Source organism: Streptomyces sp. NPDC025806 (assembly GCF_055558275.1).
In genome coordinates, this window is sequence record NZ_JBVHMU010000016.1 from 55,735 (window position 1) to 161,134 (window position 105,400).

Consider the following 105,400-nt stretch of genomic DNA (forward strand, 5'->3'; position numbering starts at 1 on the left):
CCCTGATCGGGGGCGTATTGTGGCAGTTCAGGGGCCTTAAGTGATGGTCGCGCCTTTTGTCCGTATGGCTGGGGTGCGGCTGTGAGGTACGAGGATCATGGCCACCAAACGAACCACTCATCCGTCACTGCACGAAGCAGTGATCGACTTCATCAGAGCCCAGCGGAGCTGGGGTGTCCCGGACGGGACGATCAAGCAGTACCGGCAGGTCAACAACAAGTTGGTCCGGCGCTACACCGGCCGGCAGTTCGCCGGGATCACCGAGGACGACCTCTGGGACTTCCTCTACGGGGGCGACGGGATCCTGATCGGCCGCGAAAAGACAACCGGCACGTCCTACCGGTCAGCGATCAACGCGTTGTTCCGGTACGGCCGCTGGGCGGGCTGGATCAAGAAGGAAGTTCGCTGCCCGACCGCCCCGTTCCGGGAGCGAGGCCATCCGCGCGAGATAGCGCCGACGCGCCTCACCGAGGACGAGCTGATCTCCCTCATCGAGCGGGCGGAGCATCCGATCATGCGGGCGATGATCGCGGTGGCGATCTCCACAGCCTTGCGAATATCGGACATCTTGAAACTGAAAGTCTCGGACGTCGACTTCGATACCGGGGATATCTATGTCGTCGTCCAGAAGACGAATAGGTATCACCCACTCCCTCTCACTTTGGACCTTGAGGAGGAGCTGCGGCGCTACCTTTCCTGGTACTCCAGAGAGACTGGAAGGGCGCCGTCGGAAATGACTTATCTCTTCCCTGCGTGGGAGAGGAGAAATACACCTGGGACCGGGCATATCTATTACGTTCCGGACCCTTCGAGGAAGGGTACGTATGACTGGTGTTCGCCCAGGTTGAAGGACTTGCTGGCCACCCTCGGGATAGTTTTGGAAAAGGGTGAAGCCTGGCACACAATCCGGCGCTCGGTGGCCCGGATTTACTTTGACCGCCTTCGCGAGGAGATCTCCCACGACCATGCGTTGAGGGAAACCATGGTGTTCCTCGGTCACAAGAATCAAGAGACAACCGAGCGTTACCTCGGCCTTCAGGCGGAGATTGAGGCGCGGAACGCCAGGATGAGGCGGCAGCGCTTCATTGGTCGCGGGCCGAGACCCGCAGAAGTTGGTGCCGCCCCTCGCAGGGTGGGAAACGAGTCCCGCGCCGGCGAGGGGCGGAGGCAAGAGTGAAGTCGAACCCATCGCGCTCTCCGCCCCTGTAGGGCTGGGTCATGGCTGCGTCCGATTCAACCTCAAGTTGTTCTTTCGCTTCGGACGTTCACGCGTTGCCTCCGGGGGGCGCGCTACTCCCGCTTGCTGCCGTTTTCTTGAGCGCCCCTCGCGGGACGGCCCCTGCCTCCACTCCTCCTAGGGGGTGGGCCAGCAGCGGCGAGGGTCGGTGCCCTGTCGGTGGACTATTTTGGTTCGCCCGCTGGGCGGGCTACCGGCCGTGCGAGGTACCGGTCGAGGCTTCCACATGACCTCCGGAGCTTGACGGGGCGGTTCGGGTTATCGCCCGGTTTGCACCGTTTCGCTCTGGTTAAGAGCATGCGCCGGACTCAACCGGATTTCAACCCCCAGAGTAAGAATTAGTCCAAGATCTTCTTACCTTCGAGTAGCGCCCCACCGGCGGAGTAACCGTCAGAACAATCTCTACTACCTGGTAACCCTTGGGGCGATGGGGAGTTGAGGCCGAAACATAAATTGACAGGCCCGCAACCCTTGACCTCAGGGGAGGGGGGTTGACAATTAGAGACCTAGCGGGGCAAACAGCCCCACCGGTGGTCAGAGTCGGACAACCCGGTTCCGGGAGGGCCGCCGCCAACGGGGATCGCGCAAGTCCTTACGCCCTCGGAAGGACACAGATCATGACCAAGCAGGACCGGGACTACTTCAGTGAGTGGCTCAACAGAACCCTGGCCAACAAGGACGTCTCCGGCGGCGACATCGCCCGGAGCCTGGGCGTCAGCGAGGCCGCTGTGAGCAAGTGGCGCAACGGCAAGGGGCGACCATCCCTGGAGACCGTGATGCGGCTTGCGGTCATTCTTGAAGTGAACGGACTCCGCCTGGCCGTAACCGCGGGTCACATGAAACCAGTCGAAGCAGGCGTTGAACGCCTCTCCCTGCCGGCGGACCTCGGCCGGCGCGCGGCGGTTGAAGCGCAGATCCGCAGAATCACTGGCTTGACAGAGGCTGACAAAGAGGCATTGTTGAAAACGCTAGATAGGAGGATTCAGGATGACGAATCCACTGGCGGGCCTCACGGCTGATGCGAATCGGTATGGGGTCACCACGGCGATAGCGATAATCGCCTGGAGCAGCTCTTTCATACTCGTTCTGCTAAGAGCATTCGACGTGCTCGACCAGCACCTCGGATCGCTCGCCCTCCTGACAGTAGGGGTAGGAATAGCCGCCAGCCTCTCCCTCGGCAGGATGAAACTGACCCGCACCATCACCACGGTGTTCCAGGCAGGCCTGGCCTCCGCGGTAACCCTCACCACCAACGCGCTCGCCGACACCTGCATCGTCGCCCTCGACGAACGCGGGATCATCGCCTCCGCCGACCACACCGACGCCATCGGATGGGACGACGAGGAGCTCATCGGCCGCGAACTCCGCGCCCTTCTTCAGCCCCGCTCCGGCGGAGTCCGCAAGATTGAGCCCGGCGCAACCATCAGCAGCCCCATGACCAACCAGAAAGGCGACGTCTTCGACGCGAAGATCTCCGTCGTGCACCTGCCGACTCCCGGTAACGGCGGACGAGTTATCGCGACTATCGCACCCGTGGTAGGAGGCTTGCAGTGAAGCGAGCCATAGCAGGCGCCAGCACGGCCCTGATCATCATCGGAGGGGCCGCCGCCTGCGGCTCCAGCAACGACAACGCTGGCGACGCTGTCACCGCGGCCCACTCCGGGCCGGCAACGCTGAAGCCGGGCCAGACAGCCCATATCTCCGTCTCCCGGTGGGATGACAACCTCACCCGGATCTCGGACGGCAAGGCGGACGTAACGCTGAAATCTGTGAAGGAGTACAGCGAGAGCGACCTGTCATCCGTCCAGGTCACCAGCGAGCTTGCCGCGAACCAGGAGATCGCCGTCGTCGAGCTGGACATCCGGACTCGCCACGGCGTTCAGCGAATCGTGGACCGGCGAGGACGGAGCGGTCGACACGCCGGAGATGGGATACATCGCCGACCAGGACATCGTGCCCAACGACCTGACCAGCACGGCGCCCGCCCTGGAACCCGGAGAACACGTCCAGGGTGAGGAGGTACTAGTCATCCCGAACGACCAGGGTGGCAAGCTGCACTTCAAGGACGGCAGCGGCGACAAGTACCTGTTCGATGTGCGGACCACGGGGACGGCCTAGACCGTCAGCCGAGCATCAGAAAGCCCCCCGCCGGGAACCTGAACCCGGGGCTGGGGGGCTTCCTTGTGTCGTCAGAGCGAGGTGACGAACGAGGACCAGGCGCCGGACCCGAAGACGATGGCCGGCCCCTCCTTGTCCTTGGAGTCACGGACAGGGACGATCGGCAGCCCGTCGACGACCTCGACGCACGTGCCGCCGTTGTCGCTGCTGTAGCTGCTCTTGCGCCAAGCCGTCTCCGGCAGGCTGTTTGCGCGGATCACGTTCCTACTTCCTTCATGACATCGGCAATAAGGTCAACCGAGTTGTGAACGTCGAGGGCAGCCCCCATGAGCAGATCATAGGCCCGATCTGCGGCCCTGACCTGCACGGGGTCAGCCAGAAGCTGACCCCGGAGAAAGCCGTCAACGTACACGACCGGATTGCCCTCCGCGAAGGCTAGCGAGTGGAACGGTCCGGCGATACCCGGATGTGCGCCGACCGACCTGGGCACAACCTGAATCACAGTCGACGGCTGCTTCTCCGAAGCATCGATCAGGCGCTGGAGCTGCTCGCGCATCACGTCGTCGCTGCCGATCTTCAACCGCAGGGCGTTCTCGTGCATCACGACCCACAGTTCCGGCGGTGTAGGCCGTTGCAGGATGGCCTGCCGCTGCATGCGGGCGTCGAGCAGGCCGTCGACGTCGTGACTGCGGCCAGCAGCGAGGATGCTGCGGGCGTACTCCCTTGTCTGGAGCAGGCCCGGTATGACGGTGGACTCGAAGGCCCGGATGACGGCAGCCTGCTCCTCCAACTCGACGTACGGCCTGAACCACGACGGGTAGGCGTACTTCATGACAAGCGGCCACAGCCGGGCGAAGTGGCCGTCAGCGCCGAGGAACCGGTCGGCGTAATCGGCGAAGTCCTTGGACGGCGCCCGCTTCGCGGCCTCGATCTTGTTGACCAGAGTCCTTGTGCAGCAGCAGGCCGCCGCCAAGTCGGCCTGCGACGTGCCCTGTGCGTGCCTTAACCGCTGGAGTTCCGCACCGAAGAATTTCAGCATCCCGTCGGGCTCGTTGTGCTCTTCCTGTACTGCCACCCCTCAACCTTCCCTGTGACAGAGCCCGTTGTCACATGTGACCAGGGCGTTTGTCACCGTGACATGAGTATCTGTCACTGCCTCAGACCTGTTGATCGTAGCGCCGCACAGCAATGCTTTGAATGCGAAGAGCGAACACCAAGACCCCCACGAGGACGCAGTGATGACAGCAGAAGTGCAGGAGGTGCACGTGGTGCTGAACAAGGTCGGCGACATCGTCCGGGACCACGGACGCTCCCAGATCGCGCAGGTCGAAGCCGTCGACCACGAACGGAAGCTGCTCACCCTCGTGAGGCCCGCCGGCTATTCCTGGACAGCCCCCGACCACCATTGCCGGCCGGCCAGCGAGAAAGACCTGAAGGACTGGGACGCCACGATGCGCATGATCGAGCAGTGCCGCCGGTGAAGTTACGAGGCTGGAAGGTGACCAGTGACGGCGTCTTCTGGGGCGGCGTCGTCGCTCTCCTCACCTGGGGATCACTCATGGCCATCGTCGCCTACATCGTGCTCGTCCGCCCCTGAGACTCCCGGGCCCGCGCCACTACGCCCCCCGTCGTAAGCGCGAGCCCGGGGCACCACGTCCCGCCCCGGATCGTCCCTGACCGCCAACAGTCGGCGCGGCCAGGCCGAGGGAAGGACCGCCCCTGCCGGGGCGGGACATCACGCAACAGGCTCACCTGCCCGCAACCGAAGGAGCAATATGTACTGATGGCCTCTGAACTGCCCGCCCCGTACAAGGACGCCACCCCGGTCACGATGGATGTCATCTGGGGCCGGACCTGCGTCAAATGTCGGTGGCATGGAACCCCGCACGTATACATGATGATCATCAACGGCACCCACTTCCTTCGCTGCGAGAACTGCGACAGCGCGATGGTTGGTCGGGCGCTCGTCATCCCGGAGGTCTGAACTATGCCCGTCGTACCCACCGTCGAGAACATGACCTGCCCCGCCTGCGGCGGCACCGGCAAGAACCCGGACGCCCCGAGCGTGAACTGCAACTCCTGCTCCGGCCACGGCAAGCTCCCCGGCACCTCCACGGTCTGGAACCAGTAGCAACGCAAAAAAGGCCCCCCGTTTGTTCGGTACGGTTTCTAAGCCGTAGCGCGAACAAACGGGGGGCCTTCGTGTCGGGCGTGACCCGACGCGAGATCGGATCACCTCCTAGGTCAGCTCTTGTTGGGCACGACGTACGTGACGCCCAGGGCTCCCAGGACCGAGAGGACGACGGTGACAAGGTCACCGGTGGAGACGGCGCCGTCGGCGGTGACGGCGGCCAGGGTGCCGGCCGCAGCCGCCATCGCGGCGACGATGGCCTTGGCCATCGAGGAGAGCTTCACCATGTTGATTTGTTGATCCTTTCCCTTACCGAGGGACGCGCAGCTTGTCCCACGACGTTCTGCCAGGCCACCCGTTGGCGTCCTGGCCCGAGAACCCGCACCTGCGCTGCCAGGCGGCGTACGAGTTCCGATCGGCATCGGTCCACTGAGGGCCGGGGCCGACGCTGTACCGCCCGCAGCCTTCGGCCACGAGCCTCTGCCCCATCCGCTCGACGAGCGGCGACCGGGGCCCCCTCTTGAAGAAGGCCTCGCCGGGGAACGGCTGGAACGAACCCTGCGGCGTCTTCACCGGGCCGCTGGACGGCGCTGGCTCAGATGTCGGGGAGCCGACGTAGGCGGGCCGGCCGTAGCCGGCGATGGTGTCCGCGTACCGAACCTTGCGGGCGCACACGTTCCCGATGTTGCCCTCGATCGTGTACACCGTGCGGCCGTCGGCCGAGGTGCCGGTGACCAGGCCGACGTGGTCGATGGCGCCGATCGAGTTGGAGCCCGACCAGTCGAAGAAGACGACGTCGCCGCGGCGGATCCCGGCGATGTCGGTGTACCACTGGCCGCGGTCCCGGAAGGCGTCGGCGTGGGCGACGGTGTACGCGTACTTTCCGCCGAAGCAGACGGCCTGGGCGTTGCCGGAGTGGTAGGCGGCGTACGTGATCGTCATGTCGCACCAGGCGTCGTTCAGCCCGTACCACTGGGTGATGAAGTTGGTGTTGTTGCCGTTGGTCTCGTGGGCGCCGAGGCACTTCTCCATCGCGGCGACCATGGCCTCGACTGCTGTGTTACTCACCGGAGACCCCCTCGATGTGCGGGGCGTACACGCCGTTGCCGTCGGGGTCGCCGAAGGCTTCGCCGAGCAGCTCCTCCTCGTCGGGGTCGGTCGGCGGTGTCTCGGGCGACCAGCCCTTCGGGGGGTTGAACTCTTCGGGGCCGGTGTCGGCCGCCGGTTCGGGTGCCGGTTCGTCGTCGCCGTGGAGGATCTCCTCGACCTCTTCCAAGGCCTCCCGGACCTCGTCACGAATGTCCATGCGGGTTGCACCTATTCATTTGTCGTCTTTGTATAGGTTCGCTATTGACAGCGAAATTTTGACGTTTTTAGACTGCTTTTCGGGGTTCGCCGACGACTTCGGCTAACCGTCAAAGCCGCCCACTCTGACCCGCAGGGCGAAGCCCGGAGGGGCGGGGAAAGCCCGGCCGCCTACCGAACCGTCTCTGAGGTGGTAGGCCCGGCTGAAAGCCCGGCAGCCTACCGAAACTCACCACACAGGTAGTAGGTCAACTACAGGTAGTAAGGGTGAGCGTGTGCGTACGCGCTGTCGCGCTCCCGCACCGGCCCTGTAGGAAACCCACAAGGCCGGACCGGCTTACTGCGGTACAGCCTGGTCGTACGACGTCAGCGCCTGCTGGATCGCGGCACGGAGCTGCTGACCCTGCCGGGTCAGTACGTCCACCGCCAGCGTCATCTGGTTGTACTTCGCAGTCACCTCATCGAGCTTCTGCCGCTGCTCCGCATACCCGTCGTTGATGATCCGCTCGGCCTTCGCCTGGGCGTTCTCCAGGATCGTCTTCGCTGCCTCGTCGGCCTCGGCGACAGCCCTGGCCGCTCGGCCTCCGGCCTCACGGACGATGTCATCGGCCTTCGCCTGGGCGTCGCTGATGTGCTGGTCCGCGGTCGTCTGCGCGACGGCCAGGAGGCGTTCGGCGACCGCCGAAGGCGTCTGGGCGACCGCTGGTATCGCCGTCGTCGGAGCTTCCGAAGTGTGGAGGCTCAGCTTCTTCTGTAGTGCCTGGTTCGCGGCTTCCAGCGTCGAGAGCTGGCCGAGCGCGAACGCGTAGTCGGCCGCGACCCGGTCCAGGAAGGTGTCGACCTCGTTCTGGTCGTAGCCCTCCCGGAGCCGGGTCGTGGCGAACTGCTTCTTGTCGATGTCGGCGGGTTCGAGCACCGACGACCTCCTTCTAGATGTTCACGCCGTGGCTGGCCAGCCAGGCGACCGGGTCGGAGAAGACGCCCTCCCGGTAGGCGGTCGGGTCGGTCCGCAGCTCGAAGTGGAGGTGCGGACCGGAGCTGTTACCCGTCGACCCGGACAGGCCGATCTGGTCTCCTGCGTGCACCGTCTGCCCGAGGCTGACCGTGACCGACGACAGGTGAGCCGACAGCGTGTACACGCCGTCGCTGTGCTTGATCACGACGTGGTTGCCGTAGGCGGAGCCGGCGGTGTTGATGCCGACGACCAGGCCGTCATGGACGGCCTTCACCGGGGTACCGGACGCGGCCTGGAGGTCGACGCCGGTGTGGTAGCCGAGCCCGTAACCGGAGTCGGGGTTGTGGAACGACTGGATGACCCTCGTCGAGGCGAGAGGCGACACCCAGTCCGTCGTGGCCGGCGCCGGCTTCGGCGTCGCCGGGACCGAAGGCTTCGGCGTCGCCGGGACCGAAGGCTTCGCCGTCGCCGGCGAGCCGTCCTTCATGGCCAGCAGGTAGGCCCAGCCCTTCGGGCCGATCCGCACGTCGTGGGCGACGCCGGTCGACTTGAACTGCGGGTGGGCGTTGTGGAAGCGAGCGACGGACGCCTGCGTGAGCGGGCCGTAGTTCGCGTTCTCCTTCACCGAGGCCGCCATGTAGCCGATCCGCTTCAGCTCCTTCTGGAGGGGCACCGCGGAGGGGCTTGTGTGGTTCGGCGTCGGCAGGCCGGACATGTCGTACGGGTCGGGGTTCGGGATCAGCAGCTTCTGTCCGACCTTGATCAGGTTCGGGTTGGAGCCGATGACCGACTTGTTCGCCTCGTACAGGGCCTTCCAGCCGCCGCGTACGTGCTGCTCGTCGGCGATCTTCGCGAGGTAGTCGCCGGCCTTGACCGTGTAGTACTTCCCGCCCTCCGGGTACGGAGTCGGGGTGGTGCCGCCACCGGATGTACCACCGGTGGTACCTGCCGGGACGAACGGCGCCGGCCGGACCACTCCGGTCACCTGGCCGCCGCGCGTCGCGATGGACGACCAGTTGACGCCTCCGCCCGGGTGCCGGGTCGCGGTGTCGATCAGGTCTTCACCGTTCGGGCCGACCTTCCCGGTGTAGAGGGCCACGTGCCCGTTGTAGTCGCTTCCGAACGTGTAGATGACCAGGTCGCCCGGCTTGATCGTGGCGAGACTCTGGGCGGTCGCCTGAGGCCCGACACGGGACGGCACAGCCTGGTCGTACGAAGTGCGCGCGCTGTCGGTGAAGTCCAGGCCCGCAGCCTTCCAGGCCTGCGAGGTCAGCCCCGAGCAGTCGAAGCGCGTGGGTCCGTTGCCGCCCAGCAGGTACGGGGCGGAGCTGATGTGGTTCTTCGCGTACTCGATGGCGAGGTACGCCTTCGATCCGACCGCCGGAGCGTCCCCTGTGGGGGGCGCCTGAGGTGTCGGCTGGGCCGGCACCTGGGGCGGTGCCGGGGTGGCGGTGCCACCGTACGGAGTCTGGCTGAGCCCCACACCACAGACCGGCCATGCGCCCGGTCCCTGTGCTGCGTTGCCGTTCCAGCCAGTGCGGAGTACTCGTTCGGCGACAGTGATCTGCTGTTCCTTGGTGGCGTGGTCGGCGCGATCCGCGAACGCGGTGCCGCCGTAGGCCGCCCAGGTGGACTGGGTGAACTGAAGGCCGCCGTAGTAGCCGTTGCCGGTGTTGATGGCCCAGTTCCCAGAGGATTCACACTGCGCAGTCTGGTCCCACTCCGACGCCGTGGCGGCGGAGGCGGAACCGGCGAACGTCGCGGGCACGACGACAGCAGTGCCAAGACCGATGGTGGTTCCAAGGGCTACCTTGCCCAGGTTGCTATTCGGCTTGCGGTGTCGTCCCTGCCCCATCTCTTCTTTTCTACCTTCCTAGAATCCCGTAAAGGCTCACCACGACTGCTGCGAGTGACGCCAGTACGGAGATCGTGGGGAGCGGAAACTTGCGCTCCTCCAGTCTTCGGATGCGGGCTTCGTGGTCTTCTCGGTACTTCTGCATTTCGTCGCGGTCGCGGCGAATGCCCTCCAGGATGGTTTCGATGCGGGCCAGCCTTTCGGCGACGAGCATCGTGAAGCCGTCACTGGACATCTGGGGAATCCCGTGCGGGGGAGTGTCATTGCTCATGGCGCCTCGGCTCTCACAGGAAGTACTCAATTCCGTTCAGGGATATCCACGTTGGCGAGTTCACGGGGTGCGAGTGGCTGCCGTTCCCATGCCAGTGGTTGTCGACGAAAATGCTGTGCGAGTGGCTGTCCGAACCAGACCCGGAGAAGCCGTGCGTGTGAGCGGTGCCAGCACTCGCGCCGCCAGTAGTGCCGGAGATACCGAAGCCAGTCGAAGCACTGGACGTGCCACCACCCGGCGAGGCGCCGGAAGTTGACTGGCCGCCCGTCGAGAGAGGCGTCGTCGTGCCGCCGACCAGGGTTGCGGAGCCGTCCGGATTGAAGTCGACCTTGCAGTCATTCATCCCGTTGGCGTCACGGGCAACGAGCAGCGTGCGCTTCGAAGTCGGGCGGTATTCGTCGTCCAGGCCGGTGACCAGAGTGGTGCCGGAGACGTTCCAGCCTCCACGCCACTGCACCTTCCACGACCCGTTGTCCAGCACCCGCCGGTAATAGACGTCGCCGTTGCCGTTACCGCCGTGCGAACCCGCCGCCAGCGAAGCCCGCTTCCACCCTGTATCGACGGCACCTACGGCCGAACCCGACGAGGCGGCAATAGCGCCCAGGATGAATATCTCCGAGCCCTGCTTCGCCAGCAGGACCGTTTGCCCGACCTGGGGGTTGAAATTGTTGACCATGCGAACCTGGTCGACAGGGGACTCGGTATCGCCAGAGATGTTGAGCTGCACCGACGGCGGCACCGACGCGGCGTTCACCGAGACGATGACCGCCTTGCGGATGGCGAAGCCCTGCTTGACGGCCGACTGGACCATCTGCTGCATCGTGGTGGCCAGCTCGCGGAGCTGCTGATCGATCGCGGACTGAACGGCCGCCTGCTGGTCGCCGGACAGTGTGCCGCTCGACGAACCGGAACTGCCGCCGGCTACCTCCACCGGGGTGGTCACGTCGTAGGCCTCCTCTCGCGCATCGTCAACGTCTGGTAGTTCGTGCCGCCGCCGCCCGTCGCGCCAGTCATCAGCGGCACCGAGAAGGCATCGAGGACGTACAGGCCGCTCACACCGGAGTCCAGGCGCTGAACCTGGACGACGTCGCCGCCCTCATACGTGGGATTGACCAGCGTCGACAGAGTGAGCTGAGACGTGTAGCCGATCAGAAGGGCGAGCTGCGCCGCCGCCAGGACCGCGGCGTCGTCGGTCGTCTTCACGACACCGTCGGTGATGAAGTACGGCACCTCGCCATACGGCCCGTACCGGTACGTCGGGCTGCTCGGGTTCATGTCCCAGGCCTCGGCCCGCACCGGCGGCGCCTCATCGCCGGCGGACTCGCCGGTCACGATCACACCGTTGTAGCCGGGGTCGTCGGTGAACACCCGGGTCAGGTCGAGCATCGTGCAGCCCTGCCCCTCGACGTACGAGAAGTCGGGGGCCGGCAGTGCGGCGATGTCCGGCGGCGGCGCGACGACGATCCGGCCGACGACGTCGAAGTAGATCTCGCAGCCCATGCTCTGGGCGAGCTGCGTGCACGCGTCCCACGGGTCCGAGCCGGAGTCGAACAGCATCGGCGCCGTCGTCTTCAGGTCGGTGTCGACGGCGTCGTACTGGGCGTCCGGGAACGTCCGGATCACGATCTGCTTGATCGCGTCCAGGATGTTCGTATCCGCGGCGACTGTGTACGGGTCGATGAACTTGTCGCGGGAGATCGTCCGCGACCGGTCGTAGCCTTCGAGCTGGATGGTGACCGTGCCCTGCACCCCGGCCGTGATCGTGCACATCGACAGTCGGAAGATGCCCAGCGGGGCGTACTCCTCGGTGCCGTCCGTGTAGCGGACGCCGCGGAACGCCCGCAGCTCGGTGCCGTACGGGGTGAGGATCTCGCCGGTCGTGCGGGGGGTGAGGCGGCCGGTGGGGTCGATCGCGCTCAGCGTGATGTGCCGGCGGATCTGGGCGGACCGGTCGCAGTCGACCGATCCGTCCGTGATCTGAAGCCGGGTGACCTCCAGGTCCGGAGTGACAACCTCGACGTAGGAGACAGCCGTGTGGCTCTTCTTGATTTCCGCGTAGAAGCGGTCGGTCTGAGAGGCCACAGGCCGCACCCCTATTCAGTTGTCAGATCTCCGGCGCCACCTCCGCGAAGGTGACCTTGACGTACCGGCGAGGCCGGGACTGCCGCTGTGAGGTCGCGAGGATCGTGGAGGTGATGTCGCCGACCGGGCGCACCCACCACGTCTTGTCGATGTCGGACTGGAGGATGAGCGTCCGGCCGGACCTCAGGAGGTTCATGAGCTGCGGAAACTCCGCCTGCTCGCAGTGGATCGAGATTTCCAGAGTGTCGGCCTTCACGCCGTCCGTGACCACCACCGGGTACTGCTCCCCGAGCGGCTGGAAGGTCTGGGCGGTGTTGGAGGTCGCCACATCCATGTCGGTCCACTTGACCGTGATCTGCATGTTGTTCGACAGGTCTTCCAGGTCTTTCAGCCACCACGAGTTCGGCTCGAAGATGACCTCTTGCGACGCCGGGCCGTAGCCCGACGAGAAGACGTCGCCGTTGAGGCCGTACGACAGGGTGGCGACCCGGTAGCGCCGCGAGTTCAGCGGAGCGATCGTGTGGTCGACGTAGAACATCTGGCCGGTCACGAGGTCGTACTGCGACGGCAGCACGTTCTGGCCGAGCAGCGGCAGCCAGTCTCCGTAGCCGTTCCCGTTGTTCTCCTGGTACTGGATCACCGGGGTCGACCACACCGGGTGCTCGGCCCGAGAGGTGCCGTTCGTCCAGGCTGGTTCCTGTGTCGGATCCGGCAGGGCGCCCAGCATCACGCCGACCATGTCGAAGTTGACGGTGTCGTTAACCGACATGCCGAGCGCGGAGACCACCGGACGGATCCGGGTGGTGCCCTCCGGGATGTCGAACTGTCCCCAACTCTTCACCCACGACGCGGTGTTGAAGGCGTTGCCGGGAATCGACTCGGCCGAGATGAGGGCATTCGCGCGGTAGAACTCCAGTGTCAGCGTCGGCGTGCCCGAGACCGACCCGAGGAACGAGGACATCATCGTGACCTTGTTCTTGGCCAGCCAGATCGCCCGGGGATCGAGATCCCCGATGTCGATCATCGAGCTGGTGTGGGCGGCCACCATGCCGCCGGCCAGGGAAGCCGCCGGCTTGATGAGGCCGATCCACGACGCCATCGATTGGATGGTGGTGCCCGAGGCCTGGCCGTACACCGATGTGGTGCCGACCGGGATCCCTCCGTTCGAGTCGTAGACCGCGGTCCCGAGCCAAGGGCTCGACGCACCGTTGCCGTTGTCGACCCGCTCCGTCTCGTTCGCGCCCGGCGACGGAGCCGACGCCAGCGGCGTCAGCAGACCTATCCAGCCGACCGCCGTCCAGGCTGAGTCGCCGCCCTGGATCGTGGCCGTACGGGACGTGGAACCTGTCGAGACCTGGCCGTTCGAGTCGGAGAATTGAAGTGACACGTCCGGGAATCCGGACAGGCTCGTCGAGTCGTCCGTGCGCTCGGACACGTCACCGCCCGACCACGTGTTCCCGGTAGGGGTAGTACCGGTGAACAGGCAGATCCGCCACGCCTTGCTGTTGGTGTTGGTCACCGAAGGTGTGGCGACGCTCGCCGTGTCCGTGGACGTCTTCGCGTTCTCCGCGATGAACTGGTTCGCGGCCGTGTCGCAGTTCCGGTAGGCGACCGCCTGAGAGATCTTCGGCTGGCCCCAGCCGGACTGCGTGCCCGTCCACGAGTTCGGCTCCGAGGAGCCGGCCGTGCGCTTCAGGATCGCCACCGTGACGTCACCAGAGTGGGCGTCGCCGCCACCACCGGGGGCGGTGACGTGGGTGCGCCTGACCAGCGTCCAGCCGGACGGGGCGGTCACCGCGGTCACGTTGCCGGAGAACGACACCGCGGCCAGCATAAGGTCGCCCGACTGGACGCCGGACGGCTTGTTGATGGTGTAGCTGCTGTTGTCGCTCGTGGACGTCCAGGCCGACGCCTTGCCGACGTACGCGATCGGCGCCGGGTTCGTCGGCGCCGTGGTGTTCGCGATAAAAGTGCCGGCCGACGCCGTCTCGTTCGCGGCAAACGCCGAGATCCTCCACGCGTTCGGGTCGGTGTTCGCGACCGCCGCGGTCTGGAGGACGGTGTTCGCCGAGGCCGACGTCGACACCGACTCGGCGAGGAACTGGCTGTCAGCGTGCGCTGCCCCCGAGTACGCGACCACAACTGCGGAACGTCGGCTGGACGCCACGGACACGGTGCCCGTCGCCCAGGAGGCAGGGTCGGAGGCCAGGCCGGTCCGCTTCAGGACCCACAGGGCGGTGTCGGTGGTGCCGTCGTCGATCGACGCGGTGTTGACCGTCGACCAGCCGTCCGGCGGGATGATCGTGCCCGACTCGGTCGAAGTGACGAACGCGACCATCAGGTCGTTGTCCTGAAGGCCGGCCGGCTTGTTCAGTGTGAAGTTCGTGCCCGAGGTCGGCGTTGTGAACACCGCGCCGGCCGCCCGGAAGGCGATGGAGGGCGGCACTCCCACGTACTTCATCTGGAAGGCCTTGAGGCCCTGGGCGCCAGTCCCGGACGTGTTCGTCCTGGTGGTGGTCGACGCCGAGTTCGCCTGCGTCCAGGAGTCGACGACCGAGGCCGGGTCGTCGGCCGTGGCCAGGAAGCTGGTGAGCATGTTCCTGGACGTGTGGCCGCCGTCCGACCAGGAGGTGCCGGTGCCGGGCATCAGACCGACGTGGTCGATGTAGTGGGATTCGCCGGCGGCCGGTGCGACGATCCAGGCGACGACCTCGCAGTACTTCGCATCGGCGGGGATCGTGCCGGTGGCGACCAGCTCGTTCCATGTGCCCGTGCTGTCCATCCCGGACACAGAGATCTGGGTGGACGACGCAAGCGCGGTGTAGGTGTCGTCGTAGAACCGGGCGAACAGGGTGGCGGTCCTCGTGGTGGAGTTTGCGAGGAACTGGGATCGGACGGTGACGGCCTGGCCGGGAACGACCTCGATCCTGTCGGTGATCGCGAAGGCGTCACCGCCGGAGACCGCCGTGATCTTCATGGAGGCGATGCCGGTCCCGAAGCTGTTCAGGGTGTCCCGCGCGAGGGTGGCGTTAGAGCCGACCCAGCCCAGCGGGTCGGAGGCTATCTCGAAGTCGGCCTGCTGCACCGACAGCAGGTTCGAGGTGTCCTGCATGCGGATCGCTGCCGACGACGTGTAGTTGTCAGGGACGACGGTAGGGGTGCCGATTCCGGGGACGCCGGACAGGCCGGCGTTGTTGTCTCCCGGCACGCCCGGCGACGGGGCGTTGATCGTGAACTGCCGGGACGCCCAGGGCGAGGTGCAGCCGAACTGGCTCTTCGCCCGGACGAAGATCTTGTAGTCATTCCCGTTCAGCGACGTCGGCAGGATGAAGTTGTTGGACTCGCCCTCGACGGTGCCGACGAACACCGGGGTGGCCGTCACCGGGTCGAAGGTCGACGCGGAGGCATCGGTCAGCGTGAAGATCTTGTACTCGGCGCTCTTCTGCGGTTCGCCTTCGAGCTGCTGGTACGTCCACGTGACGGTGGGGGACGGGGTGGTCACCGTGCCCGACGGCGACGTGATCGTCACCGTCGGCCGCACGTGGTAGTTGACCTTGATTTCCAGGCCGTAGATGCGCACGCTGTCGAACAGGTCGTTGTACGAGAACATGCGCAGGCGCAGCTTGTTCAGGCGGTCGACGTCCCACGCGAACCCGAGCGGATCCTTGGTGTAGGTGGCGACCGTCTTGGTGGTGATCGTGCTGCCGGCGGTGATCGTCCTCGTCGTGTAGCGCGAGCGGTTGTCCGTCGACAGCACGTTGATCGACACCGACCGAGAGCCGGAGCCCGCGTTGTTCTTCAGGCGGATGAGGACCGACACCGAGTCGATGATCGCCCCATCGGGGAGATCATCGACGTCAGTGGGGAATCGGACCTCGACGCCGCCACGGTACGAAGGGCACCGCACGTGGCAGTCGTCCTCGAAGGCCTGGAGAACCTCCCAGACCTTCGTGTAGGTGGCCGCAACGATCGTCCAGCCATCGTTGGAGACATCCCCGGAGGGGAAGATGGGGAAGCTGAGCGTCACGTCCTACTCCCTATTCAGTTATCAGGTCACGCGAGACCCCGTGCCCTTGCAGAGCATCATCCGCAGCTTCGGAAGAACCTCGGTGTCGAGCTTCTCCACAGCGTGCTTGTCGAGGTTGCCCGCGACATGGATCGGCATCTCGATGTGTACAGGCCGGTCTCCACCGTGGCGGAGGGCGCGAACCAGATCGGGGTTGTTCATGACGGACTCTCCGCCACGGAAGTTGACCAGCTCGGGCCCCTGCTCGCCGACCATCGCCCAACCGTGCATGGCACCAGGAGTGCCGCTGGCGTAGCCACCAGGGCCGGTCGGAATGTTGCCGCCGTACCTGGCCTTGATGTAGTTCAGCGAGGCGGTGACGTTGTCGACAGGGTCGTAGATGTTGCCGGACCCGTAGGCAGCAAAGGTCGGGCCGATGACCTGCGCCAGACCGATGGACGGGGTGCCCGCCGCAGCGTTGCTGTCCCAGTTGTTGACGGCATTCGGGTTGCCGCCTGACTCGATCTGAATACGAGTCAGCATCGCCGAGATGTTGCCCTCGGTCACCGGGTAGCCGGCGTTCTTCAGGGCCTGAATGACAACGCCGCGAAGGTTGGCGACCTTCCCGGAGACGGGCCCGCCCTTGCCGACCAGCTTCGCGGCAAGCCTGGCAGCAGCCGCCGCCGCGGCCTTGATCATGGCCATCAGCTTGTCCATGACCATCTTCAGCATCTTCATACCGACATCGGCAACAGCCCCGCCGACCGGCTGGATCCACCCCGAGAGCGATCTGGCAGCGTTGATCGCCTTCATGAACATCGCGGTGACCGACGCCGGGTCCGGGAGCCCGAAGGCGCCCATCGCGAAGCCACCGATCTGGCCGATGACGCCGCCGAGCGGATGACTTCCCTTCGTGATGTCGCCATGCGACTGCTTCTCAGCCTCGCCCGCCATGCCGCCGTAGCCGCCGGTCGGGTCGCCGCCGTCACCACCGCCGCCACCAGAGCCCTGACCGCCAGCCGCGGCAGCCGCAGCCTGGCCGGCCATACCCCCAGACGGGGACGGGTTGACGGTGCCGCCGTCAGCGAAGCCGACAATGCCACCCTCGGCGAAGGCCATCCGGCCCATGATCCCGCCCGCCCCGAAGTGGCTCATGAAGCCCCCGCTGGACGAGCCGGCGCGACCGTTCGAGAAGAAGTGGTTCGCGCCATGGACGAAATCGCTGCCCAGGCCAGCCACGGCCTCGGGCACGAGGATGCCTTCGCCGGGCGACAGCATCGCCCTCACAGAGTCCGTGCCGGGGCGGTACCCCGGCAGAACGCCGCCTCCGGCGAAGCCCTCGCCCACGACGCCGCCCTCGGCGAAGTTGACGTGGCCAATCTTGCCGATCTTCGGAAGGTGCACGGCGCCGGCCACTGCATCCCAGGCGCCGATCAGACCGTTGATGACGTCGATGATCAGGTTGACGGCCTTCTCGATGACGTCCTTGATCTTGTCCCAGATATCGCTGGCCGTCTGCTTCAGCCAGTTCCAGGTGTCCTCCCAGGCCTTCTTGATGGTGGCGCTGGCCGTGTCCCAGATCTTCTTGACGTTGTCGACGAACTTCTGCCAGGTGTCCTTCAGCCAGTCCCAGATCTTCTGAGCGGTGTCCTTGATCCAGTTCCAGACCGTCTGCCACAGGTTCTTGAAGCTCGACGAGAAGGTGTTCCACGCCGTCCTGAGCGCGACGAGCATGGCGTTCCAGGCCGTCTTCAGCCAGTTCCAGATGGTGTTGGCTGTGGTCTTGATCCAGTTCCAGACTGCCTGCCACGCCGCCTTGAGGGCGTTGGACACCGTCGTCCAGGCGGTCTTGATCGCGTTGAGTACTGCCTGCCAGGCGGTCTTCAGCGCGTTCCACACCGTGGTGGCAGCCGTCTTTATCGCGTTCCAGGTGGCCTGCCACGCCGCCTTCAGGGCGTTCCCGACGGTCGTCCAGGCGGTGCGGAGCGCGTTGACCACCGAGTTCCAGGCGGTCTTGAGGGCGTTCCAGACCGCGGTTGCGGCAGTCTTCAGAGCGTTCCAGACGGCATTCCATGCTGTACGCAGCGCGTTGCCTACCGTCGTCCAGGCCGTCTGAAGTGCGTGAACGACCGCGTTCCAGGCCGTCTTCAGCGCGTTCCACACCGCGGTTGCGGCGGTCTTGAGGGCGTTCCAGACGGCATTCCAGGCTGCCTTCAGGGCGCCGGAGGTGGCGTTCCAGGCAGTGGTGAGCGCGGAGACGACCGCGTGCCAGGCCGTCTTGATCGCATTCCAGACGGCGACGCCGGCGGTCTTGAGCGCGTTCCACACCGCGTTCCAGGCGGTGACCAAGGCGCCGGACACGGCGTCCCAAGCCGTCTTGAGCGCGTTGACGGTGGCGTGCCAAGCCGTCTGCATCCACTGCCACACCTGGGCGGCGATCTGCTTGATGAAGCCCCACACTGTCGACCAGTGCGTGACCAGCTCGTAGATGGCGAAGCCGATCGCGGCGACCGCGATGACGATCAGCGCCATGATGCCGAGGGCTGGCAGGACGGCGACGTCGAAGGCGACCATCGTGGCGATGAGGACTGTCTGCGCCGCATCCCACAGGGCGATGCCGACGGCGACCGCCTTCGTGCCGATGGCGAATGCCGCCGACACGATCGAGGCCGCCTGAACGGCGGTCCGGAACGCGACGAAGGCTACCGCCATCGCCTGGATCACTCCTGGCGGCAGCGCCGCAACGATCTGGAGCAGGGCCGTGGCGACCTTCAGAGACGGCTCCCCGAGGCCCTCCATGGCCTTGCCGACGGTTTTGAGGGCGTCGCCCAGGGCGCTGAAGAACTGGTGCACGGGCCCCGCGTTGGCGGTGACGTAGGTGACGAAGCGCTGGAACCCGCCGCCGTCGGCCCACTTCCTCAGCTCATCGGCGCCGTTCTTCAGCATGGTCAGCATCCGCTGGCCGGGGGGCAGGAACGCCTTGAAGGCGTCCCCCAGCACCCGTCCGACGTCCTTGCCGATGGCCACCAGTTTCTCGATCGCTGGCACCGCCGACGCCTTGATCAGGTCGATGTAGTTCTTGAAGCTGCTCGACTTGGTCCAGTTCTCGAAGTCCTTGGACACCTGGAGGACAGCAGGGTGAATCGCGTCGACGATCGGCTTGAGTTGACCGATGACGTTCGTTAGTCCCTGGACGCCATTAGTGGCGACTTGCAGGGTTTCGCTCCTGGTGCCGTCGATGAATTTCTTGTAAGCGGCCGTCATGTTGTCGTACGCCTTGACGAACGGCTTCTCTGAATCGTAGAGATCTTCCTGCGCCGCCCTGGCGGCCAAAGCAGAACTGGCGGCGTCAGTAAGCGCCTTACCGTACACGCCGAGTGCGACGCCTGCGACGGTGGCCATAGTGGAAACACCCGCGCCAGCGGAGATCGCCGCAGCACCGATCGGGATCAGGGCGGGGCCGAACGCGGTCGCAGCCTGAGCGGCCAGGGCAATGCGACCGGACCACGAGTTCAGGTTGTTTGTGTTCCGCCGTGTCGAGTTGTCGAAGTCGTCGATATCCCGTCGAGCCTGACGAAGGCCACCACCGTCATACCTGGAGAAAATCTGAATCGTCAGGCTGGTGATGGTGGCCATCTGCCGTCCTTTCCGCTATTCAGTTGTTAGAAGTGCGTGGTCGGCTTCCGATCGCCGCCGTTGCACCGGCAGTCCGGTGGGCAGGTCCCCTCGGTCGGGGGAATCCATTCCTCGCTGAAGTCCAGCTCCTTATCCGCCTGCTCGGCCTTCCGGTCTGTCGGGCGCGGGAACCTCGCAGGCTTCGGGACCGGCCCCTCGGGCTTGTCCTCATTGGTGAAGTTCGCCTGACTGATCAAGTAAGCGATGAGCTGTAGCTGCTCATGGATACTCGAAAGAGCCTCCTGCTGAGACTGCCAGCCCCCGACGGGCCCGTTGGTCTGCTCGAAAGCAATCCAACGGGCATACTCCGCGGAATCCATCTCGGTCATCATCTGCTTGACCGTCATGCCGAGAGCTACCGCTAGTCGGTGCTGGAATCCGAGCCGGTAGTCTCGTCGAAATCCTCGGCCAGCTCCTCGATGTCGGCCTCGGTGAAGCCGTTGATCTCCTGGCACTTCTGGAACAGGAAGTCGAGCGCCTTAGCGGACTTCTGGCCGAGCCGGGCAACGTCGCCGGACTGGAAGACCAGCTCGCCTTCCTTGTTGACGACGCAGCGGCTGACCAGACGGGCGCGGAGGTTGGCGATGTTCGGGCGCTGCTGACCCTTGCGCATGTCGACGGTGGAGGCCTCGAACGAGTCGCGCTCTGCGGCGCTCATGACCCGGAGGCGGACCTTGCGGTTGTTCCATGCAGGGACGGCGACGACGACGGTCTCGCGGTCGTCGATCGACCAGAGGTCGAACGGGTCGTCGATGAAGTCGTCCTCAGCGGCAGGGGTGTTCTCGGTGCTCATATTCAGTTGTCCTCGCTCTTGCGGGTTTTGCGGGTTCAAAGGATCGGACGGGGGCACCCGCGAACACCCCGCCCGATCCAGTCATTTGTCAGGCGATGTTATGCGCCTGCTTTTCGAGGGTTTCGAAGAGGCGTCGCTCGAACTCGTTCTCCGCGTTCTCGAACGTCTCCTTGAACCAGGAGCCACCCATGTTTCGGAACCAGTGATGCCGGTTACCGAACAGGGGGTGCTTCCATCCCTCGGGGCGGTCGAAGGCCATCGGAATGTTCCGCTTCTGCGGATCGGCTATTCCGGCGGTGATCCTCACGTCGGAACCGTCGGCGGAGACCTCAACGCCCTGCGCTACCTGTTCACGCAGGCCAGTGTGCTTCGAGCCGTGAGTCGGGAAGGCGCGGATCTTGTTCCGCGCCTCCTCCGCCTTACGGTCGGCGATGTCCTTGATGTCCTTCTTGATCTCTTCCGGCAGCTCGACTTCAGCCCTGAGCAGCTTCGCTACAAGCACTTTCCACTCAGGGCCGAAGACGATGACCTCCTCGGCCATCTGTTACGAGGTGGCGCGAGCGATCCCGGAGCGCTGCGCGTGGATCTTGACCTTGGTGTCCGACAGCTCGCCGACCTTGCCGGAGACCGGCTGGTAGTCGAGCAGGATGCAGGTCGCGCTGTACTCGGGGTTGTTCGCGGAGATCGCCGCCGACGTGGGACGGACCTTCACGACGAACTCCGTCTCCAGGTCCCACAGGGGGAACAGGACGGAGTCGACGGCGCCAGCCGCGTAGTCCTGCTGGAACGTGATCGTGAACATGTCGTCCTTGAGGCCGGCTGCGCGCTCGCGGCCGTCACCACCGAAGTTCGTGGTGTTGATTTCGTCCTTCTTCAGTTCCACCTCGACCGAGGAAACGTGCGACGAGAAGTTCGTGCCGTCGACCTCGATGAAGCAGTCCCGGAGAACAAGCTTCGCCATCTTAGGCTTTGCCTTTCTTCAGTTGTTATTCAGTTGTTGAGCTGGGCTGCTTTTGAGGTCAGCCGACCTGGACGACGGCAACCTTGAGGGTTGCGCCAGAGTTCGTCGCAGTGATGGTGCAGCGGCCGACGCCGGCCGTAGCCGAGTCGACGTACTCCTTGCGGAGCGGGATCCAGACCTCGCCGGTCGTTGCCGGAACGGTGATCGCCGGGTCGGGCTCCGGCTGACCGTAGGAGGTGCTACCGGGGACGGCGATCGTCACGACCGCGGCAGACCCACCGGTGTTCTTGTAGACGACGAAGGTGTTCTTGCCGTTGCCGCACTCGGCGGTGTCACTGGCGGAGGAGTTGCCGAACGTCGGCGCCGTGCCGGCGTCAACGACCTTCTGGGTGGCGAGGGCAGCCATGAGGGGCGGCTTCCTTTCTTAGACCTGAGACCCATCCGTGTGGATCTCGACTTTCAGAACCGCGCCGACATGGCGCGTCTTGGCGGTCTCGAAACCGCCGCCATAGCCCTTCACGCCCCGCACAAAGCAGGTGGTGTCGTCCAGGCCGAGGGAGTAGTTGTTCTCGATCGCAGTTCGGACCGAGCTGGGGCCCACGCCCGTCGCAAAGTCGTCCAGGAACTCGGCCGCGTCCTCAGTCGTAGGCCGCTGAACGATCAGGAACAGGTCGAACATCCAGACGTCGTCCCCGCGGCTCAGCGCGCCCGCGAAGTTCGCACTGTCCGGACGGATGATCACCGCCGGGAACTGCAACAGGTCCGGGATGTTCTGGTACACGTAGACCTCGTCCGCGACGTTCTCCTCGATCACGTCAGCGAGGGCCTGCCGGATCTTCCCCAGGCTGCTCATCAGGCGACCAGGAGGCGGTTGCGGGCGTACCGGGACAGCTTCAGCCGAGCCTGCGTACCAAGCCCGGAGACCGGGCCAGAGGGGCGCAGCGTGACGCCGTACTGGTCGGACATGACGCCGTAAGGGGAGTCCTTCATCTGGAAGGTGTCTGCGGTGAGCATCCGGCAGGCCTGCCGGATGTCCGCCGGCACCTCGGCCCAGCCCCACTTCGCGGTGACCCGGAAGCGGGCCTGCCTGCCGTAGCAGGATCCGTAGGTGGGCCACTGGATGATCCGGATCATCCAGTAAGGCCAGCCGGGCACCCCGTCCACGACGCCGTTGAACGGCGACACCTCGTAGTGGGTGTCGTCGAGCGTCGTCCAGTTCCCGACGCCGGTCGGGTCGTACTCAACGATGAGACCGGCCAGGTCGTAGAAGTCGTCGACCAGGATCCGGTTGCCCCGCAGGCTGGTCGCCGGATACAGCCGGGCGGTCGCGGTGTCGGCCTTGTTGAACTGCCGGTTGCAGATGCGCTCGATTTCCCTACTTGCCGAGGCGATCGCATCCGTGAGGTTGTCGTCGTTGTCGAGCTTCGTCGACTTGACGTGCAAGTAGTCCTTGATCTCGGGGAGTTCAAGGTAGGGGTCGCCGAGCGCCATCTGATCCCTCCCAAGGGGAGAGCCCCCCGCCGCAGGGCGGAGGGCTCAGCTAGTGGATGGATCAGGTCTGCTTGACGACCAGGCGCTTGAAGGCGGCCGGGAGGATGATCTTCGAGTTGTTCATCCAGTACGTGTAGACACCACGCTGGCCGGTCGGGAAGCCGGAGCCGTTCACGACGGTCGGGACCATCTCGGTGGACATGCCGATGCGGTCGACGATCATGAACTTCTTGAAGTCGCCGTAGATCATCAGGGTGTCGCCACCGTCGCCGTGAGTACCCGCGTACGCCTTCGCGGCGGCCAGGGTGGGCAGACCCGTGACACGGGCCAGCGGCTGGTCCAGCAGCCGACGGGGGTTCCCGTCCTGGAGGCTCTGAACGATGACGTTGTTCAGAGAGCCCGGCGTGGAGCCGGCGTTGTCCGTCGGGAACTGCCGGATCGCGTTGATGACCGTCTTGTGCGCGGCGTACGACGCGTTGCCCTCCCAGCGGGCGTCCAGCGCCTCTTCCAGGGCGTACAGGTCAGCCAGGGTGAAGGTGTCCACCGCGGCGCAGGTGACGTCCTGGCCGGCGCCCGAGAGGCCAGCGTTGAGACCCTGCGGGGGAGTGTTGTCGGTGATGCCGTCGCCGGTGCCCGACCAGAAGGACTCCTCCTCGCGCGCCTTCGCGTCCATCAGCATCTTCGTGATCTCGGTGCGGAGGGCGCTCCAGCTCAGGTCGATCTCCAGGGAGAAGACCGTGTAGCCCTGGACTCGGTTCGTCCGGACCTTGGGCTGGGCCAGGGTGAAGTTCGACGCCGTGGCGGCCATGGCCTCACCGGCACGGGCGACCGTGGTGCCCGCAGAGGTGACGACCTGGTACTCCTTGCCGACGATCGTCTTGACGTCAGCGAGCTGGCGGATCGGGTTGATCACGCCGGAGGAGGTGAGGATTACGCTCGGGTCGAGCTGGAACGGCACGGCGTAGCCGCCGTTCGCGTCGCCGCCGAGGGACTGGGCGGCACGGATGAGGGCCTGGCGCTCCTCCGTGGTGCAGAAGGCGTCGGTGCCGTGGCGCAGCACCTTCACGTACGCGCTCTCGTACTCCTTGGAGCCGGTGAGCAGCATGCGCTTGGCCAGCTCGCGGTTGGAGGTGTCGACGGTGTCGAGCAGCTCCTCCGCGCGCTCCTGGGCCGCAGCCGCGTCCGAGACGCCGTACTTGTTGCGCTCGATGGCACGCTTCGCGTTGTCGGTGCAGCGCTCCAGGAAGTCGTCGCCGGAGTAGCTCATCTTGCGGATCTCGGAGAGGTCGAAGACCTCGTCGTCCGTCTTCTTCTTGATGAACGCGGGGGCGCCGGTGTCGGAGCCGCGCTCAGAGTTGCCGGGGGTGGCGGCCAGCTCGGCGACCATCGCGATGCGGGCCTCGGCGCGCTCGATGTCCTTCAGCAGGGTGGAACGCTCGTCGGCGAGGGTGTCCCACTCGGCCTGGCGCTCCTCGTCGAGGGCGGCGTCGCCGGCCTCCTCGTGCATGGACCGCAGGGAGGTCTTGACCTCTTCCAGGCGGGCACGCATCTCTTCGAGAGTCTTCACTGTCTTCCTTATTCAGTTGTTGTGCTGTTGTGTGTTTTCGCTACAGAAGCTCGTTGAGCGCCAACCAGCGCTCCCGTGCGTTCTGGGACATGCCTGTCGAGGTGCCCGCCTGGGCGGCGTCGTCAGGTACTGCTTCGCGCGACTCGTCGGCGTCCTCGGCCCCGTCGGGCTGCTCGGAGGTGACGGCCTCGCTGGTCCGCTCCCCGTCGGGGGCGGAAGTCTCTTCGGGTAGGCCGCGCACCCATGCGACGACCTCTTCGGGGGTAAGGCCCCGGTCGGCCAGCAGCTCGGCGGCGGACCGCACGCCGACGCTGGTCTGGGGGTATGCAGGGAAGACGACCGGGCCGGCCTCCATCAGCTTGACCTCGGTGATCGTCCGCTGAAGCGGTCCCCGCTGGTCGCCGTTCACGTCACGGCCGTCGCCCCACAGCAGGTCCTGAAGCTCGCGCTTCGAGGAGATCTCCTTGCCGTCCTTGTCTGCCCAGGATTCCCGGACGACGCCGAACTTGAAGGACATGCCGGAGACGGCGCCGGAGCGGATGGCCTCGGCGATCGGGGCGGCGTGGTCGAAGAGGTCGCCCTCGACGTACAGGCCGCGTTCGTCCTCGCGGATGTCGGTGAAGTTGCCGATCGGCAGCGAGCCGAAGCGGCTGTCGCGGCCGTGATCGAACTGCATGACCGGCTTCCGCTCGGCCAGCGTCTTCTTGAAGGCGCCGGGGGCGATCCGCTCGTTGAACTCGCCCTCCCAGGATCGGATGGGCGTGTCCTGGTTGAAGACCGCGGCGTAGCCGGACAGCTTGCGGCCGGCGGTCCCTTCCGCGCGCTCTTCCAGCGTGAAGTCGACCGTCCTGGACAGGAAGCCGTCGAGTGGATTCTTCTTCGTCATCGCATGACCTCCCTTACGTGGTCGGCTTCTTCGGCGCGGCCTTCTTCGCGGCAGCGGCCTTCTGCTGGTTCTGGAGAGGGGTGGGCTTCGCCCCCGAGGCGCCGCCAGCGGGCTTGCCGTTCTGGCCGCCGGCCGGCCGACCCTTCGCGAGGTTCGGCGGCGTGTTCGGGTTCTGCTTCTTCGGGTTTCCGGCCGCGTCCGTGCCCGCCTGGCCGTACCCCGGCTGGTCTGGGATCGGAGGCTGGAGCTGGACGCTGAACAGGCCGGTGTGCTTGAGAAGGGTGATGTCTTCCTTCGCCATCGCCTCGATGATCGATTCGGGCGTGTAGCCGTCCTGGATCCACTTCGTCATCGCCGACGCCTTCTCGTTCATGATCTTGATGCGAGTCGTGGCGTCGTCCTGGAGGAACGCAATGTCCCTGTCGTCGTACCAAAGCCGACACCCTGACGGGACCTTGATCAGCACGCTGTAAGCGTCGGCGATCGTCCGCCACATAGGCCGCATACGCATGTCCGCGAACGCCTCACGAGCGCTCTTGAAGTTGCCCGCGTTCAGCGACGAGCCCTGCATACCCTCGGACAGGCCGACCACGACGGGATGCACACCCGCCGCCGCGGCGATACGTGTCTCGCCGGCGCCCTGCGTCTTCTTGAAGTCGAGCTGCGCGAAGTCGTGGGTCAAGGGGGTGACGTCGGCGCCGCCGCCCAGGTAGAGCGTCTTGTAGGCGTTGTCGATGCCGGTGTGCGACTCGTCCATCGCGGTGATGAACTCGCGGAACTGATCGGCTGTGACCGTCTCCTTGAAGGCGATGGCCATGTTCGGCGTAGCGGAGTTCTCGTAGAACTTCTGCTTGTGCTTGGTCGCGGCGCCGTCCGCCTGGATCTCCCGGATGACCGGGGTGATCCACGAGATGCCGCGGTACTGCGCCTCAGGGTCGGGGACGGGCGCCCAGTGCGCCACCTTCCCGTTCTCGCCCGTGACCGGGTAGATCGTCCAGTTCTTCGGGTCCTGGGTGCCGCCTGGCTTGTAGACGTAGCCGACTACGTCGGACTGCGCGGCGAGCGCCGGATCTTTCGACAGAATGATCTCGACCCAGTCGGGCCGCAGACGGCGCAGCCGGTTGCCCTCGCGGACCACGTAGTGGTTGCCGGCCATGTCGACGTCCTGGATGGCGCGGGCCAGCAGATCGCCCGTCGTGCCGTTCGGCCAGGGGTGCTCCAGGATGTTCAGGTCCGGGTTGGAGAACAGGTTCTGCTGCGGCCGGCCGCCCTTCAGGGGCTGGAACTGGAAGCGGGCCTCGCAGAAGACCATCTGGCGGGCGGTGCAGCAGGCGTACACGATCGCGTTGCTCTTGAACGCGCCCTGCACGTAGCCCTGGAAGTCGTTGGGGACCGTCTCGCGGCTGCCGGTGAGGCCGGACGCGATCTGGAGCGGATAGTTGACCCCGTTGAAGTTGAAGTACTGGGCCCACTGGTCCATCGAGAGGCTCAGGTCGAGGCGTTCTTCCTTCTTGCGACCGAATATGGTCGACCAGAGGTTAGGCATCGCCTTCGCCTCCCTTCTTCTCTATCTCGATGAACGTCAGGCCGAGGACGCCCAGGAGGGCGCCGCCGTAGAGTCCGTATGGGCCGAATTGCCAGACGGCTCCGGCTGTCGCCATGAGCAGGAAGAGGAGCAGCGCGAAAAGCGCCCCAATCCTCGTCACATCTACCTCCTGAAAACCCACGGGGCGGACGCAGGCTGCTCGTTATTCAGCTTGCGGTATCCCCATGCGGCGATCGTGGCGCTCACAAGAGGGGAGATATCGGATCGGGCGTTCTTCTTGTCCCAGGCCCATTTCTCGGCCAAATCCCGCTTATCGGCGGCGGCCACAGCCTGGGAAAGTCCCGTCTGGCCGATATGAGCGATCTTTCGGACCTCGCCCCTGCGCGGAACAAGCCCGACATGGAATTCGCCGCACGCGACGGCGTACTCGTTCGTATTCGGCGAAAGGACCGTGATGCCGAAACCCTCCAGCTCCTCGATAAAGGAGGAGGCCTGGCCCTTGTTGTCGATGACGACGGCGTTCGGTTTCAGGGCCGCCCACAGCTCGCGGATCCGGGATGTCACCCAGTCGGTGCCCTGCCGGTAGTCCTCCGGGTAGGGGCCCTCGCCGCGGCCGGTGATCTCGACGTGGATCAGGCCCTCGTCGTTGATGCCGGCGGCCGTGATGCACGACCACTTCCGGTCCGGAGACACGTCGACCGCGAGCGTCCAGATGTTCTTCTTGCCGCCCATGAGGATCTGCGACTCGGGATCCTCGGCGGCCTGCCACGAGGCCTCGTCGATGATCGCCCAGGCGTCGCCCTCGACTGGCCAGCGGCCGACCGACAGACGCTCGACCTTGAAGGCCTCCTCCGACATGGCCCGCAGCTCGTTAGCGACGGTGTCGCGCGAGATCCGGATGCCGTAGCCCGGGTTCGCCTTCGCCCACACCTCTTCGTCGTCGAGCTGGTCGTGCTCGTCGCAGTTGGCCAGGCAGAAGTCGGTGCAGGCGTCCGCCGACCACTCCGCGAAGAACAGGTACGGGTCCATGTCGCCGGTGGCCAGCGCGTTCAGGGCCCGGTTGCGGACGCGGCCGAACTCGAAGGCGTCCTCCAGGCCGGCCGAGCCGGTGTACCAGATCTGAGGATTAGGCTGCGCCGACAGCGTCGGACGCAGGGCCATCATTGATTCCTCGTCGAGGAACATGGCCTCATCCAGCACGACGAGTTGAGGGCTGAACCCTCGACCAAGCTTCTTTGTCCTGGTCTTGAAGAGGAGGCGAGCGCCGTTCTTCAGCTCGATGCGCTCCTTGCCGTTCGCCTCGTACGCGCCCTTCAGCTCCTTGTTCAGGAGGGGCGTGTCCTGGATCAGGGAGGCGATCCGGCGGAAGTGCTCGCCCGACGTCGCGAAGTCCTGGGCGGAGTGAATGATGGTCTTCTCACCGAAAAGGAAGAGGCCCGCCAGTTGGCGAGCCTCCAGGATTGATCCCTTGCCGTTTTGTCGGGCGACGACCAGGCCGACGTCCCTCGCGGCCCACATCCGTTCCCATTCCTTCGTGAACGGGTTCAGGTAGGTTTCCAGCCGCTGCGCGCAGGCCTGTTCCAGCACCCACGCCTGCCACGGGTCCAGCTCCAGGCCGGCCAGGGACGCCAGTTCTACAGCCTCACGGCCCAGGGTTGAGACGGCCGTAGGGGGCTCGTGGCAGATCCGGGGCCTTTGGTGCCCGAGCGAGCTTGGACTTCCGAAGCTTCTCAAGGTCGTCCACCTCGCCCTCTGCGTTCGGATCGGGTATCGCCTCGATGTCCTCGATCAGCTTCTGGAGCCGCAGGACGAGGGCGGACAGCTCACCGGTGCGCATCTGCGACATGAAGCAGGTCTTGCACCGGTTGCCTTCAAGTTCGTGCGCGACGAAGTCACGCATCGCGATGAGGGAGTCGCGGGTGTTGCCCTTCCGCACGACCTCTTCGAGGTTTTCGCGCGGGGCGAAGTACTCCATCTCGTCGCTCACCGATCGGTCACCACGATCTGAAAGGACCGCTCGTCGGTCCGGCCGCCGGCCGTCGTGATGTGGCAGGTGACGTCGTAGACCCGGCCAGCGGTGCCGCCAGAGAGCCACACGGTCACCTTGTCGGCGCCGAGGACCGAGCTGTCCACGGTGATTCCGGTGGTGGCGGTCACAGACTTCGATACGAGCGTGTCCCCGGTGGCCAGCCACTTGGACCAGTTCACCTCATAGTCCAGGACCGCACTCGGATCCTTGTACCACTTCTTCACGCCTCCACCTCCAACACCCTTATCTCTCGGGGGAGTTCGTAGACCCTGTGCTCCTCGACATCGAAAGAGCGGACCTCCCGGGACACCCGGTCGATCCGTTCTTCCTCGTCAAGAAGCCAGACACGGGACTCGCTCACACGTAGACCCTTCTGTCTGGCGGTGTGTTCTCGTTGAGCCGCGCCCTCGCCGCAAAGGCGACCGCCGCAGCCGACGTCCCGCCGGCCGGAATCTCGCCGCTCGTGATCACCTCAGGCTGGAAGGCCGCCACCGACACCACGCCGCCACCCGCGCCCGCACTGGACGAGGACGACACCCCGGCGTCGAAGGCGACAGCCGCCGCATCGACGATCTCGGCCGCCTGCTCCAAGACCGGCTTCACATCCGGCACCTGCGCAGTCGCCGCAGCGTGACCCGCGGTGAAGCCGATCCGGACCGTCGCTCCGAACGCGCTCGCGCCCGAGCCGGACTGGCCAGCAGGGGCATCCGTGGCCGCCACCGTGTCCGCCGTCGCCGGCTGACCCGCAGCAGCCGCTGCCGCCGACCCCGAGCCCGGCCGGATCGACACCGAAGCCGCGTACGCGGTCGCCCCCGCCGCCGACTGGCCAGCCGAGGCATCGGTGCTCGCCACCGTGTCCGCCGAAGCGGCAATGGCGACCGAGGTCGCCGCCGGGGAGCCAGCGTGAGGCCCGACCAGGACTGTCGCGTCGTAGGCCGTGGCCCCGTCCGCTGCACTGCCGGCCGAGACCGTCTTGACGGTCGACGCCGTAGCGCCGAAGGCCGCCGCCGAGACTGACGTCGCGCCCGAGCCCGCCGTCAGCGACACCGACGGGGAACCCGCCGAGGCCGAGGCCTCGGTGTCCGGGGCGTGCGCGCCCGACGCCGACGACACCGAAGGCCCGAAAGCTGCCGCCGTCGCCGAAGCCGAACCCGCCTGGGCGCGCAGGGCCGCCGTCGGCGCCTGCGCCGAGCCGGTAGCCCCAGCCGCCCCCGCCACCAGGCGGGCACTCGGCCCGGAAGTCGTCGCCGAAGCCGCTGCCGAGCCCGCAGGCGCGCCGACCTTGGCCGAGGAGCCGTTCGCGCCCGCCGTAGCCGCCGCATGGCCGGCCGGGGCGAACGACGCCAACGAGTCACTGGCCCCGAGGGCTGTAGCCGTCGCCGAAGCCGTCCCGGCGTTCGCCCGCAGCGCTGCCGTCGGCTGCTGGACCGCCGCCGACGCCGACGAGATGTCCGCCGGGCCGATCGTGTCGTCCAGGTCCGCCGCCGGATCCTGCGCCGCCGCGGACACCGAAGACGATCCAGCGGTCGGCTTCACCAGGGCCGCGGGCCCGTTCGAGGCGGCCGAGGCCGCGGCATGACCCGCCGGGGCGCTCGTCGTCGAGAACGAGGACACAGTGGCGCCGTTGGCCACCGACGTGGCCGAGGTCGTTCCCGCAGGGACGGCCGGGAGAGCCGCGCCGGCGTTCGCGGAGCTGCTGGCCGCCGCCTGGCCCGCACCCGACCGGATCGCCGAGCCGGGACCGTTCGCGGCAGCCGTCACCGCACCCGCGCCGGCCGCAGGGCCGACCAGGACCGTCGGACTGAACGCGACAGCGGACTCCGCCGTCTGGTCGGCCGGGCCGATCGTGTCGTCGAGATCCGCAGTCGGAGCCTGCGCCGAGACCGTCGCCGCCACAGAGCCCGCAGGGACACCCAGGAGCACCTGAGGACCATTCGCAGCACTCGTGGCCACCGCCTGGCCGGCACCGGGCCTCACCGTGCTGGCGACGCCGTTCGCCGAAGCCGTCGCCGAAGCCGAACCAGCCGGGGCGCCGACACGCGCCGCCGAAGCGTTCGCCGCAGCCGAAACCGACGCCAGCTCGGCCAGGCCGAGGGTGTCGTCAAGGTCAGCCGACGGAGCCTGGGCCGCCGCCGTGACCGAAGCCGACCCGGCAGCCGGCCCGACGAGACCCGTCGGGCTGTTCGCTGCCGCCGTCGCCGAAGCGAGGCCCGCAGGGGCACTCGCCCCGCTGCTCACCGTCACCGTGGCGCTGTTCGCGACCGCCGAAGCCGCCGCACTGCCCGCCTGCCCGCCAAGGAGCCCGCTGGGGGACTGGGAACCGGCCGTGGCCGCCGCCGAGCCCGCATTCGTCGCCAGGGTGGCCGTCGGAGCGTTCGTCGAGGCCGTCGCCGCAGCCGAACCGGCGGCAGGCTTCACGGAAGCCGTCGGCGCCTGGGCGGCGGCGGTGATCGCCGCGGTCTGCCCGCCGGCCATGCCCATGTTGAGGTTGTCGATGATGAACGAGGGTGGAGTCGTCTCCGTGCCGAAGTAGCCGGAGAGCAGACGCATCTGGACTCGGCTGACGTCCAAGGTGGTGCTGTGGCTGGCGCCGAACTGTGTCCAGTGGGCTCCGTCGAGGCTCGTCCAGAACGAGATGTAGCTCGTACTGCTGATGGTGTCCTGCTGGATTCGCCACCAGGCATAGTTCGAGCTGAAGGTGGATCCGTCGATCTCCCAGTTCGTGGTGACGCCGGCCTTGATCTCGCGGCCGTACATCGTGTTGGCGTTGATCAGGCCGAACTCGATGTAGTTACTGGAGTCGATGTACACCTGCATGATCGCCTGGCGGCCACCGTTGCCACCGTTCGGGACCTGTGCGGCCTGGAGGCTGTACGTCGAGTCCGTCAGGTCGTACAGCGTGCTGCTGTAGAGGATGTCGTAGGTGCTGGTGCAGTGCAGGTTGAGCTGGCCGGACACGACGGACGGGGAGCCGAAGTTCGAGTCCCAGGTGACGGTGTCGAGCGAGGTGAAGGCATCCGACTTGCTGTTGATCTTCACAGGGGCCGGACGCAGGAACATCAAATAGCGACCCTCGGTCGCACTCGTCGCGTTGTTCCTCGTCGCCGACGCCGACTGCGACCCAGAGGCCACGTTCGCCATCTCGGCGATCTCCAAGCCCAGCCGGGTGGCCGTGGTGCCCGAGGTGCCGGTGGCCCCGACCCGGTCCTGGATCTCGGTGTAGCCGGTGGGTGCGGTCCAGGTGACATCCGTCGCGGTAGTGCTGGTGAAGCGACCCACGAAGGCAGCGAACGCCCAGGACAGTGCGCCCTGCGTGTTGCTGACCGAGGGGGTCGCGGCGGCGGCCGTGGTGTCCGCTGCGGCGACGGAGGGCGCGGCGTCCACGACCGGGGTCGTCTGGTCGACGCCTGTGTAGGCGACGATATCGACCGCGCAGGCTGCGCCCGTGGTCCAGGTGATCGAGCGGTCCGTCTGGGCGCCGGTGAAGAAGCCGGTCCAGATCGCGAAGCCCAGCGTTGACTGTGAGGTGTCCTCGCGCAACTTGGTGAAGCCGGAGCCGGACAGCGTCATCGCGGAATTGCCGGACTTGGCGGCGACGACGATGACGTAGCTGTTGGCCGGCAGTGTGCCCAGGGCGGACAGTGCTGCCGTCTGAGAGGTAACAGAAGACGTCGAGCCACCGGATGTGGAGGCGAACCGAGAGATAGTCACCGATCCGCCTCCCCGGTCAGGTCACGTCAGGAGCAGGTGATGCGGAAAATTCCGTTCGAGTGCCACACGATCGTGAAGCTGCCCGCCGTCACCGACTGCGCGCCACCGAAGTAGTGGAAAGACACGCCCTGGTCGGCGACCGAGCCGCCGGAGATGGTGTCGTCGTAGACGAGGCATCCGTAGACGTTGGCCAGGGTCGTGGAGGCGCCGGCCTGCGGGGTGTCGGCCGCGTCGAACATCATCACGCCGGAAGAGGGCGTGGTGAACGTTTTCGACGTCAGCGGCTCGCCATTGTTGTTCCAGTTGGTGCCGTCGGACACCTGGTTCGCGGCCACCCACGCCGAGGAGGCGGCGCCGTTGCCGGTAAGGCTGACCGCGGCGTCCTTGTCGGGGGTGCCGGTGTTGTTGAAGAGAGCGGCCTTGACCGTGTCGGAATCCAGACCGGTGTAACCCGTCCCGGAGACCTGGTTGATCATCACCGGCCACTCGCGGAACATGGAACTTGCGGACCATGCCATGGTGTTGCTCCTTATTCAGTTGTGCGCGGTGGCTTAGACCGCTCCTCCTGTGTTGTCGACACAGGGCGCGAAGACGGCGCAGTCGGTCCCGTCCTCCCGTGTCGTCTGGATGGCCGAGACCGGCCTGTTGTCGCCGTCGTAGGTGACAACCTCTTCGCCGACGTAGTCTTCGCGCTCGATGGCCTCGACCTTGCACTTGGTGCCGGCCGGTACGTAGGGCGCCGTCAGGCCCTTCAACCCCGGGCACGCATGGAAGCGTGTGTGGGGCCGGGATTCGTGGGTGACCTCCGTGCGGTCACAGTTCGGGCACTCCCAGCGCTGCTCGGGCGGCTGGAGTATCGGGATCGCGGGCAACCTAGGTTCCTATCGGTCGCGGGTTGACGCCCAGGCTCGACTGGGGCGGGTGGGAAGCTGAAGTCACCGCGTTCTGCGGCGGATTGACCTTCTTCGGGCCGGAGAAGCCGACGTTGTTCGCCACCGCCGTCGCTGCACCGTGGCCGGCGACGATGCCCTTGATCGCGGTCGGGCTGAACGCCTGGGCCATCGCGCCGGACGCGCCACCGAACTCGTTCTGGTAGCGGGCCTGGCCGGACGGGAACTGGGACAGAACGCCCGAGCCCCAGTCGAAGTTGAAGTAGGACTGGTAGTAGACGTTGTTGTCGCGGAAGTACGCGGCCATCTGCGAGATGAAGTAGGGGTCATCTCCGCCGCCCGCATAGCTGTCGCCGGGCTTGTACAGACCCCACTCGGCGCAGACGTTCTGCTTGCCCTTCGAGGCTACGAACGCGACGTGATCGTTGAGGCCCATCGTCTGGGTCGTGATCCACGTCCACCGGTCGACCGCCGAGATGGAGGTGTCCATCCACTTCACGTCGTACACGTTCATGCCGATGTAGTCGACGTACGAGTTGCCCGGGTAGTAGTCCGCGAACGCCGTCAGCGTATGGCCGCTGATCAGGCCGAGCGCGCTTTCGAGCTGGAACTTGAACGCCTGGCCGGAGATCCCTCGCAGTAGCGTCACGATGTGCTGGAACGCCGAGACGTAGCCGGACGGGTTGTCGCAGGCCTGCCACGGGCCGATGCCGGTGTTGTTCGGCTCCCAGCCCAGCATGATGATCGCGTCCGGGTGGCCGGCGGCGACGAGCGCGTTACCGGCGTTCGTGAAGTAGGTGTCGTACGTCCCAGCGACCACCCCGGAGAAGTCCCCGGGATTCGCATCGGTGAGGACCGGGATGCCGTACACGAACTTGCTGCCCGGCCTGGCGTTCCGCCACGTCTTCCACGGGTCGAGCTGGTTGGTGCGCATCGTGGAGACCGTGAACTGCGACCAGGCGTCGTGCGGCAGATAGTCGGTGCCGACATCCATCGTGCGGCCGGTCAGAGACTCGTTGGCCGTGGCCACCGAGATACCGCTCGATCCGTACCCGCCGTACATGCCGATGAGCGCCTTGTTACCGCGCCCGCTATTGGCGCCGACCTTCGCCTTCGGTGCCTGGGCAGCGGCCGTCACGACCTCGTCCGGCGCGTTCGCGAGCCGGCCGATGCCCGTAACAACGGCACTCGCCGCCGCCGCTCCCGGCTTGGCCCGGGTCAGCGAGGTGACGTCAGCCGAGGCCGACGCCGCGCCCGCCGGGGCGTTAGTGGACGCCGGCGGGTTGTTGATGTTGTCGACGACCGCATCCGGCGGGGACGTCTCCGTCCCGTAGTAGCCGCAGAAGATGTGCGCGTGCAGGGCGGTCAGCGCGAGCGTCGGCGTGTGCGCCGCGCCCATCTGCGTCCAGGTGTTGCCGTTCGGGCTCACCCAGAACGAGATGTAGCTCGTCCCGCCGACCGTGTCGTGCTGGATCTTCCACCAGCGGTGATTCGTCGCGTTGTAGGCGAGGGACTCCCACGTGGTGAGAGCCCCCGACACGGTCTGCCTGCCGTAGAGCTGGGTACCGATGTACGCCAGCTCGATCCGGTTGTTCGCGTCGATCTCGACAGCGAGGGACGTGTAGCGGCTGTTGCCCCCGCCGGTCGGGACCGACGCCATCTCGGCGATGAGGTGCGAGTCGGTCAGGTCGTACGTGGTGCTGGTGTACAGGCCCTCGTACGCGCTGACACAAGACAGGTGGATCTGCCCGGACGTGAGCGTCGGCGTGCCGTAGCTGTAGTTCCACGGCGCCGACGCCGTCGTGAACGAAGCGAAGGAGTCGACGAGCGAATCCATCTTCGCCACAGTCCATCACCCCCCAACGGTTGCGGATGCGGAGCCGGCCAGAGCGAACGCCCCGGACGGGCCGCCGGCAGTCGTGAGCGGAAGAAGCGCGACGACGATCCCGGTCCGGACCGAAGGGCTGGCCAGGGTGAACGTCGCGGAGTCGATGAACGTCGCCGGTGTACACGAAGCGGTGTACACGTAGAGGCCTCCGCCGGCACCATCGGTCGTCGCGAAGTCGGACCGCTCCTGGACGTCCGTGAGGTCGGTGTCCGAGGTGGCGAGCGTCGCCTGCCCCGACGTCGAGCTGATGCCGTGACCTCCCACGTAGATGACCATCTCGTTGGGGATGCTCGTCGACAGCGAAGGCATAGTCGCCGTTGTATCGTCCACGCTCTGGAAGATGCCGCCGTCGACGTCGATCGGACCGTCGGTGATGTCGCAGCCGCGGAAACAGTGGATGACGCCGCCGGTGTGGTCCCCGCTGTCGGCCAGGACCGGCGCGACCTCGGAGCCGGCCACCACCTTCCAGAACACCGCGATCTGGTTACCGGTCGCCGAGCTGCCCGTCACCTGAGGCGACGACGCGATCTGGGTCCAGCCCGCCGGCGTCGCGATCGTGTCGCCCTCCTCGGCAGTCACGGTCAGGAGGAAGACGTCGTTGAGCTGGTACATGCTCGGCAGCGGGATCGTCACCGACCCAGTGCCGTGAGCGAAGCCGCCCGTCGACACCCACGCGACCGCGTTGTACGCCTCGAAGTCGACCGCATGCCCCATGCTCGGCAGGACTGCCGACATCGAGCCTGAGTTCGTTGTGTACGAGATTCCGGGGAAGTCCGCGGTCAGCCTGGGCAGCGAGGCGGACAGGACCGCAGCGTTCTCCAGGCCGCAGCCGACGGATGACGTCAGCTTCGGCAGCGTCATGTCGACGGGGCCGGTGTCGCCCTGCGGGTCGAGGAAGCGGGCCACCGGTGCAGGGAGGGTCGCCTTCAGTTGGCCGTTCGGCCCGTTGAAGTTGATCACCACGCTGGAGCGGTAGATCTCCACCATGGTCTCAGCGTAGATCTTGAAGGCACGCTTCTCGTCCTCGACGACGATCACGTTGTCGCCATGCGGACGCGTCTCCACGACCAGCGCTGCGCGCAGCCCCGGCAGGGGCGCGGTCACCGAACCGATCGGGTTCACCGAGCCGGAAACGCTCGGCTGGAGCTTCGGCAAGGCCGCGGCCAGCGGGCCGCCCGTACCGTACGCCGACATCGATACCGACAGCTTCGGCAGCCCGGTGTTAAGAGTGCCCGACGGAGGGGCCGCGGTCCCCACGAACGACGACGTCACCGGGTGCGGCAAGGTGCTCGACGCCGTGCCGTAGATTTGCGGCACATCACCGGCTAGGTTCGCCGTCACCTTGGGTAGTGAAGCCGTTACAGACCCGGCCGCAGCCGCCTCCAACGTCCACGTACCGAACACGTTGTCCGTCACCGCAGACGAAGCCGTCGTCGACAAACCTGCCTTCGACCCCGAACCCGTGAAGTCGGCGTCGTCCAGACACACGATGTGCGCGTACGAGATACCCGACGAGGCGCCATTGTTGCCGTGGTCCGACAGCTCCGACGCCGTTCCCGACGACTCGGTGAACGTCACCGGCGTATCCGTCGCCACACGGCCAGACCGGGCATAGAACACCCGCCCCACCGGGGCCGACGTCGTCACCGCCGCCGTCGACTGCGTCGCTGTCGTCGTGGTGTTCGCCGTGTAGTTGCTGTTCGTGCCGACCGCCGCCGCGGTGTTCACACCCGACCAGGCCGTCAGCGTGCCCACCCAGCGCTGCGAGCCGAGGGAATTCTCGGTCCACGTGTAGTTCGCCGGCTCCGACCCCGTGGCGACCTTCGTCCACAGCGTCATCTTCATGCCGCCGCCGGACGTCGCCTCATCGGTGTTCGTCCAGCCCGACGGACCAGTCACCGAAGAACCCGAACCGATCGCCGTCACGACACACATCAGGAAGTCGCCGGCCACCACGCCCGTCGGCTTCGTCAGCGTCATCGTCGTCGAACCCGAGTTACCCGGACCGTTGACCGTAGAGCCCCGCTGGACGATCGCCATCAGTCGTCAACTCCCCTCGACGGCACAACAATCCGGCGGGACGAGTCCTCCTCCACCGTGATCACACGGACACCGAAAACCCGAGTCTCCGTAGCGATGCTCAGACCAGGCAGGATCGTCGCGTCCAGGACACCGGAAGCAGCCTCCGCGACGTTGAACGACGCTGACACCCTCGGCAGCGCCCCCGAAAGGGCGCCCGACGACGGAATCGGCTGCCCCAGACCCGCCCAGGACGACGACACCGACGGCAGCGAAGCCGAGATCACCGCATCGAAATGCGTACCGGCCTCAAAATCCGTCGACCCCACCTTCGGCAGCGTCAACACAAACGACCCCGAAGACGGAGTCGTCGCCGACTTGATCGCGATCGTCGCCTCAAGGTTGTCCGACTCCGCCTGCGAGCAGGAAATCGCCAGACCAGCCTTCGAGCCGGCCCCGGTGTAGTCCGCGGTCGCCGCATACTGCACATTCGCGTAACAGACCGAGCCACCCGAGAAGATGCCCGTGTCGACCAGCTCGGTCACGCCCGACGCCGTGAACGACGGCACCGTGGAGCCGGCGAACCGGACGGCCCGCACATACACAAGCCGGCCGTTCGCCGCAGCGACCGTGGGGGAAGGGCCGGTGTGCGGCTCCGACTGCGTACCGGTGATCGCCTGCGCGAAGTCCGTCCCCAGCGGCGTCGTCTGGTCGACGTTCGACCAGGCCGACAACGACAACACCAGCGGGGCCGCCGACGGCACACTGAACGCATACGAAGTCGGCTCGGAAGAGCCGGCGAGCTTCCAATAGACGCCCGTCGACCACGAGTTCCCGGTACTCCCCGACGCGTTCACGTAGAAGAGCTGATTCCAGCCCGAGGGCCTGGTGACCGTCTGGTTGTTGTTGGTGAAGACGGCCAGGAGCAGGTCGCCGGCCACCACCCCGGTCGGCTTCGTCGCCGAAACCGAGGTTCCGTTCGCCGATGTCGCCGATGTGGCTGTTCCGCGCAGACTGGGCATCGAATTCCCTTCCGGCGCGTACTGCCGATCAGCTCGTCGGCATGGTCACGGTGCCCGAGGTGATGGTGACGTTCACGGCCGCGGTGATCGACGTCGTGTTCAGGTTCAGCTCGGCGCCAGAAGTCGCCACAGACCCCTGAAGAACGACCGTCGTGCCGTCATTCAGAAGGATGCGGAAGAACGTCGCGGACCCCGAGTTCGAGGCCGCCACCGTGAGCGGGACACCGTTCAGGGTGAGAACGCCACCGGACGAGGCGAAAGCCGTCGAGTTGAGCGAGAACGTCGCCAGCGCGGTGTTACCGGAGAGGCTCGCCGAGGCGTTGGCCGGCGCTGTGCCGCTGTAGATGATGAGCTTCGCGGCGCCGCCGGAGTTGATGTACGTGTTGAGCGCGGACGACATCTGGTTCGCCGCCGCAGCCGTGAGAGTGGTAGCCATCTAGGTTCCCTTTCTTATCGCTGAGTGCAGCGGAGAGTGAAAGAACGGTCGTCGATACGACCGTCGGAAGTCGTGACCCGGTTGGTGACCCGGTACACCTGCCCCTCGGTGCCGCCCGAAAGCCACACCGTGGAAGTCTTCGCCGTATGCGAAAAATTCGTGACGACAATTCCCGGGTCGGTAATAAATACCGCGTCGGTAATCGTCTCGAATTCGCCCAGCCACGGCGTCCAGTCGAAGATCCAGTCCAGCGTGGCGTCCGGATCCTTTTTATGGTCCTTGAATATCGCCATCGCTATTCAGACCGCCCTTTCGGTGAATGGGAACTCACACTTTGAGGGCTCGGCCCCGCCGAAGGGGTGCCGGAGGGCCCTCGGAGGCCGGCCAGGGCGAGGCGGGCGATCTTCACGGAAGAACGACGGCCTACAAGCCTCTCACCAGCAAAAACATCGGCTGAACCTTGATCGAAACGCAGAATTTTCGATCGGGGAGAGAAATCCTCGACAGCGGGGTCGCCGGCGCGAATTCGAATTGCGCGCATACCCCTCCCCCCCCTATCCCCTTTTGCAATTCAGCGTGTATGTTGAAATGAAATGCGGGCCGCGCAATTCAAGGCCGCGCTATGGTGAATAGATGCATTCCCTCATAAAACAATTCATTGCCGCATGGTGCATTCAATTCGTGAGTGCGAGTGTGGGAGTCACATTCACGAGAGTGCATGCATGGGTGATTGCATTGAATATGCTTTGCAGGGTGGTCATTGCCATTTGCGTGAGAAGCGAGCAATTCGAGAATTAGGTTTCTTGCCTTTTCGCAAATTGCATATTCGGTGTGCAGGCATTAGGTTACCGAGGTCCTCTGCCAACCATGGTGCAAGGGCGAGGGGTATGACATGGTCAACCGTGTATGCCAGTGGGTGAGGGTGCGCTAGGTCATGGGGTATAGGTGCACCGCAGAGGTGACACACCCATGGGTACTCACGCTTGAGTTGTTCAACCATGCGTTTGTACTGTGCTGTGTTCCTACCTTGCTTTGCACTCATTGATCACTATGCATGGTGGGGTACATCCAGGGGGCGTAGTGGTGAGGGGCGCACTATGCACACTGAGAGTGCATGTGTGTATGCATAGGTGCACACACCATGGGTGCTATGCAGGGGTGCACCTAGGGGGTGCCTGTATGGGCCGAAGGTGCAGGCCCTTTTCCGCCTGGGGTTTGAATCCGAACCTGGCCGGCTGGCTTGCATTCCTGTCCGAATTGCCCCGAAAATCATGGTCTAGTTAACCCTTAACCATGGATAAATCGGACACTCCGGGCTAAACTGATAGTACGAACAAAGGAAAGGCCCCGACATACAGGGTGCGTCACCTTTTGCGCCGGTTCTATTCCGCGTGTTCGCCCAAGATCAAAGGCCACGGGCATCGGTGAAGTGTAAGGCGACTTTCGAGCCGCGCGACTAGTAACCGATCACTCCGGAACCTAGTGCAGGGGCCGCATGATCACCGAATGGCAACTCTTCGCCGAGAAGTAAGAGTCACACCGTTCCCGAGTAGCGGACAGAGGCGCTTCGAGCGTCCGCGCGAACCATCCCACCGTTGGTCACGTATCCCGGTTCGATTCCGGGCGGGAACACCACATCAGTCCAAGCTAGCGCAGTATCAGAAAGAAGATGATCAGTCATGACCATGGCTGAGTATCTGAAGTCGGCCCGCACACAGTCGCAGCGGGAGGTCAACACCCGGGGCGCCGTTCACGACTCCCACAACCTCACCCCGCGCGAATGCACCGAAATCCTCAACTCCCTTAAGGAGAAGCGGTCATGAGTGACGACGTCCCCAGCATCATTTCCGGCACGGTCACCAACCGCCGGGACGACACCAACCCTCGTAAGCGCACCCCGAATTGGCTCAAGCTCGGATACGCGTTCCTCGCCGCAGTCGTCGTCATCATCGTCGTATCGCTCGCCATGGCGCCCAGCGCTCCGGCCGGTGACTCGCTCCGCCCCTGCAAAACCGAGGACCAAACCCACTGCTACTGGGACGCCGACACCATGGGCAACGGCCAGGGTCACGACGTAGTGAGCAAGTGATGGGAACTCAGATCCGCATTCGCAAGGCGACTCGTAAGCCGAGTCGCCCCCAGGACATAGACACTCGCACCCCTAGCGGGAAGCAACTCCCGTACTGAAAGCGTGATCCGCCATGACCTACCACCCGCTGAGTGACGCCAACTACTCACCCCTGTCGCCGGAGTTCGCCGCAGCGTTCTACGAGCGCCGGGGCGCAATGCGTGACTACTCCGAAGCGTTCAAGGCCAACCCGTTCGCATGTGAGGTCTGGTCACTGTCGGCGTACGCCGACTCTGCAATGCGGGTCGTGCACAACGTCGCCCGGGGTGAGCGGTCATGAAACCCCTTGAACTGCGCCCGGGAATGCGTATCGAGTATCGCGGCACGGTAGTGCGAGTACTCGACACCCCGGAGACGTACACAGACTCACGCTTCGGAATGCCCCTTGTTCGATTCTGGGCCGCCAGGGAAGACACCGACGCCGAAGGATGGGTGCTCTTCGGCCCTAACCCGCCCGTCGAAATCAAGGTGTTGGCGTCATGACTTGCATGCTCGACAGGTGGCACGATGCGTATCACGCTGAGGCCCCGGACTACGTGAACTGCCCTTACTGCCAGGATGAATTGGTCCTGACGAATCCTCCGGCCGCCGGTCAACTCCCGTCCCTGTCAATGGATATGACCGGGGCGGTTGAGTACGGCGATTGGGCCGAAGCAACATACGACCCTGATAGCGGGCCGTGGTTCAAAGAAGGTATGTCATGAGCGGCCGAATATTCGCCCACCTTACGTGCACGCGCGTCCGGTGGCCCGAAGACTCCGAGGACTCCATCGAAGAGCACGGGTGGATTGATCGCTCATGGTCGCCGTACGTGCTTCACGTCTCCCGCAACGACGTTCGCCCGGAGGTGGATTGCGCCGAGGAAGAGGGAGAGGACGTCGAAGACTTGGGCGAGCAAGTGCGCGAATCGCTCGGGTGGTTGGAGGGCGGCTACGAAGACAACGGCGATGGCACGTTCTACGCCCGGGAGTCGTACACGCCGTTTCACGACAACCCCAAGGGATGGGACTACTCGTACGCGCTGCACTTTGTGCGCAAGTTCTACGGGCCCGGGGGATGGCAGGAAGAGCGCTGGCACCCGGTCAAGGATGGAGGCGTTGAGCTGTGAAGTGCATCGCCAAGGGTTGTGACGCCGAACGCTATTCGCGTCACCTCTGCCGGAAACACTTTGATCAATTCAACCGTGGCCGGGAGGTTGCACCGTGAGCGGCTACGTTCCCTGCGCGTGCAGGGACTGTATGGATATCGCGATCACGGGTGACGACAACGCCCCAGCGCTCTGCCTCCTGTGTAAAGAGGCAGGGTGCGAGTTCTATACAGGGCTCCCCGGATTCACATTCGAGTGCCAGCGCGAGGACGCGTACGGCACTGAAGACGAGTCGTGACTACCTATGGCGCCCGACTAGTTCGGGCGTTGTAGCAGCATCACGAACCCCCAGACACCCAACCCCCGGTCATGCCACCCGCGCCCCCAAGGGCGCACCGACTGGCTACCGGGGGTTGGGCCAATCCACGAAACACCCCCAAGAATGCCCGTACGGGGCCCCAGGAAAGGCGCAGGCATCATGTCCAAGGAAACACACCAGTGGCTCTCCGAAAACACCCTCATCGGCTTTACAGAGAAGCGCGGTCACGCGTGGCACCACAGGGCCGGGGATGACAATTGGTACCCCGGCGCCATCCCGGTAGAGGACGTGCACAAGCGGCTGTTTCACTGGGAGGCGCAGGAACGGCCTCTGTTCGTTCCTGCGGGCCCCGGCGATACTCGCGACTACACGTGGGCCGGGGGCGCACTGGACAACGGCATGAACCCTGTCCCCGGGCGTAAGGCCATCGTCCGCAGTGACAACGGGGACGTGCTCGGCCTGTTCAAGGATGGCTATCAGCCTCACCAGTACGGGGAATGGCTGCTCGACAACGTCGCAACCATCCTGGACGACTCCCTCATGATCGGTTCCGCCGGTCTGCTCAAGGGTGGCGCCGTGGCTTGGGTGTCGGTCGAAATGCCGGACACCCTGGAGACGATAGAAGGCGTACGGTTCCGGCCGTTCCTCCTGGCATGCACGTCGTTCGATGGCTCAATCGCCACCACCTACAAGGAAGTTGTCACGAACGTTGTGTGTGACAACACCATGTCGGCAGCACTGGGGGAGCGTTCGGCCACCGTCAAGGTGCGGCACTCCGCAAAGAGCCTCACCCGGATTCAGGACGTCCGCGATGCTCTCGGCATCGTCCACAAGATCGCCGACGACTTCAGTGCAGAGGTCGCCCGACTGTCGGCCGTCCGTGTCGATGACGCCGTGTGGGAGCGCATCGTCGATGATCTTGTGCCCCGGCCGGCCGACGGGTCTAAGCGCTCGCTCACCATGGCGGACAACAAGCGCGACACCCTCATGAGGCTCTGGCGCCACGATGAGCGCGTCGCCCCGTGGGCCGGTACCGCATTCGGCGCATGGCAAGCGTTCAACACCTACGGCCAGCATGAAAGCAACGTGCGCGGAATGACCCGCCCCGAACGAAACATGCTCAACGCAGTGTCCGGAGTCACCGAGTCGGCCGACGCCGACACCGTGGCCCGCATTCTCGCACTGGCAGCGTGACTAACGCGTGCGCCCCAACCGTGAGTTGGGGCGTAGGCGCAGCATCACGGTTCCAACACCCAAGGAAAGGCGCAGAGTTATGCCCACAGTGATCAGGGGCGCCGAACTCACCCGCGTAGTCGCCTGCTACGAGTGCGAGACGTGCGGCCGAGAGTACGCCCTCTATGAGGGCGAGGACTACACCGGCGTACCGCCCCAAGAGTTCATGCACAACTGTGAGGACGAGTGATCATGAGTGACGAGTCAGAGTTCCTGCGGCGCGAGCGTACGCGCATCCTGAAGAGGATCGCTGAGGCGCGCGGCCAGTTCATCATGTCCGGCGACGCGCAGACGCTCGCGCGCATGCGCACCCTGGTCGAAGCGTTCGCCGCTAACGAGGACGCTTACGCGTGGGCGCTCCGGCGCCAAGAGCAGTACAACGAACACAACCGGGGCAAGTGATCGCGATGGATTTCAACTTCACCCAGGGCACCTACGACGGCATGTCGACACCCGGCCCGAGCGAGTATGCATCGTTCGTCGGCTACGCATCCGTGGCCGAGGACATGTGGCAACTCCCCGACACAGAACTACTGTTGGGCCTCGGGGGCGACTACGCCCCTGTCACCGTGGATCTGTCCAGCGACACCCCGCACATGCTTGTGTCCGCCGCCAGCGGCACCGGCAAGAGCGTGATCGCCCGCTCCCTGGCAACTCAAGCTCTCATCAAGGGCTTTGAGGTCGTCATCCTGGACGCCAAACAGATCAGCCACATGTGGGCCGACACCCTGCCCGGGGTGCACGTGGCCCGGAGCGACGCCGAGATAGGCAACGCGCTGACCTCCATCGGGATGGAAGTTCACCGGCGCATGAAGCGCATCCGCAACTCACCCTTCGGCACCGCCGAGGACGTGGGCCCGCGCATCCTGGTCATCTATGAAGAGATGAACTCAACCGTCGACATGCTGAAAGAGCTTGACAAGACGCTGCCCCCGCGCGGTGTCTACAAGTCTCAACAGGCGTTCGGCGACATCATGAACCTTGGCCGCGCGGCCGGGGTTCACGTCCTCGGGTTCGCCCAGTATGCCGACAACGCCACCGTGCCGACACGGTGGCGCGAGTCGTTCGGGTACCGGGTCCTGATCCGCTGGTCCTCGAACCAATGGAACATGCTCGCTTGGCAAGTCGGCTACTGTCCCCCTGCTCCGCAGCACAAGGGCCGGGGGGTTGTCGTCGTCGGCGACAAAGCGATCACGACGCAGTTCCTCTTCCTCGAAGAAGAACACTGCGCCGCCCTGGTCCGCGAATACCGGCCGGAGCATCGGCCCCCGGGTCGCATCCGTCGGCACATGCGCGGGTTGGAGGCCCGCGCGGCACTCAGGGAAACGAAAGGGTTGGAGTGATGACCACGTTCAAGGCTCTCGCGTGGATTGCGATCCTGGTGTTCGCCGGAGTCACCGCCGGTTGGTGGGGTGTCGTCGCTGTCCTATTGGTCGGCGGCATCGTCGCCCCGGCCCGCATCCGTCGGCGTCGTCGCTAGGGTGGCCCCCATGGAAAGCCTTGATGATCAGGTTATGGCGTTCGCCGCCCGGCTGGACGCCGTCGGCAACCCTGAGGCAGCAGAGGAACTGCGGTCCTACGCAGCTCTCATCCGTGAAGTCACCCGGGGCGCCCATCGCGAGGGTTCCCTCGGCGAGACGCTCGAAGCGGTCGCCGTCACTGCGGAAGCGGCTGCACAGTTGGTCCAAGACAACACAGTTCATCCCCGAATGGCGTGAAACACCAAAGCCCCGGTCCCCCTCAGTGGGGGCCGGGGCTTTCGCATGTCTGGGGGCGGGTCGGCACGACAGGAGGGGAGGCGCCGGGGGAGTGGCTTTGGCCGGATGCGTCCGGTGACGACGATCATGGTCCGGATGATCTTACGAAATGATCAAGGTGCGGACCGAAAATGCGGACCGAAAATGCGGACCATGCGCGCGGCGCGGACCGAGGCCGGCGAGGGACCATGCGCGCGGCGCCGGCGGGGGCTGACCGTGAATTTTGCACACGACTGCCTGTTGACTCCATGATGAACCCGAAATGTCCTATTTGTCAACACCTTCGGACCAAGATTTTTTAGGGATCTTTTCGGGACCGGACCGGCGGCGGACCGGACCCGCGCGGCGGCAGCTCCAGGATGTCCCAGCCGGCGGACCGACCCGCGCCGCCCAGGCCGTGCCACGACAGCCGGCCCTCACGCCGCCACCGGTACAGCGTCTGCCTGTCCACCCCGGTGTAGACCTCGGCCGCGGCCGTATCGACAAGGCGCCGGCGAACATCACCATCACGGCCTGTCGCGAGCGCCCGTACGTGTGCGACCAGGGCTGGCGTCTCGAAGAACCAGTCGCTGTCCTTGGCGACGCGGCTAGCCTTGAACTGCTCCTGCCGGTCCTTCGCCCGCCCGTCCTCGACCGCGAGGAACTCCCCGCCGGGGACTTCGTCGGCGTACTCGTCGGCTATCCGGATGCGGCAGCAGAACCTGTAGTAGTTGATCACCAGGAATTTTCGACCTTCCAGGAACGAGCACCTTCTTTTCGGCCGCCCGGCTAGTTTTTCGGCTCCAGGAATCTCGGCCCATCCGGAGGCGAGAGGGGTCTTTTCGGGGGCCCGGCTAGTTTTTCGAATGGGGGCACCGGTCGCCGGCAGGACAGATCCGCTTGGGGCGGGCACCGCGTTGCATGTTCTCCTCCGGTGTCACCGGATCCATGTGGTGGGGGTTCACGCACTGCCTGTTCCGGCAGAGGTGGTCGAGCACCAGGCCCTCGGGTATCGGGCCCACCAGGTGCTCCCAGCACCAGCGGTGCGCCCGGAAGGTTCCGGCTCCCCGGACGCTGAACACGCCATACCCGTCGCGATCGAGCTTGGCCGTCCAGTTCCAGCAAGGCCCGGACCGGTCGACCTTCTCGAAGAAGTACTCAGCGGTGGGCCGCCGGTACGCCTTCACGTCCAAGCCCTGTTTGTACGCGCGGTTGTAGCAGCGGCGGCACATGCCCCGGCAGATGACCTTGCCCCCGCACTCGCAGATGTCCATGGCAACTCCGTTTCGGCGAACCGGTTGCGGCCCGCGCTCGCCGGCCACTAGCGTCCTCGGTACCGGTCTCCGCGTGAGCGGAGGTGACCCGGCGGTATGGCTGGCGCCCGCGCCACCAAGCCTCAGGGTGTTACCGGTTTCTCCGCGCAAGCGGAGGTATGGAAGGCCCCGCCTGTTGGTGGGGCCTTCAGCCGTCTATGGCCTTGAAGGACTGGGTGTCGCTCGCGTCGTAGCCCTTGTGTCGCAGCGGACCCGTGCGGTAGCCGGCCGCGATGGAGTCCAGGGTCATGGCCATGTCGTCGAGCAGCTCGATGGCGTCGCGGAGGATCTGCGCCTCGCCGGGGAGGAGGACGCCGCGTTCGGCTCTGGCGACGAGGTCGAGGAGAGCTTGCTTGTTCATCGGATGACGCCCTCCTTGAGGTATCGCTCGGCGGCGCGTAGAGCTTCGCCCCAGGTGCTGTAGTCACCCTGGGGCCAGCCGCCGATCTCCAGGTACCAGAACGGCGCGATGGGGGTGTCAGGCCCGCCCTTGGGGCCGAGGATGTACCAGCCGATTGCCTTGCGGATGAACGGCTTCTGCGGCCAGCAACACGAACAGGTGGCCCAGGGTTCGTTCACGAGGCCCGTCCTTGTTCGTAGAGGTCGACCCAGGTCTCCATCTTGTAGCGGTTTCCGCAGGCGATGCAGCGGACGTCGGTGCGCTGGACGTCGCGGCCGATGACGAGGGCGCCCCCGCATTCGCCGCAGCAGGTGTCGGTGAAGGCGACTTCGCTGGTGCGCTGGCCGAGGGTGTGCTGTGCCGTGCTCACCCAGCGTCGGGTGGCGGCCAGGCCCTCGCGGACGAGGTGGGGGTAGTCGTCGGCGATCTGCTGGAACTGGAAGGGCAGCGCGTCGAGGAGCTGGCCGACGGCCTGGAGGCCGAAGGATGGGTCGCGGCCGGCCTCGCGGGCGATGCGGTCGTAGAGGCTGTAGACCTCGACGGTGATCTCGTCGAGGGTGAAGAAGCCGGGGTTGGTGTTGGGTCGGCTGCCGGGTTTGTTGGGGCTGGGGCGTTCGGCTTTGGGTTCGGCTCCGCGGTCGCCCCAGTTCTGGTAGTCGCGGAGCTGCTGGAGCAGGCCGGGGTTGCGGACGGTCTTGGACCGGCGTTCGTCTACGACGGGGCAGGGGCAGGGCTCGGTCTTGTTGCAGTGCCCTCGGTGGTAGATGACGGGCTTGACGTATTCGACCTGCTCTATCTGGACGGTCGTGAGGAGGTGGATATTCTCCCTGATTTCGTCGATCACAGTTCTTCGTCCTCGGGTGACGGGTCGGTTATGCCCGCGAGCTGTTCGTGTTTCATGGTGGCCATGGTGATGCGGCGGGCTACCCGATATGCGGGTTCCCGGGGGAGGACTATTCCGGATATGAGCATTCCGGTTTCGCAGTGCCGGAAGCTGACGTGTACCCCGTCTTTTCCTGCTGCTATTTCGACGAGGACGGGATCCTTGCCGTTGTAGCTTTCGCCTTTATCCATACGGGTATGGCTCCCATTCCGGGTAGGGCTCCAGGCGTATTCCTCCACATTCGAGACAGAGGAATTCGCGGCACCATCCGCCCCATGTGGTTATTTCGGTGTAGTTGTTGTGTTTGTGAAGGCACACTCTCACGGGCATTCCTCATGTTCGGCCCACATCCACAAATGCCCGTGCTGGACGCCGGTGAATAGTTCACCGGGTTTTATGGGGCGCTGGCAGGTGCCGCATTCGGCCCTAGAACGGGGGCGGCTCGCAGGTGGCGCAGGAGGTGTAGGGCTTGCCTCGCCGGCGGGGGCAGGTGGCTGGTGGGGTCCACCCCTGCGACTGCCACGCGTCGCAGGGGCTGGGGGAGGGCCCTCGGGTAGCTCGGTGAACTTGATGGCGTTCATCGCGTGGCCGCCGCAACCGTGCTCGGCCAGGAAGCGCTGTGCGCCCGCCTGAGCCCCGTTCTCGTCGAAGGATGGCCGCAGATCCGCCGGCCGCATCACCAAGAGCTTGTGGGGGCGTCCAGCGGCCTCGATGAGGCGGAAGAGGCGACGGCCTCCGGTGAGGGCGGCGATGTAGCCGTCGCGGTTGACGGGGACGACGTCGGCCGCGGAGCGGATCCCGGAGGATTCGGCGAGGTACACCCAGGCCTGGCATCTGTTGCACTGGGCGAGCTTGGGGGTGGTGTCGACCAGGTGGTCATTCGACATGGAACACCCTGGGCGTTTCCCCGAGGGTGATGAACCAGGGTTCGCCGGTTTTGCCGACGACTGCTGTCGGCTGGTCGATGCCGGTGAGGATGCCGACGGTGAGGCCGAGGGCGCCCAGCCTTACGCCGAATTCATGGACGAGTTTGACGGCGTCGCCGACGGCCAGGGCGTCGGCTGCGACTTGGTGTATGTGCAGGGGCACGCGGCCTCCAGGACATGCGCGAAAACCCCCCACCGGCCTGGTGGGGGGTTTCATGATCAGTTGGGGGGTGTGGCAGGGCGGGAGCACGGAGTGCGTACGCCCCCGAGCCCTCTACTACCTGAGGTTAGAACGAGACCGTGGGTGGTTTCTGCCGTCCCGGATACCGGGCCGCGGGCTCCGTAGACTCCGCCCGCCCCGAGCCGGGCTGGCGAGCCCGAAGCCGATACCTTTCGCCTTCAACCGACAGTTGAGGCGATAGCCTTAGTGCAGTTTAAGTGGATCATGGAAATCAGTCAATAGTGTGATCCTATGACATTTCGGACATTGGCTTGTAGGTTCCTACATGACCTCTGGGTCGTCGTCCGGTAGCTGCTGGTCACGGGCCAGGTAGCGGCGGCCATGGCCGGTGATGCTCCAGTTCGAGCCCCGACTGTTCAGGCAGCCCCGGCGAAGCAGCTGGCCGAGTGCCTCTTGCAGCGACGCCCGGTCCATGCCGTCGGGGACGCGCTGCATCATCACCGACGCGGTCGCGCCGGCGTCGGCGAACGCGGAGACCAGGTTGAGCACCGTCCGCTGCACCGCAGGCAGCGGCGCCAGGTCTTCGGGCCGCTGCCGGTACCACGAGCCGGCGAGGCGAGGCTTGACGGCGAGGCTGTGGTCCGGGCCGGGGGTGACGAGGTCGAACTCCACGCTCTTCGCCTCGGCCAGGTCCTTCTGGGCGCGGGTGTGGACCTCGACGCTCATGTTGTCCTTCGAGGCCTCTACTTCGAATTCAGCGTCGAGTGCGCCAAGAATTCCCGTAGCACCTCGGGCCCGCCCTCCTTGAGTACCCGAGTGATGGACGAGCGCAATACAAGCGCCGGTGACATTTTTGAGCACGTCGAGAGCTGCGACGACAAGACCCATTTCGGTGTTGGAGTTTTCTTCCAGGCCGACAGTGCACCTTGCCTGGGTGTCCAGGATGATGAATTCATATCCGCCCCTTTTTGCGGTGCGTATGAGGGTGGCCACGTCTTTTCGATCCCCGAGCTGTACGGGCCGGTCATAGAAATGCACCCCTGTCATCACCCGATGGTTTTGTGCTTCCCAGGCCCTTACCCGGCGTTTGATTCCGCGTACACCTTCGGCGACGACGTAAAGGACTTTCGCCGGGGTCGTCGAATTCCCGCACCAGGGAATTCCGGCCCCCACGCACGCCGCCATATCCAGCATGACGAATGACTTGTAGGATTTCGGCGGCCCGTACAGGCGGACGATGGACTCCTTGACGAGGAAGCCGTCGATCAAGGTCTCGGCCTCGGGCAGGGCGTCCAGCTCTGCGGCGGACATCAAGGTGAGGGTGTCGCCGTCGGCGTCGGCGGCGGCGTAGAGGGCGGCCTCCTCTTCCTCGCGCATAGCGTCGGCGGCAGCTCGGGCCGCCCGGCGTTTCTCGACCTCGTCCTCGGTGCGCAGGTTCAGCCGGCGAGCCCGGTCGTTTTCGGGGGCGTCGCCGCGGGCCTGCTGGACCAGGAGGGCGAGGTCGAACTGTGCCTGAACCGCGGGGTCGGCGCCGAGCTGGTCGCGGACGGCGTCGGGGTTGCCGTTGCGCAACGCCAGCTCGACGGCCATCGAGACGAGGGTGGAGGTGGCCGGGCTCAGGGCGTCGTCGTGGGCGGGCTGGCTGAACGGCAAGAGGCCCTCCGTATTCAGTTATGGGTCTTGCGCTGGTTACTGTGTGCTACATGACGTCAGAGAAGATCACCCTTCAGGAGCGGGCTGAGCGGCTGCGCAGCGGCTTCGTCGGCGGCGATGGCTGGCGGCCGGGCTCGTCAGACCGGCTGGCGGCATTCCGCCTGAACTACGCTGCCGCGCAATCGGGCGTAGACCCTGCGTCGTCGAGGGACCTGATTGTCAGCACGCTCACCGAGATGGGCCCGGACGGGGTGAACGACATGGACCAGCAGTTTGTGGGCGTGCTTCTCGACGCGGCGAGGCATCTCGACCAGCCGACCATCGCGGCGCGTCCTCACGTCCAGAAGGCCCTGGCCGCTGTGTCTGCGCTCGTCCGAGACATGGCCGACCCCGGCTAGGCGCGCTCGTTCTCGGGTACGTCGGCTTCGTCGACGACCTTATAACTCCACGGGCATTCGTCGTTGACGATGTCCTGTGCCATGTTCGTGAGATCCACGGTGTTGTACTCGGTGCCGTCGCCCTCTTCCAGGGCGCAGTACACCGTGATGTCGGTGCCGACGTACTTGCCCTCGATCTCGACCTTCAGATACCTGGTCATACGGGTTCTCCTAGTAGCCGTAGGCGGCGCAGAACGACGCCTTCCACCCGTGCTGGCACAGCTCCAGCGGGGAGGCTTGATTGAACCAGGCGGTGAAGGCCGGGGTGCCGGGCGGGTACGGGAACGGCAGGATCGCCTTAGGTGCTGGCGGGGCCGGCGGTTTCGGGTGGGAGGACGTAGCAGCCGACGAAGGGGCCGCCGCAAAGGCTGGGGGTGCGACAGCAGTCGGCTTGGGCGGGGGTGTCCACTTCGGCGGGGCGGGCCGGACGGGAATCGGTGCAGGTGTGGCCTTCGGCTTCGCGGTCGGCATCGGTGCGGGCTGGCGGGAGGGGGCGGCCGGAGATGGCGGCGAGTACACGTGCGGCGCAGGCGCGACAGGTGCCCGGTGCGATGGAGCACTGAATCGTGGTGCCTTCTCCGTCGGAGAGGAAGACTTCGTAGGTGTAGGCGATGGCTTCGGCTCCTTCTTCGGCGCCGGCGGTGGTGTCCATGTCGGCATCGGCTGAACCGGCGGCAGCATCCCCGCCACAACCGTTGTTGTTGCTGGTGAGGACGGTGCGTCAGGAGTCGGCGCCAGCACCCATAGGAGGGCTCCGGCGGTGGTGACGGCGCCGGCGATCCACGGCCAGCGGCGTCGGCGGGGTTTGCGGTGGGCCGACACTGTTGCCTCCTGTGGCTTGGGCATGCTTATGTGGTGTTTATGAGGTATCGGTCGGTTTGTATGACTAGGCATTGGTTGCCGGACGATCGACTCGCCCAAGCCGTGGTGCATCCCGGCGCCGACGGGGAACCTGACCTGCTCACCCTCGGGTTTCGGACGTGGCATATCGATCCAGCATTGGTCGCCGGCCTCGACGAGTTCGGCAAGGCGCTCGCCCGTACCGGGCTGTACGAGTTCGACCTGTCCAGATCGGGTCAGCCTTCACAGTTGTGCGCGTGGTTCGAGCCGGTCCCGGGGCATCTGATGCCGCGCGACGCGATCATGGTTCCGCGGGTGGATGCGCCGCCGGGCGCTCTGCTGTGCTTCGAGCTGCGCTGCCGCGCCGACCTGGCCGACCCCGCACTGTTCCGCGAGGTCAACGAGGTTGTGCTGCCGGAGCTGACAAGTCTGATGATCCCGGCCCCGCTCGGCTCCGTCGACGCGTAGCCTGGGCGGAGGCCTCCGAGGGTGTACAGACTCACCGCCCTCGGCGGCCTCTTTACGGCTCTTGGTCGAGGAAGCGGAACATCTCGTCGAGCGACTCGTGGCGGGTGGCCGGCACGTGCTCCAGCTCCCAGTGCGCGGACGCGAACTCGGCGGCGGCCTTCCACGAGGGAAGGCACTGCCGGGCGTCGGGGCCGACCCCCATGCAGATGTTCTGCCGGCCGGGCGGGCAGAAGCCGCACAGCACGTGCCAGTCACCGCCGAGGTAGCCGCGCAACACCCGCATCCTCGGCCTCACGGCCGGATCTCTTGCCAGGCGGAGAACAAGGACTTTGTGACCCAGTAGACCCGGTCGGTGAGGCTGTCGCTCAGCGATCCGAAGGCGATCTTCTTGCCGTCGCTGTTCTGCTTGATCGCCTCCGGCCTGAAGTACTGGATGCGTGCGGGGTTCATCTGGTGGGGGCGCTCGTACAGCTTCCCGGCCTCGAAGAAGTCGGGGGCCTTCCGGGCGGCCGACATGCTGCCGGTACGTGGTACGTCGCCATCGTCGTGCGGGTTCTGCAACCACATCCACTGGTCGGCTATCCCGACGACCCGGTACCGCGCCCGAGTCACGGTGCCGTACTCGACGATGTCGCCGATGTTGAACTGTTCGGCCATGCGCGTGGCCTCCTGTCAGTAGCCTGGGGGTATGGAATGCGGAGTGACGGTGATAGCCCACGGTGTTGAGCTGCGGTGTGTGCTCGACCCGCAGGCGCACGACGGGTATGGCGATCACGTCGACAGCGTCGGCGAAGATGTGACGACGTGGGTGACCTGGAACGGGACGTCGATGGCGACCCGGATGGAGGAGGGGTCGCCGTGCGGCCGTCCGTCCGGCGACGAGAACGACGTGCGCACCGAGCACTGCTACGGCCCGCAAGGTCATCCTGGCCGCTGCACGTGGGCATTCGACTGACTCACGGCACCTCCGGGTCGATCAGGGCGGCGGCGGCCTCGGCCGCGCGGCAGTACTCGCAGTCCTTCGGCGGGCAATGCGCTTTCACGGGTACGTCGCCGACGCCGAAGTGTGTCCGGATCTGCTCGGCCAGCTCGTGGGCGAAGGCGTCGACCAGGGCCTCGGGGGTGCGGTAGCCGAGGCCGCAGCAGTAGGCGAAGTCGACGGCTTCGAGGAATTCGTCTCGGGCGCTCACGGCAGGGCTACCGCCCCTTCTGGCCAGCGGATGATGGCGATGCCGGTGGTGTTGCGAATGTGCCGGACACACCCTTCGCAGGGTTCGGTGGAGACGTACATCCGGCAGTCGGCGAGGTTGCCTCCGCCGCGGCGTTGGGCGTCGGCGACGGCGTTGGCTTCGGCGTGGCTGGCGATGCAGGCGCCGGGCCCGGTGTCGTAGGCGGAGCCGGGGGCGACGGCGTCGGGGCAGGGCCAGGCGTTGCCGCAGGCGCAGGCGAGGATGGGAGCGCAGTCCAGCTCCGGGTTCCCGACGTGATCGGCCTCGTCGTACCGGCATTCCCAGTCGTCGCCGTCGGCGGTGGGGAGTTGGTAGTGCCGGCCTCGGGGGCAGTCCCCGGCGAGGCAGGACGGGCCGCCCGGGTAGGAGCCGTTGTAGCCCATGCCCCAGAAGCGCTTGTCGGGGCCGACGATGAGGGCCCCGACCTTCCGCCGGGTGCAGTCGCCCATGCGGGATAGCCAGCGCGCCCCGTCGAGATGCCACTCCTCACGGCTGGGGCGGGTCACGCGACATCCTTATAGGTGCGTCGTGTCACGATCTCGGAGATCCGAGACTGTGACACGTCGTAGTGGATGGCCGCCTCCAACTGTGACGACCACACGCCTTCGGTGAACTCCCGCCGAATCCGGGCTACTTCATCGGCGGTGAACTTGCGTCGCCACGTCTTGGGCATGATGGAACTCCCTATCGGCGGAGGCGTCCGCGTCGCCGGTCGATACCGGTGCCGGGGGGCGCCGGCCGTGTCTTCTTCGCCTCCAGGGCCGCCTGGTACGGGGGCATGGTGCCGCCCTTCCCGCCGTCGAGACCGAGGGCCTTGGTGAGTTCGTCGAGGACTTCGCTGGCATCCTTCACGACCTGGTCGATGAACGCCTGCGCCTGCGAATTGAACCTGACGAACCCGGACACCTCAGCCTTAGGCTTGGGTTCGGCGGCCTTGATGCCCAGCGCCGACAGATCCTGCTGCGGGTACTGCCTGTACATGTCGGCCGGGTCGTCGAAGTACTCGGCATCGTAGGAGTCGGCTGCCCGCTGAGCCTGCGACTCGATCATGAACCGGAATCCGACGTCGCCCACATCTTCGGCACGGCACTTGGCCCAGTCGACAGCCAAAGCCTTCACTGTCAGCTTCTGGGCGCGGACACCCTTCGTGCCGAGCACCACCTTGCCGGTCAGTTCGACGACGGCCCGCACGATGACCAGATTCGCGGGCATCCCGAAGGAGAAGCCGACCCGGCCGTAGGTGAGGGCCGGGGCGGGCCCCCAGGACATCGACGTGTAGAAGTCAGTCTCGGCGCTGTAGTGGGCATAGAAGCCGCACGTGCAGCCGTCGCCCGGGGCGGCGTGACCCGGCTGCCGACCCCGGGCAGCCACGCAGTCCCCGCACATGCACTCGCCGACCGGGTTGAAGGCCTTGCATTCGGCCTCGAAAACGCCGACGTCGGGGTTCTTGTAGACCGGGTCCTGGTAGTTGTTCATCGGGGTCAGCCGGTTGTCGGCGGACACTCCGAAGTGCCGGTACGCGGTGAGCGCCGACGGAACCAGCATCGCCGGGTCATTCCCTGAGCCGTACTCCTCCTGCTGGGCCATGTCAGGCCGGAACCGGCTCGGACGGGGCCTCCGCAGGCGTCTCGACCGGCGTCGACTCGGGCAGCGGCTCGAACTCGACCGTCTCTACCTCAGTGCCTATGTCGGCGGCCTCCGGCCGCCCCCCGGCCGCCTCCACCATCATCCGCTGGACGTCCTCGCCGGTCGTCTGCGCCCGGTCGTTGAACCACGTGATGACGTCGTACGCGTTCCTGACGGCAGCGGCCACCGGGTACTGCTCGCGGATCCTGTCGGCCAGGAGGCGCGCCGCCTCCGAGTTGGTGACCTCGCAGGAGTGCTTTTGCAGGGGCTCTCCGGCCTCGTTGGCGGCGACGCGGGTGAGCGAGCCGAAGGCGCAGGCGGGCGCCGTGTAGCACCCGAGGTCGCCCACGGCGGCGTCCTGGTAGTAGTACTCCTTGTAGTGCCCGTACAGGGCCTGGTCGTCGGCGGCAGCCAGAAGCTGTTCCTGAGGCGTCATGGCGCTTCTCCTAGGGGTAGCTGATGTGCTTGAGGGGGCAATGCTTGGCGTGCCGGACGTAGCCGTCACGCTTACGGGATTTGCAGTCCGGGCATCGGAACCGGAAGGCCTGGGCGACCAGGCACCACGGCTTGTGCCGCTCGCTCCGGCCGCACTGGCACGGAATCAAAGCCGGACGACCAGCCTGTTCAGAAGCCAGGTGAGGGCGGACGCGACAGCGACACCGCCCACGACGCCGACCGCGAACCAAACCCGGTCGCTGCCCATCACGTGAGCCGCTGGATGAGCCACACCACCAGCCAGCCGAGGAACGACAGCCAGCCGGCGCTGATGATGATGGCGACGGCGACGAGGACGGCCGCAGCCCACTTCTCGCTGTCCCTATCCATGGGCGGCCTGCTTGAAGGCGAGGATGACGTCCTCGGCGGTCCGCCCGTCGGCGTCGTTCCACTTGGGTATGCCGCCGACGTCGCCGTCGATGACCTTCTCGACCAGGTGTATGGCCGCCGCGATGTCCTCGTCATCCCACATGCGGGTGACCCAGGCCTTGCCCGTGGCGGCGCGCCCGAGGGCGCCGAGAGCGCACACCGGGGCGGTACGGTTCGCGGCGTCGTGGGCTTCGCGGTCAGCCAGGGCCTCGACTTCGAAGTAGTCGCCCTGGCACCAGCCGTCACGCTGGATGATCTCGGCAGCTTCGGCGCACAGCTTCTTCGGGTCCATCAGAAGTCCTCCGGTTTGATCTGCTCTTCGGGGTCGTCGGTGACGTCGATCGCGAGAACGTCGCTGTTGCGGATGTACCGCTGCACGCCGTCCGGCCGGGTCACCCAGTGCCCGTGCTCGTCGCAGCCGTCGTACCGGTACCGGCCGTAGACGACCGGCCAGTGGGAGCGGTTGAAGGTGACGCGGACGGTTTTGCCGATGTGTTCAGCGGCCATCGCCGAGGCCTTCCACGCCGACGACTTCCCAGCCGGTGAAGAGGCGTTGCCCTTCGGGGCCGAGGAGGGTGAGCTTCCCGGTGTTGGTCCAGCCGGTGACGGCGAGGTCGATGCTGGTTCCGACGGCCTGGGCGGCGGCGTACCGGCGCAGGTTCCGCAGAGATCCGGAGTGCCGGACGGGGCGGCCCTGGTAGAGGGCGAGGAACGTCAGTGCCATCAGGCGGCCTCCTTGTCGGCCAGCCACACATCGTGGAGCTTGAGCAGGTAGCGGGACGCGGACGCCTGCCGGCCGGCAACGGTCGCGATGTACGGGTAGAGGCGGTCGCCGATCTCTCCGGTCGTCATGCCGTCGAGGTGCCGCCACCGCAGTGCCACGTGCGCGCGAACATCCCCGGGGAACAGCCGTTCAAGATCCTGCTCGAACGCGATCAGTTCGACGACTTCGTCCTCGAAGGAGGGCTCGGCGAACGCCTGGATGACCCTTGTTGCGGCGGGATCGTCGTGGGCTCCCGACGGTGTCGGCACATGCTTGTAGGCGGCGATGTCGAGCCGCGGCTTGCCGTCGCTCTCTGTGCGCGTCAGTGCCGACGTGTAACGCTGCTCGGCGGCCTTCACCCGCTCCAAAGCGTTCCTGGCCCGATAGACGAGCATCCCGACAGCTTCCGCGGTCTGCTGGGGCGTCGGCGCGTACCCGTCGTTCAGGGCCGCGTACTCGTGCCGGTACGCCTTCACCTTCTCCTCGATCGGGGTCAGGGGCGGCGCCGTACGCGCAGGGTCTCGACCCAGGTATCCGGTGTAGTTGTGGTGGTCGGAGGTCGACACCGCCCGGTACCGCTGGGCGGCCCGGTTGATGATGTGCTTGTCCGAGTACTCCCGGTCGGAAGTGATGTCCTTCCAGGCCTGAACCACGGCCTCCTGAATGCAGTCCTCCCACTCCGGCTTTCCCCGCCACTGCCAGAACACCCGGCGCATGTAGTCGTCGATCTCCGCCAGGTCATTGATCGTGTACGTCATCGCACAACTCCTCAGGGGTGACGCCGAGGACGTCGGCGATCTTGTCGAGTACGGATTTGCGGGGGCTTCGGTCCCCCTGCTGCCACCGGTAGATGGAGTCGGGGTGGACCCCGACGAGCGGGGCCAGAGACTTCGCGGTGAAGCCCAGCGCCTTGTAGGTGGCGCGGAACTTGGCGGGGTTGAACGCCTCGGCCGGCACGTTCCCCGTCTGGGGGCGGCGCGGAGCCATGGCCCGGCACGCCTTGCACATCGGGATGCGCTCACGGGTGTGCACGCTCGGGCCCTCTTCGGTCCCGCACACCCCCGTCCATTCGGGGAAGGCGTCCGGGTCGTCGATGGTGTCCTCGTCCCAGCAGGAAGGCGGGGCGAAGCCGTGCCGGGTGGCCGCCAGCAGAGCCTTGGTGATGCACTCGGGCTTGATGTCGTAGTCGCGCGGGTCGGCGTCCTTCAACTTCTGGTACATCTGGTCGACGCGGGCGGCGACAGCCGGGCGGACCCCGCAGAGGCGCTGCCGGTAACGGAAGTTCGCGGTGAACGCCCCGGTCCAATCGGCCAGGTAGCGCTCGGGGAAGCCGATGGCGCGAAGAGCCTCGATGCGCCGGAAGGTGCCGACGGCGGAGACGATGGCGCCGCTGTGGATCCGGTCGTCGCCGACTTCCGGTTCTTCGAACCGAAGCTTCATGATCGCGTCGTAGGTGGATCGGCGCAGAGACTTCTGCCGGCCGGCGGCCAGGTTGCCGAGGACAAAGCGGGAGACGCCGTCGTCGACCTGGGCCTGCATGACCCGGTACATCATTCCCCGGCTGTGCAGGGCGATGACCAGGGCTTTCGCCTGCTCGAACTCCTCGGCCGACACGATCGACGGCCTGCCGCTGTCGCGCAGGCACCGCTGACGCTTCTGGAGACGGCGGGCCGCTGCCAGCTCGGCGGGCGCCAGTTCGCCCCGTGGCACGTACTTGCTTGCCATACGAGGAACCTCAATCTGTGTAGGTGGGATCCTCCTCGGCAGGCTCGTCTTCGACGTCGACCGTTTCGGATCGGTAGTAGGTGTCGGGCACCCTTCGGCCGCCTTTGCACCACCGCTTCGCCTCCGCGCCGGCGAGCCGTTCGTGGGCGAGCATGTAGCCGTCGTCGCCGACGGTGACGACGAACCGGCAGTGCGGGCAGTAGCCCCAGGTGCCGGGTTCGTCGAAGCGGTAGTAGCGCACCGAGGTGTCACGCGCAGGCACGTCGACCACCTCGGTGATAGCGAGCTGCTGGAGCCCCAGGAACAAGGCCGCGTCGCTCACGCCGACCCCCTCCGCTTCTCGGCGCCGTACTGCCGGGCGCGCTCGATATGTGTGAGCAGATCCGTCACCAGATCGAAGGCCTGCCGGGGTGTGAGCTGGACAGCCGCGTTGTTGGCCAGCGGGATGCGGACGGTCACGATGCCGCCCTCGCTGTCGACGTTAATCGCAGTCAAAGGCGACGGCCCCCATCCGTTGATGCCGCAGCACGGCCGCGCAGCGGACGCACAAGGTGAGAGCGCGAGCCTTCTCGTACTCGTCCTGGGTGCCGGTGCCGTACCAGCCGACCGGCCAGCCCGACCTGCCACACAAAGCGTCGTCGGGCTCGTTCGGGCTGGCCCCCCAAGGGAGGACGTGGGCGACGGTGCCGCCCTGCGTGAAGACGAGGACGTCATCGTCGGTGAGGAGGTCAGCCACCGCGCCCCTCCTCCAGCTCGATCAGCTTGTTGATGTAGTTGCGGGCCTTCCGCAGGTCGTCGAGACGGGGGGCGATGTCCTTCTTCCCGGCGCGGAGCAGGTACTTGACGGCGTTCGCGGTGTACCGGTCGAGGTCGAAGGCGTCCCACACCGTCCACGGATCCAGCCCGCCCTTACCGGCGTAGTGCTTCGGCGGCGGGTCGTAAACCGCTTCCGGGCTGTGCTCACCCTCTACGCCGAGGTCGTTCGGGTCGGCCGGCGTGCACTGCGACTGCTCACACCCGGCCATCTCGGGGTGCGTGTGACCGTCCGTTCCGATCATCGTGCGGGCCATCACTGCTCCCTCTCCCACGCCACCTTCATGTACTTCTGCGCGAGGGCCAGGTATGCGCGGCCGATGGCCAGGGATGCGCCCAGCTCGGGGTCCCGGGTGTCGCCGCTGCGGCGCTTCGCCTTGCCCTCGGCGAGGAACCGATCGCCGTAGTCCGGGTCCTGGTGGAAGATCTGCGCGAGGGTGGAAGTCCCGTCGGTGAAGATCACGTGCTTCAGCACAGCGGAGCGGCAGTCGAGGCTGTCGAAGGTGTTGCTCATACCGGGGTCCCCTTAGGTCTTGATCTGGGTAGTGGTCACGCCGCCGGCGCGGCGGTTGCTCCGGGACCACGTCCCGCAGGTCTTGCACATGTACTGCTGGAAGCGGCCGGTGTTGGTGATGGCGAATCCGCGGCGCTGCATGTCGTTGCCGCCGCAGTTCGGGCACACGTCGTCCACGCCCGAGTACAGGCCGTGGTGGGGGTGGTTGGAGATCCACGGGCGGACCAGCTCGTAGACCTCTTCGAGGAGGCGTACGTCCTGGACGTTGTAGCGCTTCATCCGCGCCCAGGCCTTCGGGTCGCCGGCCATGCACTTGATCCACAGTTCGTGGCCCTCGTGCTTGACCTTCCCTTCGAGGCCCAGGCGCTCGGAGATGTACGCAAGCTTGTTGGAGGGGAACGCGAAGTTCTTCCTCATGACCTTCAGCAGGTCGATGCTCTTGTACGGGGCGGGCGGGGTGCCCAGGCCGGGCGTCAGCAGGATCTCGGTGTTGAGCCGGGGCAGGTCGAACCCATCGCCGTTGTAGTGCATAACGACGTCGGCCTCGGACAACAGGTCGTGCGCGGCGCGAAACATGACGTCCGGGCCGTGTTCGAACTCGCTGTAGAAGTGCACCTTCCGCTGGTCCATGAACTTGGCGGCGAAGCACATCGTGCGCGGATGCTCGATGATCTGGTTGATTCCGATGCTCGTCTTGAACATCCGCCACTGGTGCCCGACGATCGGGCTTGTCTCGATGTCCAGGCTGAGGATCCGAGGGCCGTCGGGTTTCGATATGGAGTTGTTTGACATGTCTCGCCTTCAGAGAAGGGGTGTCTGGCCGTCCCAGACAAAGCCGCCGCATACCGGGCAGTACTCGGCGATGCAGGTGTCGAGCCGGTATGCGAGGCGTTGGGCCATGCAGATGAGAACCATCCGCTCTTCGCGGTTGTAGCGGTTGTCCCGCCGGATCGCCTGGGCGATGAGTGCGTCAAGGACGTCTTCCTCGTCGCCCGGCAGGGCCAGGGTTCTGATCCGGCGGCCCGCTGGCGGGCGCTCTCTCACGAGCCCCACGGCCTCCACTCCCAGCGGGCTTTCCCCGTGGGACCGATGATCTTGACCCGCTGCATCGGGGGCCGCTGGGTGGGCTGCTTGTTCTTCTTCTTCCGCTTCGACGACCCCTTCGCCGGGGTCGACGCCTTCGGCTTAGGCGGGACCATCGGGGATCCTCCTCACGATCCGGGCCATCTCACCGCTGTAGGTGGAGCCGAGAGCGGCGACGACACCTGAACCGCCCTCCTCCTGTACGAAGTTGGGCGGGACCTCGACGCGGTCACCCAGACCTAGCGGCTGCTGGTCGAGGGTGGGATCGAAGTCCCAGGCGTAGGTGTAGAGGCGGTCAGTGCCCAGGAACTTCACCTGGACGACCTGCGTCAGGATCACGTGGGTGCCTCCTGCACTGTTCAGTTGTTCCGCGTAGGCCGCATGAGCAGCCGGGGCCGTAGGCGACGGCCTCGGCCCAGGCCCCGGCCTTCCATTCGGCGAGGTCGGCGCGGATCTTGGCGAGGGCCTCGGCCGGGGTTTTGCAGCAGATCAGGTTGCACTCAGGCTTCTTCGCGGCCATCGGCCTTCTGTCGTGCCGGGGCCGGGGGCGGCGGGAACCCGATGCCGAGGGAGAAGAAGATCGCGCCGAGGGCGAGGTCGGCGACCCCCCACATCGGGGATCCGATGGCGAAGTTGAACACCGCCATGGCGAGCCAGATGGCCAGGTAGGTGTACCGGCCGCGGGCCCTCATGTGCTGCCAGAGCTTGGTCATGGTTTGGCTCCTTGGAGTCGAAAAGCGGAACGGATGGTCGCCCGGATGTCCCGCTCGAACAGGCCGGCTTCACCGGCGGCGGGGAGCAGCACGGTGACGGCCTCGTCCTCGGTGGCGCCGTCCTCACACATCGAACGGGCCGCCCACAGCAGGCAGTTGTTGCGGTTGCCTTCACCGGCGTAGCGGACGACCTCAACGAGACCCGCATAGTTGGCATTGCCCGGCTGGGAGAACCGGGGTTTGACCGGCTTCGGTTTGGGTTTCTCCCGGCAAAGCTCGATCAGCCACGGAGGGGCGTCGGCGACGGGGAGATCGTTCTCGGGGACGTACGGGCCCTTCTCCGTCTCGGAGCCGGCCGCTAGGACGTAGCCTCCCTTTTGGCCGCCGTTGCAGCGAATATCCACCAGGCCAGGGACAGGCGATGCTTGAGACGCCTGAATCCCTTCGGGCCACCTGTAGTACAAGTGCAATCCGAGCGAAGCCGTACATACTCGATACGTCCGCTCGAAACGTTGGTAGTCATCGTGGAAGCGACCGCACATCTCCCGCAGGACATCAGTGCCATCCACCCAGGGACCGAGCCGCTCATGTAGGTACTCCCAAGGTGTGTCGGCGAGCTGGTTCTCACGCTTCGGCATGTCGCAGTCGACGATGATCAGCCCCGAGGGCTTCGCCGCCAGGCCGATGTTCGCCCGGGGGGACTGCGCCCACCACGAAGCGATCGTGCCGATATCCGTAGTAGCGACCTCGGACCAGCGGATCGTGTACGGGGCATTCGGCCGGATCTTGTGCGGGGTCTTCTCGCCCGGCTCGACCGGGAAGATGTGCCAGCCCCGCTGTACGGCCTTGAGTGCGTGGACGAGGTTAGTCGTCATCCCGTGGCCCGTAGAGCAGCCAGTTTGCGAGGCCGGCGACCGTATCCGGGGTGACCGCTGGCTCGTCGCCGCCGCTCGGCCACTCCCGCTCGGCCAGGAGCGCCACCGCCGCCTTCCAGGCGTCCATCCGCTCGGCCATCGCCGTGATCTGGTCGCAGTCCCGGCACTTGCACTCGTGATGGCTCTTCTCTTTTTCGTTCTCCATGCAGCCCTCGCTGTTCAGTTATGGGGCGGGCCCGCCGCGCAGCTACGACGGGCCCTACTTTCGACCGGTGTGAGCCCGAACTCGGCCGCCCAGCCGCTAGCTGGGCCCAACTGCTATCCCTTGTCCGGTGCTCGGTGTCCCTAGCGGGGCCCGGTCCCCAAGCCGGGGGCAGACTGCCGGTAGCGCTACATCCGGCCTTACCACCGCCCCCGGCGGTCACGGGGGGCCGGGCGGTCCGGCGGCAGTCGAGGCATACGTTCCTCGGTGACGCCGATCCCGCCCGGCGTGCAGGGCGGCCCGGACGGCGCGCGCACCGCTACCCCGGCGGCCCTGCGTCTCATCGGCCGTGCAGCATCTCGCTGATGGTGCGGCCGTTGATCTTGAGGTTGTCGTCGGCGAACAGCTCCAGCTCGACGACGCGGACCTCACCGACGGTGTTGATGAGCCTCCACGAGTAGACCGAGGAGCTGATGTCCTCGCCGTGCAGCTCGATGACGTCGTGTGCGATCTCCTTCGGCATCAGGCGGCGCCGGGGACGGGGATGTCGCCGAGAGCTTCCTGAAGGGCCGAGTAGGCCTCCTGCTCGGCGGCCTCGGCCTCCGCCTTCGCCGTCGCGAGGGCCTCGACCTTCTCGTACGCCTTGCGGGCACGCTCGGCCTTCTCGTGGGCCCGGCGGTAGGCGACCAGCGGGTCAGCCTTCCGGCCGCGCTTCGGGGTGTCGACAGTCGTTTCAGTCACGGGTGTCTCCTCGTAGAGGTAGGGGCACGGAGGGCAGTCGGTTGTAAGACCTGCGCAGTTGCCGTAGCGGCAGCTCACGCCAGGCCGCGGGCGATGGCCTCGCAGGTCGCCTGGTCCATCTGCGGCGTCACCTGGATCCCTCGGGCCTGGAGGAAGGCCACGAGGTTCGGGTCAACCGGGGCCGCAGCCGGTGCAGGCGGCGGGGTCGGGGCAGCAGTCCCAGCCGGCGGGCTCCACTGCTGATGCGGGGAGGGTGCAACGGCCACAGGGGGGGAAGCGGCAGCCGGAGCATTCATCGGGTTGGCCGGGGTCGCGTTCATCCCCGCCCACGGATCCGTAGTGGAGGCCGCAGTGGCAGGCGGGGGTGCCACAGCAGCAGCAGCAGGCTGCTTGAACTGGCCCGCCCGGTACGCCTGATCCACCGGACCCGCCATCGCCGCATCCGCGTCCGTGTAGTTCTGAAGCACCCACGCCGGATTTCCGTTCGCCGTCGGGACCTGACCAAGACGCCCCAGGACGACGCCGCCGATATCGTTACGGACGCTCTTCGCGAGGTTCCCGAACAGCTTCGCGTCCAGGGCAACGATCGGCTTCCCCGTCGCCGGATCCTGCTCATCGACGACGATCACATCGACGTCGGCGGCCTGGCTGGGCCCGAACTTGGTCTGGACGTCGGGGTTGTACGACTTGGGGTAGAGCATGAGGAGCCGGCCGTTGTGGTTCTTCGGCTCGAACTCGCCGCCTGTCGAGGCGGAGGGCTGTGAGAATCCCATATTTGGTTGTTGTTCCTTTGTTTCGCGGGTCAGAGCAGGTTGTTGGGGCGTCCGGACTTGTTGTACGGGTGGTGCTTGTCGACGTGTGCTTCGATCTCGGCCCACAGCTCCTTTTCGTCCGGGTCCTTGATCCAGGCATCCAGGGCGACGTCCGTGGCTGGCCCCATCGCGTAGAGCTGCTGCGGGTACTGGAAGCACCAGCAGGCCCCCTCGAAGCAGGAGTCGTACCCGTCGTCATCGACGATCTGGTAGAGGCCTCGCCGGTAGATGGTGGGGCTTTCCCCGTCGTCGTTGAGGTCGGGGCAGAACCATTCCTTGTTGTCGTACCCGGCTTCGAGATGCCGGACGGCCGGCGAGGGTCTCCAGTCAAGATCGGCCATTGCACCCCCTGGTGATGTCGCGGGCGTTGGGGAGGTGGAAGGGGCAGAAGCGGCAGTCGTCGGCGATGTCGAAGCCGGCCGCGACGCGGGCCTTGATCTCCAGGTCGAGTTCCCGGGAAGGCTCGACCTCCGCGGGGTACAGCTCGTGCAGCTCGGCCTTCGCCGCCTCGACGCGGGCGTTGATCGCCTCGACGCGGGCGAACGCGTCGGCCGCGATCTTCGGGTTGTACGGCTCCGTCCACACGTACATGTCGTCCAGAGAGGCTTCGTCCCTGGGCAGGGCGACGATCGCGACATGGTCGACGACCTCGCCCCGGTCGCGGGCGCCCTTCGCGTACACATGCACCTGCGTCCGGTACGTCGGGCTCGGCCCCCGGGTGCGGAGCTTGTTCCGCGACCAGCGGCCCATGAACTTGAAGTCCTCGAACACACACAGCGTGCGGTCGAGGAGGTCGCCGGTGCCCTTCGGGACGAACTTCGACGGGAACGTCAGGGGGATTTCGGACCCGAAGCGGCCAGAAGTACCCGAAGCCCACACGAACATGTCAGAGAGGCCCGCATGACCGCACGTCCCGACGAAGGCAGCCCACCCGTCACCGCCTGGATTGACAGGCGGCATCCGCATGAGGGACAGAGCCAGCCGTCGGTCGCACGGCGTACCCATCTCAGACGGTCCCATGGTGACCTGGGCAGATCGGTTGTCGGCTGAGCGTCGGTTGTCATAGGCGTAGAAGATCTCCTTGAACCTGGCCGTGATCTCCTTGCCCAGGTCCGTCATCGGGACCGCGGGTTCCGCCGTCGGCTTCGGCGCAGGCTGGGAGAACAACGGGGCCGGCTGGCTAAACACCACCCTGCTGAGCGCCTCCGCGTACTCCGTCACGCCGGGCAACGCATCCAGGGCAGAGGCAGTCGACGCATCGTCCGCCGGTGCCGGCGAGGACGGGGAAGAGGGCGTCGAAGTAGTCGCAAGTGACGCACGGTCCTGGGCATCGTCCGCCGACGACGCCGCAGACGGGGCAGCCGGGGACGTCGCACTCGGGTCGGATGATTTGCACGAGGCCTCCAAATGATCCTTAGGGATGAAGGTCCCGGATGCCTCGCACTCCTCCTTCCGGTTCAGGAAGGTGTGCTTGCGGTAGCGGCCCTCAACCGTCGGCTTCGTCTGCTTCGAGCAGAGGTGGCAGCCGATGTAGTCAGAGCCCTTCGTGGAAGGGGAGGCCATCGCGCATCCGTTCGTATGGAGTTGTGTAGAGGTAGACGATGCAGCGGCGGAAGTAGCTGACCTGGTCGCGAGCCTGACCTAGGACGTGTCGGTTGCACGGCGAGCAGAGCAGGCCGCGAGGAGCGCCAGTGGCGTGGTCGTGGTCAACTGCCAGCCGCTTCGAAGCGCCGGTGGCCCGGCGGCAGAGCGCGCACCGGCCGCCCTGGAACTCGTAGAGCCGGTCGTACTCGCCGGGCTTCAGGCCGTACGTGGCCTGTACGCGCTTCTCGTGCGCTACCGCCTTGCGGCGCTTCACCTCGTCCCGCCAGTGCGTGGCGCACCGGGGCCCCGGATGCGGGGCCGGGCGGTGCTTCGCGGCCGGGGGCGGGAAGCCACCCCAGTCGGCCGCGCAGTCGATGCAGGGCTTTTTAGTTGTCATCGAGCCTCTTCAGTTGTCGCGGTACGGCTCGCTGTCGTCGCCGCGCACATAGACCAGGCCCCGCCACAGGCAGGTGATCACGATCTTCTTCGCCGGGTGGACTACGAGGGCGACCTTGTCGGCCGCCCAGATCTCGTAGCCGTCCTCGTATCCGCGCCCTGTGGGCTGCGTAACCTGCGGGGCGATCAGGATGGAGCTGATCTGCCCGGGGTCGAGGGCCATGTCCAGGGCGCGGTCTACGGCGTGCCGGGTGAAGGCCCAGTCATCGATCACGGCCGCCGTCCTCACTGAGCCGGCGGGCCTCGATCCACATGCCGCGCAGGATCTCCTTCGCGGTGATGCGGAGGGCGTCGGCGTGCCGGTGGCCCTTGGACCATTCGGAACCGACCGGGGCGGGCTTGCCGGAGGGGCCGCAGCGGACGCAGGCGACGGCGTGAAGCCGCCCGTCGGTGTTCGCCTTACGCTTGTCGTAGACCTCGCGCCAGGGGCCGCTGGCCTTTACGACGGATTCGGCGATGAGGTAGGCGCGCATCTTGGCGTCACTCGACCAGTTCGAGAGGACGCCCTTGCGGCGCTTGGCAGCCACGTTGACGTTTGTGATTTGGGCGTCGAGCGCAGGGTGGTCAACGTGGCCGGTCTTGCCCCCGCCAGCGGAGGTCGCATGGGTGCCGGGCGCCTGATGGCTGGCGGGGAGCGTGTGGTAACCGGCATAGGCCCACAGCTCAGACACTGTGCGCGGCCGGTCATGCAGGGTGTTCCAGTACGGGTCTCCGATCGCGGCTAGCAGTCGGGCGGCCTGCTTCTCGCCGATACCCTTCTGGGCCTTCACCCACGGGCCGAGCGGATGAGCCCGCATCGCCCGCTGAAGATTCAGCGTCGCTTCATGCTCCAGCTTCCCCAGGGCCTCGACGAGCTGCATCGTCCGCTGCACGTCGGGGTGGTCTTCCGTGAGGCCGAAGCCGCGGATCTCGCCGTCGGTGTCCTCGACGTTGCGGGTCATCTGGCGGAGGCGGTTCTCGTTGGCGATGCGGGTCTTTTCCAGGTCGTCGAGCACCGCGGCCAGGACGAGCATCATGGCGTTCGGATTCATGGCAGAACCTTCGGGATGAGTTTTAAAGAACCGCAGCGGCGCACGCACTGTGGGCCTCGCGAGTGGAATGGCCGCTGCGGCAACTTGAGCCCCCTGCGGCAGGGGTGTCGTGGGTATGGATCCGGAAATGGCCGCAGGGGGAGTGTTTCCCCGGCGGGCGGCGGCGCATTGGGCGTCGTTTGTGGCGTGGCCCGCCGGAAGTCTTAGCTGAGGGCTTTCGCAAGAACCTCAGGGGGAAGATCGCAGACGCGCTTCACGTCGTGTTCGGAGACGAGTAGCGCCAGGTTGCGGTACCGGCGTTCGGCGGCGAGGTTCTTCTCAGCCTCGCTGCGCCGGTAGTCGGCGATCGACATCATGTCGTCGTAGGTGCACTCGCCGAGGAGCTTCCAGCCCAGGTCCGGCACCCATTCGCGGTTCTTCAGGTGCCGCTGCCAGCCGTCGCGGACCTCCGCCCAGCGGCGGGACGCCCGGGGGCGGGAGGCGGCGACTGTGGCGTTCTGGGAACTCTGCTGCCGCTGCCGGGCCTGGATCATGACGTCGTGGACGAACGGGCGGAGCGTCTCGGCGAGGGCGTCGGCGACGTGCTCGGCGGGGATCCGCTTGGCGACCTCGCGGGCCACATCGGTGGGATCGGTGAGCGCGTCATTGCCGAGCACTTCGCGGACCAGGCATCGGAGGCTGAAGTCAGTGGCGGTCGTCATCGCTTCCCGTCCCAGACCGCCCAGTCAAGGAAGGCCTCCGCCTGCCGCGACGCCTTCACGGCCCGCCGGCGTGCTGTCTGCGCCTTCTCGAAGCGTTCAGCGTCGGCCGCCGTCTCGTACTCGCGCAGGCGACGGTTGATCTTCTGGCGCTGGATCCGGGTGCGGTTCATGACGGGACTCCCTCGGGCTCGACGGTGACCGTCCAGCCCTGCTTGATCAGGGTCTTGCTGTGCTTCCGGAAGTGGTGACCGCAGAAGTCGAGCGTGGCGGCCTCGGAGACGTACACAACTTCGCCGGCAGGCGGCTTCTTGAGCACCCGGTACAGGGCGGCGGCGCCGCAGTTGTCGCACCGGTCGTGCAGCGTGAGCGTCGACATCGCGAGTCCTTTCCCGGCAGGGTGCCGGGCGATGGCGTCCCGGCGCGCCCTTTCGGCGTCGATGGACGCCTGGAGGATCGGCGACATGTCGCCGTCGGGGGTGTGAGGCCAGGCATTGGATTCGTGCCAGGCGTCGGCGGAATTCATGACACCGTGCTCCAGGTGCGGCCGGTGACGGCGGCCTGCATTGCCTGCTTGCTCACTCCGTACTTCTCGGCGAGCCGGGCGTAGGTCCACTTTCCGGTGGCGTACGACTTTCGGGCGGCCCGCACCTTCGTGGCGGTGAGCTTGGCCATGTGGTGCTTGTTACCGGGCTGAGCTGCCATGGGTGGTACCTGCGCTTTTCAGTGTCGGGAGGATTCGAATTCGGCGTGGTGCGAGTGCGCCTCGTACTCGTCCTGGGCGGGCGAGGTGGAGGCGGGGAAAGTCGTCGTCTTGACGTAGGCGGCGACCTCCTTGCGGAGGGCTTCGAACTCGGCGTCAGTCATGACGGATCAACTTCTTCGGTGATGGGGCGGATAGACGTCCGGCGGACTCCCCGGAGGGATTCGCCGTCCCAGTTGATGAGGGTGTAGCGCTCGCCGTCGCAGTCCTCCACGACGAATTCGCCGTGCATGTCGGGAATGCTCCCGCCATAAAGGACGAGGCTCGCGATGGGGACGATTTCGGACATAGCGCCCCCCTCAGGGGAAAGGAAGAATTTGTGGTCCGTTGTGGGCACGGGTGGACCAGGCCCGCGTCCAAACCGCGAGCCAGGGGTGAAGAACGGAAAGCCCCTGGCCTACGGGTCCCTCGCGGTGAAGGCTTAGGCCCCCGGCGCCGGCACCACCCAAGGGCGGCGCCGGGGGGTGGCCGCTGCGACCCGTCCGTCACAGATCCGGGGAGCGGCAGGCCCCCCAGCGGTAACAGCGCCGGGGGAGCGGAAGAGGCCGACCAGGGGGATGGTCGGCCTCGGTCTTGGTTGCCGTCTTCGGGTTGCCCGCGGGTAGGCCGCCCCCGCGCTCTGGGGGTCCCGGACAGTGGCCGTCGAACGGCGTCAGATGGTAATGTTGTCAGCCACGTTTCCGCAGGTCAGGCCCCACAAGGAAGAAGTCGTACCACTCGATGGTGGTGCCGATCAGGCTCGCCGCGACGATGCGCTTGAGGTGTCCGGGGGAGGGCGGAGCGGTTGCTGCGGAGGCCATGTGCACCACTTCCAGGCGAAGGCGGGGACGACTGCGTGCTGGCACAAGGTAGGAACACGCAGGTCAGCGGCACATGTGGTGGGACACCATACTTTCGGGCTCCGCTGTGGTGCCGGTCGCGGGGCGCACGACGGGCCGCCGTCGGCCGGTTCTGTGATCCTGCAGGCAGGGCCCTTTCGGAGAAGGGCCCGGCACGAGATATCTTGATGTCGAGCAATCTGAGAAACATGCAGACGACGTGGAAGACGTGGAGCGGAGCCCCCGGTGACTGACTCGACCATCATTTACACGCACACTGACGAGGCCCCGGCCCTCGCGACGTATTCCTTCCTGCCCGTGATCGAGGCCTACGCGTCCACCGCCGGTGTGCGGGTCGAGACCCGTGACATCTCCCTGGCCGGGCGCATCATCGCCTCGTTCCCGGAGTACCTGAACGAGGACCAGCGCATCGCCGACGCGCTCGCCGAGCTGGGCGAGCTGGCCAAGACGCCGCAGGCCAACATCATCAAGCTGCCGAACGTCTCGGCGTCCATCCCGCAGCTGAAGGCCGCCATCGCCGAGCTGCAGGAGCAGGGCTACGCGCTGCCCGCGTACCCCGACGAGCCGAAGACGGACGAGGAGCGCGAGGCCCGCGCCCGCTACGACAAGATCAAGGGTTCCGCCGTGAACCCGGTCCTGCGCGAGGGCAACTCGGACCGCCGCGCCCCCGCCTCGGTGAAGAACTACGCCAAGGCCCACCCGCACCGCATGGGCGCCTGGACCCCCGAGTCCAAGACCAACGTCGCGACCATGGGCGAGAACGACTTCCGTTCGACCGAGAAGTCCACCGTCATCGCCGAGGACGGCTCCCTCAAGATCGAGCTGGTCGCCGACAACGGCGCCGTCACGGTCCTGCGCGAGTCCGTACCGGTCCTCGCCGGTGAGGTCGTCGACGCCTCCGTGCTGCGCGTCGCCGCCCTGCGCGAGTTCCTCACCGCGCAGATCGCCAAGGCCAAGGCCGAGGGCGTCCTGTTCTCCGTGCACCTCAAGGCCACGATGATGAAGGTCTCCGACCCGATCATCTTCGGCCACGTCGTGCGCGCCTTCTTCCCGAAGACGTTCGCGAAGTACGGCGAGGCGCTCGTCGCCGCCGGCCTCTCCCCGAACGACGGCCTCGGCACCATCCTCAAGGGCCTGGACTCCGTGCCGCACCTCGGTGAGGAGATCAAGGCCTCCTTCGAGGCCGAGATCGCCGAGGGCCCGGAGCTCGCCATGGTCGACTCCGACCGTGGCATCACCAACCTGCACGTGCCGTCCGACGTCATCGTCGACGCCTCGATGCCCGCCATGATCCGCACCTCGGGTCACATGTGGGGCCCCGACGGCCAGGAGGCCGACACCCTCGCCGTCCTCCCGGACAGCAGCTACGCCGGTGTCTACCAGGTCGTCATCGACGACTGCCGGGCCCACGGCGCCTACGACCCGTCGACCATGGGCTCCGTCGCCAACGTCGGCCTGATGGCGCAGAAGGCCGAGGAGTACGGCTCCCACGACAAGACCTTCGAGATCCAGACCGCCGGCACCGTCCGCCTGGTCGACACCGCGGGCAACGTGGTCCTGGAGCAGGAGGTCGCCGAGGGCGACATCTTCCGCGCCTGCCAGGCCAAGGACGCCCCGATCAAGGACTGGATCAAGCTCGCCGTCACGCGCGCCCGCGCCACCGGCGACCCGGCCGTCTTCTGGCTCGACGAGACCCGCGCCCACGACGCCCAGCTGATCAAGAAGGTCGAGCAGTACCTGCCGGAGTTCGACACCGAGGGCCTGGACATCCGCGTCCTCTCCCCGGAGGACGCCACCAAGCTCTCCGTCGAGCGCATCCGCCAGGGCCTGAACACCATCTCGGTCACCGGCAACGTGCTGCGCGACTACCTGACCGACCTCTTCCCCATCCTGGAGCTGGGCACCAGCGCCAAGATGCTGTCGGTCGTCCCGCTGATGAACGGCGGCGGCCTCTTCGAGACGGGCGCCGGCGGCTCCGCCCCGAAGCACGTCCAGCAGCTGGTCAAGGAGAACTACCTGCGCTGGGACTCCCTCGGTGAGTTCCTCGCGCTGGCCGTCTCCCTCGAGCACCTCGCCACCACCACGGGCAACGCCCGCGCCAAGGTCCTCGGCGAGACCCTCGACCGCGCCACCGGCACCTTCCTCAACGAGGACAAGTCGCCGACCCGTCGCCTCGGCGGCATCGACAACCGCGGCTCGCACTTCTACCTGGCCCTGTACTGGGCCCAGGAGCTCGCCGCGCAGACCGAGGACGCCGAGCTGGCGAAGGCCTTCGCCCCGCTCGCCGAGTCGCTCAAGGCCAACGAGCAGAAGATCGTCGACGAGCTCATCGCCGTCCAGGGCTCCCCGGCCGACATCGGCGGGTACTACCAGCCCTCGCCGGCCAAGGCCGCCCAGGTCATGCGCCCGTCGCAGACCCTGAACGAGGCCCTCGCCTCGCTCGCCTGATCCCTGCCGGATCTCCACCGCCCCGGTCGGCCCCGTGCCGCCGGGGCGGTGGCGTGTCCGCGGGGCAGGGGGACGCGCTTCACGGCACCTGACCTGGGTAGGCTGCGTCGATGAGCACTCTGGATGACGCACGTCCGGGCATGGACCCGGCGATCCGCCCGCAGGACGACCTCTTCGGACACGTCAACGGCCACTGGCTGGCGACCGAGCCGATCCCCGACGACCGCTCCAGCTGGGGCCCCTTCGTGCAGCTCGTGGACGTCGCCGAGCAGCAGGTCAAGGAGATCATCCAGGAGATCGCCGAGGGCGGCCCGACCAGCCTCGACGACACCGAGGCACGCAAGATCGCCGATCTGTACGCGTCGTTCATGGACGAGGAGCGGGCCGACGCCCTCGGCCTCGACCCGGTCCGGCCGCTCCTCGACGAGGTGGCGCGGATCAGCGACGTCTCGCAGCTCGCCGGCTTCCTGGGCCGCTTCGAACGCACCGGCGGCTCCGGCCTGTTCGGCGCGTACATCGACACCGACGACCGCGACTCCGACCGCTACCTCTTCAACCTCCTGCAGGGCGGCCTCGGCCTGCCCGACGAGTCGTACTACCGCGACGAGAAGTTCGCCGAGACCCGCGAGAAGTACGAGGCCTACCTCACCGAGCTGTTCACGCTCGCCGAGCACGCCGACCCGGCCGCCGCCGCGCGCACCGTCCTCGCCCTGGAGACCCGGCTCGCCGAAGGGCACTGGGAGCGCGCCGAGACGCGGGACGTGCAGAAGACGTACAACCTCACCACCTTCGACGAACTCACCGCGCTCGCCCCGGCGTTCGACTGGCGCGGCTACGTCACCGGGCTCGGCGGCAGCGACGACACGCTCGCCCAGTCCTGCGTGCGCCAGCCCTCGTACCTGGCCCACCTCTCGACCGTCCTCACCGAGGTCCCCGTCGAGCAGTGGCGCGACTGGCTGCTCGCGCGCGTGCTGCGCTCCAGCGCCCCGTACCTGTCCTCGCCGTTCGTCCGCGTCAACTTCGACTTCTACGGGCGCACGCTCAACGGCACCCCGGAGCTGCGGGCCCGCTGGAAGCGCGCCGTCGCGTTCGTCGAGGGCGCCATGGGCGAGGCCGTCGGCAAGGAGTACGTCGCCCGGCACTTCCCGCCGGCGTCCAAGGCCCTGATGGACGAGCTCGTCGCGAACCTGCTCGAGGCCTACCGGCAGTCCATCGGCGCCCTCGACTGGATGACGGACGAGACGAAGGAGCGGGCGTACGAGAAGCTCGCCACGTTCCGCCCGAAGATCGGCTACCCGGACCGCTTCCGCGACTACGCGAACCTGACCGTCGTCCCCGGCGACCTGCTGGCCAACGCGCACGCGGCCGACGCCTTCGAGCACGACCGGCAGATGGCCAAGATCGGCGCCCCGGTCGACCGCGACGAGTGGTTCATGCTGCCGCAGACCGTCAACGCGTACTACAACCCGGGCACGAACGAGATCTGCTTCCCGGCCGGCATCCTGCAGAAGCCGTTCTTCTCGCCGGAGGCGGACGCGGCCGAGAACTACGGCGGCATCGGCGCCGTCATCGGTCACGAGATCGGCCACGGCTTCGACGACCAGGGCGCCCAGTACGACGGCCAGGGCAACCTGAACGACTGGTGGACCGCGGACGACAAGGCCGCGTTCGAGGGCAAGTCGAAGGCGCTCATCAAGCAGTACGACGGCTTCTCGCCGCGCAACCTGCCGGGCGAGTCCGTCAACGGGGCGCTGACCGTCGGCGAGAACATCGGCGACCTCGGCGGCCTCACCATCGGGCACACCGCCTACCTCATCGCCCTCGCCGGGGCACCGGTTCCCGAGGCGGACGGACTCAGCGGCTCCCAGCGGCTGTTCATGAACTGGGCGTTCTGCTGGCGCACCAAGCGGCGCAAGGAGCAGGAGCAGCAGTACCTGACGATCGACCCGCACTCGCCGCCGGAGTTCCGGGCGAACATCGTGCGCAACCTCGACGAGTTCCACGAGGCGTTCGGCACGGTCGCGGGGGACGGGCTGTGGCTCGACCCCGCGGATCGGGTGCGGATCTGGTGAGTCGTCGTTGAGCGGGGTCGGGGGGTTCAGGCCCCCCGACCTTGCCGTCTCGGGGCTCCGCCCCGGACCCCGCTCCTCAATCGCCGGAGGGGCTCAAAGGAGATGGGGCTTCTGCTCAGATGGTCGACTTCAGGAAGTCGAGCGTGCTGGTCCACGCCTGGCGCGACGACTGCGCGTCGTAGGCCTCCGGGCGGCCGTCGTTGAAGAAGGCGTGGCCGGCCGGGTAGAGGCGGAAGTCGGGCAAGATGCCGGACTGTTGCTCGATCGTCCGGCGCAGGCCGTCGAGGGTGGGCAGCGGAATCGACTCGTCGCGTTGCCCGTAGTGTCCGAGGATCTGGGCCCTGAGCCCCGAGAAGTCGGGGACCTCGTGCTGGATGACCCCGTAGAAGGGGACCGCCGCCGAGACCCGCGCGTCCTGCGCCGCCAGGTGCAGCACGAAGCCGCCGCCCATGCAGAAGCCCACCACGCCGACCGTGCCGGACGTGACCTCGGGCCGCGCGAGGAGATGGCCCACCGCGCCCGAGAGCAGCTCCACGGCCCGCTGCTCCGGCAGTTCCCGCATCATGCGGAAGGCCTCCTGCGCGTCGTGCGCCATACAGGTCGGGCGCGAGCGCGACGAAGCCCTCGGCGGCCAGCCGGTCGGTGACGTCGGCGATGTGGTCGGTCAGGCCCCACCACTCCTGGATGACGATGACACCGGGGCCGCGGCCCGAGGGCGGCAGCGCGAGGTAGCCGTGCGCGGGCGTGCCGTCGCTGTCGAACGTCACGTTCTGGTGAGCCGGGCGGCCGGTGGACCGGGGCGCGTCGGGGGTGTCCGTCACGAGGTGCCTCCTGTAACTGGATGATCGGATTCCACGATGCCAGTCCGGACACCCGGTGACGGCGCGGGCGCGCTCGGCTCGTCAGGCGGGCCCCCGATCCCGCCGGGCCGCCCCCGGCACCCAGCCCCGCCGCGGTACGGAGTCCAGGAGCAGCCGGGTGTACGGGTGCTCGGGCGCGTCCAGGACCCGGGCCGCCGGGCCCTGTTCCACGACCTGGCCCGACCGGAGCACCAGGACCTCGTCGGCGATGTGCCGGACGACGGCGAGATCGTGCGTGACGAACAGGTAGGCGATGCCCGCGTCCCGCCGGATCACGGCGAGCAGCGCGAGGATCTGCGCCTGGATCGACACGTCCAGCGCGGCGACCGCCTCGTCGAGGACGAGGACCCGCGGCTCGACGGCCAGCGCGCGGGCGATCGCCACGCGCTGGCGCTGCCCGCCGGAGAGCCGGCGGGGGAGCGCGGTCGCCTCCCGCTCGCCGAGACCGACCTGGTCGAGGAGTTCGGCGACCCGGGCCCGGCGCGCGGTGGCGTCCAGGTCCGTGTGCAGCCTCAGCCCCTCCTCCACACACGCGCGCACGGTGACGCGCGGGTCGAGCGAGAGATAGGGGTCCTGGAACACCATCTGGATCTCGCGGGCGCGGGCGAGCCGTTCGGCCCGGCCCCGGGCGCGCGCCGAACGGTCGCGGCCGTCCAGGCGCACGGTGCCGGAGTCCGGCCGCTCCAGGCCGACGAGCATGCGGGCGGTCGTCGTCTTCCCGCTCCCGGACTCGCCGACGAGCGCGAGCGAGGCGCCGGGCGCCAGCTCCAAGGAGACGCCGTCGACGGCGGTGTGCCCGCCGAACGTCTTGCGCAGCCCCTCGACCACGAGGCCCTGCCGGGTGGCGTCGGTGGTGGTGGTCGTGCTCGTGGTCGTCGTCATGGTGCGATTCCTTCGTCGGCCCGGTGACAGGCGGCCAGTCCGTCGCCGTGCCGGGCGAGCACGGGCGTCTCCTCGGCGCAGCGCGGCAGGACGTGCGGGCAGCGCTCGGCGAAGGCGCAGCCCGGCGGTGCCTCGGCGAGCGACACCGGCCGCCCGGGGATCGGCCGCGGCGGCGGCGCGTCCGGTTCCAGGCGCGGGGTGCAGCCGAGCAGGCCCGCCGTGTACGGGTGCCGGGGCCGGTCGAACAGCTCGTCCGTGCCGCGCGTCTCGACGATGCGGCCCGCGTACATCACGTAGACGCGATCGCAGACCGCCGAGGCGAGTTCGAGGTCGTGCGTGACGAACAGCAGTCCGGTGCCGCGTTCGGCGCGCAGCCGGGTCAGGATCGCGATGATCTCCGCCTGCGTCGTGACGTCCAGGGCGGTGGTCGGCTCGTCGGCGAGCAGCAGCGCGGGTTCGGCCGCGAGGGCCGCCGCGATGACGACCCGCTGCAGCATGCCGCCGGAGAACTGGTGCGGGTGGCGGCGCAGCGCCCCGCGCGGGTCGCGGATGCCGACCGCCGTGAGGAGTTCCTCCGCGCGGGCGGTGGCCTCGGCGGCCGGGGTGCCGGACGCGCGCAGACCCTCGGTGAGGAAGTCGCCGACCCGGCGCAGCGGGTTCACGGAGGCACGTGGGTCCTGGAAGACCATGGCGACCTGCCGGGTGCGCAGCGCGGCCAGCTCCGCCGGGCCCATGCCGAGGACGTCCCGGCCCCTGACCCGCACCTGTCCCTCGGCCCGGGCGCCGCCGGGCAGCAGCCCGAGCACGCTGCGGCAGGCCACCGACTTGCCGGAGCCGGACTCGCCGACCAGGCCGACCGTCTCGCCGGGCAGTACGTGCAGGCTGACGCCGTCCAGGATCGGCCGGGCGGCGCCGGATCCGGACCCGAGCGCGACGGTCAGGTCCGTGATCTCCAGGACCGGGTGCCGGTCGTCGGGGCGGTCCTCGGGTGTCGTGTCCAGCGTCTTCATCGCTCCCGCCTCGCAATCCGGTCGGCGAGCCCCTCGCCGACGACGCCGAAGGCCACCACGGCGAGCACGATGCACACCGACGGCGCCAGGGTCGGCAGCATCGCGCCGAGCTGGACGGCCGACTGCCCCTCGTTGATCATGGCGCCCCAGTCGGCGGTCGGCGGCTGCACGCCGAACCCGAGGAAGGAGAGCGCCGCCAGGTCCATCAGCGCGTAGCCGAAGTTCATCGCCGACTGGGCGAACACCGTCGGCACGATGTTCGGCAGCAGGTGACGCAGCGAGATGGTCCAGCCGGACCAGCCCTGCACCCGGTACGACTCGATGTAGGCCCGCGCCTTCTCCTGCCGGGCGATGCCCCGCACGAGCCGGCCCACGTACGGGGTGTACGCGACGGCCATCGCGGCCACCGGAGCCGTCATCCCGGAGCCGGCCACGGCCACGAGCAGGATCGCGAGCAGCAGCCCGGGGATCGCGAACACGAGGTCCATCGAGCGGGACAGCAGGGCGTCCACCCAGCCGCCCCGCCAGGCGGCGGCCACGCCGAGCACGGTGCCGAGCAGCGTGGACACGGCGACGACGAGCAGCGGACCGAGCAGGCCGGTGCGGGCGCCGTACATCACCCGCGACAGGATGTCCCGGCCCGACTGGTCGGTGCCGAGCGGATGGTCGCCCGAGCTGCCGACCAGACTGTTGGCCAGGTCGACGGCCTCGGGGTCGTGCGGTGCGAGGACCGGGGCGAGCAGCGCGACCAGGACGAGGACCGCGAGCACCGCGATCGACCCGGTGAACATCGGCCCCTGGCCGAGGAGTCGGAGCCGCCCGAAGCCGATCCGGCGGTGCGGCACAGCAGTTGTCGTCGTCATGCGGAACCTTCCCCGCGCAGCGACAGGCGCGGGTCGATGAGAGGAGCGAGGAGGTCGACGACGAGGTTCACCACGCCGAAGGCCGCCACGCTGAGGAGGGTGATCGCCTGCACGACCGCGAAGTCCTTGGCGGTCACCGACTGGACGAGCAGCGAGCCGAGCCCGGGCACGTCGAACGCCGTCTCGACGATGGACGTGCTGATCAGCAGGCCCGCGAGCATCGTGCCGCCGACCGTGACGACCGGCCCCAGCGCGTTGCGCAGCACGTGCCGGCGCACCACGTCGCGGTGCGCGACACCGCGGGCCCGGGCCACCTCGACGTGTTCCCGGCCCAGTTCGTCGAGCATCGCCGAGCGGGTCACGCGGGCCAGCAGCCCGGCGAAGGTGAGCGCGAGGGCGAACGCGGGCAATGTCAGGTGGTACAGCCGCTCGGTGAGACCGCTCGGGGTGCCGCCGGGCCCGGGGAACCAGCCGAGCCGCACGGAGAACAGCGACACCAGCACCAGCGCGGTCACGAACGACGGGGTCGCCGTCGCCACACCCGTGCCGACGAGCACCGCGCGGTCGAACAGCCCGGGGCGCAGCGCCGCCGCGATCCCGGCCGCCGTGCCGAGGACGGCGACGAGCAGCGCCGCGTACCCGACGAGGACGGCGGTGCCCGGGAGGCGGGAGCCGATCAGCCCCGAGATGTCCTGGTGGAACTGGGCGGAGCGGCCGAAGTCGCCGTGCAGCACTCCGCCGAGCCACTTCCCGTACTGCAGCGCCAGCGGGTCGTCCAGGTGGTACTGGGCGCGCAGCGCCGCCACGGCGTCCGGGGTCGCCGGACGCCCGTGCAGCAGGAACGTCACCGGGTCGCCCGGCGCGAGATGGATCGCGCCGAACACCACGAGGGAGGTCACGAACAGCACCGCCACCAGCCCGGCGAGCCGTCCTGCCAGGTAGCGCGTCATCGCTTCGCGGCCCCGATCATCGCGGCCCACGGGTAGTACAGCTGGGCGATGCCGGTGGGCGCGCCCGTGACGCGTGGGCCGAGGAACACCGAGTACGGGGCCTCGTACACCGGGATGATCGGCAGCTCGCGCATGGCGATCTTCTGCAGGTCACCGGTGAGTTCGGTGCGCTTGGCGGTGTCCGGCTCGGCGTTCGCCCTGTCGAAGGCGGCGTCGTACTCGGCGTTCGACCACTTCCCGTAGTTCCCGAAGTCGCCGGTGCGCAGGTACTGGTAGAACTCCAGCGGGTCCGGGGTGTTGTCGTAGCCGTTGGTGATCACCAGGTCGAGGCCCTTGCGGGAGCCGGGGTCGACGAAGATGTTGCTGTACGCGTCCGGGGCGACGGCCTTGAGCCGCACGTCGAGGCCGATCTTGCGGCCCGCGTCCTGCACCGCGTTGGCGACGACACTGATCTCGGGAGCCAGGGTGCTCGTGACGATCGTGACGCGCGCGCCCTTCGCGCCGGCCTCGGTGACGAGCTTCTTCGCGGCCGCGATGTCGAACGCGGGCTCGGGCAGGGCGTCGTACAGCTTGTGGCCCCGCTCCGCGTCGAGGGCCCAGGCACCGCGCGCGGCCGGGGCCTTGGCCGGTTCGCCGACGCCGCCGGCCGCGGCCTTGATGATGTTCTTGCGGTCCAGCGCCATCGACAGGGCCTTGCGGACCTTCAGATCGCCGAGCGGGCCCTTGAAGTCGAGCACGGCGAGGTCGGCCGCCGCCGTGTTCGGGCCGAACAGGAGCTTGCCCTTGCCGCTGGAGCGCAGCTGGGCGAAGGACGAGGACGGCACGAGGTAGCCGCCGTCGGCGGTGCCGGAACGGAACGCGTTGGAGCGCGCGGCCGGATCCTCGATGAACGTGAACTTCACCGCCGCCGACTTGGGCGCGAGCCCTTTGTCCCAGTACCCGGCGAACCTCTTCAGCGTGATGCTGTCGCCCTGCTCCCAGCGGTCGAAGGCGTACGGGCCCGTGCAGTTGACCGAGCCCTTGGGGGTGCCGTAGTCCTTGCCCTCCTTCGCGAGGGTCGCGGCGGACTCGATGGTGCCCGGCGAGGCGGCGAGCAGCTCGTTGAAGAGGACGTCGGGCCTGGAGAGGCGCACCGTCACCTCCAGGTCGCCCGTCTTCGCTATGGACTTGACGTTCTTGAACGCCGAGCCCCAGGGCGAGCCGGTCTTCGGGTCCATCTGCCGCTTCAGCGACGCGACCACGTCGTCGGCGGTCATGGCCGAGCCGTCGTGGAACTTCACGCCCGGGCGCAGGGTGTAGACGTACGTCTTCGGGTCGGGCTGCGCGTATTTCGCCGCGAGCCCCGGCTCGATCTTCAGGTCGGGCGTCACGCGCAGGAGCTGCTCGCAGACGTTGGCGAGCACGGTGTTGGGCGGGTAGTCGTAGGCCAGCGCGTAGTCGAGCGTGTACGGCTCCGCGTACAGCGACCAGGTGAACGAGTCGAGCGGTCCCTTCGCGGCCGGGGAGGTCGCCTCGACGGAGTCGGTGGCGGAGGGTCCCGCGGACTGATCGGTCTGAGCGCCGGAGCACGCGCTGGTGGCGGCGAGTGCGGCGACGCCGGCGAGGCACAGGGCGGTTCTGGGCATGCGCATGCGAAATCACCCCTATACGGGTTCGACGGATGCAGGTGGTGGTTTCCCGGAGTGGAGGCCGGGCGGGGGGTGGACCGAAGTATTGATGCGGGAACGTTCCCGCACAAGGCTTTGCGGGAACGGTTTTGCTGAGGTCGTGAGGGTGGCAGCATCAGTGCCATGACCGAACCTTCACAGCGCTCCGGCCACGCGCCGCCGCCCGCGCGCGTCCGGCTCGTGGACGTCGCCCGCGAGACGGGCCTGTCCAAGACGACCGTCTCCGCCGCGCTCAACGGCACCGGCCGCCTCTCGGACGCCGTGCGCGAGCGGGTCAAGGAAGCGGCCCGCGTCATGGGGTACCGGCCGAACGCCACCGCACGCCAACTACGAGCGGGGCGCGCCCGGTTGATCGGCTACGTGGTCGGGGAGTACGCCCAGGAACCGTGGGCGTTCCTGGAGTCGCCGTACGTGGCCCGGCTGACCGGGTCCACCGCCGCGACCGCGCTCTGCCGGGGGTACGCGATGGTGCTGCTGCCCGCCGGGACCGTGCAGAACGAGTGGGCCGACCTGCCCCTCGACGCGGTCGTCGTCGCCGACCCGCTGTCGGGAGACCGGATCGTCGACGACCTCCTCGCCGCCGGGATCCCGGTGTTCAGCGACCGCTCGGTGGCCGGGAGGGACGGCGCGTACTGGGTGGACGTCGACGCCGGGGCCGCCCTGCGCGAGGTCCTCGACCATCTCGCCGGGCAGGGGGCCGGGCGCCCCGCGCTCGTCGTGCCCGCGACCGACACCCGCTTCAACCGGGACGCGCTCGCCGCGTACGGCGCGTGGTGCGTGGAGCGGGGCGTGCCCGAGCGGGTGGCGCGGGCCGAGGAGGCGGGGAACGGGCCGGTCATCGCGGCGACGGAGGCGGTGCTCGGGCGGCCCGGCGCCGCCGCGCCCGACGCGTTGGTGCTCGTCGCCGAGGTGAGTCCGCCGCTCCTGCTGGAGGCGGTGCGGCGCGCCGGCTTCGACGTGCCCGCCGACCTGCTCGTCGTCTGCGTCAGCGAGGACGTGACCGCGCTGCACACCGACCCGCCGATGACCACGCTGAGCCTGAACCCGCGCGCCGTCGCGGAGGCCGGTGTGGAGCACATGGTGGCGGTCCTGGAGGACGGCCGCCTCGATCCGGCCGGAACCCTGGTGCCGACGCGGCTGGAGGTACGGGGCTCGTCCGTACGGAGGGCTCCGGCGGGGGAGGGCGGGTAGTTCGGCCGACCGCCGGTTTCTGGGGCGCGGGCGGTCCGAGCGGGCTGGGGTGTGGGTGCCGACTCGGCTGGAGGTGGGGCCCTGGGTGTGGAGGCCTCCGGGCGGGGAAGCTGGTGAGTTCCGTGCGGGTCGCCGGTTGCCGGTTTCCGGGGCGCGGGTGGTTCGAACTGGCTGGAGTGTTGGGTGCCGACTCGGCTGGAGGCGGGGGCTTGGCGTGGAGGCCTCCGGTGGGGGATACCGGTGCGTTGCTGCGGGGCACCGGTCGCCGCCTTCCGGGCGCGGACGGTTCGAACCGCCGGGCAGTTGGTGCAGACCCGGCCGGAAGCGGGGGCTCGGTGTGGAGGGCTCCGGCGGGGGACACAGGTGAGTTCCTGCGCGGCGCCGGTCGCCGCCTTCCGGGGCGCGGGCGGTTCGAACCGCCGGGGTAGTTGGTGCCGACCCGGCCGGAGGCGGGGGCTCGGTGGGGAGGGCTCCGGCGGGGGCCACCGTCGAGTTGCTGGTCGCCGGTCGCCGGTCGCCGGTTGCTGGCTCCTGGGGCGGGTGGTTCGAACCGGCGGGGGTGCTGGGTGCCCACACTCGGCTGGATGCGCGGGCCTCGCCGGGCGCCGGTTGCTGGAGTGTGCGCGGCTCGGACCGGCCGGGGGCGCCGGGGGCGTCCGTGGTGAGGCCTCAGGCGCCGGATGCCGGAGCGAGATCGCCCGACGCCGGGCGCGGCCACTGTGGGGCCGCGCCCGGCGGGGCGGGGTCAGGCGGTGGGGTGTGCCTTCTGGAGTGCCGTGAGGCACGCGGCGATCGCCTGCTGGAGCTCCTCCAGGCGCCGCACCATGTCGTCCTCGACGATGTCGTCGATCTCCGCGACGTCGTCGAAGGTCAGCTCCTCGAAGGCCTTCGTCGCCTTGGAGATGCTGCTGTAGAACTTGGCGCGGCGCTCCTGCACGCGCAGCTCCGGGTCCTTCTCGACGGTCTCGGCGACGAGGTTGCGCACCGTGTCGTACGCCTCGCGGGCCCACTCGCCCGCCTCCTCGTCCTCGTCCAGCTCGTCGATCAGCGACAGGTGCCGCTCGGCCTCCTCGCGCAGCTCGGGCGACGCCTCGATCTTCTGGCCCGCGGCCGTCTTGACCTGGCCGTCCTCGGCGATCTTCCGCACGTACTCGAGTTGGCCCCCGGTCTTGGCCTCCTCGGCGACGGCCTTCTTCAGCTCGTCGGCGCGCACGATGTCGCGGGCCAGACCCGAGCGCAGCACCGGGTCCTCGCCGAGGCGGTCCATGAGCGCCTTGCGGGCCGCCTCCGCGGTGCCCGGGTCGGCGAGGATCGCGGCGCGCAGCGCGGTCGGGTTCTCCGCGACCTCCAGCGCCTTCGTCGGACGGATGCCCTCCGCCTCGGCCGCCTCCGAGATCGCCTGGCCGCGCACGGACGTCGCGCTGGAGCGCGACACGTAGTACGACAGCCACACGTCGGCGTCCGGCAGCTCGACCTCGACGCCCGGGGCGAGCGCCTCGAACTGCGGGACCAGGCCGTCGTCGGCCGCCCGGTCCCACGTCTTGTAGAAACGCATGACGCGATCGGCCGAGCACTCGGCGAGCGCAGCGAACCGGCGCGCCGAGACCTTCTCCGTCTCGCCCGCGGCCTGCCCGCCGGGGCGCACGCTGCGTGCCACCTTGAGCGCGAAGGTCCAGCCGCCGGTCCGGGCGTAGCCGCCGAACTCGCGGGCGTCCCGGACGATGGCCTCCGGCACCTCACCGGAGAGGTCCTCGGCGTCCTCGACCGATGCGCCGGCCTCCGCGTCCACGTCCGCGCCGGTGGCGTCCCCGGTCGGAGCCGCGGCGGGCGCCTCGGGCTGCCAGAAGTTCTCCTCCCCGGCGGCGGGCGACGCCGGCGCGGGCACGGGCGGCACGACAGCCCCGGCTTCGACGGCCCCGACGGCCCCGACGGCCCCGTCGGCCTCGGCGGTCTCAGCAGCCCCAGCGGTCTCTCCGGCCGCGGGGACCACGGCGCCCCCGGTGTCCTCGGCGTCCTCGCCGGACGGGACGGCTGCCTCGGACGAGTCGATGGCTACGGTCACGTAGGTACTCCTGGGTGATCGGGCACGTGCGGGTTGACGGGATACTTTATCGCTCCGATTGGGGTGTTTTGTGCGCGAGTTGTGTCTCCTCGCCGTCGAGCCCCAGTTCGGCCAGTACCGCAGCGGTGTGTTCGCCCGCCGCGGGCACCGGCGCCATCCGGGGCTCCAGGCCGCGCGGCGTCGCGGGCGGGAGCAGGGCGCGGACGGGGCCGCCCGGGGTGTCCACGTCGCGCCAGCGGTCGCGGCCGGACAGCACCGGGTGCGCGAGGAAGTCCTCGACCGTGTTGAGCCGGGCGCTCGCGATCCCGGCCCGGTCAAGGAGCGTCACGACCTCGTCCGCGTCCAGCTCGGCGAAGCGTGCCGTCACGATGGCGTCGAGCTCGGTGCGCCGGGCGACCCGGGAGGAGTTGCGGTGGAAGCGCGGGTCGTCGGTGAGCGCCGCGTCGTCCAGGACGTGCGCGCAGAACGCGGCCCACTCCCGCTCGTTCTGGATCGCGAGCAGCACCGTCCGCCCGTCGGCCGCCGGGTAGGGCCCGTACGGGGCGATCGTCGCGTGCGCCGCGCCGACCCGCGGCGGCTGGGCGCCGGAGTACGCCGTGTAGTACGCGGGGTATCCCATCCATTCGGCCAGCGCCTCGAACAGCGACACCTCGACCGAGCGCGTCACTCCCGTGTCCCGGCGCTCGTACAGCGCCGTGAGGATCCCGGAGAAGGCGTACATGCCGGCCGCGATGTCGGCGATCGCGATCCCGACCTTCGCCGGTTCCTCCGGGCTGCCGGTCACCGACACGACGCCGGTCTCGCACTGCACCAGCAGGTCGTACGCCTTCCGGTGCGACCACGGCCCGTCGGAGCCGTAGCCGGAGATGTCGCACACGACGAGGGAGGGGTGCCGCTCGGCGAGCGCGGCGGCGGACAGGCCGAGGCGGGCCGCGGCGCCCGGCGCCAGGTTCTGCACGAAGACGTCCGCGCGGGCCAGGAGCCGCTCCAGTGCCTCGCGGCCCTCCGCCGTCTTCACGTCGAGCGTGACGGACTCCTTGGACCGGTTCAGCCACACGAAGTGACTGGACTGGCCGTGCACCGTCTCGTCGTAGCGGCGCGCGAAGTCGCCGCCGCCCGGCCGCTCCACCTTGATCACCCGCGCCCCCAGATCGGCGAGCTGGCGCGTGGCGAACGGGGCGGCCACCGCCTGTTCGAGACTGACGACGGTGATGCCGTCGAGGGGCAGGCGGGCCGTGCTCATGGGGCTTCCTCCGTGCAGGGGCGACAACGCGGGGGCGACGGACGCGGGGGCGCGGCGTCCGGCGGGCTCTCCCGCCGGACGGTACGCGATGCGCGCGCGGGCCCGGCCGGAGACCTCCCGTCCGGCCCGCTCAGCCGGCGCCGCCGCTGTCGGCCAGCCGCGCCGACCAGCGCTGCTCGACCTTCGCCAGACGCCAGTACGCGACCGCCGCCACCCACACCACGACGAACAGCCCGACGATCACGTACCCGACGTTGTCGAGGTCGAGGCCGGCGATCCAGCCCGTGACCGCGTCGGTCAGGTCGAGCTTCTCGTGGAGCACGCCCACGAGTTCGATCGTGCCGATGAAGAAGGCGACGGCGATGGACAGTCCGGTGATCGTGAGGTTGTAGAACACCTTGCGGACCGGGTTCGAGAACGCCCACTGGTAGGCGAAGTTCATGAACGTGCCGTCGAGCGTGTCGAACAGGCTCATGCCCGCGGCGAACAGCAGCGGCAGGCACAGCACCGCGTACCAGGGCAGTCCGGCCGCGGCGCCGCTGCCCGCCATCACCATCAGCGTGACCTCGGTCGCCGTGTCGAAGCCGAGCCCGAACAGGAAGCCCAGCGGGAACATCTGGCCGGGCCGGGTGATGGAACGGGTGAAGCGGCCGAGGATCCGGTTCATGAACCCCCGTGCGTCCAGGTGCGCTTCGAGCTCCCGCTCGTCGTACGAGCCGCCGCGCATCGCCCGGAACACCTTCATGATGCCGAGCAGGGCCACCAGGTTCAGTGCGGCGATCAGATACAGGAACGTGCCGGAGACGGTCGTGCCGACGACCCCGAGGACCTGGTGAGTACGTGAGTCGTCACTGGTCAGCGTGGTCGCGAGCGCCGTGCCGCCGGCCACCAGCGCCGCGAGGACCACGACGACACTGGAGTGACCGAGCGCGAACCAGAAGCCCACGGACACCGGACGCTTGCCGTCCGCCATCAGCTTGCGGGTCGTGTTGTCGATCGCGGCGATGTGGTCGGCGTCGAAGGCGTGCCGCATGCCCAGCGTGTACGCCGTGATGCCGAGCCCGATGCCGAACGCCTTGTGGTCCACCCGGTAGTGACCGGGGACGACGAGCAGGAAGAGCACACCGAACGCGACGACGTGCAGGGCGAGGATCACCGCCATCAGGCCCGCTGTGCGCAGGGTGTCCTCGCGCCGCCATCGGTAGGCGGACGGCGGACTCGTCGGGGAGTTCGCGGGCAGGGTCAAGCCGATCACGCTCCAGCACCTCGTGGATCACTTCGTGAGATGCCGTGGCCGGTCTCCTGGCTTACGGGCGAGCGACACCGCTCCGGCCTTCCCAGCGGCACGGGGCCGCCAGTGGCGTGATGAAGCGGTGCGCCTCGTGCCGCCCGAGGGCGGGGGCACGAGACCCGATCACAGTGGCGAGGGCCGCTCCGGACTTGGCCCCTGAGGGGTTGTCACCGGTCTTCCCGAACACCACGGCCCGCCCACCCTAGAGGGGCCGGAGCGTGACTGCATAGACGCACTCCGCGCACGTAGGAAAGATCACATGCGGCCGGGCGTCAGCCGGCCGTACGGCGCCGGCGGGCCCGCGCGATCTCCTCGTACGCCTTCACGCGCCCCTCCCAGTGCGAACCCTCGACGGACTTGCCGGGCTCCAGGTCCTTGTAGACCTCGAAGAAGTGGGTGATCTCCAGACGGTCGAACTCGGGGATGTCGTCGATGTCGCGGACTGCGCGGTGCCGCGGGTCGTGGGCGGGGACGCAGAGGATCTTCTCGTCCGGGCCCTTCTCGTCGCTCATCACGAACATGCCGATGGCCCGGCACTCGACGGCGCAGCCCGGGAACGTGGCGTCGCCGCCGGTCAGTACGAGCGCGTCCAGCGGGTCGCCGTCGCCGCCGAGCGTGCCGTCGACGTAGCCGTAGTCCGCGGGGTACTGGGTCGACGTGAAGAGCATCCGGTCGAGCCGGATCCGGCCCAGTTCATGGTCCATCTCGTACTTGTTCCGGGAGCCCTGCGGGATCTCCACGATCACGTCGAACGCCTCGTCGGCGCCCGCCTGTCCGCTGTCCAGCGTGCCCAATGTGGCCTCCTTGCCCCATTCCGACGTCCCGAGTGTGCGCCGGGTGCGGCGGATCGGGAACCCCTCAGACGCCGTCCGGAACGGCGAATTCGAGTTCGGGTCGCTCCCAGCCGACCGCGGGCGGCTGTGCGGGGACGGTCCCGGTGCGCAGCGCGCCCATCCCACGGTAGAAGCCCTCGGCGGGCGGATGCGCGACGACACGGACCCGATCGAGGCCCGCGGCGCGCGCCTCGGACCGCATGTGGTCGACGAGGAGCCGGCCGACGCCGAGTCCCTGCGCGTCGTCCGCGACGAACATCAGGTCCAGCTCGGCCGCGTCGACGAGCAGCGCGTAGAAGCCGAGGACGCGGCCCTCGGCCCGGTCCACGGCCGCGAAGACCCGGTGCGCCTCGATGTAGCCGGAGGTGACGCGGTGGTCGGCGACCATCGCCGCGTAGTGGCCCTCGTAGGCGCGCGAGCCCCGGACGATGCGGGTGAGGCGCCGTGCGTCGCGGGCGACGGCGCGCCGGACCGTGACGTCGGGCCGGGCCCCGGGCTGGGTAATCCTCGCATTCATGCTTCGAGTATTACGCATCCGCGGGTCGCCGTCAGGCGCCGGGCACGGTGGAGCGGACCTGGCGCAGGAACGCCGCGTTGTCCGGCGTCTGCCGCATGCGCTCCAGCAGCGTCTCGTACGAGGCCCGGTCGTCCCGCCGGCCGAGGGCGCGGCGCAGGGCGTGTGCGGCGGCCGTCTCCTCGGCGGTGAGCAGGAGCTCCTCGCGGCGGGTGCCGGACGGGTCGAGGTCCACGGCCGGGTGGATCCGGTGGTCGGCGAGGGCGCGGTCGAGCCGCAGCTCCATGTTCCCGGTGCTCTTGAGCTCCTCGAAGAAGAAGTCGTCGGCGCGGGAGCCCGTCTCGACGAGGGCCGTCGCGAGGATGGTCAGGGAGCCCGCCTCCTCCGTGTTGCGGGCCGCGCCGAACAGCCGCTTCGGCCCCTGGAGGGCGCCCGCGTCGACGCCGCCCGACAGGGTGCGGCCACCGGCGGCCGCGGCGTTGTTGTGGGCCCGGCACAGCCGGGTCAGCGAGTCGAGCAGGATCACGACGTCACGGCCCCGCTCTACCATCCGCTGAGCGCGGGCGACGGCGAGCTCGGCGAGTGCGATGTGCGCCTTGGCGGGACGGTCGAACGTCGAGGCGAACACCTCGCCGCGCACCGAGCGCCGCATGTCGGTGACCTCCTCGGGCCGCTCGTCGACGAGCACGACCATGAGGTGGGCCTCGGGGTGGTTGGCGGCGACGGCCGCGGCGAGCTGCTGGAGCAGCACGGTCTTGCCGGTGCGCGGCGGCGCGACGACCAGGCCGCGCTGCCCCTTGCCGACCGGCGCGAACAGGTCGACGACCCGGCCCGCGAGCCCGCTCGCCGGGCTCTCCATGCGCAGCCGCTCGGTGGGGTGCAGGGGAGTGAGATCGGCGAAGCGGGGCCGGTGCCGGGCGGTGTCGGCGGGGAGCGCGTCGACGGTGTCCACGGCCGTCAGGGTGTGCGGCCTCGCGCACGTGCCGTCGACGAAGTCGCCCTTGCGCAGGGCGAGTCGGCGCATGAGCGCGGCCGGGACCTGGACGTCGTGGGAGGTGGGGAGCAGATCGGGGGCGCGCAGGAACCCGGCCCCGTTCGGGCCGATGTCGAGGACGCCGCGGGCCCGCACGGGGGTCGTCGTGCCGGGCTTCTCGGGTGCGATGGTGGTCATGGTCGATCAGGGTCCTTTCGAGGACGGACGACGTGCGGGGAAATGCGGTGGGGATGGCTCCGGCGGACAGCGGGGCGGAACGAACACGCCCCCGGCCGGGAGAGACCTGGCGCAGGGCCGGGCGAAGCCCGACAGAAGCTCGTGACCAGGGAGAACGCGCAGACTGAGCGCGATGAGAACATGTGCGTGAAGCACAGATGACGCAGTGGCGAAACAGAAGGTGAAGCAGAAAGAAGAGAAGAGGAAATCGGTACCGGCGATCCGACGGACCTGCGCACGTACCACAGGAACCGTACCACCCCGACCCCGTCGCGCGGCACTCTTCTTGGGCGGGCGGCCCGCCTATGCTGAGCCGCGATGTTCACCTCCCAGGGCCCCACCCTCCGCGAGCTGGCCGTTCAGGCGCTCTCCTCGGTCGAGCACGGCTACGACCTGCTCGCGCCGAAATTCGACCGCACCCCCTTCCGCACGCCCGACGCCGTGCTCGCCCCCGTCACCCGCGCCCTGCGTGAGCTCGGCCCGTACGGCACCGGGCTCGACCTGTGCTGCGGCACCGGCGCGGGACTCGGCGTGCTGCGCGAGGTGTGCACGGTGCGCGCCGTCGGCGTCGACTTCAGCGCGGGCATGCTCCAGGTCGCGCGCGAGGCCGAACCCGACGCCGCGTACGTCCGCGCGGACGCGCAGGCGCTGCCGTTCGGACCCGTCTTCGATCTCGTCGTCAGCTTCGGCGCGTTCGGCCACTTCCTGCCGGAGCGGCAGCCGGAACTCTTCGCCCAGGTCTGCCGAGTCCTGCGCCCCGGCGGGCAGTTCGCCTTTCCGCTGCCCGCGCCCGCGCGGCCCGGATCCTGGGGCTACTGGGCGATGCTCGGCTTCGACGGAGCCATGCGGGTGCGCAACGCGCTGTGGCGCCCGCCGTTCGTCATGTACTACCGCACCTTCCGCCTCGGCGACGTCCGGCGGGAACTGGACCGGGCCGGCTTCGACGTGGCGCTGCACCCGCTGCCGGAACTGGGGGAGCGGCCCGACGGCAGCCCGCGCGCCCGGCTCGTCGTCGCCACCCGCCGTTGAACCGGCCCTAGGGCGCGGCCAGTTCGATGATCAGTCGGGCTGTCGTGTCCGGGTCGACGAGCTGGTGCAGATGCTCGCCGGGCAGCCGCGCCGTGCGCCAGCCCCGGGCGCGCGCCTCGGCCGCCTGGTCACCGTAGGGCGGGCCGAACAGCAGGTACGCGCACGGGTGGTCGTCCCAGTCGGCGGGGACCGGGATCTCCTGCTCGTAGTACGACAGGGGGAGCCTCGGCTGCTCCTCGACGACCGTGCGCCGCGTCATCGGGTCGGGCAGCATCGGCGCCACGTCGGCCTCGTCCCACCAGTCGGTCCAGCGCGGCAGCCGTCCGTCCACCGCCAACGGGCGCAGGAAACGGAGGAGTTCGGGCGGCGCCACCGGTGTCGGACCGGTCCGCGCGGGAAGCGCGGCGTCCACGAAGACCGAGCCCGTCACCGGGTGGTCGAGGCCCGCGCGGATCGCCGGCAGGAACAGGCCCGCGTTGCTGTGCCCCACCAGCACGACCGGGCTGCCCGCCGGGAGGTGACGCAGATCCTCGCGGACGGCCTCGACGACCGCGGGCCAGAACGGTGGCGCGCCGTCCGCCACGTGCAGCAGCGACGGCAGCCGCACCAGGTGGCCCGCCGCGGCGAGCCGCTCGGCCACCGGGCGCCAGGTGGAGGGACCCACGGACGGACTGTGCACGAGAACGAAGGTCGGTCGCATACGGCGATCCTGCCGTCCGCCGCCCGCACGGTGCGAGCGACTCGGCCGACAGCAGAGCGGCGGGTGCCTCCTCAGGATGTCCCGGGGTCGGGGAGCGGGTAGCGGACCTCGGTGAGCCGTTCGGACAGCTCCCACAGCCGGCGTCCGGAGTCCGCGTCCGTGGCGCGCGGCGCGAGCGGGACCCGCGTCGGGTCGCCGCGCAACTCGCCCATGCCGCCCGGCCCGATGAACTCGCCGCCGGTGACGCTCGGTTCGGTCGCCGCGTACAGCTGGGAGCGTGCTCCGGCCTCCGGTGACTGCGCCAGCGGGGCCAGCAGGCGGCCGTACAGGAGTCGTACGGTCCGCACGGGGGCGCCGTGCTGGAGGCCCGTCGCGGTGTAGCCGGGATGCGCGAGCACGCTGCGCACCTTGCTGCCCGCCGCCGTCAGGCGCAGGTGCAGCTGATGGCCGAAGACGGCGTTCGCCAGTTTGGACCGGTTGTAGCGCCCCATCGGGGAGTAGGCGCCCGTGCCGTCGAGGTCGAGCCGGCCCTGGCGGTGGTTGGGGGAACTGACGGTGACCACACGCGGGTCGGTGCCCGCGGCCAGCAGGTCCAGGAGCAGCCCGGTGAGGGCGAAGTGGCCGAGATGGTTGGTGGCGAACTGCAGCTCGTGGCCCTGGGGGCTGGTGGCGTACGGGGGCGCCATGATGCCCGCGTTGTTCACGAGCACGTCGATGTGGGCGTGGTCCGTGTGGAGGGCGTCGGCGAACGCGCGGACCGAAGTGAGGTCGGCCAGGTCGAGCGGGCGCACCTCAGGCAGGGCACCGGGCGTCTCGGCGGTGATCCGCTCGGCGGCCCGTCGGCCCTTCTCGGGGTCCCGTACGGCGAGGACCACGCGGGCGCCGCGCCGGGCGAGCGCCCGGCAGGTCGCGAGCCCGAGCCCACCCGAGGCTCCCGTCACGACGTGCACCCGGCCGGTCTGGTCGGCGATCGGTTTGTCGACCCGGTGTTCCTGACGCTTCTGCTCTTGCTTCCGTGTCATGTGGCACAGGCTGACTCTGATGGCACTTGGTGTCAAGACGCACCTTGGTGTCACTTCGCTCCTTGGTGTCATCTCTGGCACGGCATGTACGATGCCCGGGTGAGTGCGCGACCTGATCCGAGCCTGAGCCTCGCCGAGCGCAAGCGTCAGCTCGTCTCGGACGAACTGACCGAGGCTGCCTTGCAGTTGCTGGCCCTCAAGGGCTTCGACGGCGTCACCGTCGACGAGATCGTGGCGACCGCCGGCGTCTCCAAGCGGACCTTCTTCCGCTACTTCGCCTCGAAAGAGGACGTGGTCGTCCAGTTCCTCGCCGACATGGGCACCGACATGCGGGACGCGCTCGCGGGGCGGCCCGCGGGCGAACCCCCGGCGGAGGCGCTCCGGCACGCCGTACGAGTCCCCGTCACGACCTGCGCCGCCCATTCCGAGCGGGCCCTGCGCGTCGTGCGGCTCATCCTCGGCACCCCCGCGCTGCTCGCCCGCTTCCTGGAGCGCCAGGACCGCTGGCGCGACGAACTCGCCGAGGAGCTCGCCCGGCGCACCGGCCGCGACGCCGCCGCCGACCTCTATCCGTGCCTGGCGGCCGGCACCGCCCTGACCGCCTTCCACGTGGTCCTCCAGCGCTGGAGTGCCAGCGAGACGGCGCCGGACCCGGTCGCCCTCCTCGACGAGGCCTTCGACCTCGTCGCCCCGGCGCTCGACGCGGGGGCCCCGCGCGCCTGAGCCACGGATCGCGTCCCGTGCCGGGCGCGCCTAGCGTGGATCCGAAGCCGCCGGGCCACCCCGGGTCCGGCCCGCACGGAAGGCTCCGCGACATGCCCGCACAACCCGAAGGGGCCCCGGTCTGGGCCGACGCCATGTTCGCCGACCTGGAGGCCGCCAAGGCCTTCTACGCCGAGCTGTTCGGCTGGTCCTACGATCCGGGCGCCGAGGAGTTCGGCAACTACACGCAGGCGAAGACCGCGGACGGCAAGCACGTCGCCGCCCTCGCCCCGCAGATGCCCGGCACCCCGGCGGGCGTACCGGCCGCCTGGAACCTGTACCTCGCCTCCCCGGACGTCGCGGCCGCCGCCGAACGGATCAAGAGCGCGGGCGGCACGCTGATGATGGACCCGATGCAGGTCGGCGAGTTCGGCACGATGGTCACCGCGCAGGACCCCGGCGGCGTCATGTTCAGCGTCTGGCAGCCCGACACGCACGCGGGCTTCGAGAAGGTCAACGAGCCGGGGGCCTTCTGCTGGGCCGAGGTCACCGTCCGTGACGCTGACAAGACCGACGCGTTCTTCACCACCGTGTTCCCGTACGACGCGAAGACGATGGCCGACGAGCACGTCGACTTCCAGGTGTGGCAGCTCGGCGGACAGCCGGTCCTCGGCCGGATGAAGATGACGAAGGACTTCCCGGCGGAAGTGCCCTCGTACATCAACGTCTACTTCGTCGTGGAGGACTGCGACGCGGCCGTCGCCACCGTCCAACGCCTGGGCGGGCAGCTGCACTTCGGGCCGATGGACAGCCCGTTCGGCCGGTTCGCCGCCGTGGGCGACCCGCAGGGCGCCGCGTTCTCCGTCATCGACGTCACCCGCACGACCGGCGAGATGCCGAAGCTGGACTGATCCGCGGTCGCGGTCAGCCGCTCGCCGGCAGGGTGAAGCCCAGCTCCCGCGCGGCGTGCTCGGGCGTGGGCTGGGCCCAGCGCTCCACCGCCGCCTCCCTGCTGGTCAGCGAGCGGGGCTCCGCGCGGTCCAGGTACAGCGTGCCGTCGAGATGGTCCGTCTCGTGCTGCACGATCCGGGCCGGCCAGCCCGCGAGCTCCTCGTCCAGGACCTGCCCGCGCTCGTCCAGACCGCGCAGCCGCACCCGCTCGTGCCGGGCCACCACGGCCTGGTAGCCCGGCACGCTCAGGCAGCCCTCGTAGAAGGCGGCCCGGCGCCCGCCCACCGCCTCGTACGACGGATTCACCAGGACACGGAACGCGAGCGGCACCCGCCCCCGCGCCAGCCGCACCTCGTCCGGCACGATCGCGGCGTCCTCCAGCACGGCGAGCCGCAGCGGCACACCGACCTGCGGCGCGGCGAGCCCGACGCCGGGCGCGGCGTGCATCGTCACGCGCATGGCCTCGATCAGCCGCGCGAGCAGCGCGTCGGACAGCTGCCCGTCGAAGGGTTCGGCGGGGCGGCGCAGCACCGGGTCGCCCGCGGCGACGATCGGCAGCGGCGATCCGGCGTCGAGCAGCGACTCGACATGAGCGGTGAGGGCCTGGGGCGGCATCGGCGACATCGCGCCAGCATGCCAAGCCCTCTCCCCGCACGGCAAAGCGCCCCGTGGCGGCAGGCGTACGGGGGTGTTGCGGCGCCGTGAACGCGTGGCGACCCCGTGAACAGTGCGGCGCGAGGGAATGCGGATCTCCCCGGACACGGTTCGATCAGGTGCGGGCCATGGCGGTCATGGCCGGCACACGGTCGCGCGGCGGTGCGCGGGAGAAGGGGTCCGGATGACGCAGACGTACGAGGAGCGCGGCGCCACGCCTGCCGATTCCGCCCCGGAGCCCGGCGCCCTCGGGCGCACCGCGGGTGACGCGGTGCTCGACAATCCGGCCTTCGCCGCGCTGACCGGGCCGCACGCCCACCTCGCCGAGCGGAGCGGGAGGGTGCTGCGGTATCCAGCCGATGTGTCGCCTTGGCTCGGGCTGCCCGACGAGCCGGGGTCCGCGGACTGGGCCGACCTCGCGGCCTTCGCCGGCCCCGACGGCACCGTGCCGCTGCCCGGGGTGCGGCTCGACCTGCCGGAGGGCTGGGAGCTGACCATGGACTTCGCGGGGGTGCAGCTCGTCGGGGATCGCGTCGACGCGGCGCACGACCCCGAGGCCGTCCGGCTCACCGCCGCCGACGTGCCCGAGATGCTGGACCTGGTGGCCCGCACCCGGCCGGGCCCCTTCCTGCCGCGCACCATCGAGCTCGGCACCTACCTCGGCATCCGGCGTGGCGGTGCGCTCGTCGCGATGGCGGGGGAGCGGCTGCGTCCGCCGGGCTGGACCGAGATCAGCGCCGTCTGCACCGACCCGGACCAGCGCGGTCAGGGACTCGCCGGGCGGCTCGTGCGGGCGGTCGCGGCGGGGGTCCTGGAGCGCGGCGAGACCCCGTTCCTGCACACCGGCGCGGGCAACACGAACGCCATCCGGCTCTACGAGGCGCTCGGCTTCCGGCTGCGCCGCACCACCCGGTTCCGTGCCGCGCGGGTGCCCGGCGCCCCGGCCGCCTGACGGCTCAGATGCCCTGGGACGCCTCGTTGTAGCGCGTCAGGTACGCGGCGAACCGCTCCAGGTCCTCCTCGGGCCAGTCGCCGAGCCGCTCCAGGAGGGCCTGCCGGCGGCTGACCGTCACCTGCGCGAGGATCTCGGCGCCCGCCTCGGTGGGGTGCAGCACCTGCACCCGGTGGTCGTCCGGGTCGACCCGGCGGGCCACGAGACCGGCCCGCTCAAGGGCGGCGACCTGCCGGCTGACCGTGGACTTGTCCAGCGCGTAGTGCGCCGCGAGGTCCGTGGCGCGGCAGCCGCCCTGTTCGTCGAGATGGCCGAGCAGGGTGAAGGAGACCAGTGACAGCTCGGGGTGCATGCGCGCGGCCATCGCCCGGGCGCGGCGGGCGAAGGCCGTCAGCTCGCGCTGGATGTCCGACACGGCCGCCGCGCGGGCGGGCGTGGACTCGGGTGCTGACTCAGGTGCGGCCACGACGAGGTCCTTTCCGGTACTGGTTGCATTCTACAACTCCGCGCGCCGTGGCTGGAGGGGCGGGGCGCGGTGTCCCGGCTTAGCCTCCTGGCATGAGCGAATCGCGCGAGTTGTCCGAGGTGCCCGAGCGGCTCACCCTCCAGATCAAGCCCCGCCTCACCGATGCCGCGGGTCACACGGATCACGGCAACCCCCTGCGCTCCGTGCGGGTCGCCGCGACCGGCCGCGTGGGGGAGTCGGGCTACCCGAGGTACGAGGGTGAGGGGGTGCAGGCCGACGTCGATCCGCGCAGCCGCGCCGTCGAGGCGGTGACCGTCGACGGGCGCGAGCTGCCGTACGGATGGGTGGCCGAGGTCGCCCCCGAGTAGCCCCCGGGCGTGGTGCAGCTCTCTTTTGCAACTTGTTGCACAAGGGGCCGGGTGTCGTCTACAACTGTGACGACGTTCGCCGCCACGGAGGGCCCCATGAGTCGTTACCCGCACCTGCTCGCCCCGCTCGACCTGGGCTTCACCACGCTGCCCAACCGCGTCCTGATGGGCTCGATGCACGTCGGCCTCGAAGAGGCGGAGAACGGCTTCACGCGCATGGCCGCCTTCTACGCGGAGCGCGCCCGCGGCGGCGTCGGCCTCATGGTCACCGGCGGCATCGCCCCGAACGAGGCCGGCCGCCCCTGGGCCGGCGGCGCCAAGCTCACCACCGAGGCCGAGGCCGAGCAGCACCGCGAGGTCACCGACGCCGTGCACGCCGCCGGCGGCAGGATCGCGATGCAGATCCTGCACTTCGGCCGGTACGCCTACCACGAGGACCTCGTCGCGCCGAGCCCCGTCCAGGCGCCGATCAGCCCGTTCCCGCCGCACGAGCTCACCGACGCCGAGATCGAGCAGACCGTCGAGGACTTCGCGCGCACCGCCGAGCTCGCCCGGGCGGCCGGCTACGACGGCGTCGAGATCATGGGCTCCGAGGGCTACCTCATCAACGAGTTCATCGTCTCCGCCACCAACCACCGCACCGACCGCTGGGGCGGCTCCTACGAGAACCGCGTCCGCTTCCCGCTGGAGATCGTGCGCCGCGTCCGCGAGCGCGTCGGCAGCGACTTCATCGTCATCTACCGCCTCTCGATGCTGGACCTGGTGCCCGGCGGCTCCACCCTCGAAGAGGTCGTGCGGCTGGCCAAGGAGATCGAGGCGGCCGGCGCCACGATCATCAACACCGGCATCGGCTGGCACGAGGCCCGCATCCCCACCATCGCCACCTCCGTGCCGCGCGGCGCCTACTCCTGGGTCACCAAGAAGCTCATGGGCGAGGTCTCGATCCCGCTCGTCGTCGTCAACCGCATCAACACCCCCGAGGTCGCCGAGGAGTTGCTCGCCGACGGCGTCGCCGACATGGTCTCCCTGGCCCGCCCGATGCTCGCCGACCCTGACTTCGTGAACAAGGCCGCCGAGGGCCGCTCCGACACCATCAACACCTGCATCGGCTGCAACCAGGCCTGCCTCGACCACACCTTCAGCGGCAAGATCACCTCCTGCCTGGTCAACCCCCGCGCCTGCCACGAGACCGAGCTCGTCCTCGCGCCCACCCGCCTGAAGAAGACCGTCGCCGTCGTCGGCGCCGGCCCCGCCGGGCTCGCCTGCGCCGTCTCCGCCGCCGAGCGCGGCCACGACGTGACCCTCCTCGACGCCGCCGGTGAGATCGGCGGCCAGCTCAACGTCGCCCGCAAGGTCCCCGGCAAGGAGGAGTTCGACGAGACGCTGCGCTACTTCCGCACCCAGCTCGAACTGCGCGGCGTCACCGTCAAGTTGAACACCCGGGTCGCCGCGGAGGACCTCACCGCGTACGACGAGGTCGTCGTCGCCACCGGCGTCAGCCCGCGCACCCCCGCCATCGACGGGGTCGACCACCCCAGCGTCGTCGGCTACCTCGACGTGCTCCGCGAAGGCGTCCCCGTCGGCGACCGTGTCGCGATCATCGGCGCCGGCGGCATCGGCTTCGACGTCGCCGAGTACCTGACCGACGGCGGCGAGAAGGCCAGCCAGGACCCGGCCACGTACTTCCGCCTGTGGGGCGTGGACATGGACTACACCGACCGCGGCGGCCTCAAGAAGGCCGAGCGGCCCGCGCCGCCGCGCGAGGTCCACCTCATCCAGCGCAAGACCTCCAAGGTCGGCGCCGGACTCGGCAAGACCACCGGCTGGATCCACCGCACCGAGCTGCGCCACCGCGGCGTCACCATGGTCGCGGGCGCCACGTACGACCGGATCGACGACGCGGGCCTGCACATCACCGTCGACGGCGAGCAGACCCTCGTACCCGTCGACACCGTCGTCCTGTGCGCCGGCCAGGAGCCGCAGCGCTCCCTCTACGACGACCTCGTCGCCGCCGGCCGGACCCCGCACCTGATCGGCGGCGCCGACGTGGCCGCCGAGCTCGACGCCAAGCGCGCCATCAAGCAGGGCACCGAGGTCGCCGCGGGCCTGTGAGACCGGGAGGTCACGTGGCCGGGCCCGCCGGCCGCGTGACCATCCCTCACCTCGGCTCACGCCGGGGGACTCTCCCCTACCCTTACGCCATGTCACTGCCGCACGCGATCCTCACGGCCCTCCTGGAGAAGCCGTCGTCGGGCCTCGAACTGACCCGCAGGTTCGACCGGTCCATCGGCTACTTCTGGTCGGCGACCCACCAGCAGATCTACCGCGAGCTGGGAAAACTGGAACGCGACGGCCTGATCCGCGCCCTGCCCGCCCAGGGCCCCGCCCGCGGCCAGAAGAAGCAGTACGAGGTCCTGCCCGAAGGGCGCGCCGAACTCGCCCGCTGGACCGCGGCCTCCCACGACCCCAAACCGCTGCGGGACACGATGCTGCTGCGGCTGCGCTCCGCCGCGGTCGTCGGCACCGACGGCATCGACACGGACCTGCGCCGCCATCTCGCCCTGCACCGGGAGACCCTCGCGAACTACCTGGAGATCCAGGAGCGCGACTTCCCGCCGGAGAAGGACTCGATGCCCGACCGCTTGCAGCACGCGGTCCTGCGCGCCGGCATCGACCTGGAGACCTTCTGGGTCGGCTGGATCGAGGAGACCCTGGACCGGCTCGACCTGCCCGAGGCGGACACGCCCCAGGCAGGGGCCTGAACGCACGATCGCCGCCGCCCGGAGAGACCGGACGACGGCGATCAGGGGAACGAACGGGCCTAGGTGCGCTGACCCGTGCCGCGCCGCCGCAGGTACCACGCACCGCCCACGACGGCCGCGGCCACCATGGTGCCGCCCGCCGCCAGCGTCAGCGTGCCGTAGTCCTGCACCGCGCCGCCGAGGCCGCCCCGGACGGCGCCGAGCGGGCTCGACGTCGCCGAGATGGTCGGACTCGCCGTCACGGTCACCGAACGGGTCCCGGCCGTGGAACCGTCGTTGCAGACGACGACCACGGTGTACGTTCCGGAACTCACGCCCGTCCAGGTCGCGCTGCCGCCGACCAGCGGCTGTTGCCTGCCCTGGGCGAAGTCGGCCTGGCCCGCCGAGAGCAGCGAACCGTTGCCCCCGTTGGGGCAGGCCTGGGTCCGGGCCGTGACCGTGGACCCGCTGGAGCTCACGACGAGCCCGCCGCCTCCGCTCGGTCCGCCGGCGTGGGCCGCCGGTGCGGCCAGCGTCAGCGGGAGCGCGGCGGCGGCCGCCACGGTGAGACCCGAGCGAGCGAGTATCGAAGTGATGCGCATGACTTCCTGCTCTCCGGCGCCCGCGGGAGGCGGTACGTCCGATGCCCCGCCCGAGTCGGCAAAAGCCCGCGCCGCCTGACGCTCAGCCAAACCGCGGGCGGCGCACGGCGCATGCGGGCCGCATCCGGGCAGGTGACGGGTTCCATCGCACGGCCTAGCCGGTGGTGACGGTCCGTTCGGCGGAGAAGGCGCCCCATGTGCCGTCCGGGAGCTGCGCGCGGATCCGCACCCGGTGGCGCTCGCCCGGCTCAGCGCCGATGTAGAAGCTGTACTTCGCCGCGTCGGCGGTGCCCTCGCCCCACATGACGGTCGTGGCCTGGGCGCCGTCCACGAACACCTGGTACGCCGGGACCTCGCCGCCGGTGTCCGGCGGGGTCCACGCCAGGTCGAGGTAGTACCCGCCGTCGGCCGCGCGGCTGCTCGCGCGGAAACCGGAGGGCGCCGTGCCGGTGCCCGTGCTGTCCCCGCCCTTGCCGCGCCGTGTCGTGAGCCGGACCGTCGCGCTCGCGGGCGAGGTGTTGTCCGCGGCGTCGCGCGCCCGCACGCTGAACGCGTAGGGCGTGCCCGGCCGCAGCCCCGTCACCAGGGCCCGCGTCTCCCGCCCCCGGACACTGTGGATCTTCGTGGTGCCCTGATAGACGTCGTACGAGGTGACAGCCCGGTCGTCGCGGGAGGGCCGCCAGGACAGGGACACGGACGTGCGGCCGGCCACGCTGCCGGTGAGCCCCGCCGGGCGGGTCGGCGCGGCGCGGTCCGCGGCGACCGCCGCCGGGGTCGTGACGGTGACGCGCCGGCTCGCCGGGCCCAGTGCGCCGTCCGTGCCCCGGGCCCGCACGGTGAACACGTAACGGGAGCGCGGGCGCAGGCCGGTGACGTCGACCATGTACCGGTCGGCGGGCAGGCGCCTGACACGCTCCGTTCCCCGGTACACCTCGTACTGGACGACGTCGGCGGTGCTCGCGGGCCGGTTCCACATGACGTGCACGGAGGTGGCGCTGCCGGCCTGCGCCGTGACACCGGCCGGGGCCGTGAGCGCGGGACCGTCCTTCCCGGGGTCGGTGAACAGGCCGCAGGAAGTGAGGCCCAGGACGAGCGCGGCGACGGCTGCCGCGCGGGTGAGCGGGATGAGGTGCCGGGTGCGTGGGGGGAGGTGTCGCACGGGGTGGGTGCCTTCCGCTCGGGCGGGCCGGTGGGGGGTGCGGGCGTGAATTGGTACAGACCTGTATGGCATGACTGACGGGTCCTCATCAAGCCCCTGGGGAGCGCCCGTCCGGGCCCGGCCCGAACCCGTCCGGCCGCCTGACGCCCCGTCCGGCCCCCGTGCGGTGGACGCCACCAGGCACCTCGCCCAGATTGGGGTGTTGTGTCCGCCGGCCCAGGGCCGGGCGTCCCCGACCGAAGGCCTCGTCCGTGCGTCCTCGCCTCCTGCCGCTCACCGCAGTCTGCGGTGCCGCCCTCCTCGCCCCCGCCTCCCTCTCCGCCTCGGCCGCGCCGCCACCCGCCGAGCGCGCGCACCACTCCGGCGCCGCCCTGCGGGTGCACCCCGTCGCCGCACCCGCGCCGCCGGCCGCGCCCTTCCTGCGAGAGGGCGGCGTCCGCGCCGCCGCCCTGCGGGACGCCGTCCGCGGCTGTCGGCAGATCTCGAACGGCCGCTACCGCACCGACGACGGCACCCGCGCCGACATCCCCGTCTGCCGCACCACCCAGGGCGCCGTCCACTGGAAGGCCGACCTGGACGTCGACTGCGACGGCCGCGCCGGACGCCTCTGCAACAGCCGCACGGACCCGGTGTTCCAGAACATGACGGCCTACCCGCAATCCGACGGACGACCGCTGGACGCCGAGACGCTGCCCTACGTGGTCGTACCGGCGGCCAGCGACCTCTGGAAACCCGCGCGCTCCGGCATCCGCCCCGGCACGGTCGCGGCCCTCGTCCACAAGGACCGCGTGGTCTACGCCGTCGTCGGCGATGTCGGCCCCGCCGACCTGATCGGCGAGGCCTCCTACGCAGCCGCCCGCGCCCTCGGCCTCGACCCGCACCCCGTGCGCGGCGGCGTCGCCGCCTCGGACGTCACGTACATCCTCTTCCCGGGCAGGACCGTGCGCCCCATCGAGAACCACCGCGCCGCCGTACGGGCCGGACACGCGGCGGCGCGCGAACTGGTGAGCGCTGCCGCCAGGTGACCTCCGGACCTCACGCCTTCCGGTACGCGTACGCCTCCGACGCCGCTGCCACCACCGCGTCCAGGTCGGCGCCCGCCGACGCCGACACCACGGCCGCCACCGCGCCCTCCACGAACGGGGCGTCCACCAGGCGGGTGGCCGCGGGGAGTTCGTCGCCCTCGGCGAGCAACGCCTTCACGGTGAGGACCGCGCTGCCGAGGTCGACCAGGACCGCGACGCCCGCGCCACCGTCCACCCGCGCCGCGGCCGCCGCGATCAGCTCCGAACTGGTGCCGAGGCCGCCGTCCTCCGTGCCGCCCGCCGCGGCCACCGGCGCCGTCGCACCGCCGCCCGCCAGGCCCTCCGCGAGCCGCGCCACCGACTCCGCGACCTCCTTGCTGTGCGAGACGAGAACGATCCCGACCGCCTTCTCCGCCGTGCCCGGCGCCGCGCTCACGCCGCACTCTCCGCGGTCTCGGCCAGCGCCGCGATGAGCAGCGCCGAGGACGTCGCCCCCGGATCCTGGTGCCCGATGCTGCGCTCGCCCAGATAACTGGCCCGCCCCTTGCGGGCCTGCAGCGGGGTCGTCGCCTCGGCGCCGTGCTCGGCCGCCGCCCGCGCCGCCGCGAAACCGCCGTCCTCCAGCGCGTCCACCGCCGGGACCAGCGCGTCCAGCATCGTCTTGTCGCCCGGCGCGGCCCCGCCGAGCGCGGCCACCGCGTCCACCCCGGTGCGCAGCGCCGCCGCCAGCTCGGCCTCGCTCACCTCGGGCGCGTCACCGAGCGCCTTTCCGGTACGCCGCAGCAGCGTCCCGTACAACGGTCCGGAGGCGCCGCCCACCGTCGAGATCAACTGCCGTCCGGCGAGGGTGAGTACGGCGCCGGGGGAGTCCGGCGCGTCCTTGTCGAGCACCGCCCGCACGGCCGTGAAGCCGCGCTGCAGATTGCTGCCGTGGTCGGCGTCCCCGATCGGCGAGTCGAGTTCGGTGAGCCGGTCGGCCTCGCGGTCCACCGCCGTGCCGGTCGCGGCCATCCAGCGCCGGAAGAAGTCGGCGTCGAGCACGTGATCTCCTTCAGAGAGAGGTTCGGACATCGCCCAGGGTGCCGGTCAACGGCCCCAGCGCAGACCCGCCGTGGCCACCGGCGCGTCCCACAGCCGCAGCATCTCCTCGTCGACCTGACACAGAGTGACCGAGGCGCCGGCCATGTCCAGGGACGTGACGTAGTTGCCGACGAGAGTGCGGGCGACGGGCACCCCGCGCTCGGCCAGCACCCGCTGCACCTCCGCGTTGAACCCGTACAGCTCCAGCAGCGGCGTCGCGCCCATCCCGTTCACCAGCACCAGCACCGGACTTGTCGGATTCAGGTCCTCGAGGACCGCGTGCACGGCGAAGTCGGCGATCTCCCCGGACGTCATCATGCCGCGCCGCTCCCGCCCCGGCTCGCCGTGGATGCCGATCCCCAACTCCAGCTCACCGTCCGGGAGATCGAAGGTGGGGGAGCCCTTGGCCGGGGTGCTGCACGCGCTCAGCGCGACGCCGAAACTGCGCGCCGACTCGTTGACCTGCCGGGCGAGCGCCTCGACCCGCTCCAGCGGCTGCCCCTCCTCGGCCGCCGCCCCCGCGATCTTCTCCACGAAGAGGGTGGCGCCGGTGCCGCGCCGGCCGGCCGTGTACAGGCTGTCGGTCACCGCCACGTCGTCGTTCACCAGCACCTTGGCGACCTGGATGCCCTCGTCCTCGGCGAGCTCGGCCGCCATGTCGAAGTTGAGCACGTCACCGGTGTAGTTCTTCACGATGAACAGCACCCCGGCCCCGCTGTCCACGGCCGCCGCTGCCCGCACCATCTGATCCGGCACCGGCGACGTGAACACCTCACCCGGGCAGGCCGCGCTCAGCATCCCCGGGCCGACGAAGCCGCCGTGCAGCGGTTCGTGCCCCGACCCGCCGCCCGACACCAGCGCCACCTTCCCGGCCACGGGCGCGTCCTTGCGCAGGATCACCCGGTTCTCCACGTCGACCGTGAGCTCGGGGTGCGCGGCCGCCATGCCGCGCAGGGCGTCGGCGACAACGGTCTCGGGGACATTGATGAGCATCCTCATGAGTACCTCCGGGTGAGGCTGGCAAGTGGGCGCCTGGCCTGAGTCCTTGCGGGTCAGGCGACGGGTGTTCAGGTGTCGATGGCGTGTCGGGCTGACGGTTTCCGGAGTGCTGCTGACGGCAGTATCGACCTTGCGGCGATGTACGTCACGTGCGCCGCCGCTCCCACCGACTGGGGATTTGCACAGCTGGAGATCCGAGATGACTGCCGGTTCCCGGCAGTCTTCACGCGCTTTTGATGCCTGTCCGCGGACGCGGCGGAAGGAGCGTGGACGGTGGCATGATCCCGTTCCGTCCGGCAGGTGCCGGACGCGCCAGGGGAGGTTCCATGAGGCTGTTCATCGCGGTCCCGGGCACGGTGCTGGCCCTGCTCGTCGCTGTCTCCGGCACGGCCGCGATCAGGCGAGGGTGGGTCATGCCCCTCAACCGCGGACGTGTTCTGCGGCCACGCCTCTACGGGTGGGGCCAGCTGGCCATCGCCGCCGCGCTGTGCTGGCAGATGGCTCTCCTGGCCTTCCTCGTCCCGATGAGCGGTCACGACCTCTCCGTACCGGTCCACAGTGCCCTGGTGCTCGGAGGGAATGCGCTGATGCTGGCCGGCATCATCGTGATCATGCTGAGCCGGCGCACCGAGAGAAGGCGCTGACCCGCGTCAGGACTCCTTGTCGTAGTCGTCGTAGAAACCCCGGCCGGTCTTGACGCCGAGGTGCCCGGCGTCCACGTACTTCTTGAGCAGCTCTCGCGGTCCCTCGGGCAGGTGGGGGTTCTCGTCGGCGTAGTGGTTCTCGATGTCGAGGACGACATCGAGGCCGACCTGGTCCATCATCCGGAAAGGCCCTGCCGGACTGCCCATGTTGATCTTCCACATGTCGTCCACGTCCTGCGGGGTGGAGACGCCCTCCGCGACGACCTCGAGGGACTCGCGCTTGATGGCGGCCCAGATGCGGTTGAAGATGAAGCCTGTCGACTCCTTGTGCGCGACAAAGGGGTAGACCCCGTACTTGGGCAGCTCCTTCTTCAGGAAGGAGATGACGTCGGGGTCCGTCTTGGTGTCGGACATCAGGTCGACGGCGTTCTGCGTGGGCGGCATGTAGAAGTGCATGTTCAGCACCCGCTCCGGATGCCGCACCTCGTCGATGAACAGATGCGAGGCGTAGGAGGAGGAGTTGCTGGCCAGGATCGCGTCCGGCTCCGCGCCCTCGTCCAGCTGACCGAAGATCTGCTTCTTCAGGTCCAGGTGCTCGGGCACCGCCTCCACCGCCAGCCAGGCGCCGGACAGCGCATGGGACAGGTCGTCGGTGACGATCACCCGGCCGGGGCGGCCCGCCTCGACCGTGGATGCGACCCGGTCGATGTTCTGCTCGACGAAGGTCACGGCTTCCTTGCCCGCCTCGACGGACTTGTCGTAGATCCTGACCTCGCCGCCGCGGGTTGCGAACATCAGGGCGATCCGGCGTCCGAGGGTTCCGGAGCCGATGACCGCGACCGGACGGTTCTGGATGTCGGTGGGGAGGGCGAAGGGCATGGCAGTCCAACTCTCTGTGGGGGCAGGCGCTTTCGGCCGTCGAGTCACGGCAGCAGGCAGATCCCGGTCAAGGGGAAGGGGAGCGTGACGAGCTCGTACGGCTCCTGCCTTCCGGCCGGGCCGTCGGGCAGTGGGCAGACGCGGAGGTGACCGCCGAGGTCGGCGACATAGGCCAGGCCCGCGACGCTGTCGACCGCGAGACCGATGGCCTCGCTGAACCCGTCGGCCAGAATCTCGGGTGCCTGGCCCGGCGCTCCGACCGCCGGGACGGGAGCGCGGTTGAGCGTATTGCCGGCGGGTGCCGCGCCGCGGTCGGTCCAGTACAGCCAGTCGCCGTCCAGGTGCAGGTCGATGGGATCGGGCAGGCCGCTCCACAGGACCTCGATGTCGGACCGGCTCTCGGCGGTCTCGCCGGCCGGGAGCTGAAGGCCGGCACGGAAGATCCGGCCCTTGCCGCCCTTGGCCGGTCCCTTCTGCGTCCAGTACAGGTGACCGCGGGCGGGATCCACGGCCACCCCGACG

General features: G+C 68.3%; 140 protein-coding genes, 1 pseudogene and 1 riboswitch (2 of these 142 running past the window's edge). Of the genes and pseudogenes, 30 read left to right on the top strand and 111 right to left on the bottom strand.

What is annotated here, in order from left to right; translation table 11 throughout:
• Positions 1-26 carry the beginning of an MFS transporter gene (locus tag ACZ4E1_RS30310; protein WP_467545794.1) on the bottom strand. 1,306 nt of this gene lie to the left of the window's left edge, so the window shows 26 of its 1,332 coding nt (coding positions 1-26); the start codon lies at positions 24-26; the stop codon falls past the left edge of the window.
• Between the two features lie 71 nt (positions 27-97).
• On the opposite strand from ACZ4E1_RS30310, the gene ACZ4E1_RS30315 reads away from it, so the two are divergent.
• The 3 genes from ACZ4E1_RS30315 (at position 98) to ACZ4E1_RS30325 (ending at position 2,791) form a co-directional block, all read left to right on the top strand.
• Positions 98-1,177 (top strand): tyrosine-type recombinase/integrase, encoded by a 1,080-nt coding sequence (locus ACZ4E1_RS30315; protein ID WP_467545465.1) that lies wholly within the window; start codon positions 98-100, stop codon positions 1,175-1,177.
• A gap of 677 nt (positions 1,178-1,854) precedes the next feature.
• Positions 1,855-2,256, top strand: coding sequence for a helix-turn-helix domain-containing protein (locus ACZ4E1_RS30320; RefSeq protein WP_467545468.1), 402 nt, complete (start codon positions 1,855-1,857; stop codon positions 2,254-2,256).
• Positions 2,225-2,791, top strand: coding sequence for a hypothetical protein (locus tag ACZ4E1_RS30325; protein WP_467545471.1), 567 nt, complete (start codon positions 2,225-2,227; stop codon positions 2,789-2,791). The genes ACZ4E1_RS30320 and ACZ4E1_RS30325 overlap by 32 nt, the downstream gene beginning before the upstream one ends.
• A gap of 242 nt (positions 2,792-3,033) precedes the next feature.
• Here the strand turns inward: ACZ4E1_RS30325 and ACZ4E1_RS30330 are convergent, their stop codons facing one another.
• Positions 3,034-3,156, bottom strand: coding sequence for a hypothetical protein (locus tag ACZ4E1_RS30330; RefSeq protein WP_467545473.1), 123 nt, complete (start codon positions 3,154-3,156; stop codon positions 3,034-3,036).
• A 7-nt stretch (positions 3,157-3,163) separates the two neighbouring features.
• Between ACZ4E1_RS30330 and ACZ4E1_RS30335 the strand changes: the two genes are divergently transcribed.
• Positions 3,164-3,355 (top strand): hypothetical protein, encoded by a 192-nt coding sequence (locus ACZ4E1_RS30335; protein WP_467545475.1) that lies wholly within the window; start codon positions 3,164-3,166, stop codon positions 3,353-3,355.
• 71 nt (positions 3,356-3,426) lie between these two features.
• Here ACZ4E1_RS30335 and ACZ4E1_RS30340 read toward each other — a convergent pair whose 3' ends face one another.
• Both ACZ4E1_RS30340 and ACZ4E1_RS30345 read right to left on the bottom strand, forming a co-directional pair.
• Complete coding sequence (locus tag ACZ4E1_RS30340) at positions 3,427-3,615, bottom strand: DUF397 domain-containing protein (protein ID WP_467545476.1); 189 nt, start codon at positions 3,613-3,615, stop codon at positions 3,427-3,429.
• A complete protein-coding gene (locus tag ACZ4E1_RS30345; protein ID WP_467545479.1) occupies positions 3,612-4,430 on the bottom strand; it encodes a helix-turn-helix domain-containing protein in 819 nt (272 codons plus the stop codon). The genes ACZ4E1_RS30340 and ACZ4E1_RS30345 overlap by 4 nt, the downstream gene beginning before the upstream one ends.
• 163 nt (positions 4,431-4,593) lie before the next feature.
• Here ACZ4E1_RS30345 and ACZ4E1_RS30350 point away from each other — a divergent pair, with 163 nt between their 5' ends.
• From ACZ4E1_RS30350 to ACZ4E1_RS30360, 3 genes are all read left to right on the top strand, one after another.
• Positions 4,594-4,836, top strand: coding sequence for a hypothetical protein (locus ACZ4E1_RS30350; protein ID WP_467545480.1), 243 nt, complete (start codon positions 4,594-4,596; stop codon positions 4,834-4,836).
• 302 nt (positions 4,837-5,138) lie between these two features.
• Positions 5,139-5,339, top strand: a complete 201-nt coding sequence (locus tag ACZ4E1_RS30355) for a hypothetical protein (RefSeq protein WP_467545481.1) — start codon at positions 5,139-5,141, stop codon at positions 5,337-5,339.
• 3 nt (positions 5,340-5,342) lie between these two features.
• On the top strand, positions 5,343-5,486 hold the full coding sequence (locus tag ACZ4E1_RS30360) for a hypothetical protein (protein WP_467545483.1): 144 nt from the start codon (positions 5,343-5,345) through the stop codon (positions 5,484-5,486).
• A gap of 113 nt (positions 5,487-5,599) precedes the next feature.
• Here ACZ4E1_RS30360 and ACZ4E1_RS30365 read toward each other — a convergent pair whose 3' ends face one another.
• From ACZ4E1_RS30365 to ACZ4E1_RS30530, 34 genes are all read right to left on the bottom strand, one after another.
• Positions 5,600-5,773, bottom strand: coding sequence for a hypothetical protein (locus ACZ4E1_RS30365; protein ID WP_467545486.1), 174 nt, complete (start codon positions 5,771-5,773; stop codon positions 5,600-5,602).
• Positions 5,774-5,795: 22 nt separating this feature from the next.
• Entirely contained in the window at positions 5,796-6,554 is a 759-nt protein-coding gene (locus ACZ4E1_RS30370; protein WP_467545487.1) for a peptidoglycan-binding protein, read from the bottom strand.
• Positions 6,547-6,792, bottom strand: a complete 246-nt coding sequence (locus ACZ4E1_RS30375; RefSeq protein ID WP_467545490.1) for a hypothetical protein — start codon at positions 6,790-6,792, stop codon at positions 6,547-6,549. Before ACZ4E1_RS30375 ends, ACZ4E1_RS30370 begins: the two co-directional genes overlap by 8 nt.
• A 336-nt stretch (positions 6,793-7,128) precedes the next feature.
• Positions 7,129-7,707, bottom strand: a complete 579-nt coding sequence (locus ACZ4E1_RS30380) for a DivIVA domain-containing protein (protein WP_467545493.1) — start codon at positions 7,705-7,707, stop codon at positions 7,129-7,131.
• A gap of 13 nt (positions 7,708-7,720) precedes the next feature.
• A complete protein-coding gene (locus ACZ4E1_RS30385; protein ID WP_467545495.1) occupies positions 7,721-9,601 on the bottom strand; it encodes a transglycosylase family protein in 1,881 nt (626 codons plus the stop codon).
• A gap of 10 nt (positions 9,602-9,611) precedes the next feature.
• A complete protein-coding gene (locus tag ACZ4E1_RS30390) occupies positions 9,612-9,872 on the bottom strand; it encodes a hypothetical protein (protein ID WP_467545496.1) in 261 nt (86 codons plus the stop codon).
• Between the two features lie 13 nt (positions 9,873-9,885).
• Complete coding sequence (locus ACZ4E1_RS30395) at positions 9,886-10,815, bottom strand: hypothetical protein (RefSeq protein WP_467545498.1); 930 nt, start codon at positions 10,813-10,815, stop codon at positions 9,886-9,888.
• Positions 10,812-11,954, bottom strand: a complete 1,143-nt coding sequence (locus ACZ4E1_RS30400) for a DUF5047 domain-containing protein (protein WP_467545500.1) — start codon at positions 11,952-11,954, stop codon at positions 10,812-10,814. The genes ACZ4E1_RS30395 and ACZ4E1_RS30400 overlap by 4 nt, the downstream gene beginning before the upstream one ends.
• Before the next feature lie 22 nt (positions 11,955-11,976).
• Positions 11,977-15,981, bottom strand: a complete 4,005-nt coding sequence (locus ACZ4E1_RS30405) for a hypothetical protein (protein ID WP_467545502.1) — start codon at positions 15,979-15,981, stop codon at positions 11,977-11,979.
• 21 nt (positions 15,982-16,002) lie between these two features.
• The gene (locus ACZ4E1_RS30410; protein WP_467545504.1) at positions 16,003-19,596 is read right to left on the bottom strand and encodes a transglycosylase SLT domain-containing protein; all 3,594 of its coding nucleotides are present in this window, start codon (positions 19,594-19,596) and stop codon (positions 16,003-16,005) included.
• Between the two features lie 26 nt (positions 19,597-19,622).
• Positions 19,623-19,982 (bottom strand): hypothetical protein, encoded by a 360-nt coding sequence (locus ACZ4E1_RS30415; RefSeq protein WP_467545505.1) that lies wholly within the window; start codon positions 19,980-19,982, stop codon positions 19,623-19,625.
• A 14-nt stretch (positions 19,983-19,996) separates the two neighbouring features.
• Positions 19,997-20,428 carry a hypothetical protein gene (locus tag ACZ4E1_RS30420; RefSeq protein WP_467545507.1) on the bottom strand — a complete coding sequence of 144 codons (432 nt, stop codon included), beginning with the start codon at positions 20,426-20,428 and terminating at the stop codon, positions 19,997-19,999.
• Positions 20,429-20,516: 88 nt separating this feature from the next.
• Entirely contained in the window at positions 20,517-20,969 is a 453-nt protein-coding gene (locus ACZ4E1_RS30425) for a hypothetical protein (RefSeq protein ID WP_467545509.1), read from the bottom strand.
• Between the two features lie 3 nt (positions 20,970-20,972).
• A complete protein-coding gene (locus tag ACZ4E1_RS30430) occupies positions 20,973-21,389 on the bottom strand; it encodes a hypothetical protein (RefSeq protein WP_467545511.1) in 417 nt (138 codons plus the stop codon).
• A gap of 58 nt (positions 21,390-21,447) precedes the next feature.
• Positions 21,448-21,795 carry a hypothetical protein gene (locus ACZ4E1_RS30435; protein WP_467545513.1) on the bottom strand — a complete coding sequence of 116 codons (348 nt, stop codon included), beginning with the start codon at positions 21,793-21,795 and terminating at the stop codon, positions 21,448-21,450.
• 18 nt (positions 21,796-21,813) lie between these two features.
• Complete coding sequence (locus tag ACZ4E1_RS30440; protein WP_467545515.1) at positions 21,814-22,242, bottom strand: hypothetical protein; 429 nt, start codon at positions 22,240-22,242, stop codon at positions 21,814-21,816.
• Positions 22,242-22,880: a head-tail connector protein gene (locus ACZ4E1_RS30445; RefSeq protein ID WP_467545517.1), complete on the bottom strand. Its 639-nt coding sequence runs from the start codon at positions 22,878-22,880 to the stop codon at positions 22,242-22,244. The genes ACZ4E1_RS30440 and ACZ4E1_RS30445 overlap by 1 nt, the downstream gene beginning before the upstream one ends.
• A 61-nt stretch (positions 22,881-22,941) precedes the next feature.
• Positions 22,942-24,447: a phage major capsid protein gene (locus ACZ4E1_RS30450; RefSeq protein WP_467545519.1), complete on the bottom strand. Its 1,506-nt coding sequence runs from the start codon at positions 24,445-24,447 to the stop codon at positions 22,942-22,944.
• A 40-nt stretch (positions 24,448-24,487) separates the two neighbouring features.
• Positions 24,488-25,333, bottom strand: a complete 846-nt coding sequence (locus ACZ4E1_RS30455; RefSeq protein ID WP_467545521.1) for an HK97 family phage prohead protease — start codon at positions 25,331-25,333, stop codon at positions 24,488-24,490.
• A gap of 13 nt (positions 25,334-25,346) precedes the next feature.
• On the bottom strand, positions 25,347-26,879 hold the full coding sequence (locus tag ACZ4E1_RS30460; protein WP_467545523.1) for a phage portal protein: 1,533 nt from the start codon (positions 26,877-26,879) through the stop codon (positions 25,347-25,349).
• Positions 26,872-27,039 carry a hypothetical protein gene (locus ACZ4E1_RS30465; RefSeq protein WP_467545525.1) on the bottom strand — a complete coding sequence of 56 codons (168 nt, stop codon included), beginning with the start codon at positions 27,037-27,039 and terminating at the stop codon, positions 26,872-26,874. The genes ACZ4E1_RS30460 and ACZ4E1_RS30465 overlap by 8 nt, the downstream gene beginning before the upstream one ends.
• A gap of 2 nt (positions 27,040-27,041) precedes the next feature.
• Entirely contained in the window at positions 27,042-28,466 is a 1,425-nt protein-coding gene (locus tag ACZ4E1_RS30470) for a terminase (RefSeq protein ID WP_467545527.1), read from the bottom strand.
• A 55-nt stretch (positions 28,467-28,521) separates the two neighbouring features.
• Positions 28,522-28,866 (bottom strand): hypothetical protein, encoded by a 345-nt coding sequence (locus ACZ4E1_RS30475; protein WP_467545529.1) that lies wholly within the window; start codon positions 28,864-28,866, stop codon positions 28,522-28,524.
• Positions 28,863-29,132 (bottom strand): phage fiber-tail adaptor protein, encoded by a 270-nt coding sequence (locus tag ACZ4E1_RS30480; RefSeq protein WP_467545531.1) that lies wholly within the window; start codon positions 29,130-29,132, stop codon positions 28,863-28,865. The genes ACZ4E1_RS30475 and ACZ4E1_RS30480 overlap by 4 nt, the downstream gene beginning before the upstream one ends.
• Positions 29,129-29,269 (bottom strand): hypothetical protein, encoded by a 141-nt coding sequence (locus tag ACZ4E1_RS30485; RefSeq protein WP_467545533.1) that lies wholly within the window; start codon positions 29,267-29,269, stop codon positions 29,129-29,131. The genes ACZ4E1_RS30480 and ACZ4E1_RS30485 overlap by 4 nt, the downstream gene beginning before the upstream one ends.
• Positions 29,266-32,619: a hypothetical protein gene (locus ACZ4E1_RS30490; RefSeq protein ID WP_467545535.1), complete on the bottom strand. Its 3,354-nt coding sequence runs from the start codon at positions 32,617-32,619 to the stop codon at positions 29,266-29,268. Before ACZ4E1_RS30490 ends, ACZ4E1_RS30485 begins: the two co-directional genes overlap by 4 nt.
• Before the next feature lie 26 nt (positions 32,620-32,645).
• Positions 32,646-33,137, bottom strand: coding sequence for a hypothetical protein (locus tag ACZ4E1_RS30495; protein WP_467545537.1), 492 nt, complete (start codon positions 33,135-33,137; stop codon positions 32,646-32,648).
• A 33-nt stretch (positions 33,138-33,170) separates the two neighbouring features.
• The gene (locus ACZ4E1_RS30500; protein ID WP_467545539.1) at positions 33,171-33,491 is read right to left on the bottom strand and encodes a hypothetical protein; all 321 of its coding nucleotides are present in this window, start codon (positions 33,489-33,491) and stop codon (positions 33,171-33,173) included.
• 1 nt (position 33,492) lies between these two features.
• Complete coding sequence (locus ACZ4E1_RS30505; RefSeq protein WP_467545541.1) at positions 33,493-35,346, bottom strand: glycoside hydrolase family 26 protein; 1,854 nt, start codon at positions 35,344-35,346, stop codon at positions 33,493-33,495.
• A gap of 15 nt (positions 35,347-35,361) precedes the next feature.
• Positions 35,362-37,437, bottom strand: a complete 2,076-nt coding sequence (locus ACZ4E1_RS30510) for a hypothetical protein (RefSeq protein WP_467545543.1) — start codon at positions 37,435-37,437, stop codon at positions 35,362-35,364.
• The gene (locus ACZ4E1_RS30515; RefSeq protein WP_467545545.1) at positions 37,437-38,438 is read right to left on the bottom strand and encodes a hypothetical protein; all 1,002 of its coding nucleotides are present in this window, start codon (positions 38,436-38,438) and stop codon (positions 37,437-37,439) included. The genes ACZ4E1_RS30510 and ACZ4E1_RS30515 overlap by 1 nt, the downstream gene beginning before the upstream one ends.
• 28 nt (positions 38,439-38,466) lie before the next feature.
• Entirely contained in the window at positions 38,467-38,874 is a 408-nt protein-coding gene (locus ACZ4E1_RS30520; RefSeq protein WP_467545547.1) for a hypothetical protein, read from the bottom strand.
• A 14-nt stretch (positions 38,875-38,888) separates the two neighbouring features.
• Positions 38,889-39,167, bottom strand: coding sequence for a phage fiber-tail adaptor protein (locus ACZ4E1_RS30525; protein ID WP_467545549.1), 279 nt, complete (start codon positions 39,165-39,167; stop codon positions 38,889-38,891).
• Positions 39,168-39,631: 464 nt separating this feature from the next.
• Positions 39,632-39,916 (bottom strand): HNH endonuclease, encoded by a 285-nt coding sequence (locus tag ACZ4E1_RS30530; protein ID WP_467545552.1) that lies wholly within the window; start codon positions 39,914-39,916, stop codon positions 39,632-39,634.
• A gap of 777 nt (positions 39,917-40,693) precedes the next feature.
• Here ACZ4E1_RS30530 and ACZ4E1_RS30535 point away from each other — a divergent pair.
• From ACZ4E1_RS30535 to ACZ4E1_RS30570, 8 genes are all read left to right on the top strand, one after another.
• Positions 40,694-40,963, top strand: a complete 270-nt coding sequence (locus ACZ4E1_RS30535; protein WP_467545553.1) for a hypothetical protein — start codon at positions 40,694-40,696, stop codon at positions 40,961-40,963.
• A gap of 112 nt (positions 40,964-41,075) precedes the next feature.
• Positions 41,076-41,282 (top strand): hypothetical protein, encoded by a 207-nt coding sequence (locus ACZ4E1_RS30540; RefSeq protein ID WP_467545555.1) that lies wholly within the window; start codon positions 41,076-41,078, stop codon positions 41,280-41,282.
• Between the two features lie 420 nt (positions 41,283-41,702).
• A complete protein-coding gene (locus ACZ4E1_RS30545) occupies positions 41,703-42,110 on the top strand; it encodes a hypothetical protein (RefSeq protein WP_467545556.1) in 408 nt (135 codons plus the stop codon).
• A gap of 457 nt (positions 42,111-42,567) precedes the next feature.
• Positions 42,568-43,602 (top strand): DUF932 domain-containing protein, encoded by a 1,035-nt coding sequence (locus tag ACZ4E1_RS30550; RefSeq protein ID WP_467545558.1) that lies wholly within the window; start codon positions 42,568-42,570, stop codon positions 43,600-43,602.
• 231 nt (positions 43,603-43,833) lie between these two features.
• Positions 43,834-44,043: a hypothetical protein gene (locus ACZ4E1_RS30555; RefSeq protein ID WP_467545560.1), complete on the top strand. Its 210-nt coding sequence runs from the start codon at positions 43,834-43,836 to the stop codon at positions 44,041-44,043.
• Between the two features lie 5 nt (positions 44,044-44,048).
• Positions 44,049-44,984: an ATP-binding protein gene (locus ACZ4E1_RS30560; protein ID WP_467545796.1), complete on the top strand. Its 936-nt coding sequence runs from the start codon at positions 44,049-44,051 to the stop codon at positions 44,982-44,984.
• Entirely contained in the window at positions 44,984-45,121 is a 138-nt protein-coding gene (locus ACZ4E1_RS30565) for a hypothetical protein (protein ID WP_467545562.1), read from the top strand. Before ACZ4E1_RS30560 ends, ACZ4E1_RS30565 begins: the two co-directional genes overlap by 1 nt.
• A gap of 10 nt (positions 45,122-45,131) precedes the next feature.
• Positions 45,132-45,359, top strand: a complete 228-nt coding sequence (locus ACZ4E1_RS30570; RefSeq protein WP_467545564.1) for a hypothetical protein — start codon at positions 45,132-45,134, stop codon at positions 45,357-45,359.
• A 337-nt stretch (positions 45,360-45,696) separates the two neighbouring features.
• Here the strand turns inward: ACZ4E1_RS30570 and ACZ4E1_RS30575 are convergent, their stop codons facing one another.
• The 8 genes from ACZ4E1_RS30575 to ACZ4E1_RS30610 form a co-directional block, all read right to left on the bottom strand.
• Entirely contained in the window at positions 45,697-46,116 is a 420-nt protein-coding gene (locus ACZ4E1_RS30575) for a hypothetical protein (protein WP_467545566.1), read from the bottom strand.
• A gap of 115 nt (positions 46,117-46,231) precedes the next feature.
• Positions 46,232-46,651 carry an HNH endonuclease signature motif containing protein gene (locus ACZ4E1_RS30580; protein ID WP_467545568.1) on the bottom strand — a complete coding sequence of 140 codons (420 nt, stop codon included), beginning with the start codon at positions 46,649-46,651 and terminating at the stop codon, positions 46,232-46,234.
• 187 nt (positions 46,652-46,838) lie between these two features.
• Positions 46,839-47,051, bottom strand: coding sequence for a hypothetical protein (locus ACZ4E1_RS30585; protein WP_467545570.1), 213 nt, complete (start codon positions 47,049-47,051; stop codon positions 46,839-46,841).
• Entirely contained in the window at positions 47,048-47,269 is a 222-nt protein-coding gene (locus tag ACZ4E1_RS30590) for a hypothetical protein (RefSeq protein WP_467545572.1), read from the bottom strand. The genes ACZ4E1_RS30585 and ACZ4E1_RS30590 overlap by 4 nt, the downstream gene beginning before the upstream one ends.
• Positions 47,266-47,934: a hypothetical protein gene (locus tag ACZ4E1_RS30595; protein WP_467545574.1), complete on the bottom strand. Its 669-nt coding sequence runs from the start codon at positions 47,932-47,934 to the stop codon at positions 47,266-47,268. Before ACZ4E1_RS30595 ends, ACZ4E1_RS30590 begins: the two co-directional genes overlap by 4 nt.
• Positions 47,931-48,164 carry a hypothetical protein gene (locus ACZ4E1_RS30600; protein ID WP_467545576.1) on the bottom strand — a complete coding sequence of 78 codons (234 nt, stop codon included), beginning with the start codon at positions 48,162-48,164 and terminating at the stop codon, positions 47,931-47,933. Before ACZ4E1_RS30600 ends, ACZ4E1_RS30595 begins: the two co-directional genes overlap by 4 nt.
• Positions 48,165-48,849: 685 nt before the next feature.
• Positions 48,850-49,062: a hypothetical protein gene (locus ACZ4E1_RS30605; protein WP_467545578.1), complete on the bottom strand. Its 213-nt coding sequence runs from the start codon at positions 49,060-49,062 to the stop codon at positions 48,850-48,852.
• Positions 49,063-49,401: 339 nt separating this feature from the next.
• Entirely contained in the window at positions 49,402-50,733 is a 1,332-nt protein-coding gene (locus ACZ4E1_RS30610; protein WP_467545580.1) for an AAA family ATPase, read from the bottom strand.
• Between the two features lie 50 nt (positions 50,734-50,783).
• Here ACZ4E1_RS30610 and ACZ4E1_RS30615 point away from each other — a divergent pair, with 50 nt between their 5' ends.
• A complete protein-coding gene (locus ACZ4E1_RS30615) occupies positions 50,784-51,131 on the top strand; it encodes a hypothetical protein (RefSeq protein ID WP_467545582.1) in 348 nt (115 codons plus the stop codon).
• Here ACZ4E1_RS30615 and ACZ4E1_RS30620 read toward each other — a convergent pair.
• On the bottom strand, positions 51,128-51,331 hold the full coding sequence (locus ACZ4E1_RS30620; protein WP_467545584.1) for a hypothetical protein: 204 nt from the start codon (positions 51,329-51,331) through the stop codon (positions 51,128-51,130). The genes ACZ4E1_RS30615 and ACZ4E1_RS30620 overlap by 4 nt on opposite strands.
• A gap of 137 nt (positions 51,332-51,468) precedes the next feature.
• Positions 51,469-51,822 (bottom strand): hypothetical protein, encoded by a 354-nt coding sequence (locus tag ACZ4E1_RS30625; protein WP_467545586.1) that lies wholly within the window; start codon positions 51,820-51,822, stop codon positions 51,469-51,471.
• Positions 51,823-52,094: 272 nt separating this feature from the next.
• Between ACZ4E1_RS30625 and ACZ4E1_RS30630 the strand changes: the two genes are divergently transcribed.
• A complete protein-coding gene (locus ACZ4E1_RS30630; protein WP_467545588.1) occupies positions 52,095-52,478 on the top strand; it encodes a hypothetical protein in 384 nt (127 codons plus the stop codon).
• Positions 52,479-52,530: 52 nt separating this feature from the next.
• Here ACZ4E1_RS30630 and ACZ4E1_RS30635 read toward each other — a convergent pair whose 3' ends face one another.
• Positions 52,531-52,773, bottom strand: coding sequence for a hypothetical protein (locus ACZ4E1_RS30635; protein ID WP_467545590.1), 243 nt, complete (start codon positions 52,771-52,773; stop codon positions 52,531-52,533).
• Entirely contained in the window at positions 52,770-53,135 is a 366-nt protein-coding gene (locus tag ACZ4E1_RS30640) for a hypothetical protein (RefSeq protein ID WP_467545591.1), read from the bottom strand. The genes ACZ4E1_RS30635 and ACZ4E1_RS30640 overlap by 4 nt, the downstream gene beginning before the upstream one ends.
• Positions 53,136-53,178: 43 nt before the next feature.
• Here ACZ4E1_RS30640 and ACZ4E1_RS30645 point away from each other — a divergent pair, with 43 nt between their 5' ends.
• A complete protein-coding gene (locus tag ACZ4E1_RS30645; RefSeq protein WP_467545593.1) occupies positions 53,179-53,433 on the top strand; it encodes a hypothetical protein in 255 nt (84 codons plus the stop codon).
• 1 nt (position 53,434) lies between these two features.
• Here ACZ4E1_RS30645 and ACZ4E1_RS30650 read toward each other — a convergent pair whose 3' ends face one another.
• The 38 genes from ACZ4E1_RS30650 to ACZ4E1_RS30835 all read right to left on the bottom strand — a co-directional run bounded on the left by ACZ4E1_RS30650 (position 53,435) and on the right by ACZ4E1_RS30835 (position 69,770).
• Positions 53,435-53,668, bottom strand: coding sequence for a hypothetical protein (locus tag ACZ4E1_RS30650; RefSeq protein WP_467545595.1), 234 nt, complete (start codon positions 53,666-53,668; stop codon positions 53,435-53,437).
• Positions 53,665-54,213 (bottom strand): deaminase, encoded by a 549-nt coding sequence (locus ACZ4E1_RS30655; RefSeq protein WP_467545597.1) that lies wholly within the window; start codon positions 54,211-54,213, stop codon positions 53,665-53,667. Before ACZ4E1_RS30655 ends, ACZ4E1_RS30650 begins: the two co-directional genes overlap by 4 nt.
• Positions 54,210-54,380 carry a hypothetical protein gene (locus ACZ4E1_RS30660; protein ID WP_467545599.1) on the bottom strand — a complete coding sequence of 57 codons (171 nt, stop codon included), beginning with the start codon at positions 54,378-54,380 and terminating at the stop codon, positions 54,210-54,212. The genes ACZ4E1_RS30655 and ACZ4E1_RS30660 overlap by 4 nt, the downstream gene beginning before the upstream one ends.
• A gap of 11 nt (positions 54,381-54,391) precedes the next feature.
• Positions 54,392-55,252, bottom strand: coding sequence for a hypothetical protein (locus ACZ4E1_RS30665; protein ID WP_467545601.1), 861 nt, complete (start codon positions 55,250-55,252; stop codon positions 54,392-54,394).
• Positions 55,253-55,295: 43 nt separating this feature from the next.
• The gene (locus ACZ4E1_RS30670; protein ID WP_467545603.1) at positions 55,296-55,769 is read right to left on the bottom strand and encodes a DUF6197 family protein; all 474 of its coding nucleotides are present in this window, start codon (positions 55,767-55,769) and stop codon (positions 55,296-55,298) included.
• A gap of 266 nt (positions 55,770-56,035) precedes the next feature.
• Complete coding sequence (locus tag ACZ4E1_RS30675; protein ID WP_467545604.1) at positions 56,036-56,158, bottom strand: hypothetical protein; 123 nt, start codon at positions 56,156-56,158, stop codon at positions 56,036-56,038.
• A complete protein-coding gene (locus ACZ4E1_RS30680) occupies positions 56,151-56,489 on the bottom strand; it encodes a DUF6197 family protein (protein WP_467545606.1) in 339 nt (112 codons plus the stop codon). The genes ACZ4E1_RS30675 and ACZ4E1_RS30680 overlap by 8 nt, the downstream gene beginning before the upstream one ends.
• Complete coding sequence (locus tag ACZ4E1_RS30685) at positions 56,489-56,704, bottom strand: hypothetical protein (RefSeq protein ID WP_467545608.1); 216 nt, start codon at positions 56,702-56,704, stop codon at positions 56,489-56,491. Before ACZ4E1_RS30685 ends, ACZ4E1_RS30680 begins: the two co-directional genes overlap by 1 nt.
• The gene (locus ACZ4E1_RS30690; protein ID WP_467545610.1) at positions 56,694-56,921 is read right to left on the bottom strand and encodes a hypothetical protein; all 228 of its coding nucleotides are present in this window, start codon (positions 56,919-56,921) and stop codon (positions 56,694-56,696) included. The genes ACZ4E1_RS30685 and ACZ4E1_RS30690 overlap by 11 nt, the downstream gene beginning before the upstream one ends.
• Complete coding sequence (locus tag ACZ4E1_RS30695) at positions 56,921-57,718, bottom strand: hypothetical protein (RefSeq protein WP_467545612.1); 798 nt, start codon at positions 57,716-57,718, stop codon at positions 56,921-56,923. The genes ACZ4E1_RS30690 and ACZ4E1_RS30695 overlap by 1 nt, the downstream gene beginning before the upstream one ends.
• Positions 57,699-58,685 (bottom strand): helix-turn-helix domain-containing protein, encoded by a 987-nt coding sequence (locus tag ACZ4E1_RS30700; RefSeq protein WP_467545614.1) that lies wholly within the window; start codon positions 58,683-58,685, stop codon positions 57,699-57,701. The genes ACZ4E1_RS30695 and ACZ4E1_RS30700 overlap by 20 nt, the downstream gene beginning before the upstream one ends.
• A 10-nt stretch (positions 58,686-58,695) precedes the next feature.
• Positions 58,696-59,007: a hypothetical protein gene (locus tag ACZ4E1_RS30705; protein WP_467545616.1), complete on the bottom strand. Its 312-nt coding sequence runs from the start codon at positions 59,005-59,007 to the stop codon at positions 58,696-58,698.
• The gene (locus tag ACZ4E1_RS30710; protein WP_467545618.1) at positions 59,004-59,180 is read right to left on the bottom strand and encodes a hypothetical protein; all 177 of its coding nucleotides are present in this window, start codon (positions 59,178-59,180) and stop codon (positions 59,004-59,006) included. The genes ACZ4E1_RS30705 and ACZ4E1_RS30710 overlap by 4 nt, the downstream gene beginning before the upstream one ends.
• Positions 59,167-59,421, bottom strand: a complete 255-nt coding sequence (locus ACZ4E1_RS30715; RefSeq protein ID WP_467545620.1) for a hypothetical protein — start codon at positions 59,419-59,421, stop codon at positions 59,167-59,169. Before ACZ4E1_RS30715 ends, ACZ4E1_RS30710 begins: the two co-directional genes overlap by 14 nt.
• The gene (locus ACZ4E1_RS30720; RefSeq protein ID WP_467545622.1) at positions 59,414-59,755 is read right to left on the bottom strand and encodes a DUF3310 domain-containing protein; all 342 of its coding nucleotides are present in this window, start codon (positions 59,753-59,755) and stop codon (positions 59,414-59,416) included. The genes ACZ4E1_RS30715 and ACZ4E1_RS30720 overlap by 8 nt, the downstream gene beginning before the upstream one ends.
• Positions 59,755-60,012, bottom strand: coding sequence for a dsRBD fold-containing protein (locus tag ACZ4E1_RS30725; protein ID WP_467545624.1), 258 nt, complete (start codon positions 60,010-60,012; stop codon positions 59,755-59,757). The genes ACZ4E1_RS30720 and ACZ4E1_RS30725 overlap by 1 nt, the downstream gene beginning before the upstream one ends.
• 12 nt (positions 60,013-60,024) lie before the next feature.
• The gene (locus ACZ4E1_RS30730; protein ID WP_467545626.1) at positions 60,025-60,804 is read right to left on the bottom strand and encodes a ribonuclease H-like domain-containing protein; all 780 of its coding nucleotides are present in this window, start codon (positions 60,802-60,804) and stop codon (positions 60,025-60,027) included.
• A 9-nt stretch (positions 60,805-60,813) separates the two neighbouring features.
• A complete protein-coding gene (locus ACZ4E1_RS30735; protein WP_467545628.1) occupies positions 60,814-61,065 on the bottom strand; it encodes a hypothetical protein in 252 nt (83 codons plus the stop codon).
• Positions 61,053-61,211, bottom strand: coding sequence for a hypothetical protein (locus ACZ4E1_RS30740; protein WP_467545630.1), 159 nt, complete (start codon positions 61,209-61,211; stop codon positions 61,053-61,055). The genes ACZ4E1_RS30735 and ACZ4E1_RS30740 overlap by 13 nt, the downstream gene beginning before the upstream one ends.
• Entirely contained in the window at positions 61,198-61,434 is a 237-nt protein-coding gene (locus tag ACZ4E1_RS30745; protein ID WP_467545632.1) for a hypothetical protein, read from the bottom strand. Before ACZ4E1_RS30745 ends, ACZ4E1_RS30740 begins: the two co-directional genes overlap by 14 nt.
• Positions 61,435-61,595: 161 nt before the next feature.
• Positions 61,596-61,808 (bottom strand): hypothetical protein, encoded by a 213-nt coding sequence (locus ACZ4E1_RS30750; RefSeq protein WP_467545633.1) that lies wholly within the window; start codon positions 61,806-61,808, stop codon positions 61,596-61,598.
• Positions 61,805-62,683, bottom strand: a complete 879-nt coding sequence (locus tag ACZ4E1_RS30755) for a bifunctional DNA primase/polymerase (protein WP_467545635.1) — start codon at positions 62,681-62,683, stop codon at positions 61,805-61,807. Before ACZ4E1_RS30755 ends, ACZ4E1_RS30750 begins: the two co-directional genes overlap by 4 nt.
• Entirely contained in the window at positions 62,673-62,888 is a 216-nt protein-coding gene (locus tag ACZ4E1_RS30760) for a hypothetical protein (protein WP_467545637.1), read from the bottom strand. Before ACZ4E1_RS30760 ends, ACZ4E1_RS30755 begins: the two co-directional genes overlap by 11 nt.
• Positions 62,889-63,225: 337 nt before the next feature.
• Positions 63,226-63,408: a hypothetical protein gene (locus ACZ4E1_RS30765; RefSeq protein ID WP_467545639.1), complete on the bottom strand. Its 183-nt coding sequence runs from the start codon at positions 63,406-63,408 to the stop codon at positions 63,226-63,228.
• Positions 63,408-63,626, bottom strand: coding sequence for a hypothetical protein (locus ACZ4E1_RS30770; RefSeq protein ID WP_467545641.1), 219 nt, complete (start codon positions 63,624-63,626; stop codon positions 63,408-63,410). Before ACZ4E1_RS30770 ends, ACZ4E1_RS30765 begins: the two co-directional genes overlap by 1 nt.
• A gap of 74 nt (positions 63,627-63,700) precedes the next feature.
• Entirely contained in the window at positions 63,701-64,399 is a 699-nt protein-coding gene (locus tag ACZ4E1_RS30775; protein ID WP_467545643.1) for a hypothetical protein, read from the bottom strand.
• Positions 64,400-64,428: 29 nt separating this feature from the next.
• Positions 64,429-64,779: a hypothetical protein gene (locus tag ACZ4E1_RS30780; RefSeq protein ID WP_467545645.1), complete on the bottom strand. Its 351-nt coding sequence runs from the start codon at positions 64,777-64,779 to the stop codon at positions 64,429-64,431.
• A complete protein-coding gene (locus ACZ4E1_RS30785; RefSeq protein WP_467545647.1) occupies positions 64,766-66,001 on the bottom strand; it encodes a hypothetical protein in 1,236 nt (411 codons plus the stop codon). The genes ACZ4E1_RS30780 and ACZ4E1_RS30785 overlap by 14 nt, the downstream gene beginning before the upstream one ends.
• Positions 65,973-66,419 (bottom strand): endonuclease VII domain-containing protein, encoded by a 447-nt coding sequence (locus ACZ4E1_RS30790; protein WP_467545649.1) that lies wholly within the window; start codon positions 66,417-66,419, stop codon positions 65,973-65,975. Before ACZ4E1_RS30790 ends, ACZ4E1_RS30785 begins: the two co-directional genes overlap by 29 nt.
• Before the next feature lie 9 nt (positions 66,420-66,428).
• Positions 66,429-66,692 (bottom strand): hypothetical protein, encoded by a 264-nt coding sequence (locus ACZ4E1_RS30795; RefSeq protein ID WP_467545651.1) that lies wholly within the window; start codon positions 66,690-66,692, stop codon positions 66,429-66,431.
• A complete protein-coding gene (tas, locus tag ACZ4E1_RS30800; protein WP_467545653.1) occupies positions 66,682-67,509 on the bottom strand; it encodes a TIGR-Tas system RNA-guided endonuclease in 828 nt (275 codons plus the stop codon). Before tas ends, ACZ4E1_RS30795 begins: the two co-directional genes overlap by 11 nt.
• Positions 67,510-67,712: 203 nt before the next feature.
• Positions 67,713-68,210, bottom strand: coding sequence for a hypothetical protein (locus ACZ4E1_RS30805; protein WP_467545655.1), 498 nt, complete (start codon positions 68,208-68,210; stop codon positions 67,713-67,715).
• Entirely contained in the window at positions 68,207-68,380 is a 174-nt protein-coding gene (locus ACZ4E1_RS30810; protein ID WP_467545657.1) for a hypothetical protein, read from the bottom strand. Before ACZ4E1_RS30810 ends, ACZ4E1_RS30805 begins: the two co-directional genes overlap by 4 nt.
• Positions 68,377-68,733: a DUF7455 domain-containing protein gene (locus ACZ4E1_RS30815; protein WP_467545659.1), complete on the bottom strand. Its 357-nt coding sequence runs from the start codon at positions 68,731-68,733 to the stop codon at positions 68,377-68,379. Before ACZ4E1_RS30815 ends, ACZ4E1_RS30810 begins: the two co-directional genes overlap by 4 nt.
• Positions 68,730-68,912 (bottom strand): hypothetical protein, encoded by a 183-nt coding sequence (locus ACZ4E1_RS30820; protein ID WP_467545660.1) that lies wholly within the window; start codon positions 68,910-68,912, stop codon positions 68,730-68,732. Before ACZ4E1_RS30820 ends, ACZ4E1_RS30815 begins: the two co-directional genes overlap by 4 nt.
• 18 nt (positions 68,913-68,930) lie before the next feature.
• Entirely contained in the window at positions 68,931-69,074 is a 144-nt protein-coding gene (locus ACZ4E1_RS30825; protein ID WP_467545662.1) for a hypothetical protein, read from the bottom strand.
• Positions 69,071-69,259, bottom strand: a complete 189-nt coding sequence (locus ACZ4E1_RS30830; RefSeq protein ID WP_467545664.1) for a hypothetical protein — start codon at positions 69,257-69,259, stop codon at positions 69,071-69,073. Before ACZ4E1_RS30830 ends, ACZ4E1_RS30825 begins: the two co-directional genes overlap by 4 nt.
• Positions 69,260-69,638: 379 nt before the next feature.
• Positions 69,639-69,770, bottom strand: a complete 132-nt coding sequence (locus ACZ4E1_RS30835; protein ID WP_467545806.1) for a hypothetical protein — start codon at positions 69,768-69,770, stop codon at positions 69,639-69,641.
• 264 nt (positions 69,771-70,034) lie between these two features.
• On the opposite strand from ACZ4E1_RS30835, the gene ACZ4E1_RS30840 reads away from it, so the two are divergent.
• Together ACZ4E1_RS30840 and ACZ4E1_RS30845 are read left to right on the top strand one after the other, a co-directional pair.
• A complete protein-coding gene (locus tag ACZ4E1_RS30840) occupies positions 70,035-72,257 on the top strand; it encodes an NADP-dependent isocitrate dehydrogenase (protein ID WP_467545666.1) in 2,223 nt (740 codons plus the stop codon).
• Positions 72,258-72,367: 110 nt separating this feature from the next.
• On the top strand, positions 72,368-74,329 hold the full coding sequence (locus tag ACZ4E1_RS30845; protein WP_467545668.1) for a M13 family metallopeptidase: 1,962 nt from the start codon (positions 72,368-72,370) through the stop codon (positions 74,327-74,329).
• Positions 74,330-74,444: 115 nt separating this feature from the next.
• Here the strand turns inward: ACZ4E1_RS30845 and ACZ4E1_RS30850 are convergent.
• From ACZ4E1_RS30850 to ACZ4E1_RS30875, 6 genes and pseudogenes are all read right to left on the bottom strand, one after another.
• Positions 74,445-75,150, bottom strand: a pseudogene (locus ACZ4E1_RS30850) (dienelactone hydrolase family protein).
• An 81-nt stretch (positions 75,151-75,231) separates the two neighbouring features.
• On the bottom strand, positions 75,232-76,071 hold the full coding sequence (locus tag ACZ4E1_RS30855) for an ABC transporter ATP-binding protein (protein ID WP_467545670.1): 840 nt from the start codon (positions 76,069-76,071) through the stop codon (positions 75,232-75,234).
• Complete coding sequence (locus tag ACZ4E1_RS30860; RefSeq protein ID WP_467545671.1) at positions 76,068-77,081, bottom strand: ABC transporter ATP-binding protein; 1,014 nt, start codon at positions 77,079-77,081, stop codon at positions 76,068-76,070. Before ACZ4E1_RS30860 ends, ACZ4E1_RS30855 begins: the two co-directional genes overlap by 4 nt.
• The gene (locus tag ACZ4E1_RS30865) at positions 77,078-77,944 is read right to left on the bottom strand and encodes an ABC transporter permease (RefSeq protein ID WP_467545673.1); all 867 of its coding nucleotides are present in this window, start codon (positions 77,942-77,944) and stop codon (positions 77,078-77,080) included. Before ACZ4E1_RS30865 ends, ACZ4E1_RS30860 begins: the two co-directional genes overlap by 4 nt.
• The gene (locus ACZ4E1_RS30870) at positions 77,941-78,894 is read right to left on the bottom strand and encodes an ABC transporter permease (protein ID WP_467545675.1); all 954 of its coding nucleotides are present in this window, start codon (positions 78,892-78,894) and stop codon (positions 77,941-77,943) included. Before ACZ4E1_RS30870 ends, ACZ4E1_RS30865 begins: the two co-directional genes overlap by 4 nt.
• On the bottom strand, positions 78,891-80,525 hold the full coding sequence (locus ACZ4E1_RS30875; RefSeq protein WP_467545677.1) for an ABC transporter substrate-binding protein: 1,635 nt from the start codon (positions 80,523-80,525) through the stop codon (positions 78,891-78,893). Before ACZ4E1_RS30875 ends, ACZ4E1_RS30870 begins: the two co-directional genes overlap by 4 nt.
• A 159-nt stretch (positions 80,526-80,684) precedes the next feature.
• On the opposite strand from ACZ4E1_RS30875, the gene ACZ4E1_RS30880 reads away from it, so the two are divergent.
• On the top strand, positions 80,685-81,752 hold the full coding sequence (locus ACZ4E1_RS30880; RefSeq protein ID WP_467545679.1) for a LacI family DNA-binding transcriptional regulator: 1,068 nt from the start codon (positions 80,685-80,687) through the stop codon (positions 81,750-81,752).
• A gap of 745 nt (positions 81,753-82,497) precedes the next feature.
• Here the strand turns inward: ACZ4E1_RS30880 and ACZ4E1_RS30885 are convergent.
• From ACZ4E1_RS30885 to rho, 6 genes are all read right to left on the bottom strand, one after another.
• Entirely contained in the window at positions 82,498-83,814 is a 1,317-nt protein-coding gene (locus tag ACZ4E1_RS30885; protein ID WP_467545681.1) for a hypothetical protein, read from the bottom strand.
• Between the two features lie 46 nt (positions 83,815-83,860).
• Positions 83,861-85,057: a CaiB/BaiF CoA transferase family protein gene (locus ACZ4E1_RS30890; protein ID WP_467545683.1), complete on the bottom strand. Its 1,197-nt coding sequence runs from the start codon at positions 85,055-85,057 to the stop codon at positions 83,861-83,863.
• A gap of 130 nt (positions 85,058-85,187) precedes the next feature.
• Positions 85,188-86,303: a Nickel transporter NicT gene (gene nicT / locus ACZ4E1_RS30895; protein WP_467545798.1), complete on the bottom strand. Its 1,116-nt coding sequence runs from the start codon at positions 86,301-86,303 to the stop codon at positions 85,188-85,190.
• A gap of 29 nt (positions 86,304-86,332) precedes the next feature.
• A riboswitch (cobalamin riboswitch) is annotated at positions 86,333-86,554 on the bottom strand.
• A 66-nt stretch (positions 86,555-86,620) separates the two neighbouring features.
• A complete protein-coding gene (locus ACZ4E1_RS30900) occupies positions 86,621-87,142 on the bottom strand; it encodes an inorganic diphosphatase (RefSeq protein WP_467545685.1) in 522 nt (173 codons plus the stop codon).
• Between the two features lie 64 nt (positions 87,143-87,206).
• A complete protein-coding gene (locus ACZ4E1_RS30905) occupies positions 87,207-87,698 on the bottom strand; it encodes a GNAT family N-acetyltransferase (protein WP_467545687.1) in 492 nt (163 codons plus the stop codon).
• Between the two features lie 31 nt (positions 87,699-87,729).
• A complete protein-coding gene (gene rho / locus ACZ4E1_RS30910) occupies positions 87,730-88,866 on the bottom strand; it encodes a transcription termination factor Rho (RefSeq protein WP_467545689.1) in 1,137 nt (378 codons plus the stop codon).
• A gap of 357 nt (positions 88,867-89,223) precedes the next feature.
• Here rho and ACZ4E1_RS30915 point away from each other — a divergent pair, with 357 nt between their 5' ends.
• Positions 89,224-89,934: a class I SAM-dependent methyltransferase gene (locus ACZ4E1_RS30915; RefSeq protein WP_467545690.1), complete on the top strand. Its 711-nt coding sequence runs from the start codon at positions 89,224-89,226 to the stop codon at positions 89,932-89,934.
• A gap of 7 nt (positions 89,935-89,941) precedes the next feature.
• On the opposite strand, the gene ACZ4E1_RS30920 is transcribed toward ACZ4E1_RS30915, so the two are convergent.
• Positions 89,942-90,598 carry an alpha/beta fold hydrolase gene (locus ACZ4E1_RS30920; RefSeq protein ID WP_467545692.1) on the bottom strand — a complete coding sequence of 219 codons (657 nt, stop codon included), beginning with the start codon at positions 90,596-90,598 and terminating at the stop codon, positions 89,942-89,944.
• Positions 90,599-90,705: 107 nt separating this feature from the next.
• The gene (locus ACZ4E1_RS30925; protein ID WP_467545694.1) at positions 90,706-91,656 is read right to left on the bottom strand and encodes an oxidoreductase; all 951 of its coding nucleotides are present in this window, start codon (positions 91,654-91,656) and stop codon (positions 90,706-90,708) included.
• Between the two features lie 84 nt (positions 91,657-91,740).
• Between ACZ4E1_RS30925 and ACZ4E1_RS30930 the strand changes: the two genes are divergently transcribed.
• On the top strand, positions 91,741-92,379 hold the full coding sequence (locus tag ACZ4E1_RS30930) for an acyl-CoA-like ligand-binding transcription factor (protein ID WP_467545696.1): 639 nt from the start codon (positions 91,741-91,743) through the stop codon (positions 92,377-92,379).
• Positions 92,380-92,471: 92 nt separating this feature from the next.
• A complete protein-coding gene (locus ACZ4E1_RS30935; protein ID WP_188340449.1) occupies positions 92,472-93,269 on the top strand; it encodes a VOC family protein in 798 nt (265 codons plus the stop codon).
• Between the two features lie 13 nt (positions 93,270-93,282).
• Here the strand turns inward: ACZ4E1_RS30935 and ACZ4E1_RS30940 are convergent, their stop codons facing one another.
• Complete coding sequence (locus ACZ4E1_RS30940) at positions 93,283-93,924, bottom strand: peptide deformylase (protein ID WP_467545800.1); 642 nt, start codon at positions 93,922-93,924, stop codon at positions 93,283-93,285.
• A 223-nt stretch (positions 93,925-94,147) separates the two neighbouring features.
• Between ACZ4E1_RS30940 and ACZ4E1_RS30945 the strand changes: the two genes are divergently transcribed.
• Positions 94,148-94,915, top strand: coding sequence for a GNAT family N-acetyltransferase (locus tag ACZ4E1_RS30945; protein WP_467545698.1), 768 nt, complete (start codon positions 94,148-94,150; stop codon positions 94,913-94,915).
• 4 nt (positions 94,916-94,919) lie between these two features.
• Here ACZ4E1_RS30945 and ACZ4E1_RS30950 read toward each other — a convergent pair whose 3' ends face one another.
• On the bottom strand, positions 94,920-95,279 hold the full coding sequence (locus ACZ4E1_RS30950; protein WP_467545802.1) for a MarR family winged helix-turn-helix transcriptional regulator: 360 nt from the start codon (positions 95,277-95,279) through the stop codon (positions 94,920-94,922).
• A 194-nt stretch (positions 95,280-95,473) separates the two neighbouring features.
• On the opposite strand from ACZ4E1_RS30950, the gene ACZ4E1_RS30955 reads away from it, so the two are divergent.
• The 3 genes from ACZ4E1_RS30955 to ACZ4E1_RS30965 all read left to right on the top strand — a co-directional run bounded on the left by ACZ4E1_RS30955 (position 95,474) and on the right by ACZ4E1_RS30965 (position 98,511).
• Entirely contained in the window at positions 95,474-95,749 is a 276-nt protein-coding gene (locus ACZ4E1_RS30955) for a hypothetical protein (RefSeq protein WP_467545700.1), read from the top strand.
• 96 nt (positions 95,750-95,845) lie between these two features.
• Positions 95,846-97,861, top strand: a complete 2,016-nt coding sequence (locus ACZ4E1_RS30960; protein ID WP_467545701.1) for an oxidoreductase — start codon at positions 95,846-95,848, stop codon at positions 97,859-97,861.
• 89 nt (positions 97,862-97,950) lie between these two features.
• A complete protein-coding gene (locus ACZ4E1_RS30965) occupies positions 97,951-98,511 on the top strand; it encodes a PadR family transcriptional regulator (protein ID WP_467545703.1) in 561 nt (186 codons plus the stop codon).
• A 59-nt stretch (positions 98,512-98,570) separates the two neighbouring features.
• Here ACZ4E1_RS30965 and ACZ4E1_RS30970 read toward each other — a convergent pair whose 3' ends face one another.
• Both ACZ4E1_RS30970 and ACZ4E1_RS30975 read right to left on the bottom strand, forming a co-directional pair.
• Positions 98,571-99,092: a hypothetical protein gene (locus ACZ4E1_RS30970; RefSeq protein WP_467545705.1), complete on the bottom strand. Its 522-nt coding sequence runs from the start codon at positions 99,090-99,092 to the stop codon at positions 98,571-98,573.
• A 154-nt stretch (positions 99,093-99,246) separates the two neighbouring features.
• A complete protein-coding gene (locus tag ACZ4E1_RS30975) occupies positions 99,247-100,251 on the bottom strand; it encodes a fibronectin type III domain-containing protein (protein WP_467545707.1) in 1,005 nt (334 codons plus the stop codon).
• 251 nt (positions 100,252-100,502) lie between these two features.
• On the opposite strand from ACZ4E1_RS30975, the gene ACZ4E1_RS30980 reads away from it, so the two are divergent.
• Complete coding sequence (locus ACZ4E1_RS30980; protein WP_467545709.1) at positions 100,503-101,276, top strand: glycoside hydrolase family 75 protein; 774 nt, start codon at positions 100,503-100,505, stop codon at positions 101,274-101,276.
• A gap of 10 nt (positions 101,277-101,286) precedes the next feature.
• On the opposite strand, the gene ACZ4E1_RS30985 is transcribed toward ACZ4E1_RS30980, so the two are convergent.
• From ACZ4E1_RS30985 to dhaK, 3 genes are read right to left on the bottom strand one after another with little or no spacing between them, the layout of a single operon-like run.
• Positions 101,287-101,712: a PTS-dependent dihydroxyacetone kinase phosphotransferase subunit DhaM gene (locus ACZ4E1_RS30985; RefSeq protein WP_467545711.1), complete on the bottom strand. Its 426-nt coding sequence runs from the start codon at positions 101,710-101,712 to the stop codon at positions 101,287-101,289.
• Entirely contained in the window at positions 101,709-102,317 is a 609-nt protein-coding gene (gene dhaL / locus ACZ4E1_RS30990) for a dihydroxyacetone kinase subunit DhaL (protein ID WP_467545713.1), read from the bottom strand. Before dhaL ends, ACZ4E1_RS30985 begins: the two co-directional genes overlap by 4 nt.
• Before the next feature lie 45 nt (positions 102,318-102,362).
• Positions 102,363-103,355, bottom strand: coding sequence for a dihydroxyacetone kinase subunit DhaK (dhaK, locus tag ACZ4E1_RS30995; RefSeq protein WP_467545715.1), 993 nt, complete (start codon positions 103,353-103,355; stop codon positions 102,363-102,365).
• A 326-nt stretch (positions 103,356-103,681) separates the two neighbouring features.
• On the opposite strand from dhaK, the gene ACZ4E1_RS31000 reads away from it, so the two are divergent.
• Positions 103,682-103,999 carry a hypothetical protein gene (locus ACZ4E1_RS31000; protein WP_467545717.1) on the top strand — a complete coding sequence of 106 codons (318 nt, stop codon included), beginning with the start codon at positions 103,682-103,684 and terminating at the stop codon, positions 103,997-103,999.
• A 6-nt stretch (positions 104,000-104,005) separates the two neighbouring features.
• Here ACZ4E1_RS31000 and ACZ4E1_RS31005 read toward each other — a convergent pair whose 3' ends face one another.
• Both ACZ4E1_RS31005 and ACZ4E1_RS31010 read right to left on the bottom strand, forming a co-directional pair.
• Complete coding sequence (locus tag ACZ4E1_RS31005) at positions 104,006-104,878, bottom strand: 3-hydroxyacyl-CoA dehydrogenase family protein (RefSeq protein WP_467545719.1); 873 nt, start codon at positions 104,876-104,878, stop codon at positions 104,006-104,008.
• A 44-nt stretch (positions 104,879-104,922) separates the two neighbouring features.
• Positions 104,923-105,400: the 3' portion of an NHL repeat-containing protein gene (locus ACZ4E1_RS31010; RefSeq protein WP_467545721.1), read on the bottom strand. 431 nt of this gene lie beyond the right edge of the window; 478 of the gene's 909 nt are visible here — the last part of the coding sequence; its start codon lies beyond the right edge, outside the window; it ends in the stop codon at positions 104,923-104,925.

Excerpts from the sequence above, each read along its gene's own strand:
- ACZ4E1_RS30315 (WP_467545465.1), top strand. The coding sequence starts at position 98 with ATGGCCACCAAACGAACCACTCATCCGTCACTGCACGAAGCAGTGATC.
- ACZ4E1_RS30320 (WP_467545468.1), top strand. The coding sequence starts at position 1,855 with ATGACCAAGCAGGACCGGGACTACTTCAGTGAGTGGCTCAACAGAACC.
- ACZ4E1_RS30325 (WP_467545471.1), top strand. The coding sequence starts at position 2,225 with ATGACGAATCCACTGGCGGGCCTCACGGCTGATGCGAATCGGTATGGG.
- ACZ4E1_RS30335 (WP_467545475.1), top strand. The coding sequence starts at position 3,164 with ATGGGATACATCGCCGACCAGGACATCGTGCCCAACGACCTGACCAGC.
- ACZ4E1_RS30350 (WP_467545480.1), top strand. The coding sequence starts at position 4,594 with ATGACAGCAGAAGTGCAGGAGGTGCACGTGGTGCTGAACAAGGTCGGC.
- ACZ4E1_RS30355 (WP_467545481.1), top strand. The coding sequence starts at position 5,139 with ATGGCCTCTGAACTGCCCGCCCCGTACAAGGACGCCACCCCGGTCACG.
- ACZ4E1_RS30360 (WP_467545483.1), top strand. The coding sequence starts at position 5,343 with ATGCCCGTCGTACCCACCGTCGAGAACATGACCTGCCCCGCCTGCGGC.
- ACZ4E1_RS30365 (WP_467545486.1), bottom strand. The coding sequence starts at position 5,773 with ATGGTGAAGCTCTCCTCGATGGCCAAGGCCATCGTCGCCGCGATGGCG.
- ACZ4E1_RS30375 (WP_467545490.1), bottom strand. The coding sequence starts at position 6,792 with ATGGACATTCGTGACGAGGTCCGGGAGGCCTTGGAAGAGGTCGAGGAG.
- ACZ4E1_RS30385 (WP_467545495.1), bottom strand. The coding sequence starts at position 9,601 with ATGGGGCAGGGACGACACCGCAAGCCGAATAGCAACCTGGGCAAGGTA.
- ACZ4E1_RS30390 (WP_467545496.1), bottom strand. The coding sequence starts at position 9,872 with ATGAGCAATGACACTCCCCCGCACGGGATTCCCCAGATGTCCAGTGAC.
- ACZ4E1_RS30410 (WP_467545504.1), bottom strand. The coding sequence starts at position 19,596 with ATGGCCACCATCACCAGCCTGACGATTCAGATTTTCTCCAGGTATGAC.
- ACZ4E1_RS30415 (WP_467545505.1), bottom strand. The coding sequence starts at position 19,982 with ATGACGGTCAAGCAGATGATGACCGAGATGGATTCCGCGGAGTATGCC.
- ACZ4E1_RS30420 (WP_467545507.1), bottom strand. The coding sequence starts at position 20,428 with ATGAGCACCGAGAACACCCCTGCCGCTGAGGACGACTTCATCGACGAC.
- ACZ4E1_RS30425 (WP_467545509.1), bottom strand. The coding sequence starts at position 20,969 with ATGGCCGAGGAGGTCATCGTCTTCGGCCCTGAGTGGAAAGTGCTTGTA.
- ACZ4E1_RS30430 (WP_467545511.1), bottom strand. The coding sequence starts at position 21,389 with ATGGCGAAGCTTGTTCTCCGGGACTGCTTCATCGAGGTCGACGGCACG.
- ACZ4E1_RS30435 (WP_467545513.1), bottom strand. The coding sequence starts at position 21,795 with ATGGCTGCCCTCGCCACCCAGAAGGTCGTTGACGCCGGCACGGCGCCG.
- ACZ4E1_RS30440 (WP_467545515.1), bottom strand. The coding sequence starts at position 22,242 with ATGAGCAGCCTGGGGAAGATCCGGCAGGCCCTCGCTGACGTGATCGAG.
- ACZ4E1_RS30445 (WP_467545517.1), bottom strand. The coding sequence starts at position 22,880 with ATGGCGCTCGGCGACCCCTACCTTGAACTCCCCGAGATCAAGGACTAC.
- ACZ4E1_RS30455 (WP_467545521.1), bottom strand. The coding sequence starts at position 25,333 with ATGACGAAGAAGAATCCACTCGACGGCTTCCTGTCCAGGACGGTCGAC.
- ACZ4E1_RS30460 (WP_467545523.1), bottom strand. The coding sequence starts at position 26,879 with ATGCCTAACCTCTGGTCGACCATATTCGGTCGCAAGAAGGAAGAACGC.
- ACZ4E1_RS30495 (WP_467545537.1), bottom strand. The coding sequence starts at position 33,137 with ATGGCATGGTCCGCAAGTTCCATGTTCCGCGAGTGGCCGGTGATGATC.
- ACZ4E1_RS30505 (WP_467545541.1), bottom strand. The coding sequence starts at position 35,346 with ATGGATTCGCTCGTCGACTCCTTCGCTTCGTTCACGACGGCGTCGGCG.
- ACZ4E1_RS30510 (WP_467545543.1), bottom strand. The coding sequence starts at position 37,437 with ATGGCGATCGTCCAGCGGGGCTCTACGGTCAACGGTCCGGGTAACTCG.
- ACZ4E1_RS30515 (WP_467545545.1), bottom strand. The coding sequence starts at position 38,438 with ATGCCCAGTCTGCGCGGAACAGCCACATCGGCGACATCGGCGAACGGA.
- ACZ4E1_RS30520 (WP_467545547.1), bottom strand. The coding sequence starts at position 38,874 with ATGGCTACCACTCTCACGGCTGCGGCGGCGAACCAGATGTCGTCCGCG.
- ACZ4E1_RS30525 (WP_467545549.1), bottom strand. The coding sequence starts at position 39,167 with ATGGCGATATTCAAGGACCATAAAAAGGATCCGGACGCCACGCTGGAC.
- ACZ4E1_RS30530 (WP_467545552.1), bottom strand. The coding sequence starts at position 39,916 with ATGAGTGCAAAGCAAGGTAGGAACACAGCACAGTACAAACGCATGGTT.
- ACZ4E1_RS30535 (WP_467545553.1), top strand. The coding sequence starts at position 40,694 with ATGAGTGACGACGTCCCCAGCATCATTTCCGGCACGGTCACCAACCGC.
- ACZ4E1_RS30540 (WP_467545555.1), top strand. The coding sequence starts at position 41,076 with ATGACCTACCACCCGCTGAGTGACGCCAACTACTCACCCCTGTCGCCG.
- ACZ4E1_RS30545 (WP_467545556.1), top strand. The coding sequence starts at position 41,703 with ATGAGCGGCCGAATATTCGCCCACCTTACGTGCACGCGCGTCCGGTGG.
- ACZ4E1_RS30550 (WP_467545558.1), top strand. The coding sequence starts at position 42,568 with ATGTCCAAGGAAACACACCAGTGGCTCTCCGAAAACACCCTCATCGGC.
- ACZ4E1_RS30555 (WP_467545560.1), top strand. The coding sequence starts at position 43,834 with ATGAGTGACGAGTCAGAGTTCCTGCGGCGCGAGCGTACGCGCATCCTG.
- ACZ4E1_RS30560 (WP_467545796.1), top strand. The coding sequence starts at position 44,049 with ATGGATTTCAACTTCACCCAGGGCACCTACGACGGCATGTCGACACCC.
- ACZ4E1_RS30565 (WP_467545562.1), top strand. The coding sequence starts at position 44,984 with ATGACCACGTTCAAGGCTCTCGCGTGGATTGCGATCCTGGTGTTCGCC.
- ACZ4E1_RS30570 (WP_467545564.1), top strand. The coding sequence starts at position 45,132 with ATGGAAAGCCTTGATGATCAGGTTATGGCGTTCGCCGCCCGGCTGGAC.
- ACZ4E1_RS30580 (WP_467545568.1), bottom strand. The coding sequence starts at position 46,651 with ATGGACATCTGCGAGTGCGGGGGCAAGGTCATCTGCCGGGGCATGTGC.
- ACZ4E1_RS30585 (WP_467545570.1), bottom strand. The coding sequence starts at position 47,051 with ATGAACAAGCAAGCTCTCCTCGACCTCGTCGCCAGAGCCGAACGCGGC.
- ACZ4E1_RS30600 (WP_467545576.1), bottom strand. The coding sequence starts at position 48,164 with ATGGATAAAGGCGAAAGCTACAACGGCAAGGATCCCGTCCTCGTCGAA.
- ACZ4E1_RS30615 (WP_467545582.1), top strand. The coding sequence starts at position 50,784 with ATGACGTCAGAGAAGATCACCCTTCAGGAGCGGGCTGAGCGGCTGCGC.
- ACZ4E1_RS30620 (WP_467545584.1), bottom strand. The coding sequence starts at position 51,331 with ATGACCAGGTATCTGAAGGTCGAGATCGAGGGCAAGTACGTCGGCACC.
- ACZ4E1_RS30625 (WP_467545586.1), bottom strand. The coding sequence starts at position 51,822 with ATGGACACCACCGCCGGCGCCGAAGAAGGAGCCGAAGCCATCGCCTAC.
- ACZ4E1_RS30640 (WP_467545591.1), bottom strand. The coding sequence starts at position 53,135 with ATGGCCGAACAGTTCAACATCGGCGACATCGTCGAGTACGGCACCGTG.
- ACZ4E1_RS30660 (WP_467545599.1), bottom strand. The coding sequence starts at position 54,380 with ATGCCCAAGACGTGGCGACGCAAGTTCACCGCCGATGAAGTAGCCCGG.
- ACZ4E1_RS30665 (WP_467545601.1), bottom strand. The coding sequence starts at position 55,252 with ATGCTGGTTCCGTCGGCGCTCACCGCGTACCGGCACTTCGGAGTGTCC.
- ACZ4E1_RS30670 (WP_467545603.1), bottom strand. The coding sequence starts at position 55,769 with ATGACGCCTCAGGAACAGCTTCTGGCTGCCGCCGACGACCAGGCCCTG.
- ACZ4E1_RS30675 (WP_467545604.1), bottom strand. The coding sequence starts at position 56,158 with ATGGATAGGGACAGCGAGAAGTGGGCTGCGGCCGTCCTCGTCGCCGTC.
- ACZ4E1_RS30680 (WP_467545606.1), bottom strand. The coding sequence starts at position 56,489 with ATGGACCCGAAGAAGCTGTGCGCCGAAGCTGCCGAGATCATCCAGCGT.
- ACZ4E1_RS30685 (WP_467545608.1), bottom strand. The coding sequence starts at position 56,704 with ATGGCCGCTGAACACATCGGCAAAACCGTCCGCGTCACCTTCAACCGC.
- ACZ4E1_RS30690 (WP_467545610.1), bottom strand. The coding sequence starts at position 56,921 with ATGGCACTGACGTTCCTCGCCCTCTACCAGGGCCGCCCCGTCCGGCAC.
- ACZ4E1_RS30695 (WP_467545612.1), bottom strand. The coding sequence starts at position 57,718 with ATGACGTACACGATCAATGACCTGGCGGAGATCGACGACTACATGCGC.
- ACZ4E1_RS30700 (WP_467545614.1), bottom strand. The coding sequence starts at position 58,685 with ATGGCAAGCAAGTACGTGCCACGGGGCGAACTGGCGCCCGCCGAGCTG.
- ACZ4E1_RS30720 (WP_467545622.1), bottom strand. The coding sequence starts at position 59,755 with ATGGCCCGCACGATGATCGGAACGGACGGTCACACGCACCCCGAGATG.
- ACZ4E1_RS30725 (WP_467545624.1), bottom strand. The coding sequence starts at position 60,012 with ATGAGCAACACCTTCGACAGCCTCGACTGCCGCTCCGCTGTGCTGAAG.
- ACZ4E1_RS30730 (WP_467545626.1), bottom strand. The coding sequence starts at position 60,804 with ATGTCAAACAACTCCATATCGAAACCCGACGGCCCTCGGATCCTCAGC.
- ACZ4E1_RS30740 (WP_467545630.1), bottom strand. The coding sequence starts at position 61,211 with ATGGTCCCGCCTAAGCCGAAGGCGTCGACCCCGGCGAAGGGGTCGTCG.
- ACZ4E1_RS30750 (WP_467545633.1), bottom strand. The coding sequence starts at position 61,808 with ATGACCAAGCTCTGGCAGCACATGAGGGCCCGCGGCCGGTACACCTAC.
- ACZ4E1_RS30755 (WP_467545635.1), bottom strand. The coding sequence starts at position 62,683 with ATGACGACTAACCTCGTCCACGCACTCAAGGCCGTACAGCGGGGCTGG.
- ACZ4E1_RS30760 (WP_467545637.1), bottom strand. The coding sequence starts at position 62,888 with ATGGAGAACGAAAAAGAGAAGAGCCATCACGAGTGCAAGTGCCGGGAC.
- ACZ4E1_RS30765 (WP_467545639.1), bottom strand. The coding sequence starts at position 63,408 with ATGCCGAAGGAGATCGCACACGACGTCATCGAGCTGCACGGCGAGGAC.
- ACZ4E1_RS30775 (WP_467545643.1), bottom strand. The coding sequence starts at position 64,399 with ATGGGATTCTCACAGCCCTCCGCCTCGACAGGCGGCGAGTTCGAGCCG.
- ACZ4E1_RS30780 (WP_467545645.1), bottom strand. The coding sequence starts at position 64,779 with ATGGCCGATCTTGACTGGAGACCCTCGCCGGCCGTCCGGCATCTCGAA.
- ACZ4E1_RS30785 (WP_467545647.1), bottom strand. The coding sequence starts at position 66,001 with ATGGCCTCCCCTTCCACGAAGGGCTCTGACTACATCGGCTGCCACCTC.
- ACZ4E1_RS30790 (WP_467545649.1), bottom strand. The coding sequence starts at position 66,419 with ATGACAACTAAAAAGCCCTGCATCGACTGCGCGGCCGACTGGGGTGGC.
- tas (WP_467545653.1), bottom strand. The coding sequence starts at position 67,509 with ATGAATCCGAACGCCATGATGCTCGTCCTGGCCGCGGTGCTCGACGAC.
- ACZ4E1_RS30805 (WP_467545655.1), bottom strand. The coding sequence starts at position 68,210 with ATGACGACCGCCACTGACTTCAGCCTCCGATGCCTGGTCCGCGAAGTG.
- ACZ4E1_RS30810 (WP_467545657.1), bottom strand. The coding sequence starts at position 68,380 with ATGAACCGCACCCGGATCCAGCGCCAGAAGATCAACCGTCGCCTGCGC.
- ACZ4E1_RS30815 (WP_467545659.1), bottom strand. The coding sequence starts at position 68,733 with ATGAATTCCGCCGACGCCTGGCACGAATCCAATGCCTGGCCTCACACC.
- ACZ4E1_RS30820 (WP_467545660.1), bottom strand. The coding sequence starts at position 68,912 with ATGGCAGCTCAGCCCGGTAACAAGCACCACATGGCCAAGCTCACCGCC.
- ACZ4E1_RS30825 (WP_467545662.1), bottom strand. The coding sequence starts at position 69,074 with ATGACTGACGCCGAGTTCGAAGCCCTCCGCAAGGAGGTCGCCGCCTAC.
- ACZ4E1_RS30830 (WP_467545664.1), bottom strand. The coding sequence starts at position 69,259 with ATGTCCGAAATCGTCCCCATCGCGAGCCTCGTCCTTTATGGCGGGAGC.
- ACZ4E1_RS30835 (WP_467545806.1), bottom strand. The coding sequence starts at position 69,770 with ATGGCCTCCGCAGCAACCGCTCCGCCCTCCCCCGGACACCTCAAGCGC.
- ACZ4E1_RS30845 (WP_467545668.1), top strand. The coding sequence starts at position 72,368 with ATGAGCACTCTGGATGACGCACGTCCGGGCATGGACCCGGCGATCCGC.
- ACZ4E1_RS30855 (WP_467545670.1), bottom strand. The coding sequence starts at position 76,071 with ATGACGACGACCACGAGCACGACCACCACCACCGACGCCACCCGGCAG.
- ACZ4E1_RS30860 (WP_467545671.1), bottom strand. The coding sequence starts at position 77,081 with ATGAAGACGCTGGACACGACACCCGAGGACCGCCCCGACGACCGGCAC.
- ACZ4E1_RS30865 (WP_467545673.1), bottom strand. The coding sequence starts at position 77,944 with ATGACGACGACAACTGCTGTGCCGCACCGCCGGATCGGCTTCGGGCGG.
- ACZ4E1_RS30870 (WP_467545675.1), bottom strand. The coding sequence starts at position 78,894 with ATGACGCGCTACCTGGCAGGACGGCTCGCCGGGCTGGTGGCGGTGCTG.
- ACZ4E1_RS30875 (WP_467545677.1), bottom strand. The coding sequence starts at position 80,525 with ATGCGCATGCCCAGAACCGCCCTGTGCCTCGCCGGCGTCGCCGCACTC.
- ACZ4E1_RS30880 (WP_467545679.1), top strand. The coding sequence starts at position 80,685 with ATGACCGAACCTTCACAGCGCTCCGGCCACGCGCCGCCGCCCGCGCGC.
- ACZ4E1_RS30890 (WP_467545683.1), bottom strand. The coding sequence starts at position 85,057 with ATGAGCACGGCCCGCCTGCCCCTCGACGGCATCACCGTCGTCAGTCTC.
- ACZ4E1_RS30905 (WP_467545687.1), bottom strand. The coding sequence starts at position 87,698 with ATGAATGCGAGGATTACCCAGCCCGGGGCCCGGCCCGACGTCACGGTC.
- rho (WP_467545689.1), bottom strand. The coding sequence starts at position 88,866 with ATGACCACCATCGCACCCGAGAAGCCCGGCACGACGACCCCCGTGCGG.
- ACZ4E1_RS30915 (WP_467545690.1), top strand. The coding sequence starts at position 89,224 with ATGTTCACCTCCCAGGGCCCCACCCTCCGCGAGCTGGCCGTTCAGGCG.
- ACZ4E1_RS30925 (WP_467545694.1), bottom strand. The coding sequence starts at position 91,656 with ATGACACGGAAGCAAGAGCAGAAGCGTCAGGAACACCGGGTCGACAAA.
- ACZ4E1_RS30930 (WP_467545696.1), top strand. The coding sequence starts at position 91,741 with ATGTACGATGCCCGGGTGAGTGCGCGACCTGATCCGAGCCTGAGCCTC.
- ACZ4E1_RS30935 (WP_188340449.1), top strand. The coding sequence starts at position 92,472 with ATGCCCGCACAACCCGAAGGGGCCCCGGTCTGGGCCGACGCCATGTTC.
- ACZ4E1_RS30940 (WP_467545800.1), bottom strand. The coding sequence starts at position 93,924 with ATGCCGCCCCAGGCCCTCACCGCTCATGTCGAGTCGCTGCTCGACGCC.
- ACZ4E1_RS30945 (WP_467545698.1), top strand. The coding sequence starts at position 94,148 with ATGACGCAGACGTACGAGGAGCGCGGCGCCACGCCTGCCGATTCCGCC.
- ACZ4E1_RS30950 (WP_467545802.1), bottom strand. The coding sequence starts at position 95,279 with ATGGCCGCGCGCATGCACCCCGAGCTGTCACTGGTCTCCTTCACCCTG.
- ACZ4E1_RS30955 (WP_467545700.1), top strand. The coding sequence starts at position 95,474 with ATGAGCGAATCGCGCGAGTTGTCCGAGGTGCCCGAGCGGCTCACCCTC.
- ACZ4E1_RS30960 (WP_467545701.1), top strand. The coding sequence starts at position 95,846 with ATGAGTCGTTACCCGCACCTGCTCGCCCCGCTCGACCTGGGCTTCACC.
- ACZ4E1_RS30965 (WP_467545703.1), top strand. The coding sequence starts at position 97,951 with ATGTCACTGCCGCACGCGATCCTCACGGCCCTCCTGGAGAAGCCGTCG.
- ACZ4E1_RS30970 (WP_467545705.1), bottom strand. The coding sequence starts at position 99,092 with ATGCGCATCACTTCGATACTCGCTCGCTCGGGTCTCACCGTGGCGGCC.
- dhaK (WP_467545715.1), bottom strand. The coding sequence starts at position 103,355 with ATGAGGATGCTCATCAATGTCCCCGAGACCGTTGTCGCCGACGCCCTG.
- ACZ4E1_RS31000 (WP_467545717.1), top strand. The coding sequence starts at position 103,682 with ATGAGGCTGTTCATCGCGGTCCCGGGCACGGTGCTGGCCCTGCTCGTC.
- ACZ4E1_RS31005 (WP_467545719.1), bottom strand. The coding sequence starts at position 104,878 with ATGCCCTTCGCCCTCCCCACCGACATCCAGAACCGTCCGGTCGCGGTC.